At 71.6% G+C, this 115,343-nt stretch carries 90 protein-coding genes, 1 pseudogene and 1 CRISPR repeat array (2 of these 92 only partly in view); of the genes and pseudogenes, 44 read left to right on the plus strand and 47 right to left on the minus strand.

The annotated features are described in order from the left end of the window. Together ACFVWY_RS03160 and ACFVWY_RS03165 are read left to right on the plus strand one after the other, a co-directional pair. Positions 1 to 1,475 carry the 3' portion of an acetyl/propionyl/methylcrotonyl-CoA carboxylase subunit alpha gene (locus ACFVWY_RS03160; protein WP_389866772.1) on the plus strand. Its footprint begins 280 nt before the window's first position, so the window shows 1,475 of its 1,755 coding nt (coding positions 281-1,755); the start codon falls outside the window, past its left edge; its stop codon occupies positions 1,473 to 1,475. A 188-nt stretch (positions 1,476 to 1,663) separates the two neighbouring features. Next, on the plus strand, positions 1,664 to 2,266 hold the full coding sequence (locus ACFVWY_RS03165) for a TetR/AcrR family transcriptional regulator (RefSeq protein ID WP_389866774.1): 603 nt from the start codon (positions 1,664 to 1,666) through the stop codon (positions 2,264 to 2,266). Between the two features lie 150 nt (positions 2,267 to 2,416). Here the strand turns inward: ACFVWY_RS03165 and ACFVWY_RS03170 are convergent, their stop codons facing one another. After that, on the minus strand, positions 2,417 to 3,388 hold the full coding sequence (locus ACFVWY_RS03170; RefSeq protein WP_389866776.1) for a DeoR/GlpR family DNA-binding transcription regulator: 972 nt from the start codon (positions 3,386 to 3,388) through the stop codon (positions 2,417 to 2,419). A 210-nt stretch (positions 3,389 to 3,598) separates the two neighbouring features. Then, a complete protein-coding gene (locus ACFVWY_RS03175; protein ID WP_389866778.1) occupies positions 3,599 to 5,038 on the minus strand; it encodes an NAD(P)H-quinone dehydrogenase in 1,440 nt (479 codons plus the stop codon). A gap of 252 nt (positions 5,039 to 5,290) precedes the next feature. On the opposite strand from ACFVWY_RS03175, the gene ACFVWY_RS03180 reads away from it, so the two are divergent. The 3 genes from ACFVWY_RS03180 (at position 5,291) to ACFVWY_RS03190 (ending at position 8,350) form a co-directional block, all read left to right on the plus strand. Beyond that, positions 5,291 to 5,728, plus strand: coding sequence for a gamma-glutamylcyclotransferase (locus tag ACFVWY_RS03180; protein WP_376688498.1), 438 nt, complete (start codon positions 5,291 to 5,293; stop codon positions 5,726 to 5,728). 102 nt (positions 5,729 to 5,830) lie between these two features. Beyond that, positions 5,831 to 6,655, plus strand: a complete 825-nt coding sequence (locus ACFVWY_RS03185; protein WP_389866780.1) for a purine-nucleoside phosphorylase — start codon at positions 5,831 to 5,833, stop codon at positions 6,653 to 6,655. Between the two features lie 54 nt (positions 6,656 to 6,709). Further along, positions 6,710 to 8,350, plus strand: coding sequence for a phospho-sugar mutase (locus ACFVWY_RS03190; RefSeq protein WP_389866782.1), 1,641 nt, complete (start codon positions 6,710 to 6,712; stop codon positions 8,348 to 8,350). A 61-nt stretch (positions 8,351 to 8,411) separates the two neighbouring features. On the opposite strand, the gene ACFVWY_RS03195 is transcribed toward ACFVWY_RS03190, so the two are convergent. After that, positions 8,412 to 9,857 carry an NCS2 family permease gene (locus ACFVWY_RS03195; RefSeq protein ID WP_389866784.1) on the minus strand — a complete coding sequence of 482 codons (1,446 nt, stop codon included), beginning with the start codon at positions 9,855 to 9,857 and terminating at the stop codon, positions 8,412 to 8,414. Between the two features lie 268 nt (positions 9,858 to 10,125). On the opposite strand from ACFVWY_RS03195, the gene ACFVWY_RS03200 reads away from it, so the two are divergent. Both ACFVWY_RS03200 and ACFVWY_RS03205 read left to right on the plus strand, forming a co-directional pair. Further along, a complete protein-coding gene (locus ACFVWY_RS03200; protein ID WP_389866786.1) occupies positions 10,126 to 10,803 on the plus strand; it encodes a helix-turn-helix domain-containing protein in 678 nt (225 codons plus the stop codon). A gap of 238 nt (positions 10,804 to 11,041) precedes the next feature. After that, entirely contained in the window at positions 11,042 to 11,992 is a 951-nt protein-coding gene (locus ACFVWY_RS03205; protein ID WP_389866788.1) for an SDR family NAD(P)-dependent oxidoreductase, read from the plus strand. Between the two features lie 44 nt (positions 11,993 to 12,036). Here ACFVWY_RS03205 and ACFVWY_RS03210 read toward each other — a convergent pair whose 3' ends face one another. Continuing rightward, positions 12,037 to 12,684: a PH domain-containing protein gene (locus tag ACFVWY_RS03210; protein WP_389866790.1), complete on the minus strand. Its 648-nt coding sequence runs from the start codon at positions 12,682 to 12,684 to the stop codon at positions 12,037 to 12,039. A 113-nt stretch (positions 12,685 to 12,797) separates the two neighbouring features. Here ACFVWY_RS03210 and deoC point away from each other — a divergent pair, with 113 nt between their 5' ends. Genes deoC through ACFVWY_RS03225 form a run of 3 tightly spaced genes read left to right on the plus strand, consistent with a single transcriptional unit; the run spans position 12,798 to position 16,154 of the window. Then, a complete protein-coding gene (gene deoC / locus ACFVWY_RS03215; protein ID WP_389867092.1) occupies positions 12,798 to 13,808 on the plus strand; it encodes a deoxyribose-phosphate aldolase in 1,011 nt (336 codons plus the stop codon). A 5-nt stretch (positions 13,809 to 13,813) separates the two neighbouring features. Beyond that, a complete protein-coding gene (locus ACFVWY_RS03220; protein WP_389866791.1) occupies positions 13,814 to 15,253 on the plus strand; it encodes an aldehyde dehydrogenase family protein in 1,440 nt (479 codons plus the stop codon). Further along, positions 15,243 to 16,154, plus strand: coding sequence for an aldehyde dehydrogenase family protein (locus tag ACFVWY_RS03225; protein WP_389866792.1), 912 nt, complete (start codon positions 15,243 to 15,245; stop codon positions 16,152 to 16,154). The genes ACFVWY_RS03220 and ACFVWY_RS03225 overlap by 11 nt, the downstream gene beginning before the upstream one ends. An 84-nt stretch (positions 16,155 to 16,238) precedes the next feature. Here the strand turns inward: ACFVWY_RS03225 and ACFVWY_RS03230 are convergent, their stop codons facing one another. Then, on the minus strand, positions 16,239 to 16,673 hold the full coding sequence (locus ACFVWY_RS03230) for a hypothetical protein (RefSeq protein WP_389866794.1): 435 nt from the start codon (positions 16,671 to 16,673) through the stop codon (positions 16,239 to 16,241). A 63-nt stretch (positions 16,674 to 16,736) separates the two neighbouring features. Between ACFVWY_RS03230 and ACFVWY_RS03235 the strand changes: the two genes are divergently transcribed. Beyond that, positions 16,737 to 17,444 (plus strand): uridine kinase, encoded by a 708-nt coding sequence (locus tag ACFVWY_RS03235; protein ID WP_389866796.1) that lies wholly within the window; start codon positions 16,737 to 16,739, stop codon positions 17,442 to 17,444. 258 nt (positions 17,445 to 17,702) lie between these two features. Here ACFVWY_RS03235 and ACFVWY_RS03240 read toward each other — a convergent pair whose 3' ends face one another. Continuing rightward, positions 17,703 to 18,464, minus strand: a complete 762-nt coding sequence (locus ACFVWY_RS03240) for a SigE family RNA polymerase sigma factor (RefSeq protein WP_389866798.1) — start codon at positions 18,462 to 18,464, stop codon at positions 17,703 to 17,705. A gap of 203 nt (positions 18,465 to 18,667) precedes the next feature. Between ACFVWY_RS03240 and afsQ1 the strand changes: the two genes are divergently transcribed. The 5 genes from afsQ1 to ACFVWY_RS03265 all read left to right on the plus strand — a co-directional run bounded on the left by afsQ1 (position 18,668) and on the right by ACFVWY_RS03265 (position 22,749). Continuing rightward, positions 18,668 to 19,345, plus strand: a complete 678-nt coding sequence (afsQ1, locus tag ACFVWY_RS03245; protein WP_389866799.1) for a two-component system response regulator AfsQ1 — start codon at positions 18,668 to 18,670, stop codon at positions 19,343 to 19,345. An 11-nt stretch (positions 19,346 to 19,356) separates the two neighbouring features. Continuing rightward, positions 19,357 to 20,895, plus strand: a complete 1,539-nt coding sequence (locus ACFVWY_RS03250; RefSeq protein ID WP_389867094.1) for an ATP-binding protein — start codon at positions 19,357 to 19,359, stop codon at positions 20,893 to 20,895. Next, a complete protein-coding gene (locus tag ACFVWY_RS03255; RefSeq protein ID WP_389866801.1) occupies positions 20,892 to 21,533 on the plus strand; it encodes a hypothetical protein in 642 nt (213 codons plus the stop codon). The genes ACFVWY_RS03250 and ACFVWY_RS03255 overlap by 4 nt, the downstream gene beginning before the upstream one ends. A 305-nt stretch (positions 21,534 to 21,838) precedes the next feature. Further along, entirely contained in the window at positions 21,839 to 22,384 is a 546-nt protein-coding gene (locus ACFVWY_RS03260) for a VanZ family protein (RefSeq protein WP_389866802.1), read from the plus strand. Positions 22,385 to 22,545: 161 nt separating this feature from the next. Beyond that, on the plus strand, positions 22,546 to 22,749 hold the full coding sequence (locus ACFVWY_RS03265) for a PspC domain-containing protein (RefSeq protein ID WP_389866804.1): 204 nt from the start codon (positions 22,546 to 22,548) through the stop codon (positions 22,747 to 22,749). 134 nt (positions 22,750 to 22,883) lie between these two features. Here ACFVWY_RS03265 and ACFVWY_RS03270 read toward each other — a convergent pair whose 3' ends face one another. Together ACFVWY_RS03270 and ACFVWY_RS03275 are read right to left on the minus strand one after the other, a co-directional pair. Beyond that, positions 22,884 to 23,201 (minus strand): hypothetical protein, encoded by a 318-nt coding sequence (locus ACFVWY_RS03270; RefSeq protein WP_389866805.1) that lies wholly within the window; start codon positions 23,199 to 23,201, stop codon positions 22,884 to 22,886. A gap of 139 nt (positions 23,202 to 23,340) precedes the next feature. After that, a complete protein-coding gene (locus ACFVWY_RS03275) occupies positions 23,341 to 24,495 on the minus strand; it encodes an adenosine deaminase (protein ID WP_389866807.1) in 1,155 nt (384 codons plus the stop codon). 103 nt (positions 24,496 to 24,598) lie between these two features. On the opposite strand from ACFVWY_RS03275, the gene ACFVWY_RS03280 reads away from it, so the two are divergent. Continuing rightward, complete coding sequence (locus ACFVWY_RS03280) at positions 24,599 to 25,384, plus strand: alpha/beta hydrolase (RefSeq protein WP_389866809.1); 786 nt, start codon at positions 24,599 to 24,601, stop codon at positions 25,382 to 25,384. Positions 25,385 to 25,539: 155 nt separating this feature from the next. Next, positions 25,540 to 26,544: direct repeats of the CRISPR family, unit length 29 nt; unit sequence GTGCTCCCCGCGCGTGCGGGGGTGGTCCC. A gap of 140 nt (positions 26,545 to 26,684) precedes the next feature. On the opposite strand, the gene ACFVWY_RS03285 is transcribed toward ACFVWY_RS03280, so the two are convergent. Further along, on the minus strand, positions 26,685 to 27,638 hold the full coding sequence (locus ACFVWY_RS03285; RefSeq protein WP_389866811.1) for a LysR family transcriptional regulator: 954 nt from the start codon (positions 27,636 to 27,638) through the stop codon (positions 26,685 to 26,687). A 62-nt stretch (positions 27,639 to 27,700) separates the two neighbouring features. Here ACFVWY_RS03285 and ACFVWY_RS03290 point away from each other — a divergent pair, with 62 nt between their 5' ends. The 4 genes from ACFVWY_RS03290 (at position 27,701) to ACFVWY_RS03305 (ending at position 31,257) form a co-directional block, all read left to right on the plus strand. After that, positions 27,701 to 29,032, plus strand: a complete 1,332-nt coding sequence (locus ACFVWY_RS03290; protein WP_389866812.1) for an MFS transporter — start codon at positions 27,701 to 27,703, stop codon at positions 29,030 to 29,032. Positions 29,033 to 29,117: 85 nt separating this feature from the next. Continuing rightward, the gene (locus ACFVWY_RS03295; RefSeq protein ID WP_389866813.1) at positions 29,118 to 29,840 is read left to right on the plus strand and encodes a L,D-transpeptidase family protein; all 723 of its coding nucleotides are present in this window, start codon (positions 29,118 to 29,120) and stop codon (positions 29,838 to 29,840) included. A 119-nt stretch (positions 29,841 to 29,959) separates the two neighbouring features. After that, complete coding sequence (locus ACFVWY_RS03300) at positions 29,960 to 30,949, plus strand: sigma-70 family RNA polymerase sigma factor (protein WP_389866814.1); 990 nt, start codon at positions 29,960 to 29,962, stop codon at positions 30,947 to 30,949. Beyond that, entirely contained in the window at positions 30,946 to 31,257 is a 312-nt protein-coding gene (locus tag ACFVWY_RS03305) for a hypothetical protein (RefSeq protein WP_389866816.1), read from the plus strand. The genes ACFVWY_RS03300 and ACFVWY_RS03305 overlap by 4 nt, the downstream gene beginning before the upstream one ends. Before the next feature lie 73 nt (positions 31,258 to 31,330). On the opposite strand, the gene ACFVWY_RS03310 is transcribed toward ACFVWY_RS03305, so the two are convergent. After that, positions 31,331 to 31,822, minus strand: a complete 492-nt coding sequence (locus ACFVWY_RS03310) for an STAS domain-containing protein (protein ID WP_389866817.1) — start codon at positions 31,820 to 31,822, stop codon at positions 31,331 to 31,333. Positions 31,823 to 32,115: 293 nt separating this feature from the next. Between ACFVWY_RS03310 and ACFVWY_RS03315 the strand changes: the two genes are divergently transcribed. Beyond that, the gene (locus tag ACFVWY_RS03315) at positions 32,116 to 35,400 is read left to right on the plus strand and encodes a S8 family serine peptidase (protein WP_389867095.1); all 3,285 of its coding nucleotides are present in this window, start codon (positions 32,116 to 32,118) and stop codon (positions 35,398 to 35,400) included. Between the two features lie 109 nt (positions 35,401 to 35,509). Here ACFVWY_RS03315 and ACFVWY_RS03320 read toward each other — a convergent pair whose 3' ends face one another. From ACFVWY_RS03320 to ACFVWY_RS03355, 8 genes are all read right to left on the minus strand, one after another. Continuing rightward, positions 35,510 to 36,787 (minus strand): thymidine phosphorylase, encoded by a 1,278-nt coding sequence (locus ACFVWY_RS03320; protein WP_389866819.1) that lies wholly within the window; start codon positions 36,785 to 36,787, stop codon positions 35,510 to 35,512. A 152-nt stretch (positions 36,788 to 36,939) separates the two neighbouring features. Beyond that, on the minus strand, positions 36,940 to 37,338 hold the full coding sequence (locus ACFVWY_RS03325; protein ID WP_389866821.1) for a cytidine deaminase: 399 nt from the start codon (positions 37,336 to 37,338) through the stop codon (positions 36,940 to 36,942). Continuing rightward, positions 37,335 to 38,624: an ABC transporter permease gene (locus ACFVWY_RS03330; RefSeq protein ID WP_389866823.1), complete on the minus strand. Its 1,290-nt coding sequence runs from the start codon at positions 38,622 to 38,624 to the stop codon at positions 37,335 to 37,337. The genes ACFVWY_RS03325 and ACFVWY_RS03330 overlap by 4 nt, the downstream gene beginning before the upstream one ends. After that, positions 38,621 to 39,739 (minus strand): ABC transporter permease, encoded by a 1,119-nt coding sequence (locus ACFVWY_RS03335; RefSeq protein ID WP_389866825.1) that lies wholly within the window; start codon positions 39,737 to 39,739, stop codon positions 38,621 to 38,623. The genes ACFVWY_RS03330 and ACFVWY_RS03335 overlap by 4 nt, the downstream gene beginning before the upstream one ends. Further along, complete coding sequence (locus ACFVWY_RS03340; protein WP_389866827.1) at positions 39,736 to 41,376, minus strand: ABC transporter ATP-binding protein; 1,641 nt, start codon at positions 41,374 to 41,376, stop codon at positions 39,736 to 39,738. Before ACFVWY_RS03340 ends, ACFVWY_RS03335 begins: the two co-directional genes overlap by 4 nt. A gap of 374 nt (positions 41,377 to 41,750) precedes the next feature. Next, positions 41,751 to 42,791: a BMP family protein gene (locus ACFVWY_RS03345; protein WP_389866829.1), complete on the minus strand. Its 1,041-nt coding sequence runs from the start codon at positions 42,789 to 42,791 to the stop codon at positions 41,751 to 41,753. A gap of 138 nt (positions 42,792 to 42,929) precedes the next feature. Further along, complete coding sequence (locus ACFVWY_RS03350; protein ID WP_389867097.1) at positions 42,930 to 44,171, minus strand: amidohydrolase; 1,242 nt, start codon at positions 44,169 to 44,171, stop codon at positions 42,930 to 42,932. Between the two features lie 176 nt (positions 44,172 to 44,347). Further along, the gene (locus ACFVWY_RS03355; RefSeq protein ID WP_389866830.1) at positions 44,348 to 44,893 is read right to left on the minus strand and encodes an SgcJ/EcaC family oxidoreductase; all 546 of its coding nucleotides are present in this window, start codon (positions 44,891 to 44,893) and stop codon (positions 44,348 to 44,350) included. Between the two features lie 94 nt (positions 44,894 to 44,987). Here ACFVWY_RS03355 and ACFVWY_RS03360 point away from each other — a divergent pair, with 94 nt between their 5' ends. After that, a complete protein-coding gene (locus tag ACFVWY_RS03360) occupies positions 44,988 to 45,455 on the plus strand; it encodes a MarR family winged helix-turn-helix transcriptional regulator (protein ID WP_389866831.1) in 468 nt (155 codons plus the stop codon). Between the two features lie 114 nt (positions 45,456 to 45,569). On the opposite strand, the gene ACFVWY_RS03365 is transcribed toward ACFVWY_RS03360, so the two are convergent. The 10 genes from ACFVWY_RS03365 to ACFVWY_RS03410 all read right to left on the minus strand — a co-directional run bounded on the left by ACFVWY_RS03365 (position 45,570) and on the right by ACFVWY_RS03410 (position 61,522). Next, a complete protein-coding gene (locus ACFVWY_RS03365; protein ID WP_389866833.1) occupies positions 45,570 to 47,384 on the minus strand; it encodes a LamG-like jellyroll fold domain-containing protein in 1,815 nt (604 codons plus the stop codon). A 577-nt stretch (positions 47,385 to 47,961) separates the two neighbouring features. Next, a complete protein-coding gene (locus ACFVWY_RS03370; protein WP_389866835.1) occupies positions 47,962 to 48,363 on the minus strand; it encodes a DUF6188 family protein in 402 nt (133 codons plus the stop codon). Beyond that, positions 48,360 to 48,635: a hypothetical protein gene (locus ACFVWY_RS03375; RefSeq protein ID WP_389866837.1), complete on the minus strand. Its 276-nt coding sequence runs from the start codon at positions 48,633 to 48,635 to the stop codon at positions 48,360 to 48,362. Before ACFVWY_RS03375 ends, ACFVWY_RS03370 begins: the two co-directional genes overlap by 4 nt. Positions 48,636 to 48,837: 202 nt before the next feature. Beyond that, positions 48,838 to 49,125, minus strand: a complete 288-nt coding sequence (locus ACFVWY_RS03380) for a hypothetical protein (RefSeq protein WP_389866838.1) — start codon at positions 49,123 to 49,125, stop codon at positions 48,838 to 48,840. Then, positions 49,125 to 55,850: an RHS repeat-associated core domain-containing protein gene (locus ACFVWY_RS03385; protein ID WP_389867099.1), complete on the minus strand. Its 6,726-nt coding sequence runs from the start codon at positions 55,848 to 55,850 to the stop codon at positions 49,125 to 49,127. Before ACFVWY_RS03385 ends, ACFVWY_RS03380 begins: the two co-directional genes overlap by 1 nt. A 604-nt stretch (positions 55,851 to 56,454) precedes the next feature. Next, the gene (locus tag ACFVWY_RS03390; RefSeq protein ID WP_389866840.1) at positions 56,455 to 56,778 is read right to left on the minus strand and encodes a hypothetical protein; all 324 of its coding nucleotides are present in this window, start codon (positions 56,776 to 56,778) and stop codon (positions 56,455 to 56,457) included. A gap of 103 nt (positions 56,779 to 56,881) precedes the next feature. Then, positions 56,882 to 57,937, minus strand: coding sequence for a hypothetical protein (locus ACFVWY_RS03395; RefSeq protein WP_389866842.1), 1,056 nt, complete (start codon positions 57,935 to 57,937; stop codon positions 56,882 to 56,884). A gap of 11 nt (positions 57,938 to 57,948) precedes the next feature. Further along, entirely contained in the window at positions 57,949 to 58,881 is a 933-nt protein-coding gene (locus tag ACFVWY_RS03400; RefSeq protein ID WP_389866844.1) for an N-acetylneuraminate synthase family protein, read from the minus strand. A 50-nt stretch (positions 58,882 to 58,931) separates the two neighbouring features. Continuing rightward, complete coding sequence (locus ACFVWY_RS03405) at positions 58,932 to 60,179, minus strand: cytidylyltransferase domain-containing protein (RefSeq protein ID WP_389866845.1); 1,248 nt, start codon at positions 60,177 to 60,179, stop codon at positions 58,932 to 58,934. A 20-nt stretch (positions 60,180 to 60,199) separates the two neighbouring features. Continuing rightward, complete coding sequence (locus ACFVWY_RS03410; protein WP_389866847.1) at positions 60,200 to 61,522, minus strand: DUF6716 putative glycosyltransferase; 1,323 nt, start codon at positions 61,520 to 61,522, stop codon at positions 60,200 to 60,202. Positions 61,523 to 61,748: 226 nt separating this feature from the next. Here ACFVWY_RS03410 and ACFVWY_RS03415 point away from each other — a divergent pair, with 226 nt between their 5' ends. Both ACFVWY_RS03415 and ACFVWY_RS03420 read left to right on the plus strand, forming a co-directional pair. Next, entirely contained in the window at positions 61,749 to 62,729 is a 981-nt protein-coding gene (locus tag ACFVWY_RS03415) for a glycosyltransferase family 2 protein (protein WP_389866848.1), read from the plus strand. Beyond that, positions 62,726 to 64,105, plus strand: a complete 1,380-nt coding sequence (locus ACFVWY_RS03420; RefSeq protein ID WP_389866849.1) for a polysialyltransferase family glycosyltransferase — start codon at positions 62,726 to 62,728, stop codon at positions 64,103 to 64,105. The genes ACFVWY_RS03415 and ACFVWY_RS03420 overlap by 4 nt, the downstream gene beginning before the upstream one ends. Positions 64,106 to 64,472: 367 nt before the next feature. On the opposite strand, the gene ACFVWY_RS03425 is transcribed toward ACFVWY_RS03420, so the two are convergent. From ACFVWY_RS03425 to ACFVWY_RS03445, 5 genes are all read right to left on the minus strand, one after another. After that, positions 64,473 to 66,824: a glycosyltransferase gene (locus ACFVWY_RS03425; RefSeq protein ID WP_389866850.1), complete on the minus strand. Its 2,352-nt coding sequence runs from the start codon at positions 66,822 to 66,824 to the stop codon at positions 64,473 to 64,475. Further along, a complete protein-coding gene (locus tag ACFVWY_RS03430) occupies positions 66,821 to 68,332 on the minus strand; it encodes a hypothetical protein (protein WP_389866852.1) in 1,512 nt (503 codons plus the stop codon). The genes ACFVWY_RS03425 and ACFVWY_RS03430 overlap by 4 nt, the downstream gene beginning before the upstream one ends. A gap of 321 nt (positions 68,333 to 68,653) precedes the next feature. Then, the gene (locus ACFVWY_RS03435; protein ID WP_389866854.1) at positions 68,654 to 69,787 is read right to left on the minus strand and encodes a serine hydrolase domain-containing protein; all 1,134 of its coding nucleotides are present in this window, start codon (positions 69,785 to 69,787) and stop codon (positions 68,654 to 68,656) included. Between the two features lie 364 nt (positions 69,788 to 70,151). After that, complete coding sequence (leuE, locus tag ACFVWY_RS03440) at positions 70,152 to 70,817, minus strand: leucine efflux protein LeuE (RefSeq protein WP_389866856.1); 666 nt, start codon at positions 70,815 to 70,817, stop codon at positions 70,152 to 70,154. Between the two features lie 56 nt (positions 70,818 to 70,873). Next, positions 70,874 to 72,454 (minus strand): methylmalonyl-CoA mutase, encoded by a 1,581-nt coding sequence (locus ACFVWY_RS03445; RefSeq protein WP_389866858.1) that lies wholly within the window; start codon positions 72,452 to 72,454, stop codon positions 70,874 to 70,876. Positions 72,455 to 72,575: 121 nt separating this feature from the next. Between ACFVWY_RS03445 and ACFVWY_RS03450 the strand changes: the two genes are divergently transcribed. Beyond that, entirely contained in the window at positions 72,576 to 73,574 is a 999-nt protein-coding gene (locus ACFVWY_RS03450) for a L,D-transpeptidase family protein (protein WP_389866860.1), read from the plus strand. A gap of 163 nt (positions 73,575 to 73,737) precedes the next feature. Here the strand turns inward: ACFVWY_RS03450 and ACFVWY_RS03455 are convergent, their stop codons facing one another. Beyond that, entirely contained in the window at positions 73,738 to 74,826 is a 1,089-nt protein-coding gene (locus tag ACFVWY_RS03455) for a hypothetical protein (protein WP_389866862.1), read from the minus strand. Continuing rightward, on the minus strand, positions 74,826 to 75,593 hold the full coding sequence (locus ACFVWY_RS03460) for an RNA polymerase sigma factor (protein WP_389867101.1): 768 nt from the start codon (positions 75,591 to 75,593) through the stop codon (positions 74,826 to 74,828). Before ACFVWY_RS03460 ends, ACFVWY_RS03455 begins: the two co-directional genes overlap by 1 nt. 535 nt (positions 75,594 to 76,128) lie before the next feature. Between ACFVWY_RS03460 and ACFVWY_RS03465 the strand changes: the two are divergent. The 4 genes and pseudogenes from ACFVWY_RS03465 to ACFVWY_RS03480 all read left to right on the plus strand — a co-directional run. Then, a pseudogene (locus ACFVWY_RS03465) lies at positions 76,129 to 76,416 on the plus strand (Uma2 family endonuclease); the annotation flags it as partial. A gap of 643 nt (positions 76,417 to 77,059) precedes the next feature. After that, complete coding sequence (locus ACFVWY_RS03470) at positions 77,060 to 78,316, plus strand: MFS transporter (RefSeq protein WP_389866864.1); 1,257 nt, start codon at positions 77,060 to 77,062, stop codon at positions 78,314 to 78,316. After that, positions 78,316 to 81,717, plus strand: coding sequence for a type I polyketide synthase (locus tag ACFVWY_RS03475; RefSeq protein ID WP_389866866.1), 3,402 nt, complete (start codon positions 78,316 to 78,318; stop codon positions 81,715 to 81,717). The genes ACFVWY_RS03470 and ACFVWY_RS03475 overlap by 1 nt, the downstream gene beginning before the upstream one ends. After that, entirely contained in the window at positions 81,714 to 88,988 is a 7,275-nt protein-coding gene (locus ACFVWY_RS03480) for a MupA/Atu3671 family FMN-dependent luciferase-like monooxygenase (protein WP_389866868.1), read from the plus strand. Before ACFVWY_RS03475 ends, ACFVWY_RS03480 begins: the two co-directional genes overlap by 4 nt. A gap of 48 nt (positions 88,989 to 89,036) precedes the next feature. On the opposite strand, the gene ACFVWY_RS03485 is transcribed toward ACFVWY_RS03480, so the two are convergent. Both ACFVWY_RS03485 and ACFVWY_RS03490 read right to left on the minus strand, forming a co-directional pair. Continuing rightward, the gene (locus tag ACFVWY_RS03485) at positions 89,037 to 89,816 is read right to left on the minus strand and encodes a DUF4328 domain-containing protein (RefSeq protein ID WP_389866869.1); all 780 of its coding nucleotides are present in this window, start codon (positions 89,814 to 89,816) and stop codon (positions 89,037 to 89,039) included. A gap of 291 nt (positions 89,817 to 90,107) precedes the next feature. After that, on the minus strand, positions 90,108 to 91,715 hold the full coding sequence (locus ACFVWY_RS03490; protein WP_389866870.1) for a glycoside hydrolase family 20 protein: 1,608 nt from the start codon (positions 91,713 to 91,715) through the stop codon (positions 90,108 to 90,110). Positions 91,716 to 92,083: 368 nt separating this feature from the next. On the opposite strand from ACFVWY_RS03490, the gene ACFVWY_RS03495 reads away from it, so the two are divergent. The 7 genes from ACFVWY_RS03495 to ACFVWY_RS03525 all read left to right on the plus strand — a co-directional run bounded on the left by ACFVWY_RS03495 (position 92,084) and on the right by ACFVWY_RS03525 (position 97,701). After that, positions 92,084 to 92,602 carry a 2-oxo-4-hydroxy-4-carboxy-5-ureidoimidazoline decarboxylase gene (locus tag ACFVWY_RS03495; protein WP_389866872.1) on the plus strand — a complete coding sequence of 173 codons (519 nt, stop codon included), beginning with the start codon at positions 92,084 to 92,086 and terminating at the stop codon, positions 92,600 to 92,602. Positions 92,603 to 92,808: 206 nt separating this feature from the next. After that, positions 92,809 to 93,189: a succinate dehydrogenase, cytochrome b556 subunit gene (sdhC, locus tag ACFVWY_RS03500; protein WP_073781590.1), complete on the plus strand. Its 381-nt coding sequence runs from the start codon at positions 92,809 to 92,811 to the stop codon at positions 93,187 to 93,189. A 5-nt stretch (positions 93,190 to 93,194) separates the two neighbouring features. Beyond that, positions 93,195 to 93,671: a succinate dehydrogenase hydrophobic membrane anchor subunit gene (locus ACFVWY_RS03505; protein WP_389866874.1), complete on the plus strand. Its 477-nt coding sequence runs from the start codon at positions 93,195 to 93,197 to the stop codon at positions 93,669 to 93,671. A 29-nt stretch (positions 93,672 to 93,700) separates the two neighbouring features. Beyond that, entirely contained in the window at positions 93,701 to 95,455 is a 1,755-nt protein-coding gene (sdhA, locus tag ACFVWY_RS03510; RefSeq protein WP_389866876.1) for a succinate dehydrogenase flavoprotein subunit, read from the plus strand. After that, entirely contained in the window at positions 95,455 to 96,213 is a 759-nt protein-coding gene (locus ACFVWY_RS03515; protein ID WP_389866878.1) for a succinate dehydrogenase iron-sulfur subunit, read from the plus strand. The genes sdhA and ACFVWY_RS03515 overlap by 1 nt, the downstream gene beginning before the upstream one ends. A gap of 197 nt (positions 96,214 to 96,410) precedes the next feature. Beyond that, complete coding sequence (locus ACFVWY_RS03520) at positions 96,411 to 96,944, plus strand: hypothetical protein (protein WP_389866879.1); 534 nt, start codon at positions 96,411 to 96,413, stop codon at positions 96,942 to 96,944. Between the two features lie 37 nt (positions 96,945 to 96,981). Then, positions 96,982 to 97,701 (plus strand): TetR family transcriptional regulator, encoded by a 720-nt coding sequence (locus ACFVWY_RS03525; protein ID WP_389866881.1) that lies wholly within the window; start codon positions 96,982 to 96,984, stop codon positions 97,699 to 97,701. A 121-nt stretch (positions 97,702 to 97,822) separates the two neighbouring features. Here ACFVWY_RS03525 and ACFVWY_RS03530 read toward each other — a convergent pair whose 3' ends face one another. The 3 genes from ACFVWY_RS03530 to ACFVWY_RS03540 form a co-directional block, all read right to left on the minus strand. Continuing rightward, on the minus strand, positions 97,823 to 99,379 hold the full coding sequence (locus ACFVWY_RS03530) for an ABC transporter substrate-binding protein (RefSeq protein WP_389867103.1): 1,557 nt from the start codon (positions 99,377 to 99,379) through the stop codon (positions 97,823 to 97,825). A gap of 188 nt (positions 99,380 to 99,567) precedes the next feature. Next, a complete protein-coding gene (locus tag ACFVWY_RS03535) occupies positions 99,568 to 100,926 on the minus strand; it encodes a metallophosphoesterase (RefSeq protein ID WP_389866883.1) in 1,359 nt (452 codons plus the stop codon). Between the two features lie 36 nt (positions 100,927 to 100,962). Continuing rightward, positions 100,963 to 101,208: an SCO4848 family membrane protein gene (locus tag ACFVWY_RS03540; protein WP_389866885.1), complete on the minus strand. Its 246-nt coding sequence runs from the start codon at positions 101,206 to 101,208 to the stop codon at positions 100,963 to 100,965. Between the two features lie 121 nt (positions 101,209 to 101,329). On the opposite strand from ACFVWY_RS03540, the gene ACFVWY_RS03545 reads away from it, so the two are divergent. After that, entirely contained in the window at positions 101,330 to 102,586 is a 1,257-nt protein-coding gene (locus ACFVWY_RS03545) for a D-alanyl-D-alanine carboxypeptidase family protein (RefSeq protein ID WP_389866887.1), read from the plus strand. Here ACFVWY_RS03545 and ACFVWY_RS03550 read toward each other — a convergent pair. Next, positions 102,534 to 103,532, minus strand: coding sequence for a YihY/virulence factor BrkB family protein (locus ACFVWY_RS03550; protein WP_389866889.1), 999 nt, complete (start codon positions 103,530 to 103,532; stop codon positions 102,534 to 102,536). The two genes, ACFVWY_RS03545 and ACFVWY_RS03550, sit on opposite strands and share 53 nt — an antisense overlap. A gap of 141 nt (positions 103,533 to 103,673) precedes the next feature. On the opposite strand from ACFVWY_RS03550, the gene ACFVWY_RS03555 reads away from it, so the two are divergent. Both ACFVWY_RS03555 and ACFVWY_RS03560 read left to right on the plus strand, forming a co-directional pair. Then, entirely contained in the window at positions 103,674 to 105,023 is a 1,350-nt protein-coding gene (locus tag ACFVWY_RS03555) for an FAD-binding protein (protein ID WP_389866891.1), read from the plus strand. A gap of 60 nt (positions 105,024 to 105,083) precedes the next feature. Beyond that, positions 105,084 to 105,908, plus strand: coding sequence for a decaprenylphospho-beta-D-erythro-pentofuranosid-2-ulose 2-reductase (locus ACFVWY_RS03560; RefSeq protein ID WP_389866893.1), 825 nt, complete (start codon positions 105,084 to 105,086; stop codon positions 105,906 to 105,908). Positions 105,909 to 105,971: 63 nt separating this feature from the next. On the opposite strand, the gene ACFVWY_RS03565 is transcribed toward ACFVWY_RS03560, so the two are convergent. Both ACFVWY_RS03565 and trpS read right to left on the minus strand, forming a co-directional pair. Beyond that, complete coding sequence (locus ACFVWY_RS03565) at positions 105,972 to 106,562, minus strand: 2'-5' RNA ligase family protein (RefSeq protein ID WP_389866895.1); 591 nt, start codon at positions 106,560 to 106,562, stop codon at positions 105,972 to 105,974. A gap of 117 nt (positions 106,563 to 106,679) precedes the next feature. Further along, complete coding sequence (gene trpS, locus ACFVWY_RS03570) at positions 106,680 to 107,693, minus strand: tryptophan--tRNA ligase (protein ID WP_389866896.1); 1,014 nt, start codon at positions 107,691 to 107,693, stop codon at positions 106,680 to 106,682. Positions 107,694 to 107,831: 138 nt separating this feature from the next. Here trpS and rocD point away from each other — a divergent pair, with 138 nt between their 5' ends. After that, a complete protein-coding gene (gene rocD, locus ACFVWY_RS03575; RefSeq protein WP_389866898.1) occupies positions 107,832 to 109,037 on the plus strand; it encodes an ornithine--oxo-acid transaminase in 1,206 nt (401 codons plus the stop codon). 46 nt (positions 109,038 to 109,083) lie between these two features. Further along, positions 109,084 to 109,845, plus strand: a complete 762-nt coding sequence (locus tag ACFVWY_RS03580; RefSeq protein WP_389866900.1) for an SMI1/KNR4 family protein — start codon at positions 109,084 to 109,086, stop codon at positions 109,843 to 109,845. Here the strand turns inward: ACFVWY_RS03580 and ACFVWY_RS03585 are convergent. From ACFVWY_RS03585 to ACFVWY_RS03595, 3 genes are all read right to left on the minus strand, one after another. Beyond that, the gene (locus tag ACFVWY_RS03585; RefSeq protein ID WP_389866901.1) at positions 109,835 to 111,016 is read right to left on the minus strand and encodes a glutathionylspermidine synthase family protein; all 1,182 of its coding nucleotides are present in this window, start codon (positions 111,014 to 111,016) and stop codon (positions 109,835 to 109,837) included. The genes ACFVWY_RS03580 and ACFVWY_RS03585 overlap by 11 nt on opposite strands. 4 nt (positions 111,017 to 111,020) lie before the next feature. Then, on the minus strand, positions 111,021 to 111,296 hold the full coding sequence (locus tag ACFVWY_RS03590) for a hypothetical protein (protein ID WP_389866903.1): 276 nt from the start codon (positions 111,294 to 111,296) through the stop codon (positions 111,021 to 111,023). Positions 111,297 to 111,386: 90 nt separating this feature from the next. Beyond that, positions 111,387 to 112,802 carry a PLP-dependent aminotransferase family protein gene (locus ACFVWY_RS03595; protein ID WP_389866905.1) on the minus strand — a complete coding sequence of 472 codons (1,416 nt, stop codon included), beginning with the start codon at positions 112,800 to 112,802 and terminating at the stop codon, positions 111,387 to 111,389. A 47-nt stretch (positions 112,803 to 112,849) separates the two neighbouring features. On the opposite strand from ACFVWY_RS03595, the gene ACFVWY_RS03600 reads away from it, so the two are divergent. Next, positions 112,850 to 113,368, plus strand: coding sequence for a carboxymuconolactone decarboxylase family protein (locus ACFVWY_RS03600; RefSeq protein WP_389866907.1), 519 nt, complete (start codon positions 112,850 to 112,852; stop codon positions 113,366 to 113,368). 35 nt (positions 113,369 to 113,403) lie between these two features. Next, a complete protein-coding gene (locus ACFVWY_RS03605) occupies positions 113,404 to 114,144 on the plus strand; it encodes an isocitrate lyase/phosphoenolpyruvate mutase family protein (protein WP_389866908.1) in 741 nt (246 codons plus the stop codon). Positions 114,145 to 114,199: 55 nt separating this feature from the next. On the opposite strand, the gene ACFVWY_RS03610 is transcribed toward ACFVWY_RS03605, so the two are convergent. Further along, positions 114,200 to 115,343, minus strand: the 3' portion of a protein-coding gene (locus ACFVWY_RS03610) for a B12-binding domain-containing radical SAM protein (RefSeq protein WP_389866910.1). Its footprint extends 233 nt past the window's final position; 1,144 of the gene's 1,377 nt are visible here — the last part of the coding sequence; its start codon lies beyond the right edge, outside the window; its stop codon occupies positions 114,200 to 114,202.

Raw genomic sequence — 115,343 nt, forward strand, 5'->3', positions numbered from 1 at the left:
TGCTGGACGCGGGGCTGGTCTGGATCGGTCCGCCGCCGCACGCGATCCGGGACCTGGGCGACAAGGTCGCGGCCCGGCACATCGCGCAGCGCGCCGGTGCGCCGCTGGTGGCCGGTACGCCGGACCCCGTGTCGGGTTCCGAGGAGGTCGTGGCCTTCGCCGAGGAGCACGGGCTGCCGATCGCGATCAAGGCCGCGTTCGGCGGTGGCGGGCGCGGTCTGAAGGTGGCGCGCACGCTGGAGGAGATCCCGGAGCTGTACGACTCCGCGGTGCGTGAGGCGGTGGCGGCGTTCGGGCGGGGCGAGTGCTTCGTGGAGCGCTACCTGGACCGGCCGCGCCACGTCGAGACGCAGTGCCTGGCCGACACCCACGGCAACGTCGTCGTGGTCTCCACCCGTGACTGCTCGCTCCAGCGCCGCCACCAGAAGCTCGTCGAGGAGGCCCCGGCCCCCTTCCTGAGCGAGGCGCAGAACGCGGAGCTGTACGCGGCGTCCAAGGCCATCCTCAAGGAGGCCGGCTACGTCGGCGCCGGGACGGTGGAGTTCCTGGTCGGGCAGGACGGCACGATCTCCTTCCTGGAGGTCAACACCCGCCTCCAGGTCGAGCACCCGGTGACCGAGGAGGTCTCCGGCATCGACCTGGTCCGCGAGATGTTCCGGATCGCCGACGGCGAGGCCCTGGGCTACGACGACCCCGCCCTGCGCGGCCACTCCTTCGAGTTCCGGATCAACGGCGAGGACCCGGGCCGCAACTTCCTGCCCGCCCCCGGCACGGTCACCACCTTCGCCGCGCCGACCGGCCCCGGTGTCCGTCTCGACGCGGGCGTCGAGTCCGGCTCCGTGATCGGCCCCGCCTGGGACTCCCTCCTCGCCAAGCTGATCATCACCGGCGCGACCCGCGAGCAGGCCCTCCAGCGCGCCGCCCGCGCCCTGGCCGAGTTCACCGTCGAGGGCATGGCCACCGCCATCCCCTTCCACCGCGCCGTCGTCGCGGACCCGGCCTTCACCAGCGACCCGTTCCAGGTCCACACCCGCTGGATCGAGACCGAGTTCGTCAACGACATCAAGCCCTTCACGGCCACCGCCGACGCGGACACCGACGAGGAGACCGGCCGCGAGACCGTCGTCGTCGAGGTCGGAGGCAAGCGCCTGGAGGTCTCGCTGCCCTCCTCCCTCGGCATGTCGCTGGCCCGCACCGGCCTCGCCGCGGGTGCCAAGCCCAAGCGCCGCGCCGCGAAGAAGAGCGCCTCGGCCGCCTCCGGTGACACCCTCGCGTCCCCGATGCAGGGCACGATCGTCAAGGTCGCCGTCGAGGAGGGCCAGGAGGTCCAGGAGGGCGACCTGATCGTCGTCCTGGAGGCCATGAAGATGGAGCAGCCGCTGAACGCGCACCGCTCCGGCACCGTGAAGGGCCTCGCCGCCGCGGTCGGCGGCTCGGTCTCCTCCGGCGCCGTCATCTGCGAGATCAAGGACTGATCGCGCGGCACCCACCGCGTCGCCCGGGGCCCCTGCCGAGTCGTACGACCCGTCGGCAGGGGCCCCGGCCTCTTCCCGCCCCACGCCCAGGTCACCGGCGCTTCCCGGCCATCGCCCGGTCCCCAGCCACCGCCTGGCACCCACGATGGCATCCTGGATGCCAGGCGGACGAAGGGAGAAGTGCGCACATGGCGACGACCGCGGCACGGACGCCACCCCGCCCCATGCGTGCCGACGCACGGCGGAACTACGACCGGCTGCTGGCCGAGGCCCGCACCGCCTTCGCGGAGCACGGCACCGACGCGTCCCTGGAGGACATCGCACGCCGCGCGGGCGTGGGCATCGGCACGCTGTACCGGCACTTCCCGAACCGGCACGCGCTGATGAACGCGGTCTTCCAGGATGCCCTGGCATCCCTGATCGCCCGCTCCCGCGAGCTCGCGAAGGCGCGGCAGCCGTGCGAGGCCCTGATGGAGTGGCTGGGCACGATCATCACGCACGCGGGCGCGTACCGCGGGCTGGCCCAGGCGCTCATGTCGGCGTCCCGGGACGAGTCCTCGGCGCTCTCGCAGTGCAACGTGCCGATGCGCGAGGCGGGGGCGGCGCTGCTGGCGCGGGCGCAGGCGAGCGGGGCCGTACGGCCCGATGTGTCGATCGACGACCTGATGCAGCTGACGAACGCGATCGCCCTGGCCGCCGAGGAGTCCCCGGACGACCCGGAGTTGGCGGGCCGTCTGCTGCGACTGACCGTCCAGGGGCTGAAAGGGGCGAGCGCCGAGGCGGACTGCTAAGGGGTTCCGAAGGACCGGCAGGCGGGCAGGCCGACGGCCCGGCGGGCCTGCTGAGGGGCTGAGGGTGCTGAGGGGCGAATCGAAGGACGGGCAGAGGGGCGGACCGGACGTCCGGCAGCCCGGCCGTCCAGCGGGCCGACCGCCCGGCCCCTACCTGCGCCGCAGGTCCGCCACCCTGGACCGCTCCCCCTGGCCGTCCCCCAGCGCGGACGGGCTCCGCAGCTGCTGCGGGCCCTGGCCGCCGGGGCCGCCATGGGCCGTACGCCTCTGGCCGGGCAGCGGCATCTCGCGGCGCCCCTGCCTGCCGTGCGGAAGGGACTCGGCCGCGCCGGAGCCGCCCGCCGCACCGGCCACCGCGATCTGCACCCCCTGGTCGGCCAGGGCCTGGAGCTCGGTGGCGGCGCGGTCGTCGTGGCCGGGGGGCTCGTCCGTCACCAGGCGGGTGATGAGGTCCGTCGGCACCGTCTGGAACATGGTGTCGGAGCCCAGCTTGGTGTGATCGGCCAGCACCACCACCTCCGCGGCGGCCTGCACCAGCGCCCGGTCCACGCTCGCGGAGAGCATGTTGGAGGTGGACAGGCCGCGTTCGGCGGTGAGCCCGCTGCCGGAGAGGAAGGCGCGCGCGACCCGCAGCCCCTGGAGGGACTGCTCGGCGCCGCTGCCCACCAGGGCGTAGTTGGACCCGCGCAGTGTGCCGCCGGTCATCACGACCTCCACCCGGTTGGCGTGGGCCAGGGCCTGGGCGACCAGCAGGGAGTTGGTGACGACGGTCAGCCCGGGAATCCGCGCGAGCCGGCGGGCCAGCTCCTGCGTGGTCGTGCCGGCGCCGACGACGATGGCCTCGCCCTCCTCGACGAGTCCGGCCGCCATATCCGCGATGGCCGTCTTCTCCGCGGTGGCGAGATGGGATTTCTGCGGAATGCCGGACTCCCGCGTGAAGCCGCCCGGCAGTACCGCACCGCCGTGACGGCGGTCGAGGAGTCCTTCTGCCTCCAGCGCCCGCACGTCCCGCCGTACGGTCACTTCGGAGGTCTGGACGACGCGGGCGAGCTCACGGAGCGATACCGCTCCGTTGGCACGCACCATTTCGAGGATCAACTGACGACGTTCTGCAGCGAACACGGAACTGACAGTAACGTGACCGCCCGAGTGTTTTCAGCACTTTGCACCGAATAACGGAAGTTGTACATACGGAAGGCCACCGAGTGGTATACGCGGCCCCGTTGTTGTTCCGTAGCGATCGAACCTGGTCACCCGGGCCTGCCAGAGGCCCCCGGAAGCCGCCCGCGAACAGCGGTTTTCCGGGCGGCGTCCGGTGATCCGGCCCGCGCGCTACGCCTCGCCCGCGCGCTTACGGGTGTGCAACTGCCGTGCCACTTCGGCGATCGAACCCGACAGGGACGGGTACACGGTGAAGGCGTTCGCGATCTGTTCCACCGTCAGATTGTTGTCGACCGCGATCGAGATGGGGTGGATCAGTTCGCTCGCACGCGGTGCGACGACGCAGCCGCCGACCACGATGCCGGTGCCGGGGCGGCAGAAGATCTTGACGAAGCCGTCCCGGATGCCCTGCATCTTGGCGCGCGGGTTACGCAGCAGCGGGAGCTTGACGACGCGGGCGTCGATCTTCCCGGCGTCGACGTCGGCCTGGGTGTAGCCGACGGTGGCGATCTCGGGGTCGGTGAAGACGTTCGAGGAGACCGTCTTCAGGTCCAGCGGGGCCACCGCGTCGCCGAGGAAGTGGTACATCGCGATCCGGCCCTGCATGGCGGCGACCGAGGCGAGGGCGAAGATCCCGGTGACGTCACCGGCCGCGTAGACGCCGGGGGCGCTGGTGCGGGAGACCTTGTCGGTCCAGATGTGGCCGGACTCCTTGAGCCGGACCCCGGCCTCCTCCAGGCCCATGCCCGCACTGTTGGGGATCGCGCCGACCGCCATGAGGCAGTGCGAACCGGAGATGACCCGGCCGTCGGCGAGGGTGACCTCGACCCGGTCGCCGACGCGCTTGGCGGCCTGGGCGCGGGAGCGGGCCATGACGTTCATGCCGCGGCGGCGGAAGACGTCCTCCAGCACGGCGGCCGCGTCCGGGTCCTCGCCGGGCAGCACCCGGTCGCGGGAGGAGACCAGCGTGACGCGCGAGCCGAGCGCCTGGTAGGCACCGGCGAACTCGGCGCCGGTGACACCGGACCCGACGACGATGAGTTCCTCGGGCAGCTCGTCGAGGTCGTAGACCTGGGTCCAGTTCAGGATGCGCTCGCCGTCGGGGAGCGCGTCCGGGATCTCCCGGGGGTGGCCGCCGGTCGCGATCAGCACGGCGTCGGCGGTGAGCCGCTCCTCCGCGCCGTCCGCGGCGGTCACGACGACCGTGCGGGAGCCGTCGGCGGCCTGGAGGCCCTCCAGCCGGCCGCGTCCGCGCATCACCCGGGCACCGGCCCGGGTGACGGAGGCGGTGATGTCGTGGGACTGGGCGAGCGCCAGGCGCTTCACCCGCCGGTTGACCTTGCCGAGGTCGACGCCGACCACGCGGGCGGCCTTCTCGACGGGCGGGGTGTCATCGGCGACGATGATGCCGAGTTCCTCGTAGGAGGAGTCGAAGGTGGTCATCACCTCCGCCGTCGCGATCAGGGTCTTCGAGGGCACACAGTCGGTGAGCACGGACGCGCCGCCGAGGCCGTCGCAGTCGACGACGGTCACCTCCGCACCGAGCTGGGCGCCCACCAGCGCCGCCTCGTAGCCGCCGGGTCCGCCGCCGATGATCACGATCCGGGTCACGAAAAGTCCGCCTCGCGTATGTCATCCCGCGGCCGTCTGCTGCCCCGGCCGGGGGTCCGGGGGAGCGCCCCGGGGGAATGCAGTACGTACTTCATTGTCCCGCACGCGCCAAGGTGCTTCGCCCCGGGGCCCTCCAAACGTGCGCCGGGGCGGGGCTCCCGGGGTGCGGCCGGGATCCCGGCGCGGAATCCCGCGGGTGGTCTTCCGTACGGAACCGACGTTCTCACCGTCACCTCCCGTACCCTCGGACCCATGTCGCTCTACGCCGCGTACGCCGGCAACCTCGACGCGCGGCTGATGACGCGCCGCGCTCCGCATTCACCGCTGCGCGGCACCGGTTGGCTCAACGGCTGGCGGCTGACCTTCGGCGGAGAGCAGATGGGCTGGGAGGGCGCGCTCGCCACGGTCGTGGAGGCGCCGCGCTCCCAGGTGTTCGTCGCGCTGTACGACCTGGCGGCGATGGACGAGGACTCCATGGACCGCTGGGAGGGCGTCGGCCTCGACATCTACCGCCGGATGCGGGTCCGGGTGCACACCCTGGACGGCGACGAACCGGCCTGGATGTACGTGCTGAACGGCTACGAGGGCGGTCTGCCGTCCGCCCGCTACCTGGGCGAGATCGCCGACGCCGCGGAGTCCGCGGGCGCCCCGCACGACTATGTGATGGAACTGCGCAAGCGCCCCTGCTGACCCGCCCCACCAGCGTTTTCGTGTGAACGCACAAGGCCGTGCGGCGCTAGTCTGTACCAGGGCATCTACGCGCGTAGGGAATCACCGGCTACCCTCATCCGCGTGAACGCATCAGTTATTCCGGACCAGATCCAGGGCGACCCGTACGCCGCCGCCGCCGACGCCGCCGCCCGCCTGCGCGAGCTGACCGGGGCCGAGACCCACGACGTCGCCCTCGTGATGGGTTCCGGCTGGGCGCCCGCGGGCGATGCGCTCGGCACCCCGGAGGCCGAGTTCCCGGTGACCGAGCTGCCCGGCTTCCCGGCCCCCGCCGTCCAGGGGCACGGCGGCACGATCCGTTCGTACCTGATCGGGGAGAAGCGCGTCCTGGTCTTCCTCGGCCGTACGCACTTCTACGAGGGCCGGGGCGTCGCCGCCGTGGCCCACGGGGTCCGTACCGCCGTCGCGGCCGGGTGCCGGACGGTCGTCCTGACCAACGGCTGCGGTGGTCTGCGCGAGGGCATGCGCCCCGGTCAGCCGGTGCTGATCAGCGACCACATCAACCTGACGGCGTCCTCCCCGATCGTCGGCGCCAACTTCGTCGACCTCACCGACCTGTACTCGCCGCGGCTGCGCGCGCTGTGCCAGGAGATCGACGACACCCTCGAAGAAGGCGTGTACGTGCAGTTCACCGGCCCGCACTACGAGACGCCCGCCGAGATCGGCATGGTCCGGGTGATGGGCGGCGACCTGGTCGGCATGTCCACCGTCCTGGAGGCCATCGCGGCCCGCGAGGCCGGTGCCGAGGTGCTGGGCATCTCGCTGGTCACCAACCTCGCGGCGGGGCTGAGCGGCGAGCCGCTCAACCACGAGGAGGTGCTCCAGGCGGGGCGGGACTCGGCGACCCGGATGGGCTCGCTGCTGGCCCGGGTCCTCGAACGCATCTGAGACGCGGCCGGAGAGCCACCCATCCACGAAGCACCCCGCAGGAAGGCGGACACCGTGCAGCAGGACCTCATCGCGCGGGCCAGGACGTGGCTCGCGGAGGACCCCGACCCCGAGACCCGTGACGAGCTGTCCCGGCTCGTCGAGGCCGGGGACCTCGACGAACTGGCCGCACGGTTCGCCGGCACGCTCCAGTTCGGCACCGCCGGGCTCCGCGGCGAGCTGGGCGCCGGGCCGATGCGGATGAACCGCTGCGTCGTGATCCGCGCGGCCGCCGGGCTCGCCGCGTACCTGAAGGCGCAGGGGCAGGGCGGCGGGCTCGTCGTCATCGGCTACGACGCCCGCTACAAGTCCGCCGAATTCGCCCGTGACACCGCCGCCGTGATGACCGGCGCGGGGCTGCGGGCCGCCGTGCTCCCCCGCCCGCTGCCCACCCCCGTGCTCGCGTACGCCATACGGCACCTGGGTGCCGTCGCGGGCGTCGAGGTGACCGCCAGCCACAACCCGCCGCGGGACAACGGCTACAAGGTCTACCTGGGTGACGGCTCGCAGATCGTCCCCCCGGCGGACGCCGGGATCGCCGCCGAGATCGCCGCGATCGGCCCGCTGGACGGCGTGCCCCGTCCCGAGGACGGCTGGGAGATCCTCGGCGAGGAGGTGCTGGACGCCTATCTGGCCCGTACCGACGCGGTACTCACGGCCGGTTCGCCGCGTACCGCACGGGTCGTGTACACGGCGATGCACGGGGTCGGCACGTCCGTACTGACCGCCGCCTTCGAGCGGGCCGGGTTCCCCGCCCCGGTGCTCGTCGCCGAGCAGGCCGAACCCGACCCGGCGTTCCCCACCGTCGCCTTCCCCAATCCGGAGGAACCCGGCGCGATGGACCTCGCCTTCGCGACCGCGCGCCGGGCCGGACCCGACCTCGTGATCGCCAACGACCCGGACGCCGACCGCTGCGCCGTCGCGGTGCCCGACCCGGCGGCCGGGGGCGGCTGGCGGATGCTGCGCGGCGACGAGGTCGGGGCACTGCTCGCCGCGCACCTGGTGGACCGGGGCGCGACCGGTGTCCTCGCCGAGTCGATCGTGTCGTCCTCCCTGCTCGGCCGGATCGCCGAGAAGGCGGGCCTCGGCTACGAGGAGACGCTGACCGGCTTCAAGTGGATCGCGCGGGTGGACGGCCTGCGGTACGGGTACGAGGAGGCGCTCGGCTACTGCGTCGACCCCGAGGGCGTCCGCGACAAGGACGGGATCACGGCCGCGCTGGTCGTCGCCGAGCTGGCCTCAGTGCTCAAGGAGCGTGGCCGTACGCTGCTCGACCTGCTGGACGACCTCGCGGTCACCCACGGGCTGCACGCCACCGACCAGCTGTCGGTCCGGGTGGAGGACCTGTCGGTCATCTCGGACGCCATGCGGCGGCTGCGCGAGACGCCCCCGACCGCGCTGGCGGGGCTGCCCGTCGCCTCGGCCGAGGACCTGACGCGGGGATCGGACCTGCTGCCGCCGACCGACGGCCTGCGCTACCGGCTGGACGGCGCCCGGGTGATCGTCCGCCCGAGCGGCACGGAGCCGAAGCTCAAGTGCTACCTGGAGGTCGTGGTGCCGGTCGGTTCGGCCGGAGAGCTCCCGGCCGCCCGCGCGAGGGCGGCGGAGCTGCTCGACGGGATCAAGCGCGATCTGGCGGCCGCGGCCGGGATCTGAGCGCCCCGCCCCGGACACCGGCACGGCCGGGTCCGGGGCGGTCTCGTCGAGACCTCGCGGGCTACTTCATGCCGAGCAGCTGCTCCAGCGGGTCGATGGCGAAGTAGACGAGGAAGAGCGCCGCGGTGCCCCAGAGCAGCCAGTGGACCTCGCGGGCCTTGCCCAGGCACGCCTTGATGACCACGTAGGACAGGAAGCCCGCGCCGATGCCGTTGCTGATGGAGTAGGTGAACGGCATCACGGCGATGGTCAGGAAGGCGGGGATCGAGACCTCGTACCGGTCCCACTCGATGTGCTTCACCTGAGTCATCATCAGGAACCCGACCGCGACGAGAGCGGGGGCCGCGGCCTGGAGGGGCACGATCGTGAGCACGGGGGTGGCGAAGAGCGCGAGGCCGAACAGGCCGCCGGTGACGAGGTTGGCGAAACCGGTGCGCGCGCCTTCACCGACACCCGCGGCGGACTCGATGTACGCGGTGGCGGACGAGGCGGAGGCGGCACCGCCCGCGACGGCCGCCGCGCCGTCGATCAGCAGGACACGGCCGAGACCGGGGACCTGGCCGCGCTCGTCGAGGAGTCCGGCCTCGGCGGTGACACCGACGATGGTGCCCATCGTGTCGAAGAAGTCGGACAGCAGGAGGGTGAAGACGAACAGCATGACCGTCAGCACGCTGACGTGACTGAACGCGCCGAACAGGTCGAATTCGCCCAGGAGCCCGAAGTCGGGTGCGGAGAAGGGCTTGCCGGGCAGCGAGGGGGTGATCAGGCCCCAGGACTTGACGTTGGCGACGCCGTTGATGACGACGGCGACGACGGTCATCACGACGATGCTGATGAGGATGGCGCCCTGCACCCTGCGGACCAGCAGGACGATCGTCAGCAGCACCCCGAGGCAGAAGACCAGCATGGGCCAGCCGGTCAGGGTTCCGGTGCCGATCTGAACGGGCACGGTGCTGTTCGCGACGTCGGGGACGCGGGTGACGAACCCCGCGTCGACACAGCCGATGAAGGCGATGAACAGGCCGATGCCGACGCTGATGGCCTGCTTGAGGGGTTGCGGGATGGCGTGCATGATCGCCTCGCGCAGACCGGTCATCACCAGCACGGTGATGAGCAGGCCTTCGAGCACGATGATGCCCATCGCGTCGTCCCACCCCATCATCGGGGCGATCTGGAAGGCGGTGACGGCGTTGAGCCCCAGACCCGCGGCCAGGGCGAGCGGCAGGTTGCCCCCCACACCCATGATCACGGTCATCACGGCGGCCACCAGAGCGGTGGCGGTGACCAGTTGACCGGCGTCCAACTGGTGACCGAACTTATCCTCGGTGCTGCCAAGAATGATCGGGTTCAGTACGAGAATGTAGGCCATCGTAAAGAACGTCGCGACCCCGCCGCGTATCTCACGGCCGTAGGTCGAGCCGCGTTCACCGATACGGAAGAATCGGTCGACCGGGCCACCGGATCTGCGCCTCGGCTCTTCGACCGAGCCGGTCGTGCTGCTGTACATGACTGCGCCTCCTGAACTACAGGTGCGGGGAAAATGGCAGCGGCGCCGGAGTGCGCACCACCTGCTTGCGTACGCACGTACGGCGCCTGGCCAGCGGATCCTACGTGTCAGGGGCATGATCTCGATTGCCGTGAGGTATCGATTACCTGTCCTTCTCGTACCGCCCCTGTCGGTTCCTCTGAAATCGCCGACGACCTATCAATCCAAAACGGGATGCGGGCGACATCGGCCATGGAGTTGATCGCGGGTAACTCCTTACCCTCGGCCCGTGCACACACCGCTTCCCTTCAACGCGCGCGCCGCCCGCATCCTGCGCGAGAAGCTCGGGATGGCCCCCGGCCATGTCGCCTACGGCATGCGCGCCTCCTACGGCATGGCCTACATCACCCCTGACCACATCACCGCCTGGGAGCGCGGCACCGCGCTGCCCAGCGCCGGTGAACTCACCGCGCTGGCCGGGGCCCTGTGGTGCAACCCCCACGAACTCATGGGCGCCCCGCGCACCTTGCGGGAGCACCGCATCGCCCGCGGACTGGCCGCCGAGGACGTCGCCCGCGCCACCGGCGTCGACCTCGACGCCTATCAGCAGATGGAGGAGACGAGCCAGTGGACCGGCAGCAAACGGCAGTCCGCCGCCCTCGCCGCCGCCCTCACCCTGCCCCCGCGTGACTTCATCGCCATCACCGGGCTGGAGGACGAACTCGCCCGCCTGCTCGCCGAAGCGGTCTCCACCCGCTGGCAGGCACACATCCGTGCCATCGCCCGTCTCATCGCCGTGGACCGCCGCGACCTCCAGGACCCCCTGCGCGACATGCACCACGAGTACCAGACGCTCATGGCGGCCACCCTCAGCCGGGCGGGCGGCACCAGCGCGTCGGGCGAGGACGGCCGGCGCTACCTCGACGACATCGTCAACCACTTCTGGTCCCGCTTCCCGGAGGACTGAGGGCTGTCCCGGCAAGGGGAGCGAGCGCCCGGGTTCACCGCTCACACCGCACCCCGCACCGCGCCCGGCCGCGCTCCCGTCCCTCCGCTCCGGCCGTGACGCAGCCGCACTCTGGCTCTCCGCGACTGCCCGGGGCCTGTCGGAAACCTGTCGGCGCCCTGTCGGCGGGGGCTGCGACCGTGGACGCGCAGGTGCTCCTCACGAGCACGCCGTCCCGGACCGCCAGGAGCCCCTCATCGTGTCTTCCCCATCCCGCAACCAGCCGTGGGACGTTCACCGGCTGCCCTCCGCCGAGGGCAGGACCTTCCTGATCACCGGGGGTAACGCCGGGATCGGCTACTTCGCCGCGGAGCAGCTCGCCGCCACGGGCGCCGTCGTCGTACTCGGCAGCCGGAACCGCGCGAAGGCCGACGCCGCCATGGGCTCGATCCGCTCGCGCGTTCCCGGCGCGCGGGTGCGGCACCTCCGGCTGGACCTCGCCGACCTGCCGTCCCTGAGGACCGCCGTGGACGCGCTGGACCTCGATCACCTCGACGCGGTGGTCCACAACGCGGGAGTCGCGCTGGACGACCCGCCGCGTCAGGAGACCGGGGACGGCCACGAGCTGATGTTCGCCACCAACCACCTCGGCCACTTCGCGCTGACCCAGTGGCTGGCTCCCCTGCTGTCCGCGGCGCCCGCGGGCCGCGTCGTGACGGTGGGAAGCTTCGCGGCACGGTCCGAGCGCCTGGACCTGGACGACCCGCAGTCGGCCCGGGACTACCGGCCCAAGCGCGCCTACGGCCGGTCGAAGCTGGCGCAGATGTGCTTCGGCTTCGCGCTCGACCGCCGCCTGCGCGCCGTCGGCAGCACCGTACTCAGCGTGGTGGCCCATCCCGGCGGGGCGCTGGACGCCCTCACCCCGTCCCGCGCGCCGGTGACCGTGACGCTCCCGGGCGAGCGGCTGCGGTCCCTGCCCGCCGCGCTCCTGGTGCAGGGCAAGGACGCCGGAGCGTGGCCCGTCGTCCGGGCCGTTCTCGACCCGGGGGTGCGGGGAGGGCAGCTGTGGGGGCCGAGGGTCTTCGGGCTGCGCGGCAGACCGCGACGCGAACCCGTCCCCTCCCACATGGCCGACCCGGACGCCGCCGCCCGGCTGTGGGCCGTCAGCGGTGAGCTGGCCGGCACCGATCCGGACCTCGGCTTCCGGTAGGGGGCGGGCCGTCCCGGAGCACCGGGGCCGCGTACGGCGGGCGCTCAGCCCGTCGCGAAGAGGACCACCAGCAGCACCGCGCCCACCACGGCCGGTGCGATCACCTCGAACGCCCAGCGCACCGACACCGCCGCATCCGCCGACGCGTCCCCGGCCGCCCCCGCCTTCGCCCGCTCCGCCAGCTCGCGCAGGTCCGCCAGGGTCCGGTCGGCCGCGGCCACCCGGTTCCTGGTGTCGCGGACATCGGCCGTCACGGACGTACGGTCGTACGGGTCGTCCAGCGAGCGCCTGGACTGCTGGCGGGCCGCCTTCTTGCGCTGCCGCAGCGACACCGGGACCGCCCACATCTGGTACTTCGTACCGTCCTCGGTGAACAGCTCACTTGAGTATCCGGCCCGCAGGTCCGACACCGCGGTCCACGGCAGCGTGATCGTGCGGAACGGGTTGCGGATGCGGATGCGCCGGTCGTTGGCGGACACGACGGGCCGCAGGGTGAACGCGACGACCAGCGGCACCGAGGTCAGGATGCCCGCGAGCGCCAGCCACGGCACCCTTCCGTGCCCCCGGATCAGCGCGTCCCCGCCGATCCAGCAGATGAGCAGGAGCAGCAGGACACCCCCGGCCATCCCGGCGGGCGAGCGGAAGGTCCGGTCGGCGTAGACCGGCTCGGCGGGCGGTGTGGGGCTCGTCATGGGGCCGATTCTGCCTGACGGGCGCCTGGGGCGCCGGAGCGGTACGGGGATGCGGGGAGAGCCGGGGCCCCTGTACAGGCCGCTACGCGCGTAGATATGCTCATCTGGTGACCATGCCCACCACAGCTCCAGCATTCGCCGACGCGACCGCGTCCGACAGTGCGCTGCGCCGCTTCCTGCACGGGCTGCCCGGCGTCGACGCCGTCGGCCTCGAAGCGCGTGCCGCGTCCCTCGGAACCCGTTCGATCAAGACCACGGCCAAGGCGTACGCCATCGACCTGGCCATCTCGATGATCGACCTCACGACGCTGGAAGGCGCGGACACCCCCGGCAAGGTCCGGGCCCTCGCCGCCAAGGCCCTCAACCCCGAACCGCTGCGCTACACCCCGCACCGGCTCGCGAGCGACCTCCCCGGTGCCGAGCCGGACCGTCCCGCCCCGCGCACCGCGGCCCTCTGCGTCTACCCCGACATGGTGCCCACCGCCGTCGCCGCGCTGGCCGGCTCCGGGGTGAAGGTGGCGTCCGTGGCGACGGCCTTCCCCGCCGGACGCGCCGCGCTCGACGTGAAGCTGGCGGACGTCCGTGACGCGGTGGCCGCCGGGGCCGACGAGATCGACATGGTGATCGACCGCGGCGCCTTCCTGTCCGGGCGGTACCTGAAGGTGTACGAGGAGATCCTCGCCGTGAAGGCGGAGTGCGCCCGGCCCGAGGGGACCGATGCCCGGCTCAAGGTGATCTTCGAGACCGGCGAGCTGTCCACGTACGACAACATCCGCCGCGCCTCCTGGCTCGGCATGCTGGCGGGCGCCGACTTCATCAAGACGTCGACCGGCAAGGTCTCCACCAACGCCACGCCCGCGAACACCCTGCTGATGCTGGAGGCGGTGCGCGACTTCCGGACGCAGACCGGCGTGCAGATCGGTGTGAAGCCGGCCGGCGGCATCCGCACGTCCAAGGACGCGATCAAGTTCCTGGTGCTGGTGAACGAGACCGCGGGCGAGGACTGGCTGGACAACCACTGGTTCCGGTTCGGCGCCTCCAGCCTGCTGAACGACCTGCTGATGCAGCGCCAGAAGCTCAGCACCGGCCGTTACTCCGGCCCCGATTACGTGACGGTGGACTGATCCCCATGGCATCTGCATTCGAGTACGCCCCCGCCCCCGAGTCCCGCGCGGTCGTCGACATCGCGCCCTCCTACGGGCTGTTCATCGACGGTGAGTTCACCGACGCGGCCGACGGGAAGGTCTTCAAGACCGTCTCACCGAGCAGCGAGGAAGTGCTCTCCGAGGTCGCCCGTGCCGGTGCGGCCGATGTCGACCGGGCCGTGAAGGCGGCCCGCAAGGCGTTCGAGAAGTGGTCGGCGCTGCCGGGCGCCGAGCGCGCCAAGTACCTCTTCCGGATCGCCCGGATCATCCAGGAGCGCAGCCGCGAGCTCGCCGTCCTGGAAACCCTCGACAACGGCAAGCCGATCAAGGAGACCCGCGACGCGGACCTCCCCCTGGTCGCGGCGCACTTCTTCTACTACGCGGGCTGGGCCGACAAGCTGGACCACGCCGGTTTCGGCGCGAACCCGCGCCCGCTCGGGGTCGCGGGCCAGGTCATCCCGTGGAACTTCCCGCTGCTGATGCTGGCCTGGAAGATCGCCCCGGCGCTCGCCACCGGCAACACGGTGGTCCTCAAGCCCGCCGAGACCACCCCGCTGTCCGCGCTGTTCTTCGCGGACATCTGCCGCCAGGCGGGCCTGCCCAGGGGCGTCGTGAACATCCTCCCCGGCTACGGGGACGCGGGCGCCGCCCTGGTCGCGCACGAGGACGTGAACAAGGTCGCGTTCACCGGCTCGACCGCGGTCGGCAAGGCCATCGCCCGCCAGGTCGCCGGTACGGACAAGCGGCTCACCCTCGAACTGGGCGGCAAGGGCGCCAACATCGTCTTCGACGACGCCCCGGTCGACCAGGCCGTCGAAGGCATCGTCACGGGCATCTTCTTCAACCAGGGCCAGGTCTGCTGCGCCGGTTCCCGGCTGCTGGTGCAGGAGTCGGTCCAGGACGAGGTGCTGGACGCGCTGAAGCGGCGGCTGTCCACGCTCCGGCTCGGCGACCCGCTGGACAAGAACACCGACATCGGCGCGATCAACTCCGCGGAGCAGCTGGCCCGGATCACCGCGCTCGCCGACACCGGTGAGTCGCAGGGCGCCGAGCGCTGGACGGCTCCCTGCGAGCTGCCCGCCGCGGGCTACTGGTTCGCCCCGACGCTGTTCACGAACGTCACCCAGGCGCACACCATCGCCCGGGACGAGATCTTCGGCCCGGTGCTGTCGGTGCTGTCCTTCCGCACCCCCGACGAGGCGGTCGCCAAGGCCAACAACAGCCAGTACGGCCTCTCGGCCGGCATCTGGACGGAGAAGGGCTCCCGCATCCTCGCGGTGGCGAACAAGCTCCGGGCGGGCGTCGTCTGGGCCAACACGTTCAACAAGTTCGACCCGACCTCGCCCTTCGGCGGCTACAAGGAGTCGGGCTTCGGCCGCGAAGGCGGCCGTCACGGCCTGGAGGCGTACCTCGATGTCCGATAACCGTCTGAGCGTCTTCAAGACCTACAAGCTGTACGTCGGGGGCAAGTTCCCCCGCTCCGAGAGCGGCCGGGTGTACGAGGTGAGCGACTCCAAGGGCAGGTGGCTGGCGAACGCCCCGCAGTCCTCCCGCAAGGACGCGCGCGACGCGGTCGTGGCCGCCCGCAAGGCCTTCGGCGGCTGGTCGGGAGCGACCGCGTACAACCGCGGCCAGGTCCTCTACCGCGTCGCGGAGATGCTGGAGGGCCGCAAGGAGCAGTTCGTCCGGGAGGTCGCGGACGCGGAGGGCCTGTCGAAGTCCAAGGCGTCGGCCGTGGTGGACGCGGCGATCGACCGGTGGGTCTGGTACGCCGGGTGGACCGACAAGATCGGCCAGGTCGTGGGCGGGGCGAACCCGGTCGCGGGCCCGTTCTTCAACCTGTCGACGCCCGAGCCGACCGGCGTGGTCGCGGTACTGGCCCCGCAGAAGTCGTCGTTCCTGGGCCTGGTCTCGGTGATCGCCCCGGTCATCGCCACCGGCAACACCGCGGTGGTCGTCGCCTCGGCGGACGCCCCGCTGCCCGCGCTCTCCCTGGGCGAGGTGCTGGCCACCTCCGACCTGCCGGGCGGCGTGGTGAACGTCCTGTCCGGGCACACGGCGGAGATCGCGGCCCCGCTCGCCTCGCACCAGGACGTCAACGCGATCGACCTGACGGGCGCCGACGAGGTGCTCGCGAAGGAGCTGGAGATCGCGGCGGCGGACAACCTGAAGCGTGTCCTGCGCCCGCGGGACACGCGCGCCGACGGCACCGCGGACACGGACTGGGCGACCGCCCCGGACACCCACCGCCTGACGGCGTTCCTGGAGACCAAGACGGTCTGGCACCCCACCGGCGCCCTGGGCGCCTCGGGCTCCGCGTACTGAACGCGCGTCCACGCGGGCGGCCCGCTTCCCCGCGCCGGAGTGCCCGGCGCGGGGAAGCGGGCCGTTTCCGGTCCGCGGGCCCCTCTACAGGCTCCCGCGCAGCGTCTCCGTCAACGGCCCCACCAGCGGCAGGTCCTTCAGCGCCCCGCCACTGGTCAGCGGGTCGGTGAGGGAGGTCGTGGAGAGCGGCTTGAAGTCGGCGACCTGCGTCTCCAGTCCGTTGGTCAGCGGGTCGGTGCCGGTACCGGCCAGCGGGTCGAGCCGCAGATGCGTCACCGGGGCGATGCTGTGCTTGAGCGCCACCCCGAGCGCGCCGGTGGTCGCGCCCACGGCGGCGTCGGCGTCCTCGCCGAGGCCGAGGCCGGAGCCGCTTTCGGTGCCCACGGCCGGTGCCGGGACCACCGGCGCCGCCTGGGCCGCCGCACCCCCCGCACCGAGCGCGGCCCCCACCGCCGTGATGGTCAGGCCTGCCCTCAGCAGGGCGCGGCGACGGGACCGGGAGAGTGCGTGACGTGCCATGGAATTACCACCTGACCGAGACGATCCAGTAATCAATTGAGTGCGTAGCGTAGTTGAGGTGTGATGCTGGATACCAACACAGGCACCGGGGGATCCCCTGCGTGGGTCAATGCCTCACACTCGTGTTCTGTGAATGCCCAACCGACCCCGACCCGCGTGGTGCTGCTCGCCGGACCTTCCGGCTCCGGCAAGTCCTCCCTCGCCGCCCGCACCGACCTGCCGGTGCTGCGCCTGGACGACTTCTACAAGGAGGGCGACGACCCCACGCTTCCGCTCGTCCCCGACAGCACGGACATCGACTGGGACTCCGCACAGTCCTGGGACTCGGACGCGGCGGTGTCCGCGATCGTGGACCTGTGCCGCACGGGGCGCACGGACGTCCCGCTCTACGACATCTCCACCAGCTCCCGGACCGGCCGGGAGACCCTGCACATCGACCGCACCCCGCTGTTCGTCGCCGAGGGGATATTCGCGGCGGACATCGTCGAGCGGTGCCAGGAGCTGGGTGTGCTCGCCGACGCGCTCTGTCTGCGCGGGCGCCCGACGACGACGTTCCGCCGCCGCCTGATGCGCGATCTGCGCGAGGGCCGCAAGTCGGTGCCGTTCCTGCTGCGGCGCGGGTGGCGGCTGATGCGTGCGGAGCGGCGGATCGTGGCCCGGCAGGCGGCGCTGGGCGCGTATCCGTGCGGCAAGGAGGAGGCTCTGGGACGGCTCGCCGCGGCGGCGGCCGGACGCTGCCGACGGGCCCCCGCGGCCAGGGAATCGGCGTAGCCGCGTAACGGCGCGGCGGCGCGGGGGCGGAGAAACCGGGCCCGGTGAGCCGTATCCGACGCCGGGAAGCCGTACCCGGCCCGGGATGCCATACCCGCCGGCATGCCGACGGGGCCGGACAGGCCCCCCGCCTGTCCGGCCCCGCTGCTTTCCCCGTACTCCGCCGCCTCCCCCGAAGCGGCGTCCCCCTGGATTCCCCCGTGGATTCCCCCGTTGTCCCCCCGTTCCTCCCCCGTGGTTCCCCCGTTCCCCCCTGCCTCAGGCCACGAGCTCGCCGAAGGACTCCTCCTGGTCACGGCCGAAGCTGAGGACGTCGTCCTCACGCAGCCGGCGGAGCGACCGCCAGATGCTGGACTTCACCGTGCCGACACTGATGTCGAGGATGGACGCGATCTCCGGGTCGGTGCGGCCCTCGTAGTACCGCAGGACCAGCATCGTGCGCTGGAGCTCGGGCAGCCGCGCCAGCGCCTGCCAGAGCACGGCGCGCAGTTCCGTGCCGCGCATCGCGTCCGTGTCGCCCGCCGTCTCCGGCAGCTCCTCGGTCGGGTATTCGTTCAGCTTGCGCCTGCGCCAGGCGCTGATGTGCAGGTTCGTCATGGTGCGGCGCAGATAGCCGCCGACCGCCGCCTTGTCGCTGATCCGGTCCCAGGCCCGGTACGTCGAGAACAGCGCGCTCTGCAGCAGGTCCTCGGCCTCGAACCGGTCACCGGTCAGGTGGTAGGCGGTCGCGTACAGGGAGGCACGGCGCTCCCGGACGTAGGCCGTGAACGCCGCCTCGGCGTCCTCGGCCCGCGCCGGGGCCGTCCGCTCCCCCGAGCCCTCCCCGTACGCGGCGCCTGCGTTGGTCCCCCCGCTTCCCCCCGCAGGTGCGTCGACCACCGTCATGTACGACGTGTGCTGACGCCCGGCACCACGCACGCACCCCCGTGCGCCCGTCGCGCCGGACTTCTCGGCGCTCCGCCCGACATCGTGGAGACGCGTGACAACTGCGCTTGCGGTGATGCTGTGAGTTGCGTTCATCTCGCGCCCCCCATCGGTGGAGTCCGTCCGTTCCTGTGCCAATGAGCTTGGCCGGGCAGTTTCATGACGCTGTCCGCCGACTGTCACAGAGCTGTCACAGGCACCGCCGTACCCGTGTCCGGGACGTACGGGACGCACCGGCGGACGCACGAGTAGGGGCCAACTGTCGAACTGGGGCTCTGCCATGGGTCAGAATGACCAGCGTGCCTTTCCTGTTGCTGATCGAGGACGACGACGCCATCCGCACGGCCCTCGAACTCTCGCTGTCACGCCAGGGCCACCGTGTGGCCACCGCGGCGACGGGAGAGGACGGCCTGAAACTGCTGCGCGAGCAGCGGCCGGACCTGGTCGTGCTGGACGTGATGCTGCCCGGTATCGACGGTTTCGAGGTGTGCCGGCGCATCCGGCGCACCGACCAGCTGCCGATCATCCTGCTGACCGCGCGCAGCGACGACATCGACGTCGTGGTCGGGCTGGAGTCCGGCGCCGACGACTACGTGGTCAAACCCGTGCAGGGCCGGGTGCTCGACGCCCGTATCCGCGCGGTGCTGCGGCGCGGCGAGCGCGAGTCCACCGACTCCGCGGTGTTCGGGAGCGTGGTGATCGACCGTTCCGCGATGACCGTGACGAAGAACGGGGAGGATCTGCAGCTCACACCGACCGAGCTGCGCCTCCTGCTGGAGCTGAGCCGTCGGCCGGGCCAGGCGCTGTCCCGGCAGCAGCTGCTGCGGCTGGTCTGGGAGCACGACTACCTCGGTGACTCCCGGCTGGTGGACGCGTGTGTGCAGCGGCTGCGCGCCAAGGTGGAGGACGTGCCGTCCTCGCCGACCCTGATCCGTACCGTCCGGGGTGTGGGCTACCGGCTGGACTCGCCCCAGTGACCGCTGCCGCCATGCGGAGGCTCCTCACCGGGCTCCGCTGGACGAGCCTGCGCCTGCGGCTGGCCGTGGTGTTCGGTCTGGTGGCGCTGACCGCCGCGGTGTCCGCGTCGGGCATCGCGTACTGGCTGAACCGCGAGGCGGTGCTGACCCGTACGCAGGACTCCGCGCTCGGGGACTTCCGCCAGGAGATGCAGAGCCGGGCCGCCTCTCTGCCGCTCAGCCCCACCCGGGACGACCTGCAGAACGCCGCCGTGCAGATGGCGAGCAGCTCGCCGGGGTACAGCGTGCTGCTGGTCGACGAACGCGACACCGGCAAGCCGATCGTCGGCAATTCCGACCTGGACACCTTCACGCTCGACAACGTGCCGCCCTCGCTCCAGAAGGCCGTCGGCAAGAAGCAGCCGGTGGGCTCGGGCAACACGTACGAGTACCACCTGTTCTGGCAGCGCACCAGCATCAACGGCACCCCGTACCTGGTGGGCGGCACGAAGATCATCGGCGGGGGCCCGACCGGCTACATGCTGAAGTCGCTCGACCAGGAGCGGCAGGACCTGAACTCCCTCGCCTGGTCCCTGGGGATCGCCACCACGCTCGCGCTGATCGGTTCGGCGCTGCTCGCGCAGGCCGCGGCGACGACCGTGCTGCGCCCGGTGCAGCGGCTCGGCGACGCCGCCCGCAAGCTCGGCGAGGGCAAGCTCGACACCCGGCTCGTGGTGTCCGGCACGGACGAACTGGCCGACCTCTCGCGTACGTTCAACCGGACGGCGAGCTCGCTGGAGAAGCGGGTCGCGGACATGAGCGCGCGGGACGAGGCGAGCCGGCGGTTCGTCGCCGACATGTCGCACGAGCTGCGCACCCCGCTCACCGCGCTGACCGCCGTCACCGAAGTGCTGGAGGACGAGGCGGACGGCCTCGATCCGATGATCGCGCCCGCGGTGCACCTGGTGGTGAGCGAGACCCGTCGGCTCAACGACCTGGTGGAGAACCTGATGGAGGTCACCCGCTTCGACGCGGGCACGGCCCGGCTGGTCCTCGACACGGTCGACGTCGCCGACCAGGTCACCGCCTGCATCGACGCCCGCGCCTGGCTGGACGCGGTGGACCTGGACGCCGAACGCGGCATGATGGTCCGCCTCGATCCGCGCCGCCTGGACGTGATCCTGGCGAACCTGATCGGCAACGCGCTCAAGCACGGCGGTTCGCCGGTGCGGGTCGCGGTGCGGACGCAGGGTGAGGAACTGGTCATCGAGGTCCGGGACCACGGTCCGGGCATCCCCGAGGACGTCCTGCCGCACGTCTTCGACCGGTTCTACAAGGCCAGTGCCTCCCGGCCGCGTTCGGAGGGCAGCGGGCTCGGCCTGTCGATCGCCATGGAGAACGCGCACATCCACGGCGGCGACATCACGGCCGCCAACTCTCCGGACGGCGACGGCGCGGTGTTCGTCCTGCGGCTGCCGCGCGACGCCGAGCGGCTGACCCGTACCGGCGACGAGGACGACGCCGACGGGGACGACGGCGGGAGCCGGGACGAGGGGGACGGGACCACATGACGGACAACGGCGGCAACGGGCTCCGGGGGCGGGGGCGCAGAACCCTCGCGCTGGCCGGGGTGCTGGCGGGGGCCGCGCTGGTCGCGGGCTGCGGGATCAGGTCCACCACGGTCCCGGTGGACGCCGGGGCCGCGCCGTCCCAGGTGCCGTGCACCGTACCGGCGGAGAACGTCACCACGCAGGCCCTCAAGGGCGTGCCCGTACAGATCTACCTGGTCTGCTCCTCGCAGCTGGTCACGGTGGACCGCACCGTGACCCTCCGCGTCTCCGGCCAGGGCCGGGTGCCGGTGGCACGGGCGCTCCTGGACGAGCTGCGGCGCACGCCGGACGCCGAGGAACGGCGGGCCGGATACGCCACGACCGTCCCGAAGGGCCTGAAGATCGGCCCGGCCCGCCACGGCGAGCGGCAGGACACCCTGCGGCTCAGCGAGCAGCCGGAGGACCTGCGGTCCGAGGCGCTGGCCCAGATCGTGTGCACGTACGCGGAGAACGACACGCTCGCCCCGCGGGGCACGGTGCTGCTGGGCGGCCCCGGGGAGTACCCGGCGCGGGGCTATCTGTGCACCTCGGAGATGAAGGCGCGCCCCAGCGCGGTCCCGGCCCCGGCGACCGGCGCGGTGACCGGCACGGGGCTCTGAGCGCCCGCTCCCCGCGCGGTCCCGTTCACCGGGCCTGAGCGCGCGTACGTCGCGCGGGCGGGCCCCGACCGGGATCAGGGCAAAGATCGGCGTCTCCTGGAGCACGTCGCGCGCGGGCGGGCCCGAGCAGGCGCTGGCGGAGCGGGAGGACTGGCGCGCGTACGTCGCGCGGGCGGGCCGGTCGCGTCGAGGACGGTGGCGCCGACCTGGTGGTGCGCGCGGGCGGGCCGGTCCGCCGAGAGGCGCGGCGTACCGGATCGTTGAGCGGCGGAACCGATTCCGCCGCTCGTCGCGTCTTGGGGGTCGTGCGTCAAGGTTCGGACGGTCAGACCGTCATCCGCTTCCGCGCGGCCGGAGTATGCCTGCTCCTCGCTCATCTGCTGCTCGTCGGGTGGCTGACCCTGCGTCCGCTCGACGTGCCCTGGGCGACCGCCTCGAATCTCCGTCTCTTCGCCGGTATCCGGGCCGATCTGGCCCTCGGACCGGTCGAGGCCGCCCGGCGGATCGGCGAGGGGCTGCTGCTCCTCGCCCCGCTGGGTGTCCTGCTGCCGATGGCCGGAGGCCGTCTCGCCGTCTCCCCGTGGGCCTCGCTGGCCCGTACCGTCGCGGCGGGCACGCTGATCTCCACGCTCATCGAGCTGGCCCAGACCGGTGTGCCCGGCCAGGTCGTGGACGTCGACTCGATGCTGCTGAACACGGTGGGTGTGGCCCTCGCCCACCTGCTCGTCGTCCCGATGTGCCGGGCGCGGCTGCGCCGGAAGAAGGAGCGGATCAGCGTGCTCCCCCGTCCCAGGGACGAGGCGGGTCAGGGTGCCACCCCGACGATTCCCAGGGTCGGAATGGCCCCGTAGAGCGACGTTCTTCCCCCGTTCAGCGGAGACCATGGATTCATCGGGGGGCACGACGGAGCTGCTCCCCAGCAACCGGATTCCCGTGACGGATTCCCGTAGCCGGATTCCGGCAACGGATTCCCGTGACGGATTCCCGTAACGGTTTCGCGAAGGAGCCCACCATGGCCGGAATTGTTCGCCCCCGTGAGGGACGCATGATCGGCGGAGTGTGCGCAGCGCTGGCACGGCGCTTCGGCACCTCCGCGGGAACGATGCGCGTCATCTTCCTGGTCTCGTGCCTGCTGCCGGGACCGCAGTTCCTGCTCTACCTGGCGCTGTGGCTGCTGCTCCCGTCGGAGAAGACGGCGACGTCCACCGACTGGTGAGCTCTTCCTCAGTCATACGCCTGTGGGGCGGCCACCCGGACCGGGTGGCCGCCCCACAGGCGTACAGCGGCACGTCGCGCGTCTTTCGGTTCTCAGTCGTGCTCAGCCGTGCTCAGCCGCGTTCAGCGCCGTGCTCAGCCTCCGAGCGGCAGGCCGTTGGCCGACAGCCCGCCGGTGTTCACGCCGCCCGCGGGCAGGCCACCGAGCAGGCCCTTGACCGGGGTGGTGGCACCGTCGACCAGCTTCTGCTGGTTGGTGCCGAGGAGCTTGGTGGTGGTCTCCTGGAGCGGCAGGCCCTGGGTCGCGGTGTTCAGCGCCGTGCTGGCGACGGGCAGGGTCATGGCCGCGACATCGGCCGGCAGCACGGCGGCGGAGGCGGTACCCGCGGCAGCGGCGGCGAAGGCGGCACCGAGAACGGCGACGCCGAGAGTCCTGGCAGCAGACTGCTTCATGTGGAATTCATCCTCGGGAGAGAAGGAGGGTGTGGGGGCAACGAAAAGTAGCCACCTTTTCCTCCTCCCCACAAACAGTCCGACACGCCGGAAACAGTCGGGAATTCGACATCCCGGCCGCCTTCGGTGCGGACTTCCGTCAGTCCGTGGACATGGAAGAAACGCTGGTCGCGGTGGTCTGTTCGAAGAGCCACCGGGACTTCAGCTCGGCGTATCCGGGCTTGATCACCTCGTTGATCATCGCCAGACGCTCATCAAAAGGAATGAACGCGGACTTCATCGCATTGACGGTGAACCACTGCATATCGTCGAGCGTGTATCCGAAGGTCTCGGTCAGCTTCTCGAATTCCTGGCTCATGCTCGTGCCGCTCATCAGACGGTTGTCCGTGTTCACGGTGGCGCGGAAATGCAGCTTCCGCAGCAGCCCGATGGGGTGCTCGGCGTAGGAGGCGGCGGCACCGGTCTGGAGGTTGGAGGTCGGGCACAGCTCCAGCGGGATGCGCTTGTCCCGTACGTAGGAGGCGAGGCGGCCGAGCTTCACCTCGCCGTCCTCGGCGACCTCGATGTCGTCGATGATGCGGACGCCGTGGCCGAGCCGGTCGGCACCGCACCACTGGATGGCCTGCCAGATCGACGGCAGACCGAAAGCCTCGCCCGCGTGGATGGTGAAGTGGTTGTTCTCGCGCTTGAGGTACTCGAAGGCGTCGAGGTGGCGGGTGGGAGGGAAGCCCGCCTCCGCGCCCGCGATGTCGAACCCGGCCACACCCTGGTCGCGGTAGCGGTTGGCCAGCTCGGCGATCTCCAGGGACCGGGCGGCGTGCCGCATCGCGGTGAGCAGAGCGCCGACCCGGATGCGGTTGCCGTCGCGGCGGGCCCGCAGCTCGCCCTCGCGGAAGCCCTCGTTGACCGCCTCGACGACCTCTTCGAGGGTCAGCCCGGCTTCCAGGTGCTGCTCGGGGGCGTACCGCACCTCGGCGTAGACGACGCCGTCCGCGGCCAGGTCCTCGGCGCACTCGGCGGCCACCCGCACCAGTGCCTCACGGGTCTGCATGACGGCGCAGGTGTGGGCGAACGTCTCCAGGTAGCGCTCCAGCGAACCGGAGTCGGCCGCCTCGCGGAACCAGACGCCGAGTTTGTCCGGCTCGGTCTCGGGAAGTCCTTCGTACCCGCTCGCGCGGGCGAGGTCCACGATCGTCCCGGGGCGCAGGCCGCCGTCGAGGTGGTCGTGAAGGAGGACCTTGGGGGCACGCCGGATCTGATCCTGGCCGGGCACGTGAAGGGTCGGGCTCATCATCTGCGCACTCTAGCCCCTACGCGCGTAGATCGCTTCGTGTCGATGCGTAACAGTGATCGCGAATACGGGTGGCGTACACCTCTCCTTCTGACACTGTTCTGCCATGGCACAGCGCGCACTCCCCCTGCCTGCCCCGAGGCTGGGACGGGCCGTCCGGACGGCCGGAGCCACTACCGCGGTCAGCGGCGTCGTCCTGCTGCTCCCGGACGGCGAGGCCGACTCGCACCGTCGTCCCTCCCCCCTCTCGTACGCCCGCCAGCTGCCGCTGGCCCGCACCCTGGCCCGCGCCGGAAAGGAGGACGGGCTCGCCGTGCACGTGGTCCGGTACAGCTGCCGCGGCTGGAACGCGACGGACGCCCAGCTCGCGGCGGACGCCGCGTGGTCGGTGGAGGAGGTCGTACGCCTCTACGGCGACGTCCCCATCTGCCTGGCCGGCCACGGCATGGGCGGCCGCGCCGCGCTCCGGGCGGGCGGCCACCCGGCGGTCGGCTCCGTCCTGGCGATGGCCCCCTGGCTCCCCGAGTCCGGCCCGAACAGCCCTTCCGGCCCGGACAGCCCGGAACCGGAACCAGTGAAACACCTCCTCGGCCGCCAGGTCCTCCTCGTCCACGGCACCAACGACGCCCGCACCGACCCCGAACTCTCCTTCCGCCTGGCCGAACGTGCCAAGAAGACCAACCGCGACACCTGCCGCTTCGAGGTCCACTCGGACGGCCACAGCCTCCGCCAGCACCGCGCCGAAGTCACCGCCCTGGCCGCCAACTTCATACGCGGCTCCCTCTTCGGCCACGCCTACGCCCGCCCGGTCACCGACGCCCTGGCCGCCCCGCCGCCGCTGGGGCTGCGGATGCCGTTGGCGGCGGGGTTCGGGAAGTCGCTGCACCACTGACCGAACGCCGGGGACCAGCGGGCCACTTGAGACCAGGAAGGAGCCGAAGCGGTATGCCACACATGCCGCGTACACCGGGTATCTCACACATGCCGGATTCGACAAAGATGGACGGGAACAACACCTCCCCCCACTAAACTCGCAGGTCACGAACAGTGCTCCCCGCGCGTGCGGGGGTGGTCCCGGCGTTCGCTACCTTGTCGACACGATCGAGGGGTGCTCCCCGCGCGTGCGGGGGTGGTCCCAAGGCCAACCGCGCGCGCCTTGACGCCGCCTAGTGCTCCCCGCGCGTGCGGGGGTGGTCCCGCGGCAATGTCCGACTCGGCGGTGGCTGTCCGGTGCTCCCCGCGCGTGCGGGGGTGGTCCCAGTGCGCCCTCATCCGTAGCCACTTGCCCGAGGTGCTCCCCGCGCGTGCGGGGGTGGTCTCTCCGCACCGCCGCCGAACTGCTGCGCGCGCTGGTGCTCCCCGCGCGTGCGGGGGTGGTCCCAGCAGGCCATCGCGCTGCGCGCCGTCGCGGACGTGCTCCCCGCGCGTGCGGGGGTGGTCCCCCGCTGGAGGCCGGCCACGACTTCCAGGGCCTGTGCTCCCCGCGCGTGCGGGGGTGGTCCCAGGTTCCGTCCGCCAGCGAGTTGACGGAGGTCGTGCTCCCCGCGCGTGCGGGGGTGGTCCCGCGACCGCGGCCTGCACCTGGTCGACGTCCGCGTGCTCCCCGCGCGTGCGGGGGTGGTCCCGAGGGAATGAAGGTGGGGGAGGTGGCCGAATTGTGCTCCCCGCGCGTGCGGGGGTGGTCCCACGTCGGGCGGCTGGGGCGTGAACAAAACCACGTGCTCCCCGCGCGTGCGGGGGTGGTCCCACCCGTCCAGCACCCGGTAGATGCGCCTCCCGGTGCTCCCCGCGCGTGCGGGGGTGGTCCCGTCGCCATCATTCCCAGGATTGCAACACCCGGGTGCTCCCCGCGCGTGCGGGGGTGGTCCCACCGGGGACAAGGGCCTGCTGGAAAAGGTCGGGTGCTCCCCGCGCGTGCGGGGGTGGTCCCGGCTGGTGGAGTCCGGGGCACTGCCCCGGGACGTGCTCCCCGCGCATGCGGGGGTGGTCCCTTCGGCATCTGCGCGGGCGTCATGCCGTCCTTGTGCTCCCCGCGCGTGCGGGGTGGTCGGCCAGGGTGAGGCGGGTTTACTGCGGTAAAGGTGGTCCTGGCCCGCCGTACAGCTCCACCTCCGTCATCCCGTGGTTCCTGCGTGTGGAGGGTGAGGGTGGGCCGCTTGTCGTGCGGGGCTTTGGGGCGTGTTGGTCTTCGCTCAGTCCGGCAGCAAGTGGCCGCGCCTGGACAGGAGGAAGCGTTTGAAGGCAGCCACCGGGGGCGTGTCGGGGTGGCCGTCGAGCCAGGCCACCCCGATTTCCCGGGCGGCTCTCGGGGCCGTCACCGTCAGTTCGGCGACTCCCGGGCGGGGTACTGCCGGAGGGGGGAGGAGGGCCACGCCCAGTCCTGCCGCGACCAGGCCGCGCAGGGTTTCCGCCTCCTCGCCCTCGAAGGCGACGCGCGGAGTGAAGCCCGCCTCGGCGCACAGGTCGTCGGTGATGCGGCGCAGCCCGTAGCCGGGTTCCAGCGTGACGAAGGTTTCGTCGGCGGCCTCCGCGAGGCGGATGCGGCGGCGGGTGGCGAGGCGGTGGTCCTCGGGGACGACCAGGCGCAGGCGCTGCTCGTCCAGGCGCCGGGCGACCAGGTCCGGGGCGTCCGGGACGGGCGAGGTGAGGCAGAGGTCGAGGCCGCCGGCGCGCAGGCGCTCGATCATCGCCTCGCCGTAGTTCTGCACGAGCTGGAACCGGACCCCGGGGTGGTCGGCCCGGAAGGCGCGGATGAGGGCGGGTACCGTCTCGGAGCCCATGGTGTGGAGGAAGCCGAAGGCGACCTTGCCGGTGGCCGGGTCGGCATCGGCGCGTACCGAGTCGGCGGCCTTCTCCACCTCGGCGAGGGCCCGCTCGGCGGACGCGAGGAAGGTGCGGCCCGCCGGGGTGAGCGAGACCGTGCGCCCCTTGCGGGCGAACAGGGCGACACCCAGGTCCTGTTCGAGCCTCACCATCGCCCGCGAGAGCGTCGACTGCGGAACGCCCAGCTCCTGCGCGGCGCGCGTGACGTGCTCGTGGCGGGCCACCGCCGCGAAGTGGGCCAGCCGCGGAGCGAGCACGGCGCGAATGTCTTCTTCGTAACTACTCGGTGACAGCCGGGGCCGTGAGCTGTGTTCATGCACCATGGGATTGATTATCGCCACTTCGTGCATTGGACGCATGAAAGGGGAGAGCCTACGTTCGAAGCATGCCTCCTGCCAGTACCGGGGCGTCCACGCTCGTCGTGGCCGCCTCGCCCCAGCCGTCCCCCGTCGCCGACTCCCCCGCGCCCGCCGCCACCACGCCGGACCGCCTCGAACCGGGCCGCCCCGGGTACCGCCGGATGAGCTTCGCGCTCTTCGCCGCGGGTGTCGCGACCTTCGCTCTTCTCTACTCCACGCAGGCCCTGCTGCCCGCCGTCTCCGCCTCCTTCGGCGCCACGGCCGGGCAGGCCAGCTGGACGGTCTCCGCGGCGACCGGAGCACTGGCGGTGTGTGTACTGCCGCTGAGCGCGCTGTCCGAGCGGTTCGGGCGGCGGCAGATGATGACCGCCTCGCTGGTCATCGCCGTACTGGTCGGGCTGCTGGTCCCCTTCGCCCCCTCGCTGGGCTGGCTGATCGCCCTCCGCGCCGTGCAGGGCGCCGCCCTGGCGGGCCTGCCCGCCTCCGCGATGGCCTACCTGGCGGAGGAGGTGCGGCCGAAGGCGCTGATCGCCGCGATCGGACTGTTCGTGGCGGGCAACAGCATCGGCGGCATGAGCGGCCGCATCGTCACCGGCTGGATCGCCCAGCTGTGGGGCTGGCGGGCGGCGCTCGGCGCGTTGGGGCTGATGGCCCTGGCCTGCGCGGTCGTCTTCCACCTCATGATCCCCAAGGCCCGGAACTTCACCCCCGGGACGCTGAACCCCAAGGCCCTGGCCCGGACGGTCGGCGGGCACCTCGCCGACCCGCTGCTGCGTCGGCTGTACGCGATCGGCGCACTGTTCATGACGGTGTTCGGCGCGGTCTACACGGTGATCGGCTACCGGCTGGTGGAGGCGCCGTTCAGCCTCCCGCAGGGGGTCGTCGGCTCGATCTTCCTGGTCTACCTCGTCGGCACGGTCTCCTCCGCCGCGGCCGGGAAGCTGGTCGCCCGGCTGGGCCGCCGCGGCGCGCTGTACCTGGCCGTCTCCACCACGGCCGCCGGGCTGCTGCTCTCGCTCGGGGACCGGATCGCCTCGGTGCTGCTGGGCCTGGTCCTGATCACGGCGGGCTTCTTCGCCGGGCACGCCGTCGCCTCCTCCTCCGTGAGCCGTACGGCGACGAAGGGACGCGCCCAGGCGTCGGCGCTCTACCAGTCGGCGTACTACCTGGGCTCCAGCGCGGGCGGCACGCTCGGCGCGGTCGCCTTCCACGCCGGGGGCTGGGCCGGGACCGTTTCACTGGGGCTGCTCGCGGTCCTCGGTGTCGCCGCGATCACCCTGTACGGGACGCGGGCCGCCCGCCGCGAGCGGCTCCAGCCGGTCGCGGTGGCGCCGGTGCGGGCGTCCGTACAGAACTGAGACATACGGCGCACAACCATCCACTCCCCGACGCGCGTCTAGCAGGCGGAAGCACCTCACGGCGCGCGAAGGGGAGTTGGCGTACATGGGAGTCCCGGAGAACATACGGGGAGTACGGCCACGGCTGCGGCGCGGGGTCGCGCTGTCGGTCGCCGGGCTGACGGCGGTGCCCGCACTGGTCCTGGCCACCGGCGGGTCCGCACAGGCGGCATCGTGCACGACGTCGGCCGGGCCGTACCAGAAGCAGGTCGAGAAGTACCTGAAGCGGCCGGTCGACGGCAAGCAGTCGGCCGCCGACTGCAAGGCGATCCGGTCGTTCCAGAGCACCTACGGGGTCACCCCCACCATCGGGTACGCCGGTCCGGTCACCTGGCGCACCATGAAGACGCTCACGGCCCAGAAGGCGGCGGGCAAGAACCCGAACCAGGCCAAGAAGTGCCCCACCAACAAGGGCCGCATCGCCTGCGTGGACCTGACCCGACAGCTGAGCTGGATCCAGGACGGCAGCAAGCTGAAGTTCGGGCCCGTGCCGGTGCGCACCGGGCGGAACGGCTACGAGACCCGCACCGGGTCGAAGAAGATCTACTGGCGGCACATCGACCACGTGTCGTCGCTCTACCACGTGAAGATGCCGTACTCCCAGTTCTTCGACGGGGGCCAGGCGTTCCACGCGGTGGGCGTGAAGATGTGGAACCCGCCGGGCTCGCACGGCTGTGTCAACATGCGCACCGCCGACGCCACGTCGTACTGGAAACTCCTGAAGAACGGCGACGACGTGTACGTGTACGGACGCAAGCCCGGCACGTGACGGCCGGCGCGTCCGGGATCCTGGCAGGTTCGCCGCTTCCTCCCCCGGCTGTCAGTGGCCTGCGGTAGCTTCCACAGTGCTGGAACGAGCCGTGTCACAGCACAACAGGGGTGGAACGAATGGGCGATCTGACAGCGACGGCGGACATCGACAGCCGTCTTGAGGGACACCGGGTCGAGCTGACCGGTTACTGCTACCGGATGCTCGGCTCGGCCTTCGAGGCGGAGGACGCGGTGCAGGACACGCTGGTGCGTGCCTGGCGCAACTTCGACAAGTTCGAGGGCCGTTCCTCGCTCCGCTCCTGGCTGTACCGGATCGCCACCAACGTCTGCCTGGACATGCTGAACGCGGGGAAGAAGCGGGCCCGCCCGGTCGATCTGTCGGGCCCGACGCCACTCTCCGAGGCGGCGCTCAACCCGCTGCCGGAGAACACCTGGCTGGAACCGATGCCGGACGGGCGCGTCCTGCCGACGGTGGCCGACCCGGCGGAGGCCGCGGTGGCGCGTGAGTCGGTGCGCCTGGCGTTCGTCGCGGCGCTCCAGCACCTGCCGCCCAAACAGCGTGCCGTGCTGATCCTGCGCGAGGTGCTGGCCTGGAAGGCGAGCGAGGTCGCCGAGCTGCTCGACACCTCGGTCGCCTCGGTGAACAGCGCCCTCCAGCGCGCGCGTGCCACCCTCACCGAGCACGAGAGCAAGCCGGCCGACGCCGCGAATCCGCTCGACGAGGAACAGCGCAAGCTCCTGGAGCGGTACGTCGCCGCCTTCGAGGGCTACGACATGAAGGCACTGACGGCGCTGCTCCACGAGGACGCCGTGATGACCATGCCGCCGTTCGACCTCTGGCTTCAGGGGCACGACGACATCACCGGCTTCATGCTCTCCATCGGCGCGAGCTGTGCCGGTTCCCGGCTGGTGGCGACATCGGCGAACGGCACCCCGGCGTTCGCGCACTACAAGCCGAATCCGGAGGGGCCCGGCTTCGTGCCGTGGGCGGTGCAGGTCATCGACATCGCGGACGGGGCGATCACCGGGATGCACTGCTTCCTGGACACCCCGCGCTGGTTCCCGCTCTTCGGGCTGCCGGACCACCTCGACGACGACGCCGCGTGAGACCTGGCGTACGCAACGGGCTGGTGGCCGCCTGGGTGGTGCTGGCGGCCGGTGGCTGGGGGGCGGCCCAGTGGCTGGGCGAGCCCGCGGCCACCGGCGGGCCCGCCCCGGCGGCGCGACCGTCCTCGGGGGCGGAGCCGGGGCCTCAGCCGGAGTTCTCCTGCGACGACCTGAGGGCGGCGGCGGCCGGTCCCCGTGCCGTCCCGGGCCCCTCGCCCGACCCTTCGTCGCCATCGGCCACCGCACACCTCCAGAAGTTCTCGGGCATGGTGCTCTGCGACTCGGCCCGGTTCGAATCCGGAGACTGAGCGGGGCGGGACGGGACGGGGGCGGCACGGGGCAGCACGGGGCGGGTGCGGTACGGAAGCGGCCCGGAAGTGGTCAGTCCTCCCCCGCGCCGTCCGGTTCCGGGACGTCCGGTTCCGCGCCGCCTGCTTCTGGGACGTCCGGTTCCGCGCCGCCTGCTTCTGGGACATCCGGTTCCGGGGCGCCCGGTTCCGCGCCGCCTGCTTCTGGGACGTTCGGCCCTGGGGTGTTCGTCCCGGTGTCGTGCGGTTCCGGGGCGTACCGTACGTCCACCACGTCCGCCAGGCCCACCAGGTCCAGCAGGCCCCGCAGTTCGGGCGGCGCGTTGCGCAGCCGCAGCCTCCTGCCGCCCGCCCGGCGTGCCACCAGCCCCAGCCGTGCCACCGCCTCGACCAGCACCAGATCCACCCGCGCGACCCCGCCCACATCGCAGTCCACCTCCGCCTCCGCGTCCGGGTCTCGGACGGCGCCGTCGGGGCCGTACAGCAGTGATTCCAGCTCGGCGCAGAGTCCCGGCACCGCGGTCCTGGTGACGCGGCCGGTGACGACGAGAACGTTCGGGCTCATGGGTTCCACACCAGGGTGACCGCTCCGACGGCCGAAACTCATCGGTGATCCGTCGCCGCCGGGCCCGCACCACGGCGGTACACCCCGGCACGTACGGATAACAAGCGATGAACTTCCGTCAACTCCCGTTATCTGTGCGGCTTCCGTGAACCCTTTCGAGTGATTCTGACTCTAGGTACGTGAACCGGCCCTCGGGGCCGCCTGATTCTCCAGGGGGAGAGTTGCGCAAACACGTGAGAAACGCGTGTGTTTCGACCGTCGCCGCGGCAGCAGCCGTGGCGCTCGCGGCCGGGATGACCAGCCCGGCCGTGGCCCAGCCCGGCGACGGCGGGCCCGCCATCGCCCGCGCGGCCGGTGCCGGATCCGCCGCCGGGCACGAGCTGACCCTCATCACCGGCGACCGGGTCACCATGGACGCCAAGGGCAGGGTCGTGTCCTTCCGCCCGGCCAAGGGGCGCGAGCACATACCCGTGCAGCGGCAGACCCACGACGGGCACACCCTGCTCATCCCGGCCGACGCCCACCGGCTGATCAGCTCGGGCAAGCTGGACCGCAGGCTGTTCGACGTCACGGAGCTGAGCCGGCCGGAGTACCGCCGGTCCCAGAAGTCGGGCCTGAAGCTGATCGTCTCCTACCGGGGCGCGCAGGCCGCGGCGGCCAAGGCCGAGGTCCGCGACGCGGGCTCCACCAAGGTCCGCCGGAACCTGAACACGCTGAACGCCCAGTCGGTCACCACGCCGCAGCAGGACGCGAAGGACATCTGGCAGGCCCTCACCGCCCGCACCGCGCGCAGCGTGCAGCGCACCACGGCCGCCGGGATCGACCGGGTCTGGCTGGACGGTGTGCGCCGGGCCAGCCTCGACAAGAGCGTCCCGCAGATCGGCACCCCCACCGCCTGGGAGGCCGGGTACACCGGCAAGGGCGTCAAGATCGCCGTACTGGACACCGGAGTGGACGCCACCCACCCCGACCTCCAGGGCCGCATCCTGGACTCGAAGAACTTCACGTCCTCGCCCGACACCAAGGACCGGGTCGGCCACGGCACCCACGTCTCCTCGATCGCGGCCGGTTCCGGCGCCAAGTCGGGCGGGAAGTTCAAGGGCGTCGCCCCGGACGCCCAGCTGCTTGAGGGCAAGGTCCTCGACGACGACGGCTTCGGTGACGACTCCGGCATCCTGGCCGGGATGGAGTGGGCGGTCGCGCAGGGCGCCGACATCATCAACTTGAGCCTCGGCGGCCAGGACACCCCCGAGGTCGACCCGCTCGAAGCGGCGGTCGACAAGCTCTCCGCCGACAAGGGCGTGCTGTTCGCCATCGCGGCGGGCAACGAGGGCAGCGACGCCGGTACGGTCGGCTCGCCGGGCAGCGCGGACGCCGCGCTGACCGTCGGCGCGGTCGACGACAAGGACGTGCTGGCCGACTTCTCCAGCCGGGGCCCGCGCATCGGCGACGGAGCGATCAAGCCCGATGTCACCGCCCCCGGCGTGGACATCACGGCGGCGGCCGCCCCCGGCTCCGAGATCGACAAGGAGGTCGGCCAGAACCCGCCGGGCTACCTGACGATCTCCGGTACGTCGATGGCGACCCCGCACGTCGCGGGCGCCGCGGCGCTCCTCAAGCAGCAGCACCCCGAGTGGACGTACACCGAGCTCAAGGGCGCGCTGACGGCCTCGACGAAGCCCGGCGCGTACACGCCGTTCGAGCAGGGCTCGGGCCGGATCGCGGTGGACCGGGCGATCGAGCAGACCGTGGTCGCCGACCCGGTCTCGGTGAGCTTCGGCGTGCAGCAGTGGCCGCACACCGACGACGTCCCGGTCACCAAGAACGTGACGTACCGCAACCTCGGCACCACCGATGTCACCCTGGACCTCGCGGTCACGACCACCGGCCCGAAGGGCAAGCCCGCCCCGGCCGGCTTCTTCGCCCTCGGCGCCGACAAGGTGACCGTCCCCGCGGGCGGAACCGCGGACGTCCCGCTGACCGTGGACACCAAGCTCGGCGGGACGGCGGACGGCACCTACTCCGCGTACCTCGTCGGCACCGGCGGCGGCCAGAGCGTGCGCACCGCGGCCGCGGTCGAGCGCGAGAGCGAGTCGTACGACGTCACGGTCAAGACCATCGGCCGCGACGGCAAGCCCGCCCCGTACACCACCGCTGACCTCTTCGGTCTGTCCGGTGGGGCGCTCGGTGTCTGGGTCTCCCCCGAGGCCGACAAGGGCCTCGCCAAGGTGCGTGTCCCCAAGGGCGGTTACACGCTCAACTCGGCCGTGTACCAGGACCCTGAGGACCTCGCCAAGGGCGCCGACTGGCTCTCCCAGCCGAAGCTGGACGTCAACAAGAACCTCACCGTGACGTTCGACGCGCGCAAGGCGAAGCCGATCAGCATCACGCTGCCGGCCACCGGCACGAAGAGCCTGATGGCCTCGCCCGACCTCCAGTTCGAGAACGAGGACACGGCGTACGGGTACGGCTGGCTGCTCGACTCCTTCACGAACCTGCGTACCGCGCACGTCGGCCCGGCGGTGACCGACGGCTCGCTCTCCGCGCACTGGATCGGCGCCTGGACCAAGGGCGCCTCGACCCGGTACGACATCGCGGTCGGCGGTCCGGTGACCAAGGCCCCCACCGGCTACACCCGGAAGTTCACCGCCGGTCAGCTGTCCCGGGTGGACGTCACCATGGGCGCCTCCCGCAAGGGCAAGACCGGTGAGTTCGCCGCCACGGGCGAGCTGCCCGGTTCGAGCGGCGGCTGGTCGGCCTGGTCGCTGCACAAGCTGCCGTCCAAGGTCACCCAGTACGTCTCGACCGCCGACAAGGTGAAGTGGTCGCTGGACTTCACGCAGGACGGTGCCCCGGACCCCGACGGCATCCCGGCCACCGACGCGATGTACACCATCGGCAGCCCGACGGCGTACAAGGCGGGCAAGAAGTACACGAAGACCGTCAACACCGCGGTGTTCGGCCCGGCGCTCGGCCGGGACGCCGGGGTCTTCCGCGCGGGCAACGACATCATCCCGATGGTGCCGATCGCGGCCGACGGAAGCGGCAACCTCGGCTTCCAGACGTACAGCTCGGTCAAGACGGTGCTGTACCGCAACGGCGTGAAGTTCGCCCAGAGCAAGGACGCGCTGGAGGGTGAGCCCATCACCGTGCCGTCCGCCGCCGCCGACTACCGGCTGACGAGCTCGGTCAAGCTCAGCCCGAGGGCCACGACCCTCTCCACCCGGATCGACACGAGCTGGACCTTCCGTTCCAAGAAGGTCACCGAGCAGGCCCTGCCGATCTCCACGGTCCGCTTCACGCCCCATGTGACGCTGGACGGCAAGGTGACCGCGGGCCGGACCGCCTCGGTCCCGGTGAAGGTGCAGGGCGCGGCGGCCGGGAAGAACCTGAAGTCGCTGACGGTGTACGTCAGTTACAACTCCGGCAAGACCTGGAAGAAGGTCACGGTCAAGTCCGGGAAGATCTCCGTGAAGAACCCGGCCAAGGGCAAGTCCCTCTCCTACCGGGCCAACGTCACGGACAAGAAGGGCAACAAGGCGTCGGTGTCGATCTACGACGCGTACTTCGGCAAGTGACCGGCCGCGGGTGGTGAGCCGACCGGCCCGCCACCCGTGACGTCACGCGCACCACGGCGGCCCGCCGGGACGGTTCACCCGACCCGGCGGGCCGTACGCGTGGCACGGGTCAGGCGATGCGCTCGCGCACCACCGGGGTGGCGGTGAACGTCGTGTCCGGCGCGGCGATGTCGTACGCGCCGGGGAGGGCCTTCAGGGCGTAGTCGAACTTCTCCGGGGTGTCGGTGTGCAGGGTCAGCAGCGGCTGGCCCGCCGTGACCCGGTCGCCCGGCTTGGCGTGCAGTTCGATGCCCGCGCCCGCCTGCACCGGGTCCTCCTTGCGGGCCCGGCCCGCGCCGAGGCGCCAGGCGGCGACGCCGATGTCGTACGCGTCCAGGCGGGTCAGCACGCCGGTGGACGGGGCCGTGATCACGTGCTGCTCGCGGGCGACCGGGAGCGCGGCGTCCGGGTCGCCGCCCTGGGCGGAGATCATCCGGCGCCAGACGTCCATCGCGGAGCCGTCCGCGAGGGCCTTCTCCGGGTCGGCGTCCCTGAGTCCGGCGGCGTCCAGCATCTCGCGGGCCAGGGCCAGGGTGAGCTCGATGACGTCCTTCGGGCCGCCACCCGCCAGCACCTCGACCGACTCGCGCACCTCCAGGGCGTTGCCCGCGGTCAGGCCGAGCGGGGTGGCCATGTCGGTGAGCAGGGCGACCGTGCGCACTCCGCTGTCGGTGCCCAGCGCGACCATGGTGGAGGCCAGTTCACGGGCGTCCTCGATGGTCTTCATGAAGGCGCCCGAGCCGACCTTGACATCCAGGACGAGCGCGCCGGTGCCCTCGGCGATCTTCTTGGACATGATGGAGCTGGCGATCAGCGGGATGGCCTCGACGGTGCCGGTGACGTCGCGGAGCGCGTACAGCTTCTTGTCGGCGGGGGCGAGCCCGTCACCGGCGGCGCAGATGACCGCGCCGGTGGTGTCCAGGACGTCGAGCATCTCCGCGTTGGAGAGGTGGGCCCGCCAGCCGGGGACGGACTCCAGCTTGTCCAGGGTGCCGCCGGTGTGGCCGAGACCCCGGCCGCTGAGCTGCGGCACGGCGGCGCCGCAGGCGGCGACCAGCGGGGCGAGCGGCAGGGTGATCTTGTCGCCGACGCCGCCGGTGGAGTGCTTGTCGGTGGTGGGGCGGGAGAGCGACGCGAAGTCCATCCGCTCGCCGGAGGCGATCATCGCCGCGGTCCAGCGGGCGATCTCGGCGCGGTTCATGCCGTTCAGCAGGATCGCCATGGCCAGCGCGGACATCTGCTCGTCGGCGACCTCGCCGCGGGTGTACGCGTCGATGACCCAGTCGATCTGCTCGGGGGTCAGCTCGCCTCGGTCCCGCTTGGTGCGGATGACGGAGATGGCGTCCATGTCCTGGGAGTCCTTCCGGCCGGTACGTACGTACACACGTGCGGTACGCGAGAGTCCCGCATGACTCTACGCGCATAGAGAGGGGAGAGGGGTGTGGCCCTCCCGGGGTACGGGAGGGCCACGGTGAACGAGGTCCCGGAGAGTCCGGGCCCCTACTTCAGGTGGTCCGGGCCGAAGGCCTGCGGCAGCATCTCGTCGAGGGTGCGCAGCCCGTCCGGCGTCTCCAGGACCAGCTCGGGGCCGCCGAACTCGTACAGCAGCTGGCGGCACCGGCCGCACGGGACCAGGATCTCGCCCGCCCCGTCCACGCAGGTGAAGTGGGTGAGGCGGCCGCCGCCGGTGGCCTGGAGCTGGGAGACCAGCCCGCACTCGGCGCACAGGCCGATGCCGTACGAGGCGTTCTCGACGTTGCAGCCGGACACCGTACGCCCGTCGTCGACCAGCGCCGCGGCACCGACCGGATAGTGCGAGTACGGGACGTACGCCCGGGTCATCACCGACCGCGCGGCGCTCCGCAGCGCCGCCCAGTCGGCCTCCGCGAGGGCCGTCACTTGCCCTGGCCCTTGCGGTAGCGCATGCCGTCCGCCTTCGGCATCCGCAGCCGTTGCGCGGAGAGCGAGAGGACGAGCAGCGTGACGATGTACGGGGTGGCGCTGACGAACTCGGTGGGCACGGTGTCCGTGGAGAGGTACCAGACCAGCACCGCGGCAGCGATGACCGCGCTGACCCCGCCCTGCACGAAGCTCTTGCGGTAGAGCTTCCAGACCGCGAGGAGGGCCAGCACCACCACGAGCAGCAGGAGCAGCGCGTGCACGGACTCGCCGCCGTTGCGCAGCTGGAGCGCGTCGGCGAAACCGAACAGCCCGGCGCCCATGGCGAGCCCGCCGGGCCGCCAGTTGCCGAAGATCATCGCGGCGAGACCGATGTATCCGCGCCCGCCGGTCTGGCCCTCGTTGTAGATGTGCGAGGTGACCAGCGAGAGGAAGGCCCCGCCGAGCCCGGCCAGTCCGCCGGAGACGATCACCGCGACGTACTTGTACCGGTAGACGTTCACGCCGAGCGACTCGGCGGCGACCGGGTTCTCGCCGCAGGAGCGCAGCCGCAGGCCGAAGGGGGTCTTCCACAGCACGAAGAACGTGAGGACGAAGAGGACCAGGGCCAGGATCGTCAGCAGCGACACGTTGGTGACCAGGCCGCCGAGCACACCGGCCAGGTCGGAGACGAAGAACCAGTGGTGCTTCTCGATGGAGTGCAGCCAGTCGGAGAGGCCGGGGACCGTCACCGAGGTGATGTCGTCGGCCGGGGGTGACTGCTTGGGACTGCCGCCCTTGGCGGCCGCCTCGCCCGAGTTGAACCAGAGCTTGGCGAAGTAGGTGGTGAAGCCGAGCGCCAGGATGTTGATGGCGATACCGGAGATGATGTGGTCGACGCCGAAGGTGACGGTCGCCACCGCGTGCAGCAGTCCGCCGAGCATGCCGCCGACGACCCCGGCCAGCACGCCGAGCCAGGGGCTGGTCTGCCAGCCGGCCCAGGCACCGAAGAAGGTGCCCAGGATCATCATGCCTTCGAGGCCGATGTTGACCACACCGGCCCGCTCGGCCCAGAGGCCGCCGAGACCGGCGAGGCCGATCGGCACGGCCATCGCGAGCGCGGCGCTGATCTGGCCCGCCGAGGTGACGTCCTGCGCGCCGGTGATGGCGCGCACGGCGGACAGTGCGAGCAGCCCGCCCGCGATGATCAGGAGGATGACGGGGAAGGAGAGACGGGTGCGGCCGCCCTTGCCGCCGGACACCTTGGGGGCCGCCGGGGGCGGGGTGGAAGTCGCCGTGGCGCTCACGCCGACACCTCCTGCTGGTCGTTGTTACGGGCGGCGGCCTGTGCGGCGAGTTCCGCGCCGACCTTGCTCTGCTGGCGCTTGAGTCCGTAGCGGCGCACGACTTCGTAGGCGATGACGACGCACAGGACGATGACGCCCTGGATCACGCCGACGATCTCCTTGTCGTAACCCTCGAACTCGAGCTTGCCGGTGCCGCGCTCCAGGAAGCCCCAGAGCAGCGCGCCCAGCGCGATGCCGATGGGGTGGTTGCGGCCGAGGAGGGCGATGGCGATGCCGGTGAAGCCGATGCCGACGGGGAAGTCGCCGCTGTACTCGTAGCTGTCGTTGAGGAGGGTCGGCATGCCGATCAGACCGGCCATGGCGCCGGAGATCAGCATCGAGGTGATGACCATCTTCTTGACGTCGACACCACTGGCCTCGGCGGCGGAGCCGGACTGGCCGACGGTGCGCAGGTCGAAGCCGAAGCGGGTGCGCGAGAGGGTGAACCAGTACGCGATACCCGCGACGACCGCGACCACGATGAAGCCCCAGACGGGCGACGTGGCGGTCGGGAACTCGAAGAAGTGCGAGGACTCCGGGATCGGCTTGGTGGAGATCTTCGTACCGGCCTCGTCGAGGTGGCCGAGGCGGCCCTGCTGGAGCAGGTAGCCGATGATCGCCGTCGCGATGGAGTTCAGCATGATCGTCGCGACGACCTCGCTGACGCCCCGGGTGACCTTGAGGACACCGGCGATCCCGGCCCACATCGCGCCGACGATCATCGCGGTGAGGATGATCAGCGGGATCTGGAGGGCGCCGGGCAGGGTCAGCGCCCCGCCGACCGCGGCTGCGAAGAAGGCGGCGAGACGGTACTGGCCGTCGACGCCGATGTTGAAGAGGTTCATCCGGAAGCCGACGGCCACCGCGAGACCCGCGAGGTAGTACGTCGTCGCCTTGTTGAGGATGTAGACCTGGCTGTCCGACTTCAGCCCGTAGTCGAACATGATGCCGAAGGCGCTGAACGGCTCCTTGCCGGTGGCGGCCAGTACGAGCGCGGTCACCAGGAAGGCGACCACGATCGCGAGTACGGGGGCCGCGAGCCCCAGGAGCACCCGCTCCTTGTCGATCTTCTTCATCGGTCCTCTCCCCCGTCCCGGGGGTCGGTGTCGGTGCGATCGGCGCTCTCGGCGCTCTCGGCGCTCTCGGCGCTTTCAGAGGCCGCGTCCTCCGGTGCCGGTGCCTCGTCCGGGGCCTCGTCCGGTGCTTCCAGGTGGCCGGTGGCCGCGCCGGTCATCGCCGAGCCCAGCTCCTCCGGGGTGATGGTCGCCGGGTCGGCGTCCGCGACCAGCCGGCCCCGGTACATGACCCGCAGGGTGTCGGAGAGCCCGATCAGTTCGTCCAGGTCCGCCGAGATGAGCAGGACGGCCAGGCCCTCGCGGCGCGCCTCGCGGATCTGGTCCCAGATCTGCGCCTGCGCGCCGACGTCCACGCCCCGGGTGGGGTGCGCGGCGATCAGGAGCTTGGGCTCGTGGCTCATCTCCCGGCCGACGATCAGCTTCTGCTGGTTGCCGCCGGAGAGCGAGGCGGCGGTGACGTCGATCCCGGGGGTGCGGACGTCGTACTCGCGCACGATCCGCTCGGTGTCGGCGCGGGCGCCCCTGAGGTCGAGGAAGGCGCCCTTGCTGTTGGGGCGTTCGGTGACGTGGCCGAGGATGCGGTTCTCCCAGAGCGGGGCCTCCAGCAGCAGACCGTGCCGGTGGCGGTCCTCGGGGATCACGCCGATGCCGTCCTCGCGGCGCGTGCGGGTGGGCGTACGGGTGATGTCGGCACCGTCGAGGGTGACGGCTCCGGCGTCCAGATGGCGCATGCCCATGATCGCGTCGACCAGCTCCGACTGGCCGTTGCCCTCGACACCGGCGATCCCGAGGACCTCGCCCTTGTGGATGGTGAAGCCGATGCCGTCGAGGACCGAGCGGACCACGCCGTCCGGGTCGGTGGCGCACAGCCGCAGCCCGTCCACGGTCAGCATCGGCACGTCGGTGACGGTCGACTCGCGGGTCTCCGGGGACGGCAGCTCGCTGCCGACCATCAGCTCGGCGAGCTGCTTGGTCGTGGTGTTCTCCGGGTCGGCGGTGCCGACCGTCGTACCGCGCCGGATGACCGTGATCTCGTCGGCGACCGACAGCACCTCGCCCAGCTTGTGGGAGATGAAGATGACGGTCAGGCCCTCGGCCTTGAGCTCGCGCAGGTTGTCGAAGAGGGCGTCGACCTCCTGCGGCACCAGGACGGCCGTGGGCTCGTCGAGGATCAGGGTGCGGGCACCCCGGTAGAGGACCTTGAGGATCTCCACCCGCTGCCGGTCGGCGACCCCGAGGTCCTCGACCATGGCGTCGGGGCGGACCCCGAGGCCGTAGGAGTCCGAGATCTCCTTGATCCGGGCGCGGGCCCGGTCGCCGATCCCGTGCAGCTTCTCCGACCCGAGGACGACGTTCTCCAGGACGGTGAGGTAGTCGGCGAGCATGAAGTGCTGGTGCACCATGCCGATGCCCCGGGCGATGGCGTCACCGGGATTGTGGAACGAGACCTGCTCGCCGTCGACCGCGATGGTGCCCTCGTCCGGCTTCTGCATGCCGTAGAGGATCTTCATCAGGGTGGACTTGCCGGCCCCGTTCTCGCCGACGAGAGCGTGGACGGTGCCGCGGCGCACGGTGATGTCGATGTCGTGGTTGGCCACGACACCGGGGAACCGCTTGGTGATGCCGCGGAGCTCCACGGCATGGGGACTGCTGGACGCGTTGATGGCGCACTCTCCTTGGCAGGAGCGGAGGGCGGAGGCGGTGGGAGCGTGAAAAGTATCGTGCCCGGCAGACGCTACGCGCGTAGCGCCACCGAATCGTTGGCCACCTGATGACAGATCGCGGACCGTACGCGGACGACTACCGTACGGACGCCTGCGGCGCGGCCGTCCACGGCACACACGGCTACGGTGCGCACACGGAAGCGATACGCGCATCGGGCCCCGCGCGACGGGGCCCCGGGCCTGTCCGGAGCGGACAGGGGGTGCCGCCGAAGCCCCGTCCGGCCCGCGCGGGGCGGGCGGCGGGACTCCGGGGACACCCCCTGTCCGGCTTCCGGTCGGCAGCCGGATCAGATCGTGGTCTTGACCTTGATCGTGCCGTCGACGATCTTCTTCTTCGCCTCGTCGAGCTTGGCCTGGATGTCCTTGAGGTGGTCACCCGTGCTGGTCAGGCTGACGCCGTCCTTGGCCAGGGTGTAGGTCTGCGTACCGGCCAGCGGCTTGCCGTCCTTGACGGACTTGACCAGGTCGTAGACGCCGCTGTCGACGTTCTTCACGACGGAGGTCATGATCGTGTCCTTGTACTTCGACAGGGCCGGGTCGAGGGCCTGGTCGGAGTCGACGCCGATGGACCAGGCGCCCTTCTTGCCCGCGACGGCCTCGATGGAGCCGGCACCCGAGCCGCCCGCGGCGGCGAAGATGACGTCGGCGCCCTTGTCGAGCATGCCCTTGGCGGCGTACGAGCCCTTGTCGGGGCTGCCGAAGCCGGACAGGTCCGAACCGGTGGTCAGGTACTGGATCTGCACCTTGGCCTTCGGGTTGGTGTCCATGACACCCTGCTGGAAGCCCGCGGCGAACTTCTTGATCAGCGGAAGGTCCACACCGCCGATGAAGCCGACCTGGCCGTCCTTCGACTTCAGCGCGGCGGCGACACCGGCGAGGTAGGAACCCTGCTCCTCGGTGAAGACGATGCTGTCGACGTTCTTCGCGTCGGCGACCGAGTCGACCAGGCCGAAGCTGACCTTCGGGTACTTGGCCGCGATCTTGGTGACCGCGCTCTGGTACGCGAAGCCGACCGCGACGACCGGGTTGTAGCCGCCCTCGGCGAGCGACTCCAGGCGCTGCTCACGGTCGGCGGGGGTCTCACCGGACTTGGCGGTGAGCTCCTTGGTCTCGGCACCGAACTCGGACTTGGCCTTGTCCAGACCGCGCGCGGCGGAGTCATTGAACGAGTTGTCGCCGCGGCCGCCCACGTCGTAGGCCATGCCGATCTTCATCTTGCCCTTGCCGGAGCCGGAGCTCTCGGTGGACGACTCGCCGCACGCGCTGGCGGTGAGTGCAAGGGTCGCGGTGACAGCACACGCAGCGGTGATCTTGGATACCCGGCGCAAGGGAAGGCTCCTTCAAACCTGACCGAAGCGCCTCTTCCGGCGCTGGTTTCGCCGCGATCGTAACGCGCGTAGATGTCAGATAAAGCCCTGTACGGAAGCCGTTATCGGATCGTCGCGAACCGGAGGTGACACCCCCGGTCACACATGGTTGCGATCGAGCAACGCGGAGGCAGTGAACAGCTCCACGGCGACCGTGATCGCCTCCTCATCGGCATCGAAATCACCCCGATGCAGGTCGAGCCGGGCGGTGTCGCCGGGGGTGCGGACGCCGAGCCGGGCCATGGCGCCGGGGACCTGCTCCAGATACCAGGAGAAGTCCTCGCCGCCCAGGCTCTGCTCGGTGTCCTCGATCGACCCCACCCCGCGGCGGGCGGTCATCGCCCCGGCGAGCAGATCGATCACGGAGGCGTCGTTGACGACCGGGGGGACACCCTGGACGTAGTTGATCACCGTCTTGGCTCCGTACATCCCGGCCACCTCGTCGATCGCGGCGTGCACCAGATCGGGGGCGGCCCGCCAGGCGGACAGCTCCAGGCAGCGGACGGTGCCGGAGAGCTCGGCGTGCTGCGGGATCACGTTGCAGGCGTGGCCCGCCTCCAGGCGGCCCCAGGTGACGGCGAGCCCGGCGCGGGCGTCGATCCGGCGGGCCAGCAGCGCGGGCACCTCGGCCGCGACCTTGGCGGCGGCGGTGACCAGGTCGGTGGTGAGGTGGGGGCGGGCGGTGTGCCCGCCGGGCCCGTCCAGGCTGACCTCCAGCCGGTCGCAGGCCGAGGTGATCGCCCCGACCCGCAGCCCGATCCGGCCCACGTCCACCTTCGGATCACAGTGCACACCGATGATCCGGCCGACGCCCTCCAGCGCCCCGGACAGGATGGTCTCGGGCGCGCCGCCGGGCAGCACCTCCTCGGCGGGCTGGAAGATCAGCCGCACCGGGTTCGGGAGCAGTCCCTGGCGGTCCAGCTCGGCAAGGACGAGACCGGCCCCCAGGACCGAGGCGGTGTGGACGTCGTGCCCGCAGGCGTGCGCCCGGTCGGGGACGGTGGAGCGGTAGGCGACGCCCGTCTTGGTGTCCGGGATCGGCAGGGCGTCGATGTCCGCGCGCAGGGCGAGCATGGGCGCGGTGGACTCGTCCCGTGTGCCGACGTCGCAGAGGAGCCCGGTGCCGGTGTCGAGGACCCGGGGCTTCAGCCCGGCCTTCTCCAGCCGGGCCTTGATGGCCGCGGTGGTGCGGAACTCCTGGTTGCCCAGCTCGGGATGCATGTGCAGGTCGCGCCGGAAGGCGATCAACTCGGCACGCAGGGCCTCGGGAAGGGTGCCGGGGAGTGAGCCTTCCGGGGCTTCACCCTGGACGGTCGGCCGGTCATCGGACGCGCGGGACATCAAGTGGTTCACCTGGCGAAGGGTACGTCGCTTCCCCCTTCAACTGCCTGCGAAACAAGAAAAGTTCAGCCACACAGACGAATAATTGGCCGCGTCGCAGCGTGTGAGCTGACGACGTGATGGGTACACTCGCCCATTTCGCCCAGGGGTACGGGAAACGGGGCGCGGGGTACCGGCTACGGGGTACGGGATTCGGGCGCGGGCAGGGGTACGGGCAGGGGTACGGGCTTGGTGGCGGGCCGGACCCTGAAGGAAAGACCCTCCAGGAGGGGGCGGCGCTTGGTGTTCTGAAAGGCCGCGACCTTCCACGCGCCACCCGCCTCACGGACCAGCGCATATGTCTGGATCTTGCCGAGCCTGCCCGGCCGCCCGCCCTTGCGCACGTCACCCCGGGTGATGAGCAGGGCGGTATCAGGCCCGGTGGAGCGGATGCCCACGACCTCGCTCACCAGCCGGGTGCCCTTGAGGAAGCTGCCGAACAGGTCCTGGTGCGCGGCCCCGATCTCGGCCGCGCCGGTGTAGAGGGTGCCGACGTAGGTGACGTACGAGGCGTCGGCGGTGAACTCGGCGCCGTAGGCGGCCCCGTCCCCCGCGTTCCAGGCAGCGGTGAGGCGGCCCAGGAGGGCGGTGACGGCGGTACTGGTGCCGGTGGTGACGGCGGTACTCGTGCCGGTGGCGACGGCGGCACTGGTGTCGGCGCCGGCCTCGGAACGCGTCTGCACGTGACCCACGACCTTCCGTGATAACTTCCCTCGAAAATTAACTTCGTTCAGGATTTCTCTTCTCAAAAGAAGAGATTAGGAAGGGGTCGATCCCATGTCAACACCCACGGAGCCGACCCCCGAGAGCGCGGCAGCGGCGTACCGGCGGTACCTGAGCGCGGTGATGCTGCACGGCCACGCCGGGGCCAAGGCCGTCGGCCTGGGGGCAACCGATCTGTACGCGCTCAACATCCTGGCCCTGGACGGCGCCATGACCCCGGGCGAGCTGGGCCGCCGCACCGGCCTGACCACCGGCCCGACGACCCGCCTGATCGACCGCCTGGAGCAGGGTGGTTACGTCCACCGCGCCCCCGACCCGCACGACCGCCGCAAGGTCATCGTCGAACCTGCCGCCCGCCCCGGCGGCCTGGACGAAGCCCTGGCCCCCGCCCGCGAACGGATCGGCGCGATCATCGAGGGCTACTCCCCCGCGCAACGGGCCGTCCTCTTCGACTACTTCACCCGTGCCGCCGACGCCTACCTGGAGGCCACGGCAGAGGTCAACGGCAGGCACCCGCGCTGAGGGCGGCCCGGCCTCCGACCGCACCGAAGCCCCGCCGGGACACGCGCACGTCCTGGCGGGGCTTCGGTCACGGCACGACCGGCCCGTGCCGTCGGGCCGGGTCCGGACGGGCGGTCAGGGCAGGGTCGGCTCGACGCTCGTGCCGTCCGCGAGACCTCTGACGAGGTTGACGAGGCTCTCATCCAGCGCTCCCTGGAAGAGGCGCAGTTCGTCGACGGAACCCGAGAGGAAGTCGCTGGAGGCGTCGCCGTTCAGCGTGCGGCCGACCTGGACCGCGGTGGTGCTGAAGTCCCAGGCGTTGTCCCAGGGAATCCGTGCGCTCTCGACGCCGTTGACGTAGAGCACCATGTCACCGAAGGGCGCCGAGTAGACGAGGGCCAGGTGGTCTCCCGTGATGCTGGTGCTGGGCAGGAACCCGTTCGCCTTCGCGGTGGTGCGCGTCGCGGTGGCCGAGTCCGCGTCGGTGACCGTGAGAGTCCAGCGGCTGTAGGCGGCCGAGTAGCCCACGGTGACCGCACTTCCCTGATGGCCGGACAGTCCCATGACCGTCTGGTCCTCGTCGGGCGCCACCGTGGAGAGCCGGACCCGCCCGGTCAGGGAGAAGCTGTCCCGCTTCGCGAGCAGCCCGGCCGCCCGGGTGGCGTAGGCGTCGGTGCCGTTCAGCACCAGGTGCCCGTCACCCCACATCGGCTCGGCGGGCGGCGCCTCGCATTCCGCCGGATCGCCCTCCGGGTCGCAGCCCGGTTCCGGTACGTAGACGGACGCACCGCCGCCGAGCGTGAGCCCGGTTCCGCCGTACGTCTCCGGGGCCACGCCGCCGGGTGCGGAGTCCACGTCCCAGTAGGCGAGCTGCCGGGGCACGGGGCCGCCCAGAGCGGCGACCTCGGATGCGGTCACGACCCGGTCGTGGACCTGGACGTCGGCAAGGCCGCCCTTGAGGTGCGCCGTGTACCCCTCCGGCGAGATCCTGCGGCCGATCTGCAGGTTCCCGGCCGCGTTCCACGGGGCCTGTCGCTGGACGGCGTCCGCGGCCGCCACGCCGTCCACGTACAGCGTCATCGCGCCGGTGACACCGTCGTAGGTGCCGATGAGGCGCGTCCAGGCGCCGGGAACGACCTTGCCGCCGGTGACCTTCCAGTCGTCCGCGGACCCGAGGGCATCGGACGGGGAACGGAACGCCCAGCTGCGGCTGGCCGCGTCGTATCCCAGCTCGAAGCCGGGCAGGCCTGTGCCGTCCTGGCTGATCACGGTCTGGTCCCGCGTCGGCTCCTCGGGGAGGTTGACCCAGGCACCGACCGAGAACCCGGCGTTCGTGTCGACGACATGCCGACCCGCGTCCAGGTAGCCGCTCTCGGTACCGTCCAGCTCCGCGTACGTGCTCGTCGCGCCGAGCGGTCCGGGCCCGGCGCCGAACGTGACGCCCGTTCCGGCCGCGGCTGCGGGCGAGGCGCCCGTGCCGGCCGCGGAACCGGAGCCCTGGGCGTCGCCGAGGGTCCAGCCCCCGGCAGGGGCCCGGCCGTCGGAGACGAGGAAGCCGTACCTCGTGGTCGCCCCCAGGACGTTTCCGTTCGCGTCGAGGGCCCTCACGTCCACGGACCAGTACCTCGTGGACGTCGGCAGGAACTTCACCGTCGCGGAGGCACCCGGAACTGCGGCATCGACCGTGGACCAGTCGTCATTGCCCGAGAACCGGTACATGTAACGGACCACATCGGCGTCCGGCGAGTCGAAGGTGAAACTTCCGTAGTCGCCGACACCTTCGTGCCAGTTGCCGTCGTCGGGGTACTCGGCGGAGCTGACCACCGGCGCACCGGCGGCTTCGACGGCCTGGGCACCCCGGACAGGTGCCGCGGCGGCCTGCGCGGGCCCGCCGGACAGAACCGGCAGCCCCAGCCCTGTGGCCAGCACGGTCGTCAGCGTCACAGCCACGAGGGGTCTTCGACTGCTCCGACGCCCAGTTCTGCCAGGTCTGTTCACGGCACGACTCACTCTCTTCGATGCTCGGCGTACGGCTTCGGCCCGCCGGGCCCGATCACGACCGCGCACGAAGTACGCGCCACCGCTCGGATTCGTGAACTTCCAGCAGCACACGGCAGGATTGCATGCAATAGCGCCCCGATGATCTTGTCAAGGACATGTCCGCTACATGTCGTTAAGTGGGAATCAGTCCACGACAAACCCGCAAAGCGCGACATCACCCTTGATTCGCCCTGACGGGCCGGAAAACCAACAGCTGGCCATCACTCCGGTCGCCACTCGCCGAAGGAACCGCGACGATTCGCCTCACGGCAACGGCGACAGTCCACCGCGCATCGCCCTGCACACCGGACTCGGGAAAGGCGAACTCCCCGGCCCGCCGACGGCAATGCCCCGCCGCCGCGTGCGCTCCATCTGCCGACATTGCCGTCAACTATGTCGCCAGACACCACAGCGGCCCCGCCGGATAACGTTCGGCGAGGCCACTGGTGACGTCAATTACTTTTGTGACGAATTGACTGGCGGGACACTACGAAGCAGTGGCACCAAATACCTTCATGACACCTACTCCCTCTCGGTATGACCAATCGAATTCATCTGGCTTTTGAAAACGGACTGCCAACCCGGGCTCCCCGCTTCTGACATTCAGGTGGTGACCCGTACTGAACACGGCCCGCAGCGCACCGGACTTGAATGCGATTGCCGAAACGACCGTAGCGCCGACCAGTGCCTGCCATTCTTCACCAGAAAGTGGATCCGCGCCCGGAGCAGAGGCTGCTCCATGGGTCAGAAACGCCTGACCTTGGACTACTAGCCCTGCCTCACTTTCCAGCAGCAGTACAAGCCCCTGATGCCCCGAACCCACAGAGACAGACACCACTCGGCTACCTCGAAGCCCAAGGATCCAGCGATCCTCCAACTCCTTCGTCACGGCTCCTCCGGCAGATAATCGTAGATGTTCCCCATACTGTCGCCCGGAGTTCCCTCAGGCATCTGAGGGTGCACTTCGCCAGTCTTGGGATCGATGAGCATGTCAGGGTTCTTATTGCCGCCGATCCCGCGCCAACCACCTTGACCCTTTACCTTGTGGATGGCTTCCTTGATTTGCTTGACGGAATATCCGGTCGCCCGCGCGAGCGCGTTCGGCTTGGACGCCATTCCACAGCCGTCGGAATTGTGCACCAGAACCGGCTTGGCCTCCACCAGTCACATAGTGCGTGTGCCATGCAACCCCTCTCTATCTGCGCATTCGCAGACAGCGGTGGTTTCTGGTTCTGCTGGCGCCCGTAGCTACTGCCGTCATGCCAGGCAAGGCCCCGTCAGGACACGCCCGACGGGGCCTCGGATTTGCTGGTGGAACTCAAGGGCCAGAACTCAGTCAGCCTTCTGAAGAGCTACCCATACCTCAGGGCGTCGCTTCGTCTCCGATGGCACGAAGCACCTCGGCAAGCCAGACGAAGCCGTACCCCACGACACGGTCAGGGTCAGACAACATGTCTTCCAGATGGCCCCAGGACTCGGAAAGCATGCCGATCGTGAGATCTCTCGGCTCACTATAGATGTCGTAAGCCTGATCTGGAGGCACGGACCAGAATGCCTCTTTGTTGATTTCCAGCACCTGCTCCCCAGCAGGAATCCGCTCCACAAGCAGGTCGAACAGACTTTTGAGCTTGTCTACTGGAATCTCGACCATCAGCAAACGCTCCCGTTAATTTTTGCGATGTTCTCGTGGAAGGTTTGTATTTCCTTCTTCAAGTGCCTCGTACGCCCGTCGATGATCCGCTGACGAACCTCTTCACTCGGCGCATTCTTGAGGAAACCCTTGTTGTCGTAGGCGTCCGGGTTGGCTAGGTAATCCCGGAGTTTCACCTCGTGCTCCTCGATCAGCTTCTGATATGACTCGATGGACTTCAGCTGCTCAGGAGTCAGGTCGCCGTTGCTGTTGTGAACGAGGACCGGCGTGGCCCCCGCCAGCACATAGTACGTGTGGATGCGGTCCACGGTGAGGTCGTAGGTTTGCTGCCGCTTGGTGTAATGGCGGACTGCGACGACCTCGGCTGTTTCGTTGCTCGCGGTACGGAACTTGTCGCCGGGTGCTATGTCGCCCGCATCGACCCACTGGCTCTGGTCGACGGACCAGAAGGGGTGGGTGTCAGTGGCGGTGACCTTCTTCTCGCCGTCGTCCGTCTTGACGGTGAGCTGGGTGAAGTCCTTGTCGTTCTTGGTGACGATGGTGGCAATGACTTCTTCGGAAACCGTCTCGCCGGTCAGCGGGTCGGTGGCCAGTACCTCGTCGCCCTTTTCGACGTCCTCGATGTTCTTGGTGGTGCCGTCGCCGAGAAGAACCTTCGTCCCGGGCAGGAAGCTGTGCCGCAGGCACGTCGCCGCCGCCTCGCCGGCTTCTGAGGCCTTCGACTTCTTCATGGCCTTCTTGATGTCCTTGAGGACCTTGAGGGCCTTGAAGGGCTTCAAGAAGGGAAGGTCGGTGGCCGCCCAGGCGCACTGCGACGTGTCCCCGCTGACACAGTCCGTCCCCGCCTCCGCGTCAGGCAGGATCAGGGCCACCAGAACAGGGGCGATGTACTGGGTGTAGAAGTTGTTCGGGGGATTCGATTCCAGCGGCGTGTACTTGACGCTGTCCTTCCAGGTCTTGCCAGCTTCTCGCGCAGGCTTGGACCAGGAGACGGAGGACCCGACTACCGTCGTATTGCCTCTGGAGACCCTGTTCGGGTGGGAATAGCTCCAGCCGCCGTAGTCGTCCAGGAAGTAGTAGCCGCTACCTCCCTTACGGAAGCTCCCGTCCTTTTCCTTCTCGTCGTTGAAGGCGGCGCCGCCCGCCGGGCCGTCCGGGCGGAGGCCGGTCGGGTCGCTGAGGGTGGCGGGGTTGTTGTTGCCGTAGGTGTAGCCGTTCATCTGCTGGGGGTCGCCCAGGTCGAGGAGCGGGTCCACGGAGATGAAGCGGCCGAGTTCGGGGTCGTACTCCCGGGCGCCGAGGTGGGTGAGGCCGGTGGACTTGGTGTCGTCGGTCCCCCCGACGAAGCCCTTGGTGCCGGGCCAGTTCGCCGGCTTCTGGCCTCTGGTCGCGCCGAAGGGGAGCGAGCGGCGCTGGGTGAGCGCCAGGTCCGCCGCCTTGACGGCGAGTTCACCGGTTCCGTGGTGGTCGGCGATGGTGAAGGAGAACGTGCCGTCGTCCGCGAGGACGGCTGTCTGGCCGCCTCCGAGGCCGAAGTAGCGGGTCGCCTTCGCCTTGTCGGCCCCGGTGGGCACCGTGACCTCGGTGTTGCCCAGGTAGAGCGTGGCCTCGGTGCTGGTTCGGCTGATGAGGCGGTTGCCCGCCGCGTCGTAGAGGTAGCTGGTGGTCTTGCCGTTCTCGGTCACCTCGGAGAGGTGGCCCTCGGCGTCCCAGCTCAGCTTCTGGCCGGGGCGGGCGGTGGTGTTGCCGCTCGCGTCGTAGGTGTAGGAGCCGGTCGTGGTGCCCGAGGGGGCCGCCGTGGTGACGGAGCTCAGGGCGTGGGCCTGCGGCTGGCCCGGGGTCGGGTACGCGTAGGTCCGCTTGGTGTCCTTGGCCGCGTCACCGGTGGGGTCGTGCTGGGTCTCGGTGGCGCGGTTGCCCGACTTGTCGTACGTGAAGCTCTGCCAGTACGGGGCGGTCCCGCCGATCAGGCCGCCGGACGGCTCCGTGGCGCAGGCGGTGACGGGCTGGGTCCACGCCTCGGTGACCCGGCCCAGGTAGTCCTGGACGAAGCACTGGTTGTCCGTGCCGCTGCGGGAGACGTCCGCCATCGAGCGGACGTTGCCGGCGTCGTCGTAGGTGTAGGTGACGTTGCGGTCGACACCGGGCTGGTCCTGGCGGTCGACGCGTGAGTTCGCCAGCCGCTGGGTGCCCCACTCGTACGAGTTCGTCACCTGGGTCGTCTTGGTGCTTCCGGTCAGCCCCATCGTGTACTGCAGCGGCTTGCCGGTCAGGCTGTAGGCGGTGCCGGCCGTCATCCCCCCGCCACTGGTCCTGATCGGCCGGAGGGTGTCCGCCTCGTAGGTGAAGGTGGTCGAGCCCGCGGGAAGCGCGCCGGCCGCGGAGTAGCTGATGGCGTCCGGCAGCCCGGACTTGCCGTAGGTCGTACCCGCCTGGTAGGTGCCCTGCAGTTTCCCTTCGGCCGCGGGGATGGTGACCGCGGTCTTGACGGGGCGGTAGAGCCGGTCGTAGGCGGTGACCTTGGAGGTGTACGCCTGGCCGCCGACGTAGCGGGTCGACTCGGCGAGCTGGCCCTTCGCGCCGGTGATCGTGTCGTAGACGTTCTTGGTCCGCAGCGTGCCCGTGGCCGATCCCTCGCGCACCTCGGTCTGCCGGCCGAGGCCGTCGTAGAGGTAGGCGAGACCCGGGACGTTGCTCCGCGACCCCTTGGTGAACGTCAGCTGGCCCCGGTCGTCGTAGGTGCTCTCGCTGGTGCCCTTGTCCGGGTCGGCGGAAGCCGTCTGGAGTCCGCGCTGGTCGTACGTGTAGGTCCAGCTGTTCCCGGCCGGGTCGGTCACCTTCTCCAGTACGCCGCGCGGCGTGTACTTGTACACGGTGGAGTCGAAGGCGGCGGCGGCCGAGCGGCTGTGGTGCTGGCGCAGCTCCGTGGTGTTGCCGCGGGCGTCGCTGAGGGTGGTGGTCGCCGTGCCGCCCACCGGCGGGATGACGGTGGTGCGGTCGCCGCCGTAGGTGGTCGTGGTGGTGTTGAGGACGGCGCCGCCGTCGCCGTTGCCCGCGATCTGGCGGACTTCCACGGCCCGGTTCAGGCCGTCGAACGTGGTGCGGGTCTGGGTCTCCACGGACAGGGCGTTGTCCGGCGCGAAGAGCTGGGTGCCCGGCTTGCCCGTCGTGTAGTACGGCGCGAACGTCTTGGCCGCGAGACCGCGGTCGTCATAGAAGACGTCGCTGATGATGCTGCCGCCGCCCGGCCCCGGGGTCTGGGTCTGCCGGTCGCGCAGGAGCCCGTCGTACAGCGTGTACGAGGTGGTCTGGACAGCCTTCTCGGACAGGGTCCTGGTCGCGACGGCGACCGTCTTGTCGGTGACCGTGTAGACGAACTCCATGCTGGGGAGGTCGGTGGCGTTCTGGTCCGGCAGCCACACCTTGGCGGACCGGCCCAGGGCGTCGAAGGCCATGTTGGTCACGTTGCCGTTGGTGTCGGTCTGCTTCACCACGGCGCCGCGGACGGGCTCCAGGACGGTGGTGGTCGTCTGCGCCGAGGCCGCGTCCGTGGAGACGGCCGGAGGCGTGGTCACCTTGATCTCGGTGACCAGTCCCGTCGCCGGTGTGTACGCGGTCGTCGTCGTGCGCCCGTCCTTGCGGGCGGTGCGGACCGGGGCGTCGGTGCCCGTGGCGGTGACGTCGGCCGCCAGGTCGGTGCTGGTCAGCGGGCGGCCGTAGCCGTCGTAGGTGCCGGCCGACTCCAGGTAGGTGGCCTTGGTGCCGTTGTGGCTCTTCAGCGTGGCGATCGCGGTCTTGTCGCCCTTGGTGGGGGCGGCACCGTACGCACCACCGTCGTACGCGGTCCGGGTGTCGGAGAGGACGTCCTTGGAGCGGTCCGCCGAGGCGGCGCACGCCTTGGTGACCGTCTCCTCCCGGGCGGTCAGACCGAGCAGGTTCGCGCTGGTCACCGGGGGGTACGTGATGCGGGTGCACCGGTCGTCGGCCGCGGTGGCGTCGTCACCGAAGTCGTCGGCCTGGACGGGCCGTCCCGCGACGGTGTCGTACGTGGTGGCCGTCGACGTGGTGCGCCACTTGGCTCCCGCGCCGTCGTCGAGCGAGACCCACTGCCTGGTGGCGGCGGTGCCGATGAAGTTGGCCGTCACCGTGCCCCAGTCACGGACCTTCTTCGCGGTCTCGTGGTACCAGGGCCGGTTGACCGACTTGGCGACCACCTTGCCGCCGGGCTTGTCGAACGAGACGGTCTTGTAGCCGAACCCGGCAGCGGTCTCGTGGTCCGTGATCGGGTCGCCCTCGCCCGCGGCGAGGCTCACCGAGACGGCCTTCGTCCCGCCGGACGTGTTCTTCCGGTCGCCGTCCATGCCCCGCAGGAAGTAGGAGTCCTGCTGCGTCTTCATGGCGGCGTCGCCGCCCTGGCCGCCGGTGCGGACCTGGACCTGGCCGTAACCGCGCCACTGGGACCAGGTCTTCTCCTTCTCCTTGGTCAGGCCGTCGTCATCGGCGAAGTGCCAGGCGGCTCCGCCCAGGTACTCGTAGCGGGTGACCTGGTCGGGCGCGCCGCCGATGCGGTCCGTCGACGTCACGGACGTGGTGACGTACTTGTTGAACCAGTGCTGCTCGGCGGCCTCGGTGTCACTGCCGCCGAGGAACTGCGGGAAGCAGCGGGTGGTGTTGGTCTCCGGGGTCGGAAGGGCGTTCCAGTCGCACGCCGCCTTGGAGTAGTTGGCCGTGGTCTGGCCGCCGTACTCGTCCGACACCGTGCTCAGCCGCTCCTTGATGAACGGCGCGTATCCGTCGCCGGTCTTGTCGAGGCGGTTGGCCAGCTGGGTGTACGCGAACGTCGTCTTCGGCAGGGTGACGGCGGGGGTCGCGGACTGGCCCGTCTGCTGGATGCCGTCCAGCAGCAGCTGGTAGTCGGTGTCGGCCATGCCCCAGCGGTGTTCGAGCTTCCAGGAGTCGACCTTGGCGTAGGTGCCGTCGGCCTGGAGGGTCTGGGTCCTGATGCCGGTCAGCCGCTTGCGCGTCCAGAAGGAGGGCGACAGCCGGCTGCCGTCGCAGCTGGTGGCGGCCTTGCAGTTCAGGTCCCAGGGCGTGTCGTACCAGTAGAACGACTTGCTGTCGATGGTGTCCGCCGCACAGGTGACACCCGTCTCGGGCAGGCATCGCTCCTCGTTGTCGAAGACGACCTGGGCCAGCGGCTTCGCGGTGTAGACCTCGGTCGCCTTCTGGCCGTAGTCGATGCGCTTCAGGTACCCGCCGCGGGTGTACGGGGTGTCGTCCGCCGCCTTCAGGTTACGGCCGTAGGAGTTGGTCTCCTTGCCGTAGTAGTAGCTGACGGTGTTGTCGTGGGCGTCGACGACGTAGTCGAGGTTCCACCGCCAGGCCTGCTGGCACCAGGAGTCCGCGAAGGTGTCGGCGTGGCACTCCTCGCCGGTGTCGTTGCCGTAGACGGGAAGGGTCCAGGCGGATTCCGTGGCTTCCTTGCCCGTGCTCCAGCCCGGGAGCCGGTGGTAGCCGAAGTAGTAGCGGGTTCCCTGCGGGTCGGTCAGACGCCAGTACTCGCCGTCGTTGTCGCCGTTCTCCCGGTTGACGTGCTCCAGGCGCTTGATCCGGGTGCCGTCGTCGTGCTTCAGCTTGAACTCGTCGTTGCCCGCCGGGACGAGCTCGCCGCCCGAGCCGTTGAAGGAGAGGAACGCGTTGTCGTACGCCCAGCACATGTCGCCGGGCTTGCTGCCGTCGGCGTTCTTCACGCCGTCGTCCACGCACGGCTTGTAGCGGCGTTCGATGTACCCGGGCCACATGTCGAAGCCGTCGCCGACCCAGGAGCCCTGGTTGTTCGTCCCGCCGGTGCGGCCGTCGATGGCGCCCGAGGAGTACGAGAGACCGATGTTCGGGTTCAGCCCGCCCGGGACCTCGGGGGTGCTGATGGCGTACGACCAGGTGAAGTCACCGGTGTTGAGGTTGGTCCGCCAGGTGGAGGACGGGGAGAGCGGCGTCGCCTTGTAGTCGCCCTTGTCGCCCGCGGCCGAGGCCGTCACGGCCAGTACGGTCGGGCCTGCCGCCCGCAGGTTCACCGATGCCGCCGTGAGCGTCCGCTCCGCGGTGTCGTTGGTGGCGGCGACGGGCGCGCCGGTGCGGCACCGCTTCTCGTCCGGGGTGGTGAGCGCGCAGGCCGGGAGTTCGACCAGGCGCATACGCGAGGCGTACGAGCCGCCGAACAGCTCCGCGTAGGGGGCGTAGTCGACGGTCAGCGCGACGGAACTCCGCCCGGCGCCGGGCGTCGCGGTCTTCGGGGTGAGGCTGAACAGGGCGCCGTTCACGCCCGCTCGACGCGCCTGTTCACTGCCGAGAACGCGTGAGGTCACGCTGGTGGGTGACGGGGCGTCGACCGGGTCCACCGCCTTCGCGGACGCCTTGGCCGGTGCCTTCGCGGGCGCCTTGGCCTGGGCCCGGCCTATCGCGATCGGCTGCTTCCCGGGGACGGTGAAGCGCGCGGCCCCCTTGGCGTCGGCCCCCGGTATCGAGACCGTCGCCACGGAGGGGCTGGGCAGCTTCGCCTTCGGGGCCCCCGACGGGACCTTCGGCCCGGGGGTCCGGGTCCGGGGCTTGGCCTTGGCCTCCCTGGCTCCCGCGACCGGCTTCTCGGCCGAGGGCAGTCCGGGCAGGTTGCTGGTCGCCGCCATCGAGGCCGGGGCCGCCGCGGCCTGGAGCAAGGTGGCGACCATCACGGCGGAAATCGCCAGTGATGTTCGCCGCAACACCCTGTTCCCGGCGGTGAATCCTGGTCTGTGTCTCATCCGTAGCACTTTCGTCATTGCCGGACGCCGCACACCGGGAATTCGGGTGCGGCGCAGAATCGAGGGCTCGACCGTGTCGACCGGCAGCCGGGACACCGTGCGGAATACCGGACCAGGAACGGGCAGCGGGGGACGGGAGGGAAGGGCCGAAACGCGGGAGAAGAGGGGTGGGCGCGCGGGACGCGCGGACCTGGAGCACGTGGGCCGGGGAGGGGCGGGGCAGTCTGTCCGACCGCGGCTCAACGCCCCCTGGCGGGAACGGACTCAGCCAGCCGGTCCCACAGCACGCCTCCACATAATCCACACCTCGGGCACAAGAAGTTGAAGATTCTCTGAGAAAGGGAATCTTGCAGGACTCTATGTAGAGGCCATGTGCCCAACCAGGGGGACGTGCCGCATCTGTCCGGCAAAGGGTGACATGCGGAATGTGAGGTAACTCACGACTACGGAGTCAGCACTCTACGCAATCGTCGCAGTTCACGCGAAGGGGGAGGCGCCCCGCGCCTCCCCCACACCCTCCATCCGGCCCCGCCTACGCGTCGAAGAGGAACATGATCTTCCTGTCGTCCAGGTACGTGATGGCGACCTCGCTGCCCGCCCGGAGTTGGGGGAAGCGGCGGGCGGGGATGGTGTCGCGGCCTTCCACCATCTTCTTCTCGCCGTCCTCCTGCCAGGAGAGGCGGTAGGTGATGTCGAAGCTTCCGGCGTCGTTCGTGCCGATGTGGCGGACGTCCTCCACCAGGGCCCGGACATCCCGGCCGTTCCACCTGATGTCGTGGTCACGCTTGAAGAGGCTGACGAGGTAACCGATGAAGCCCACGGCGATGACCGCGGAGATGACGAGAGCGACGATCACAGAACACCCCTTGCGTGAGAACGCAGTCTAACGGCGCGGTGAGCGCTGCCGCGGGGACACCGGCGGGCCCACCCGCGGCGGGCCCGCGGGTGGGCGGAGGGGGTTACGCCTCGGTCACCGCCGTGGCGCGCCACGGGCCCAGACGCTGCACGTCGCGGGCGGTTTCGGTGACCCCGGAGAGGAAGCCGTGGGCCCGCGGGGAGGCGGTGTCGCGGAGCCATTCGGGGGCGATGTCGCAGACGGCGACCTTGACCTCGGTACCGGCCAGGGCCAGGGGAAGGGTGTGGACGACGGTGGAGGGGAAACTGAGGACCGTGCGGCCGATGGGGCCTCGGCGGGCGATGAGCTCCAGGGGGAGGTCGGGGCGGACGATCTCCAGGCCGGTGGCGGCCTCCAGGGCGTGGAGCTTGTCGGTGGACTCCCGGCGGTGGGCGAAGTAGCGGGTGGCGTGGTGCGCGCGGGCCAGGGCGGCCACCGCCTCCAGGTAGCGGGCGCGGTCGACCACGCCCGTCTCGACCAGGGAGGTGCCCACCAGGTCGGCGCCCTTGGTCAGACGCGGCGGGCCGAAGCGGGCCCGGGTCCAGGCGAACGTGTTGGAGGTGACGGTCACACCGGGCGGAGCCTCGACCGGCATGGCCGTGAAGACCTCGACCGTACGGTTCGCGGACGGGGTGAAGCGGCTGCGGGCACGGGCGGTGACCGGCGCCAGGACCAGTTCGCGCGGGCCCTTGCTGCCCTTGCGGTGCCAGCGCACCAGGCGTTCGCCGCGCGCGAGTTGCGCGACGAACTCCATGGTGGCCGTGCCGTCGTCGACCACCGTGAGGCGGCGGGCCCTGACCAGCGTGAGCAGGAGCTGTACGTACCGGGAGAACGGGTCGCCGATCACGACGTGCCGCGCCCCGCGGACGAGTCCGGACAGGTCGCGCAGGCTCTTCAGGGGCGCGCCCGCACCGCCGCGCGCCTCCTGCCAGCGGACGGTGATGCCCTCGTCGCGGGCCAGCTCCGCCATCCGGCGCAGCTGGCCGCGCGACATCGGGTCGACCGGGGGGAGGACGACGACCGTGATGTCGGTGAGGACCCGGTCGTCGCCTCCCTCTGCGTAGGCCCACTCCAGGACGTTCAGGAGCTGGACCGGGCTCTCGACGAAGGCGAGGTTCACCGGTCGGCCCGTCAGACCGCGACCGGCTCGGCGGCCGGGGCCGCTTCGCTCTCGGCGATGACGCCCGTGACCCGGCGGAGCTTCTTCATCGGGCCGAGCTCGGACTCGTAGACCTTCTTGACGCCGTCACCGAGGGAGGCCTCGATGGTGCGGATGTCGCGGACCAGGCGGCTGAGGCCCTGCGGCTCGACGGAGGCGGCCTGGTCGGAGCCCCACATGGCGCGGTCGAGGGTGATGTGGCGCTCGACGAAGGTGGCGCCGAGGGCGACGGCGGCGAGGGTGGTCTGCAGGCCGGTCTCGTGGCCGCTGTAGCCGATCGGGACGTTGGGGTACTCCTGCTGGAGGGTGTTGATGACCCGCAGGTTCAGCTCCTCGGCCCTGGCCGGGTAGGTCGACGTGGCATGGCAGAGCAGGATGTTGTCCGAACCGAGGACCTCGACCGCGTGGCGGATCTGCTTCGGGGTGGACATGCCGGTGGAGAGGATGACCGTGCGGCCGGTGGCGCGCAGGGCGCGCAGCAGCTCGTCGTCGGTGAGCGAGGCGGAGGCGACCTTGTGGGCGGGGACGTCGAACTTCTCCAGGAAGGCGACGGCCTCGGTGTCCCACGGGGAGGCGAACCAGTCGATGCCGCGCTCGGCGCAGTGCTCGGAGATGGCCCGGTACTCGTCCTCGCCGAACTCGACGCGGTGGCGGTAGTCGATGTACGTCATCCGGCCCCAGGGGGTGTCGCGCTCGATGTCCCACTGGTCGCGCGGGGTGCAGATCTCCGGAGTGCGCTTCTGGAACTTGACGGCGTCGCAGCCGGCTTCGGCGGCGACGTCGATCAGGGCGAGGGCGTTGCCGAGGTCGCCGTTGTGGTTGATGCCGATCTCACCGGTGATGTAGACGCGGTGGCCGGGACCGGCGGTGCGGTGGCCGAGGGTGCGCAGACGGGAGGTGCTCATGAGGTGTGTTTCCTTAGGTGGGATGACGGGGCGGGTGTGGGGAACCCGGGTCACTCGGAGGACGGGGTGGACGGGGTGGACGTGGTGGTGGTCGTGAGGGTGGGGCCGAGCAGCCAGGCCGCGATCTCGCGGATGGCGCCGAAGCCGCCGGGGGTGTTCGTGACGGCGCGGGCCGCCGCCCGCACCGAGTCGTGGGCGCTGGCGACCGCGACGGGCCAGCCGGCGAGCGCGAAGCACGGCAGGTCGTTGACGTCGTTGCCGACGTAGAGGACACGTTCGGGAGCGACGGAGTGTTCGTCGCACCACTGCTTGAGCGCCAGGTCCTTGCGGTCGATGCCGTGCAGGACCGGGACGCGGAGCTTGCGGGCGCGGGCGGCGACGACCGGGTTCTGCTCGGTGGAGAGGATCAGCAGCGGCAGTCCGGCCTTGCGCAGGGCGGCGATGCCGAGGCCGTCTCCCCGGTGGACGGCGACCGTCTCGCGTCCGTCGGAGTCGATGAGGACCCGGTCGTCGGTCTGGGTGCCGTCGAAGTCGAGGACGACCGCGTCGATGTCGTCGAGGGTGGGCAGCGGGGACGGGTCGAGCAGCGGGGCCAGCGCGCGGGCGCGCGCGAGGTCGTGCGGATCGTCGACCTCCAGGACCCGGGCGGCGTCGGTGCGCACCAGGGCGGTGCGGCCGAAGAAGCGGTGGCGGTGGGTGCGGAAGCCCTGGACGTCCATGGCGTACGCGGTGCCCGTTTCGAGGAGGTCCTCGGGGCGGTCCTGGCGCATCTGCCGGACGGACTTGTCGTGGTTGACCCCGTGGTTGTCCTCCTCGGCCGCGCTGCCGTCGCGCCAGAGGAAGCCGTGGAAGGGGGCGACGGTGACGGCCGTGTCGGCGCCGTCGTGTGCGACCGCGGCGGCCACCCCGTCGATGTCCTCGCGCAGGACGAAGGGGCTGGTGCACTGGACGAGCAGCACCACGTCGGCCGTGCGGTCACCGGTCGCCTCGTACGTGTCGAGGGCGTGCAGCACCGCGTCCTCGCTGCTGGACCTGTCCCCGGCGATGGCCGCGGGGCGCTGGACGATGTGCAGCCGGCCGGGGGTGCCGGAGGTGTCGCCCGCGGCGCGGGCGGCGTCCGCGATGGCCGCGTCGTCGGTCGTCACGACGACGTCGGTGACCTCGCGGGAGGCGAGGCAGGCGCGTACCGCGCGGGCGACCAGCGGTACGCCGCCGACCTGGGCGAGGTTCTTGGCCGGTACGCCCTTGGATCCGCCGCGGGCGGGGATCACGGCGAGCACGGTGGGGGTCGGGGTCATCTCTGCTCCTGAGGTGGTGTTCACAGCTCGCCCATCCGCCGGATCACCGGAGCGACCCGCTGGACGCCCTGCCGGTAGGCGCCGCGCGCCGCTTCCCGGACCGCCTCGCGCACCGCACCGCGCACCCGTCCGGTCTCGCGCGGCCGTCCGGTCCCCGGCAGCGGGTGACCGTCGGGGGCGAGGTGGTGGCGGGCGAGGATGCCGGGGAGGTAGCCGGGGGCGGTGGCGGGCGTGTAGTAGGGCGCGAGGCCGGGCAGCCGGTCCGCGGCGAGCAGGGCGTCGACGCGGGCGCGGGCGTGGTCGTAGGCGGTGGCGTACGTGCCGTCGGCGGCGACCCCCTGGCCGGCCAGCCACTCCGGGTCGGGCCGGGGGCGCAGGCCGCCGTCCAGGTGGTCCCAGGAGGTGAGCAGGCCGGAGCCGACGAAGTGGTGGTTTCCCAGGGCCTCGCGGACGCCGAGGTCGGTGAGGATCGCGGTGGGGACGCGCCGGTGCAGGGCCTCCAGCGCGGCGGTCGAGGAGACGGTGACCAGGAGGTCGGTGCGGTCCAGGACCTCGCCCATGTGCCCGTAGACCAGGCGGAGGTTGGGCGGGAGGCCGCCCGGCAGCTTCTCGGCGAGCCGCTGGTAGGGAAGCTCCTCGATGTGCGTGGTGTGCTCGCCGGGCCTGGAGCGCAGCTTCAGCAGCACCTCGCGGTCGGGGTGCAGCCGGGCGTGCTCGGCCAGCCTGCGCAGCAGGTACGTACGGTCCGCCCGGGAGGCCGGTACGGAGGGCTGGGCGGCGAAGACGACGGTGTCGCGGCCGGGCTCGGGGCGGTGCGGCGCGCCGCCGAGGAAGGGCAGGGCGGCCTCGGTGACGGACGAGGCGTCGGCGCCGACTCCTTCGTACACGGCGCGGAAGCGGTCCGCGTCGTGGCGGGAGTTGGCGAGGACGATGTCGGCGCCGTGCCGCAGCAGCAGCCCGTCGGCGAGCTTCTCGTAGACGACGCCCACGTAGCCGGTGACGACGACCGGCCTGGTCTCCAGCCGCAGCGCGGCCAGGCCGTGCAGCATCGCCTGGACGCCACCGCCGACGAGTGCCAGGACGACGACGTCGTACCCCTCGTCCCGCACGGTGTGCAGGAACTCGACGGCGGTCACCTCGCGCACCCGGCCGGTCTCGATGCCGACGTCGCCGACCTCGGCGAGCTGGCGCGGGGTCGGGGTGGCCCGGCCGCGCAGCAGCAGTCCGCTGAGCTCGACGCGCCGTGCCGGATCCCCGGCGGTGAGCCGGCGCGCGGTGAGCGCGCCCCATTTCCACCGGGTGTCGGAGTCGGCGAGTACGGCGACCCGGAGTGCGGTCGTCATTTCGGTACGTGGGGGCACGTCCCAGAACCTAGGAAGGCATTTCGATTCGCGGCCCAACGTCACGGCAACAGCTGGTTAACAGCCCGACGACGCTCGGCGAATCACCCTCACAAAGAGGACACCGGCCCCCGCACTCCAAACCGGTTCATCATTCCGACATGCGCCGTTCACCCGTCGTCCCATCCGGGGTCAGGGCAAATGCCGGCCCCGCTCCTAGCGTGGGAGGGTGGTTAAGCTCTCGGTCATCGTGCCGTTCTACAACGTGCAGACATATGCCCCCGACACCTTGAGAAGTCTGCGGGCGAATACCCGCGAGGACTTCGAATTCATCCTGGTCGACGACTGCTCGACCGACGGGACCGCGGACCTCCTGCGCCGCGCCGAGGACGAGATTGAGGGGGTGGTCGTCCGCAGACACGAGCAGAACGGCGGACTGGCCACAGCCCGCAACACCGGCCTGGACGCGGCGCGCGGCGAGTACCTCGCGTTCCTGGACGGCGATGACTGGACAGCCCCCGGCTACTACGCCGAACTCCTCGCCAGATCGGAGGAGTTGGGATGCGACTTCGTACGGACCGACCATGTCCAGGTCGAGGCCCGCAACCGTACGGTGCACCGGGTGCCGCACGGGCGGCGCGACGAGGTGATGGACCCCAGGGACGCGATCCTGCCCGCCGGGCGGACCACCTCGGTCGACTACCCGTACGCCTGGGCCGGGCTGTACCACCGGCGGCTGCTGGACCGCGGACTGCTGCATTTCACGGACGGGCTGCGCACCGCGGAGGACCGTCCGTGGATCTGGCGGCTGCACCGCGAGGCGGATTCCTTCGCGGTGCTGGGACTTCTCGGAATTTTCTACCGGCGGGGCGTCGCCTCTTCGCTCACGCAGATCGGCGACGTACGTCAGCTCGATTTCATTCGCTCGTTCGACCAGGTCATCCGGGAAACCGCTGAGGACCGTGACGGGCGCGTACTTCTCCCTAAAGCGGTCCGCACCTATTGCGCGATCATTTTCCATCACATGAGCTCGATCGAAAGGTTCGAACCCGCTGTGGCCCGCACTCTGAAATCGCTGAGCGCCGCGGCGCTCAGGCGCATGCCGCAGCAGGTGCTCGACGACGCCCTCGACTCGATGGACGTGGAACGCGCGACCCTGCTGCGCCGGCTGCGCCGCCGCCCGGCCGGCAAGGAGGTGGCGGCCGCGTGAGCACCGCCCGTTCCCGCACCACGCAGATCTTCCTCGCCTCCACGCTCTACGGCGCCGCCACCCTGGCCGCCGCGCTCGACGCGGGCTGCTTCCCGGAGGCCGACCGCAGGATCCTGCTCGTCTCGAACAACGCGGCCGTGCCGGAGACGACGCCCTCCCTCGACGCGATGCCCGGCTTCGGCGCGCTGCGCGGCCGCTTCGACGACGTGGTGTCGTGGAACACCACGATCGCCCCCTTCCACCCGGGCGGCTGGGAGCCGCGACCCGACGACCTGCCGCTGTGGGAGCGGCATCTGCGCCTGGCCTGGGGGCTGGACGAGGACCGCGTCGAGCTGGCGGTGGAATCGATCCAGGTCAACCCGGCGCAGGCGGTCGCCCAGATCTTCACCGGCGCCCCGCTCGATGTGTACGCGGACGGGCTGATGAGCTACGGCCCCACCCGCAACAAGATCGATCCGCTGATCGGCACCCGGGTGCGGCGGCTGCTCCATCTGGACCTGGTGCGGGGGCTGCGTCCGCTGCTGCTCACGGAGTTCGGGGTGGCGCCGCGGATCGTGCCGACGGAGTCCTTCGTGAAGGTGCTCGGCGAGCTGGCGGACGCGCCGGGGGCCGCGGCGGGGGCGGAGGGCGTGACGGGGCCCGCGCTGCTGCTCGGCCAGTACCTCTCGGCACTGGGGCTGATCAGCGCGGCCGAGGAGGAGGAGCTGCACCTGCGGATGATGCGCGGCGCGGTGGCGCTCGGCCACACCCGGCTGGTCTTCAAGCCGCACCCCACGGCTCCGGCCCAGTGGTCGAACGCGCTGCGCGAGGAGGCCGGGCGGCTCGGTGCCGAACTGACGGTCCTGGACGAGGCGGTGCGGCCCGCGCCGGTCCTGGCCGAGGTGCTGTACCAGCGGATGCGCCCCGCACTGGTGGTGGGCTGCTTCTCGACGGCGCTGCTGACCGCCTCGGCGTTCTACGGGCTGCCGGTGGCCCAGGTCGGCACGGACATGCTGCTGGACCGGCTCTCCCCGTACGAGAACAGCAACCGCGTGCCGGTCACGCTGGTGGACGCGCTGGTGCCGGAGGTGACGGACCGGGCGGCCGTCGAGCGGGCGGCGACGAGCGGCGAGCCGGTGGCCACGGACGAGCTGACGGCGCTGGTCACCGCGGTCGGCTTCGCGATGCAGCCGAAGATCTACCCGGAGCTGCGCCCGGCCGCCGAGCGCTATCTGGCCGCCTGTCTGTCCGGGGCGACCTGGCGGTACTTCAAGCGCAGGCGGCTGACCTCGCTGGCGCTGCCGGGCGCGGTCCCGGCCCAGCTGGCGTTCCTGCCGCGCAACGCGATGGTGCGACGGGTGGCCCGGTCGGTGCGGCGCCGGGTGGCGCGTCACTAGGGTCTTTCGTTTGGATCAGGCTGGATCAGGGAGCGGGGGCTGGTGCGTGCAGCTGCAAGGCGGAGGAAGGAGCCGACGCGGAGCGTCGGTGACTGACGACAACGCGGCAGATGTGCGTGCCGGCCCCCGCGAGCCCGGCATGATCCAAACGAGAGGCCCTAGGGCGGTGCCCGGCCCATGAGCGCGGGAGAAGGGGCGGGGCGGGGTGCGCGGGGTGCGGGGTTTGGCGCGTGCGCGCGCAAGGCGCCGGAGCGCCCTCGCGGCGGAGCCACTCGGGCGGGGCGGGGCAGGGCCGGACGGTCCGGGTCCGGCCCTGCCCCGCGCCGCCCTGCCCCGCCCCGCGCCGCCCTGCCCCGCGCCGCGCCTGTCAGAAGCTGACGCCGCCCTGGATCACGCGCAGGTCGGCCGCGTTGGCCTCGGTGACCTTCCACAGCTCCCGCTGCCGCCCGTGCACATCGGCGACGGCCGCGGCGTGGTCGTCGAGCAGCCCGGCGGCCCGCTCCACGAGCCGGGCGCCGAGGTGCCGGTCGTGGACGGAGATGCCCCACTCCGGGCGGTCGATGTCGGCCAGGAAGTACGCCATCTTCGGGTGCGAGATCAGGCTGATGATCGGCGTACCGCAGCCGAACGGGATCATCCCCGCGTGCCCGCGCATCCCGACGACCAGCCTGGTCCGGGCGTAGGTGTCCCGGATCGCGTCGTTGTCGAAGTCGTACATCGGGATCACCGGCAGCGAGATCCCGTGCTCGCGCCGCAGGTCGAACGCGATCCGCTCGTCGTCCAGCGAGTGGGCGGCGCAGTGGACCTCGGCGCGCTCGCCGAGCCCGCGCACCGCGGTCGCCATCTCGCCCAGGAAATGGGCGTAGTCGTGGCCGAAGCGGAGCCCGGCGCGGTCGTACGCGGCGTTCACCAGCACGGTGTCCTCGCGCCGCTCCGGGTCGCTCCAGCCGTCCACCAGCTGCCGGGTGACCGTGGTCGGGCAGGGCTGGAAGCGGACCTTGTCGTGGAGCGAGGCGGGCAGCAGCGCGCGGACCTTCTCGATGGAGCCGTGGTTGCGCAGCCCGAAGAACGAGGACCGTTCGACGAGGGTGCGCAGGCTGGAGAGGAAGCGCTCGCGGCCGTGTCCGTACGCCTGGCCGTCGAAGGCGTTGAAGCCGACCGCGTACACCATGACCGGTACGTCGATCCGGTCGAGGAGCGCGTCGGGGACGTTCCACTGCCAGCCGCTGTTGCCGTTGGGCGCGGTGTCCGGGATGAAGAGGCCGCCGCCGCCGATGACCAGGCCCCGGCGTTCGTTGACCCGTTCCAGCGCGGCCTCGTCGAAGAGCCGGTGGGCGTGGACGGAGTGCCAGCGGCGCGGCCCGGTGTCGCGGCCGAAGGCCAGCCGTACGCTCTCGGGCAGCAGTTTGTCCCCGGCGTTGCCCTGGCGCTCCATGTAGAAGGCGACATGGGCGAGCTGGCCGGAGGCGGGGCCCTCCACGGGCGGGGCCAGGTCCGTGGTGCGCAGGTGCATCAGGCGACTGGCCCGGTGCGTGGGGTCGACCGAGAGGCCCTTGAGGGCGTACGCGGACGCCTCCTCGTCGTCGCCGTGGATCCAGGAGATCTGGGCGAGGCGGGCGAAGGCGGTCGCGGCCCGGTTGGGCGCGGCGGTGGCGAGCAGCAGCCGGGCGCGGGCCTCCTCGTAGCGCGAGACGCTCATCAGGGCGTGGCCGAGCACCTCGTGCGGCCAGGATTCGTCGACCGGGATGGTGACCCTGCCCAGCAGGTCGGCCGCCTCCTGGTACTCACCGGCCCCGATGTGGGCGGCGGCCACCTTGCGGGCGGCCTCCGCGGAGCCGGTGCGGGCCACGTGCGGGGTGCCGTAGTGGACCAGCAGGTCGTGGTGCTTGGCCCCGGGCAGCTCCAGGTACGCCGCGTGGAATGCGGCGTCGGACAGCTCGAACTCGCGCCAGCGGTCCTCCGCCTCGCGGTAACCGGCCTCGCCGCCCTGCCAGGGCTTGTGGCGCCCGGTGAAGTGCAGGACCGCGGTGGACTCGGGGACCGGGAGGTCGCCGGAGAGACGCCGCTTGACGAAGTTGTAGCGGGCGTCGAGCTGGACGAACCCGCCGTCGAGCACGGCGTTGAGGATGCCCTGGTCGTGCTTGTCCAGCTCGTACGTGCCGGCCCGGCCGACCTCGTCGATCCGGGCGCAGAACGCGTCGCTCAGGTACTCCCGCTGGATGACCAGCAGTCCGCTGTTGAGCTTGTGCTGCCCGTAGAAGAACTGCGGTACGGCGGCCAGTCCGTCGCGCAGGGCGAGCAGTTCGCCGAGGTCACCGAGGACCACCATGTCGGTGTCCAGGGTGATCACGGTGTCGTAGTCGCGGACCTTGAAGACGTCGAGGATGAAGTAGGCCTTGCGGACGAGGTAGTTGTCCTGGTCGCCCTTGGCGTACGTGTCGTAGTGCCCGGCGTCGACGCGGCGGAAGTCGATGCGCGGGTGCAGGGCCCGGATCCGCGCGACGGAGGCCGGGCGCAGCCCGTCGTGCAGGACGAGGAAGTCCTCGCAGACGTTCGGGTTGGACAGGGCCAGGCTGCGCAGCAGGGCGAGGAAGCCGGGCAGGTAGTTCTCGTCGACGAAGCTCGCGAAGGCGACCTTGCGCTTGCCGGTGAGCGGGTTGGCGGTCGTGGCCGGCGCGGGGAGGGCCGCGGCGGACGGGGCTGTGGCGGTCGTCGTCATCGCAGTCGGATCCTCATGTCGCTGACGCTCTGGGCGCGTTCCATGACCCACGCCTTTTCGCTGGTGTATTCGTGCACGGAGGTGATGGGCATCTTCATCGCGTCGGCCAGCCGGTAGGCGCCGCTCTCGTAGAAGTCGAAGCCGATCAGGTCGATCCGGCTGCTGACGTCGAGGTGGTCCAGGAGCCACAGCATGTTGAAGCCGCTGGTGGGGATGGCGGGCCAGACGTCGGTGCCGACACGGCCGAGGTCGCGCAGCGGCCAGCGCAGCGATTCGTCGCCCAGGTACCGCTGGGCGCCGGGGACGAGGCGGTTGCGCAGGGAGTGCTTCCAGTCCCCGGAGATCCCGCCGAAGACCAGCCGGGTGTGCACCTTCTGGTCCCAGTTGAAGCCGTGCTTGTGGATGGTGGCGTGGATGTCGGTGCGCCGCCCGGTCGCCGCCGGGTCGATCCGGTACGAGTTGAAGCGGACGACCAGGTCGTAGCCGTCGATCTCCTCGCCCATCGAACTGCTGCCGACGCGCTGGGAGTTGGCTATCAGGCAGACCGTCTTCCCGGCGATCCGGTTGCGGAACTCGCCGACCGTGGTCCACCGGACGCCGCCGAAGGTGGGATCCGGGACCGGGCCGCGCATCCGGTTGCGGCGCTGTTCGGCGTAGAGCCCGGCGAGCGCGGTGATCCGGGTCGCGGCCTCCCGGTCCGTCCCGGCCGTCTCCAGGGCGAGGGCCAGGTACTGGGCGGTGGCCTCCTGGATCTCCTGGACCGGGGCGCGGTCGCGTTCCTGGGCGAGCAGGGCGCCGATCAGCCGGGGCTCGGCCGCCGCCAGGTCGCCGCGGGCATGGAGGGCGAGGCCCTCGGCCCAGGATTCGGTGACGGGACGGTCGGCGTGCGCGGCGGCGGCCGGGCAGTCGCGCTCCAGGCGCCGCAGCAGCTCGTCCTGGCGCTCGGCACCGGCCCGGATCCCGGCGACCCGGGCCGCGACGCCGAAGCCGTCGTCCTTGGTGAACGAGAGGTAGCGCTCGTACGCCTCGACGGCCGCCGCCTCCGCGCCCATCGCCTCCAGCGTCCTGGCCCGCAGCCGCCATCCGGCCCGGGAGCCCTTGCGCTGGGTGAGCACGGTGTCCGCGATGAGCAGGGCGAGCTTGACCTCGTCCTCGTAACCGCACTCCAGCGCCTTGTTGCCGACCGCGAGCAGCGGGTCGAGCAGGGCGTCGGGGAGAGTCGCCGAGGCGGCGCCCGCCTTGCCGGGGCGGCGTATCAGCGGGAGGGCGGAGGCGGCGGCCGGGGCGGCGGCGGGCTGGGCCGCGTACGTGGCGAGCAGATGGCGCAGCGCCTCGGCGAGCGTGGTGCGCCGCCGGTCGAGTCCCGCGACCAGTTTGGTGCTGTGCGCGGCACAGGCGCGCAGGCACGCGTCCGCATCGGTCGGGTCGACGGAGGCGTGCCGCGCGGCGGCGCTCTCCACGTCAGCCGCGTCGCGCTGCCGTGGCCAACGGGTGCGGGCTTCTCTCATGGCGCTCCAAGCGTCTGGTGCCCGTGGGGGAGGGGCGGGCCGGGCGTACGGTCACCGGGGCACGCACCAGGAGCACACCCGGCACCGGGGCGGGGCGGATGCGCGGCGCGCAGGATCGGTTCCGGACCACGCTAGGAAAGCTGGACGGCCGCCGGATGAACTCGCCCTGTCGGAACGGAAAACGGCGCACCGACCCCGCAGGTACGGGCCCTCCGGGCGCCCGGAGGGCCCGGACACCGCTGGGCGACAGCTTCGGTGCGAAGCCGAGGAGCGGACCCGAGGAGCGGAGCCGGAGCCGACCGCGCGCGACACGGCCCTGCCCTAGCCCTTGCCCGGTCGTGCTGCCGAGCAGAGGGCCCTGTCCACGATCTCGTCCATGCGCTTCTGCGTCGCCTTCCCCGGCTGCGTGGTGACGGCGATGCCGACGGCATGGCCGTTCCCGGTGATGCCGCCCCGGGTTTCGTATCCCGTCATGCTGCCGCCGTGCCCCCAGTAGACGCCGTCACCGCAGGAGAGCGGGGTGCTGACCAGACCGAGGCCGTAGCGGGCGCCGTCGGCGAAGGGGGAGCCGGCCGGGACCGTGGTGCGCATCTGGCCGAGCTGCGGCCTCGGCACGAGACGGCCGCGCATGAGCGCGGAGTAGAAGCGGTTGAGATCGGAGTTGGTGGACACCAGCTGCCCCGCCGCCCAGGCCCAGGAGGGATCCCACTCGGTGGCGTCGGTGAAGGGCGCGCCAACGGAGTCCTGGTAGTAGCCCTTGGGGTGGCGCTCGCGGATGCGCAGCTCGCCGGGGGCGGGGAAGTAGGTGTGGCGCAGCCCGGCGCGCCGGATGACGCGCTGCTCGATCTCCACGGCGAGGGGACGTCCGGTGACCCTCTGCACGAGGAGTCCGGCCACCAGGTAGTTGGTGTTGCTGTACTTCCAGCCCTTGCCGGGCTCGAAGTCGGCCTTCTGCCGGAGGGCGAGGCCGAGGAGTTCGCGGGGCTCGTAGTAACGGATGTCGTCGCTCAGGCCGTTGGTGTAGTTCGGGAGCCCGCTGGTGTGCTGGAGGAGCTGGCGGACGGTGATGCGGCCGCCGTCGATGCCGTCACCGTGTACGAGACCCGGCAGATACGTGTCGATGTGGCCGTCGAGCTCCACCTTGCCCTCGGCGACGAGCTGCATCACGACCACGGCCGTGAACGCCTTGGTGTTGCTGCCGATGCGGATCTGGCCGTCGCGGGGCACCTCGGCTCCAGTGGCGATGTCGCCGACGCCCGCGGTGTACGTACGGGTGTGTCCCTTGCCGTCCGTGACACTGGCCAGAGCGGCGGGCATGCCGTCGGAGCGTACGAGTGCGTTCAGCCCCTGCTGCACCGTGTCGTGCCGTTCGGCGACGGGCGCCGCTGCCGCGGCGGTCGGCACGGCGGCCCCCGTCACGAGCGCGCCCAGGGCCACCGCGATCGCTGCGGCCACCGTCCCGTGCCGCCCCCTCCCCCGGCGTCCGGATGGACGGGAATGCCGCTCCGTCTGGTCTGTCTGCTCGTGCACGCGCCAACTCCTGCGGATTGGAGGGGCCGTCCGGAGGGCGCCGGAGGCCGCTGGACCATCTCAGCGGGGTGGTCCCCGCTGCCGGTCCCAGCCTTTCCGCTGAAGCGGCCCACGGCGATCCGGCTGGCCGCCCGGTCCCGGGTAGGGCTGTCCCCCGGACAGCCGAGGAACGCGGGCGCCGAAGACGGCCCGGTGCCTGCCCCGTACCGGGGCCCCGCTCCCCGGTCCTCCCGGGCCTTCCCGGGCCTCCCCGGTCCCTCCCGGGCCGTCCTGGGACGGACGAAGGACCTTAGGCGCTGGCCAGCGACAGCTTGACCGCGAACCCGAGGAACAGCAGCCCGGCCGCCGAAGTCGCCCCGGCCGACAGCCTCTTGCGGCGGCTGAAGGCGGCGGAGAGCCGGGTGCCGCCGAAGATCAGCACGGAGAGGTAGAGGAAGCTGGCGATCTGGAGCAGGGTGCCCAGCACCAGGAAGGAGAGCGCCGGATAGGCGTACGAGGGGTCGACGAACTGCACGAAGAAGGAGATCAGGAAGAGGATCGCCTTCGGGTTGACGAGACTGACCACGAGCGCCCGCCGGTAAGGCCGCTCCCTCGCTTCCGCGGCCTCCTCCCCGGCGTCCTGTCCGGTCAGTTCGGCCATGCGCCGGTGCCTCTCGCGCCACAGGGCCAGCGCGGTGCGCAGCATGCCGATGGCCAGCCAGGTGAGGTAGCCCGCACCCGCGTACTTGACGACGGCGAAGAGCACCGGCGTCGTCCGCAGCAGCGAGGAGGCTCCCAGTGCGGACAGCGTCATCAGCACGGTGTCCCCGGTCCACACCCCGGCCGCCGCGGCGTACCCGGTCCGTACCCCGCGCCGGGCGGCGACGGACAGCACGTACAGCGAGTTCGGCCCCGGCAGCAGCACGATCAGCACCAGGCCGGCGAGGTAGGTCGGAAGGTCGGTGACACCCAGCATGGGACGGAGTGTCGCACGCCCGTTCGCCGCCCCGTCCGCGGGGTCCGGATCCCGTCTCAGAAGGTGTCCGAGGGGACGTACCGGCCCCACACCTCGCGCAGCGCGTCGCAGACCTCGCCGACCGTCGCCCGTTCCCCGAGCGCGTCCTTCATCGGGTAGAGGACGTTGTCGGCGCCCTCGGCGGCCGTGCGCAGCCGGGCCAGCGCGGCGTCCACCGCGTCCTGGTCGCGTTCGGCGCGCAGCGCGGCGAGGCGGGCCGCCTGCCGGGCCTCGATCGCGGGGTCGACGCGGAGCGGCTCGTACGGCTCCTCCTCGTCGAGGCGGAAGCGGTTGACGCCGACCACCACGCGCTCGGCGCTGTCGGTCTCCAGGGCGACGCGGTACGCGGAGCGCTCGATCTCGCCCTTCTGGAAGCCCCGCTCGATCGCCCGGACCGCGCCGCCCATCGCCTCGACCCGGTCCATCAGCTCGACGACGGCGGCCTCGACGTCGTCGGTCATCCGCTCCACGACGTACGAACCGGCGAACGGGTCGACGGTGGCGGTGACGTCCGTCTCGTACGCGAGGACCTGCTGGGTGCGCAGGGCGAGGCGGGCGGACTTGTCGGTGGGCAGGGCGATCGCCTCGTCGAAGGAGTTGGTGTGCAGCGACTGGGTGCCGCCGAGGACCGCGGCCAGCCCCTGCACGGCGACCCGTACCAGATTGACCTCGGGCTGCTGGGCGGTGAGCTGGACGCCCGCGGTCTGGGTGTGGAAGCGCAGCATGAGCGACTTGGGGTTCTCCGCGCCGAACTCCTCCTTCATCACCCGGGCCCAGATCCGGCGGGCCGCGCGGAACTTGGCGACCTCCTCCAGGAGCGTCGTGCGGGCGACGAAGAAGAAGGAGAGCCGGGGTGCGAAGTCGTCGACGTCCATTCCCGCCGCGACCGCGGTGCGTACGTACGCGATGCCGTCGGCCAGGGTGAACGCGATCTCCTGGACGGGCGTGGCCCCGGCCTCGGCCATGTGGTAGCCGGAGATCGAGATGGTGTTCCACTTCGGGATCTCGGTCCGGCAGTACTGGAAGGTGTCGGCGACCAGCCGCAGCGAGGGCCCCGGCGGGAAGATGTACGTGCCGCGCGCGATGTACTCCTTGAGCACGTCGTTCTGGACGGTGCCGGTGAGTTTCCCGGCCGGTACGCCCTGTTCCTCGGCGACCAGCTGGTACAGCAGCAACAGCAGCGCGGCCGGGGCGTTGATCGTCATCGACGTGGAGACCCGGTCCAGCGGGATGCCGTCGAACAGGACGCGCATGTCGTCGATCGAGTCGATCGCCACCCCCACCTTGCCGACCTCGCCGGACGCGATCGGCGCGTCCGAGTCGTGGCCCATCTGGGTGGGCAGGTCGAAGGCGACGGAGAGGCCGGTGGTGCCGTTGGCGATCAGCTGCCGGTAGCGGGCGTTGGATTCCGTGGCCGTACCGAAACCCGCGTACTGCCGCATCGTCCACGGGCGGCCGGTATACATCGTGGGGTAGACGCCGCGGGTGAAGGGGTAGTCGCCGGGTTCGCCCAGCTTCTCGCCGGGGTTCCAGCCGTCGAGCGCGTTCGGCCCGTAGACCGGCTCGATGGGCAGTCCCGACTCCGTCTCACGCGTCATCCGCCGTACCTCCCGCTGAAGCTGCTGGCCGCCCTCCCCTCGTGCGCGGGCTTTGGGCACCCGGCAGAGCGGGCATCCGTCCAGGGAGACCGGACACACACCGGACGCAGGGGGCAGAGAGATGAGGAACCGCACCACCAGTACCACGGGCACGACCAGCACCACCGGCACCGACACGGACACCGGCACCATCAGCACCGCGGCAGCGGGCCCCGGCGGACGGGGCCGTACGGGGGCCCTGTCGGTCCTCGCCGCCCTCACCGTCGCCGCGGCCACGGCCGGCTGCACGGCGCAGGCCGCCGGGCAGACGCACTCGGCCGCGTCGCGGCCCGCCGCCACCGCCCCTTCCGAGGACGCCAGGCCCACCGCACCACCGCCCCCGGACCCGACCCCGACCCCGGCACAGCCCTCGACGCCCGCCCCGGTCACGTCCTCCCCCGGCTCCCCCACGACCACCGCGCCGCCCTCCCCCGCGTCCGACCCGCAGGGCGAGGTGCTGATGGCGAGCGGTTCCCAGGGCGAGCGGGTGCGGGAACTCCAGGCCCGGCTGCGGCAGATAGGCCACTTCGGCCGCAATCCCACCGGCTACTACGGCTCCGTCACGGCCGCCTCGGTCAGCTCCTTCCAGGCCAAGCGCGGCCTCGCCGGTACCGGCCGGACCGACACCCTCACCTGGCAGAAGCTGCTCGGCATGACCCGCGAGCCGACGGCCACCGAGCTGGACCCGCCGACCACCCGGCCGGTCGCCAAGCCGGACAAACGCTGTCTGACCGGCCGGGTCCTGTGCATCAGCAAGAACAGCCGGACGCTGTCGTGGATGATCGACGGCCGCGTCGTGTCGTCGATGGACGTCCGCTTCGGCTCGCAGTACACGCCGACCCGCGAGGGCACCTTCTCCGTGTACTGGAAGTCCCGCGACCACGTGTCGACGATCTACGACACACCCATGCCGTACGCGATGTTCTTCAGCGGCGGTCAGGCGGTGCACTACTCGGCGGACTTCGCGGCCCGCGGCTACAACGGCGCCTCGCACGGCTGCGTCAACGTCCGGGACAAGACCAAGATCGCCGCGCTCTTCGACCAGGTGCGCGACGGCGACAAGGTCGTGGTCTACGGCTGACCGCGAAGGCGGTGCGGACGGAGAAGTGGCGCGGACGGGACAGGGGGAACATGTCCCGCCCGCGCCGGGTGCGCTGAGCCGTAGGTACGGGGGGAACCCCGGCTCATTGCGCTGCCGATGACCAGTCGGCACATTCCTTTCAGCGCCACGGGGCCGAAAAGTGTCACACCCTCCGGACGGGCCGGGTGCCCGGGGCGCCGGACGGCCCCGTGCCGCCGGGGCGGTCGGCCGGGGAGGGCGTCGTCGTGTAGCCGATGCCGCTGCCGCGGTCCCCTTCCTCGTCTTCGCCCTGGTCGTCGCCGGTGCCGCGGTCGCTGCCCTCGTTGTTCTGGCCTCCGCCGCCGCTGCCGCCGCCCTGGCCGTTCCCGTTCTGCCCGTCCTCGTTGGCCCCCAGGACGCGGTCGCAGAACCGGCCCAGGTTGGCGGCCCCGTTGGCCAGTTCTTCGAGCTTGCGCCTGCGCTTCTCGTTGAGTGTGCCGTCGCGGTAGTCGCGGCAGGCCTGGACCGCCTTGGCGTACCAGCCAGCGGAACCGCTGTTGCCGGGCCGGCTGTCGGGGCGGCCGTCGGCGGAGCCGGTCGGCGGGCCGGACGTGCGGGCGCCGCTGCCGTCGCCCTTGCCGTGGTCCCGGCCCTCGGAACGGTCCGGCCCGCCCGGTTCCGGGGCACCGGCCGAGGAGGAGGAGCCCGCGGAGGACGTCGCACCGCTGGCGTCCGGGGAGGCGGACGGCGGCGCGGTCAGCCCCTCGGCACGTTCCGGACCAGGCTCCTCGGGCGTCGCCGCGGCCGACACGGAACTGGCGGGCTGCGACCCGCCGCCGAACGGCACCTGGAGCATCCCGGTCCCCGCCGCCACGGCCACCCCGCCGAGCGCGCACCCGGCGAACGAGGCGACCAGCCCGAAGCGGACCGGCCGACTCCAGCGGGCGCGGCGCCCCCGTCCGGCACCGGCGGCCGGGCCGGAGCCGAGGCGGACCGGATCGAGCACCCCGGCGCGGTCGGCCGGGCCGCCCAGCCGGTCGGCGGCGCCCCGCGCCGCGCGGGCGCGGGGCGTCGCGCGGAAGGCGGCCAGCGCCGCGGCCTCACCGGGCAGTTCGGCGGTGGCGGGCCGGGCGGTGCGGGCTGCGGCCTCCAGCGCGGCAGCCAGCCTCTCGGCGTCCGTACCCGACGGGCCGTCGACGGGATCGACCGGCTCGCCCCGGAGCAGTCGCTCCGCGGCGTCCTTGTCAAGCCATTCGTACCGCTCGTCGGCCATCACATGTCCTTCTGCGTCCACGGACGCGAATGCGTCACACCGGCCGGCGCCGCCAGACCGTTGTGGGAAGGGCGCTGGGCGGGCATCCCGTCGAGTTCCGTCGTCCGGGCCGCCGTGCCCGGCCGCGGGTGCGCGGGCGGGTACGAAAGGGGGTGACGAGCGGCCGTGCCGCCCCCGGTTCCGCCGCCGGAGCCCCCCTCCCGGTCGGTGGAGTCGCTGTCGGTGCGCAGCAGCTCGGCGAGCCGCTTCAGCCCCCGGTGCGCCGCGGTGCGCACCGCGCCGGGCCGCTTGCCCAGCGTCTGCGCGGCGCTCTTCGCGTCCAGGCCGACCACCACCCGGAGCACCACGGCCTCGGCCTGGTCCTGGGGCAGCTGGGCGATGAGCGACATGGTGCGCCCGGTGGCCAGGGCCTCCATCGCCTCGCCCGCGGTGTCGGACTCCGCGGGCCGCTCGGACAGTTCCGACTCGTCGCCGCCGACCGCGGGGCGCCTGCCGCGCATCCGTATGTGGTCCAGCGCGCGATTGCGGGCGATCCGGGCCGCCCAGCCGCGGAAACGGTCGGCGTCACCGCTGAACCGGTCGAGGTCGCGCGCTATCTGCAACCAGGACTCGGACGCCACGTCCTCGGCGTCCGGCTCCCCCACGAGTGTCCTCAGATAGCCCATCAGCCGCGGCTGCACAGCGCGGTACACAGTACGGAAGGCGTCCTCGTCCCCGTCCTGCGCCGCGAGCACCGCGGCGGTGAGCTCCGCGTCGTCCCCCAGCACTCCCTCAACCCTGCCCTGCTGTCCCGAATCGCAGCTGGTCATCACTGCCGCGCCACGCTGCGCGACTCAGCACGCTACGTCCTCGGCGGGGCTCACGTCCACGACTTGCACAACCCGCACGATTCCGCCGTCCCGGCGTGGTGTGACAGAAAACGCGCCGACGGCGCTGAGTGGAGTACGGGGTCGTCCTACGTCCCCGGGGAAGACGACCGGGGCCTCTCCTGTGGGGGGTGGCGGCCCCGGTCGTCCTCGTTTCCCCCCAAGCCCCGAACAGGCGACGCGCGAGCCGCAGCGGCAGCAGATCCGCCCTCTCCGTCGGCACGAGGCGGCTCGGTACGCAGACTCCGTACGGCGCACGTGCGGTCGGGCCGACAGGCGGGGGCCGCGCGGACAGCTCGCCCTGACACCACACATGCGTCACGGCTCTCCGGACGAAGGCGCCATTCCCACGCCGTGCACGCTCGCGCGGCTCCGGCGGGTCCGCGGCTCCACGGAGCGCCGGGTCCGCCGGAGCCGCAGCCGCTACCGTGAGGGCGTGACCGCACTGCCCGACTGGATGCGCCCGCCCCGCGCGGAGGGCTGGTTCGCGGAGGACCTGGACCACCTCCCTGAGGCCCCGCGTCACACCGAGCTGATCGACGGAGCCCTCGTATTCATGAGGTCGCCCCAGCGGTCCTGGCACGGCCGTCTCGTCACCGCCCTGACCACGACGCTCATGGCCCAGGCACCGGCCGGGATCGAGGTCGAGCGGGAGATGACGATTCGCCTCGATGCCCGGAACCGCCCCGAGCCCGACCTCCTGCTGACGGACCTGGCCTACGACCGTTCCGCACGACGCACTTCCTGACCTGCGACCTGACGGCTGGACGCGTAGCCAACGTGTACCCAACAACGTTCAGGAGCAGGCAGAAGCACCCGGTCGGGGCCGATACAGGCGGGGAGCACGAGTCCCTGGCCGATACGGCTCCCGGGCTCCGCAGGGGACCGGGTCTGCGGGAAGAACCGCTCCCCCGTCGCCGGCTTCTTCCCCGGATCCGGCCCGCCCGGGGACACCGGCAGAGTGCGGCCGGTCGCAGGGCCGCCCTCTCCTGACGGATGCGGGAGGAAGCCCCGGGCTGCGCCGTCTCTTCGGCGCGACGATGACGATCACCGCCGATGACGGCCCCGCCCGTCCGCAGAATGCCTGGTCAGAGGGTTCTCCACCGCCCTGCCAGCCCCTCAGGGGGCGGCTCCGGCCGCGCTCGTTGCTCTCCCGCGCCTTCCCCGCGCCGGGCTGTCTGATCCGGAAATGCCAGCGGCATGTGTGAAGCCTGTGACGGAAGGGCAGTGCTTTTTGATGTTGGCAGGTACATGTGCGAGGCGGTGGACTCCACGGGGGACGGGGAGACCGGAGACCAGCCCGGCGCATGAGGCTCGGACAGTGGGCGATCGGCGCCCGCGCCCCTCACGGTCCCGGAAGGATGTGCATGAAGCATTTCCGGCTGCTCGTTCTCGGTAACGGTGTTTCCGCGTACGGCAGTTACCTGAACATGGTCGCACTGAACGTCTTCGTCTACGACGTCACCGGGAGTGCCCTGGCCGCAGGGCTCTTCATGGCGGTGCGGCTGGGGACGAGCGTGGCGGCGGGGTTCGTCAGCGGGCGCCTCGTCTCGGTGTACGACCGTAAACGTCTGATCGTCGGCGCCGACCTCTGCCAGGCACTGGCGCTGCTGACGCTGCTCCTGGCCCCCGAGGCCGGGCGGGTCTCCCTGCTGTACTGCCTGGCCGTGATCACCGGGAGCTGCTCGACGCTCTCGCAGGTCGCGCTGCGCAGCAGCATCCCGGAGATCGTGGGGGCCGAGCACCGGACCCGCGCCAACGGCCTGCTGGTCACCGGCCGTTCCCTCGCCATGATCGCGGGATTCGCCTCGGCGGGGGTGGTGGTCGCACAGCTCGGGTACACGGTGGCGTTCGCGCTGGACGCGGTCACGTTCCTGGTCTCCGCGTCGGTGCTGCTGGCCCTGCCCATCCGGACGAGGGCCGCCCGGTCCGAGGCGTCCGGGGACGGCGCGGACGGCACGCCGCAGACCGCGCCCCCTTCCCTCCGGCTGCTGTGGGCCGGTGCGCCGGTGCTGCTGGCGATGATCGCCGTACGGGCCGTCGACGGTCTGGGGTCCTCGTCGCACAACGTCGCGCTGCCGGTCTACTCCAGCCTGCTGGACCCGGACCATCCGGCCACCTTCATCAGCCAGTTCTGGGCCACCTGGGCGGTCGGCACGATCATCGCCCAGCAGGTGCTGTCCCGGTACACCCGGCGGACCGGACGCACCTTCGGCGAGCGGGCCTTCGCGGTCGGCGCCTGCGTCATGTCGGGGGCGTTCATCATCGTGTTCAGCGGGCTGCCCACCGCGACGGTGCTCGCCACGGCGCTCATCGCCGGAATCGCGGACGGATTCACCGAGGTCGTCTACGTGTCACGGCTCCAGGCGGTCCCCGACGAGCAGCGTGGCCGCCTCTTCGGGCTCTCCGCCTCGGCCGAGAACGCCGGGTTCGGGCTGGGCATGCTGGTCAGCGGGTCACTGCTGGAGTCGTTCTCCCCGTTCCAGGTGGTCGCCTCCCTGCACGGCCTCGCCATCGTGCTGTGCCTCGCCCTGCTGGCGCTGCTCGTGCTGCGCCGTGCCCCGGCCGGGGCGGACCGGATACGGGAGCCCGAAGGCGGCGCCCTGCGCGAGGGGCGCGGCTGATGGACGGCGGCGGGCCGGACCCGCGCATCGCCGTGGTGGGGATGTCCTTCCGGCTCCCCGGGGCCGACACACCGGAGGACCTGTGGCGCGTCATCCGTAACGGCGAGGACCGCTTCACCCGCTTCACGAAGGACGAGCTGAAGGCCGCGGGTGTCCCCGAGGAGCTGTACGGGCGCGACGACTTCGTCGGGGCCTCGGCGATCCTGGACGACATCGCCGGGTTCGACGCCCGGCACTTCGGGATGAGCGCCCGCGAGGCGGGTCTAACCGACCCCCAGCACCGGCTGTTCCTGGAGTGCGCGCAGCACGCCCTGGAGAACGCCGGATACCCCGACGAGCGGGACGGGAAGCGGATCGGGGTCTACGCCAGTACCGGCTACCACCTGTACAGCCTTCAGTCCTACCTGCTGAACAACGTGCTGCCGAACGAGGACATCGCCGACTGGCTGGCCGGCATGCAGGTCGTGGTGGGCAACGCCCCCGACTTCACCGCCACCCGGGTCTCCTACCGGCTGGGGCTCACCGGCCCCGCCGTCAACGTACAGACGGCCTGCTCCAGTTCGCTGGTGGGGGTACAGCTGGCCGCCCAGTCCCTGGTGCTGGACGAATGCGATGTCGCGCTGGCCGGCGCCACCGCCATCCATGTGCCGCAGGTGCTCGGCTACCACTACGTCAAGGGCTCGATCCTCTCCAGGTCGGGCCGGCTCCGGGCGTTCGACACGGCCGCGAACGGGACCGTCGGGGGCACCGGGGTCGTCGCCGTCGTACTGAAGCGGCTGAGCCGCGCGCTCGCGGACGGCGACACCGTGCACGGCGTCATCCGCGGCTGGGGCATCGGCAACGACGGTGCGGACAAACGGGCGTTCGCGGCGCCCAGCGCGCGGGGCCAGCGGGAAGCCGTCCGCCGGGCGCTGGACCACGCGGGCGTCGACGCGGACACCATCGGGTATCTGGAGACCCACGGCACCGGAACCTTCAAGGGCGACCCCATCGAGCTGGAGGGGGCGGGCGCGGCGTACCGGCAGCAGACCGACCGGACCGGCTACTGCGCCCTCGGAGCCGTCAAGGCCAACATCGGGCACCTCGACGTGGCGTCCGGGCTGGCCGGTCTCGTCAAGGCCCTGCTGGTCCTCAAGCACGGGGTGATTCCGCCGATCGCCGGGTTCGACGAGGCCAATCCGCTGCTCGGGCTGGAGGACAGCCCGTTCTACGTGCCGACCGCCCCGCGGCCGTGGCCGGAGAGCGCCACCCCCCGGCGGGCGGGGCTCACCTCGCTCGGGGTCGGCGGCACCAACGTCCACCTGATCCTGGAGGAAGCCCCCGAACCCGGGCCGCGTGCGGGCACCGCTGCCCCGCCGGACGTGCTTCTGGTCTCCGCGACGAGCCGGGAGGCCCTCACCGACAACGCCCGCTCCCTGCGCGACCTGCTCCGCCGACGGACCGCCCTGCCCCTGGCGGACCTCGTCACGACCGCCGCCCTCGGGCGCTCGCACGGGCGCCACCGGATCGCGGTCCGCGGGAGCACCCCGTCCGCGCTGGCCGACGCCCTCGACGCCTGGCTCCTCGGCCCCGAACCGCTCACGGCCACCGCGGGCCCCGAGCCGCGGGGGGACGTCCTGACCCGGGTGGTGTTCCAGTTCACCGGCCAGGGTGCGCTGCGTCCGGGAGCGGCGGCGGCCCTGTACGAACGGTTCCCGGTCGTACGGGAGGTCATCGACGCCTGCGAGGCATGGCACCGGCGTCTCACCGGGGAACCGCTGACGGCCTGGCTCCTCGGCGAGGAGGCGGGCACACCGGAGAGGGACGCACCGGGAGCGGGCACGTCGCAGGCGGCCGTTCCGGGGGCCGTCTGGTCGACCGCGACCGTGCAGCCCGCCCTGTTCGCCCTCCAGTGCGCCCTGGTCCGGCTCTGGGAGGAGGCGGGCATCGAGCCGTGGGCCGTCACCGGTCACAGCGTCGGCGAGTACGCGGCGCTGTTCGCGGCCGGGTCGCTGTCGCTGGAGGACGGCCTGGAACTCATGGCGCACCGGGGCCGGCTGATGAGCGAGCACTGCGTACCGGGCGCCATGGTGGCGGTGGCGCTGGACCGGGACTCCGCCGCGGAGCTCACCGCCGCGCACACCGGCCTGGAGCTCGCCGTGACCAACGGGGAACGCTCCCACGTGCTGGCGGGCCCCGTGGCGGACGTGGACCGGGTGTGCGCGGCCCTCGACGCCCGGTCCGTCCCGTACGAACGCCTCCCGGTGGACCGGGCCTTCCACACCGCGACCATGGAGCCGATGCTCGACGCGTTCGCGACGGTCCTGTCGAAGACCCCCTTCGCCCCGGTGCGGACCCGCTTCATCAGCTCCCTCGACGGCCGGGTCCGTGAGCCCGGCTGGACACCGGACCCGGAGTACCTGCTGCGCCATGTCCGCGAGCCGGTCCGCTACGACGCGTCGCTGCGCGCCGTCGCCGGTGAACAGCCCGGCGTACTCCTGGAGATCGGACCGCACACCACACTCAGCGGCCTGGCCCGCCGCTCCCTTCCCGAGGTGCGGGCGACTCCCTCCCTGCACCGGAGCACCGGGCTCACGGCGCTCTTCGGCGCCGCGGCGGCCCTGCACTGCGCGGGGGCCGACGTCCGCTGGGAAACGTTCCTGACCGGCACCGGAGGGCGGCGCGTCCCGCTGCCCGGCTACCGCTTCCAGCACCGGCACCACTGGGTCGGGACACCTCCCAGACCCCGCACAGCCATTTCCCCGGCGAGAGAGGAACGCACCATGACGTCAGAAGCGACGGAGACCAGGCGCCTGCTGGACAGCATCCTCGACGTCCTCTCCAGGACCTTCGGAGAGGACCTCAGCTCGGTTCCGGCCGACACCCCGTTCTTCGATCTCGGCGCGGACTCGCTCCTGATGATCAACGTGCTCAGGGAGATCGAGCAGGAGCACCAGGTGAGGGTCACGATGCGGGAGCTGTTCGACGAGACGGGCACACCCGAGCTTCTCGCCGAACTCGTCGCCGCACGGCTGCCCCGGCAGTCCGGCGCCGCCGCACCCGTGGCCGCCGCACCGGTGGCCGCCGCCGCACCGGCCGCGGCCACCCCCGTGGCCGCGCCCATATCCGCGCCCATAGCCGCGCCCATAGCCGCCCCCGTAGCCACCGCGCCCGCACCCGTGTCCGCGCCCCTGTCCGCCGTACTCGCCCCGCCCGCGCCGCCCGCGCCGCCCGCCGTCGCGGAGGGCGGCGCTGACGGTTCCGTCTCCCGGCAGGAGCTGCGGGAGCTGACCCAGCGGGTCCAGCAGCTGTCGCAGATCCAGCTCCAGATGCTCACCCAGATCTCCCAGCTCTCCCAGTTGCTCGCCCTCCAGGGCACCGGCCCGGCCGCGGTCCTGCCGAGCGACGAGGTGGTCCGGTGAACGAGCAGGAGAACCTCACGGCCACCCTGGACCGGGACCTGGCCGCCATGGCCGAACTCACCCGGAGCATCGCCGAGCGGATCGACGCCGGACACGCCGCGGCCACCGGCACGCCCCAGGCCGGGCCCGATGCCCAGCCCGAGGCCACCAGCACCGCCCAGCCCCAGGCACACGGGCCGCGTGTGGTGGTCGCCCCCGATGCCGGGATGGTCCGTGCCACCTCGCCGCGCACCCAGCAGGACCACCTCGACGACCTCGTACGCCGCTACACCGCACGGACGGCGGCCTCCAAGAAGCTCGCCCAGCGCCACCGCCACAGACTCGCCGACAGCAGGGCGGTCGTCGGCTTCCGCAAGTCGACCAAGGAGATGCTCTACCCCGTAGCCGCCCGGCGCGCGGAGGGCGCGCGGATCGAGGACATCGACGGCAACAGCTACACCGACATCACCATGGGCTTCGGGGTGCTCCTCTTCGGCCACGAGCCGGACTTCGTCCGCGAAGCCGTGCGCGAGCACCTCGCCCAGGGCATCCGGCTCGGCCCGCGCAGCGTCGAGACGGGCGGGGCCGCCGAGCTGCTGTGCGATCTGACCGGCATGGAACGGGTGGCCTTCGCCAACTCCGGTACGGAGGCCAACGCGGCGGCGATCCGGCTCGCCCGTGCCGCCACCGGCCGCGACCGGATCGTCACCTTCCAGGGCGCCTACCACGGTCACGCCGACCAGGTGCTGGGCCGGGTGGCCGGGCACGGCTCCCAGGAGGGGACCGTGCCCGTCTCCCGGGGCATCCCGCAGAGTGCCGTCAGCGAGCTGACCGTCCTCGACTACGGCAGCGAGGAGTCCCTCCACGCGATCGAGCGGGACGCGGAGCGGATCGCGGTGGTCATCGTCGAACCGGTGCAGAGCAGGCATCCCTCGCTCCAGCCCGCCGCGTTCGTCCGCAAGCTGCGCGAACTGACCACCCGCCACGGCATCGTGCTGATGTTCGACGAGATGCTGACCGGTTTCCGCCCCGCGCTCCGCGGCGCGCAGGAGCTCTACGGCGTCACCCCGGACCTCGCCACCTACGGCAAGCTCCTCGGCGGCGGGTTCCCCATCGGTGCGATCGCCGGACGCTCCGACATCCTGGACGGGGTCGACGGCGGCTACTGGAGCTACGGGGACGACAGCGGCCCGACCGCCGACACCACCTTCTTCGGCGGCACCTACCTCCAGCACCCCGTGTCGATGACCGCGGCGCACGCCGTACTCACCCATCTGAAGGAGCACAGCCCGCACCTTCAGGAACGGCTCAACGCCCGGACGAGCGAACTGGCCACCGGGCTCAACGACTTCTTCGAGGCCGAGGAATTCCCGCTGCGGATGGGCTGGTTCGGCTCCCAGTTCCGCTTCGAGCACCGCGCCGACATGGAACTTCTCTACTACCACCTGATGCTGCGGGGCGTGCATGTGTGGGAGTGGCGCAACTTCTTCCTCTCCACGGCGCACACCGACGGCGACATCGAGCATGTGGCCGACGCCGTGCGGGGATCGCTGAGGGACCTGCGGAAGGCCGGGTTCTTCCGCACGGGCAAAACCCTGTCGCCGCGGCCCGCCCCGGCCCGGACCCCGGTGGCCGAAGAGCCCCCCGCCCCGGTGGCCGCCCCGGTGGCCACGCCGGCAGCCGCTCCGGTGGCCGCCCCGGCTACCGCCGCGTCCACGGCACCACGCCGTGCGGACTTCAGCCTCTACTTCTTCGGCGACTACCCGGACGAAGGCTCCGGCCCCGGCTCCGGCCCCGACCCGAGGGAGGGCCGCTACGAACTGCTCATGGAAGCGGCCCGGTTCGCCGACGACCACGGGTTCGAGGCGCTGTGGATGCCCGAACGGCACTTCAACTCGTTCGGCGGTCTCTTCCCGAACCCCGCCGTCCTGGCCGCGGCGCTCTCCCGGGAGACCCGGCGCGTCCGCCTCAACGCGGGCTCGGTCGTACTCCCGCTGCACGACCCGATCCGGGTGGCGGAGGAGTGGTCCATGGCGGACAACCTCTCCGGCGGACGCGTCGGGCTCGGCGTCGCGAGCGGCTGGAACGCCAACGACTTCGTCTTCTTCCCCGAGCGCTTCGGACCGCACAAGCAGGAGATGTACGACCGGCTGGAAGAGGTGCGGAGCCTCTGGCGAGGTGAGGCGCTGCGCCGCACCACCGGGGACGGCGAACGGGAGATCCGGCTCTTCCCGCGCCCCGTCCAGGCGATGCCGCCGCTCTACACGGCGGTGGTCGGCAATCCCGAGTCCTACGAACAGGCCGCCGCGCACGACCTGGGCATCGTGACCAACCTGATGACCCAGGACATCGGCCAGCTCCGGGACAACATCGCCCGCTACCGCCGCGCCCGCGCGCGGCACGGCCTCGACCCGGACGCCGGGCGGGTCGCCGTCCTGCTGCACACCTACCTCGGTGAGGACCACGACACCGCGCGGGCCGAGGCCTTCGCTCCGATGGCCCGCTACATGCAGGCCTCGCTCTCGCTGTTCAGCGGCATCACCAACAGCCTCGGGGTCACCACCGACCTGAGGTCGCTGAGCGAGGACGACCTGGACGTGGTCTTCCGCCGTGCCTACGGCCGCTACTGCGACCAGCGCGCCCTGATCGGCGAGGTGGACACCGTCCTGCCGGTGGTCGAGGCGGTGACCGACGCGGGCGCGGACGAGATCGTCGCGCTGGTCGACTTCGGCGTCTCCGCGGACCAGTTGCGCGCCGGTCTGCCCCGGCTGGACGCCCTGCGCCGTCGGCACCGGGAGCGGCGGGCCCCCGATCCGGGCGCGCCGCTGTCCCCGGGCCAGGAGCGGATCTGGTTCCTGGAGCGGCTGCTGCCGGGGCGTACCGCCTACAACGAGGTGAAGGCCATCCGCCTGCGCGGCGCGCTCGACACCGACGCGCTGCGCACCGCGCTGCGCCGCCTCGTCGACCGCCACGAAGGGCTGCGCACCGTCTTCCGGCAGGCGGGCGATTCGGCGCTCCAGCTGGTCCGGGAGGACGCCGGGGCCGACTTCGAGGTGGTGGACGGCACGCCGCGGCCCGAGGCCGTGGTGCGGGAGGTGCTGGCGGCGGAGAGCGCCCGCCGCTTCGACCTGGAGAACGGGCCGCTGTTCGTCAGCCGGCTGGTACGGACCGCGGCCGACGAACACGTCCTGGTCATGTCGTTCCACCACATCGTGGTCGACGCCGCCTCGGCGACCGTCCTGTGCCGGGACCTCTCCGCCTTCTACCGGGCGGAGCGCGGCGGCACGAAGGCCGGTCCGCCGCCGCTGACCTGGAGTTACGCCCAGCACGCCCGGGAACAGCGCGCGGCGGCCGACGGCCCCGGCACCGCACAGGACCTGGCCCACTGGACGCGTGTGCTCGGCGGTGACCTGCCGGTCCTCGACCTGCCCACCGACCGCCCCCGCCCGGCGGAGATGACCTCCCGGGGCCGCGCCGTCTTCCGCTCCCTCGACCCGGGCCTGTCCGAACAGGTCAGGCAGCTCGGCCGCGGCCGTCGCGCCACCCTGTTCATGACCCTGGTGGCCGGGTGGGCGGCGATGCTGCGCCAGGTCACGGGGCAGGAGGACATCGTCATCGGCATCCCGGTCTCTGACCGGCCGCAGCGGGCCGAGGAGCTGATCGGCTTCTTCGTCAACACCCTCGCCCTGCGCGTCGACCTGACCGGTGATCCCGGGTTCGCGACCCTGCTGGACCGGGTGCGCGCCGTCGCGCTGGATGCCTACGACCACGCGGAGACACCGTTCGAGACGGTGGTCCGTGCCCTCGCGCCGCCGCGCCGGACGGACCGCACACCGGTGTTCCAGGTGTGCGCCGAGTTCCAGTCGGCGGAACCGTTCCGCCTCGACCTCCCCGGCATCGAGGCGGAGGCGCTGGACGCGGGCCCCGACAAGGCGCTGACCGATCTGACGGTCTACTTCACCGACCGGCCGGAGGGCGTCCGCTGCCACCTGGAGTACAACGCGGACCTGTTCGATCCCGGCACCGTCGACCGGTTCTTCACGGTCTTCCGCGACCTCCTGGCCGCCGCCGTCGACGGGCCCGGAACACCGCTGTCCCGGCTCGCGCGCACGGCGGCCGAGGGCGACGCGGTGCCGGAGGGCTGGGAGCGCGGTCCGGTCCGCCCGGTCGCGGACACCACCGTGCACGGCTGGATCGCCCGGCAGGCGGCGGCGCACCCCGCGCGGACCGCGGTGGTGGGCGAGGACGCCGTACTGACCTACGAGGAGCTGGACGAGCGGGCCGGGCGGCTCGCCGCCGTGCTCGCGGAACGCCGGACGGGCGGGGAGCAGGACCCCTTGGTGGCGGTGTGGCTGCCGCGCTCGGCGGAACTCGTCGTGGCGCTGCTCGCCGTGGCACGGGCCGGTTGCGCGTACGTGCCGCTCGATCCGTCGCTCGGGGCCGTCCGCGCCGCGCAGGTGATCGCCGAGAGCGGCGCCCGTACGGTGATCAGCGGCCCGGACGGGGCGAAGGAGCTGGGGCTGCCCGGAGCGGTGGCCGTCGTCGCGCCGGACGCCGCCCCGGCGGAGGCGTCCGGGCACACCGGGGACCGGTCCTCTGCCGCCCCGTCGTCGCCGTTCGCCGTCATCTACACCTCGGGCAGCACCGGCACGCCCAAGGGCGTCGTGGTCACGCACCGCGGCCTCGTGGACCTCTGCCAGTGGCACCACGAGCGCTTCGCGTTCGCCGCGGGCGACCGCAGTGCCGTCGTGTGCAGCCAGAGCTTCGACGCGTCCCTGCTGGAGATCTGGCCCGCGCTGACGGCGGGCGGCACGGTCGTCGTGGCCGGTGAGCCGGTCCGCCGCGATCCGCTCGCCCTGGCCCGCTGGTACGCGGACCAGAAGATCTCCTTCAGCCTTGTGCCGACGGCCCTGGGCGAGCAGGTGCTGCGCCTGCCCGCGGCCGATCAGCCCCCGCTGCGCCACCTGCTGCTGGGCGGCGAGGCGCTCCGCGTACGCCCCCGGCCCGAGGCGTCCTACGAGACGGTGAACGTCTACGGCCCGACCGAGACGACCGTGCTGTGCGTCGTCGGCACGGTCACGCCCGAAGCGGACGGGTCCGCGCCGGGCGACGGAGCGGACGTGATCGCGATCGGGCGTCCGGTCGACAACGTCACGCTGCGTGTGGTGGACGCGTCGGACAAGCCGGTGCCCATCGGTGCGGTGGGGGAACTCCTCGTCGGCGGACCGGGGGTGGCCGCGGGCTATCTGCACCGGCCGGACCTCACCGCGGAGAGGTTCGTGACCGCTCCGCAGGCCGCTCCGCAGGACCGCGACTACCGCACGGGTGACCTGGTGCGCTGGACGGCGGACGGGCGGCTCGTGTTCGTGGGCCGCGTCGACGACCAGGTGAAGATCCGCGGGTTCCGGGTCGAGCCGGAGGAGGTGGCGCAGGTGCTGGGCCGTCTCGACGGCGTCCGCCGGGCGGCCGTCACCGCACCGCGCGACGCGAACGGCGAGGCGTTCCTGGCCGCCTACGTGGTGCCCGCGGGGCCGGGTTCCGGCGACCGCACGGACCGGTGGGCCGAGGAGTTGCACCGCCACCTGCCCGAGTACATGGTGCCGCGGGCCTGGCGGGTCCTCACCGAGCTGCCGCTGAACGCCAACGGCAAGGTGGACCGGGCCCAGCTCCCGCCGGTCGCCCCCTTCGCCCCGCCCGCCGGGGAGCGGGCCCCCCAGAGCGGCGGACCGGCTCCGGAGGCCGGGCCGCGCACCGTGAGCGAGAACGGGCTGCGTGACCTCTGGGCGGCCGAGTTCGGCCTCAGCGCCCCGGACATCGATCCGGACGTCTCCCTGTTCGACCTGGGCGGGCATTCGCTCACCGCGATGCGGCTGGTCAACCGGATCCGGGAGGCGTGGGACATCGAGTACCCGCTGTCCCGCCTCTACCAGGAGCCCACGCTGCGCGCCATGACGGAGTTCCTGCACGGCGCCGGATCGCGCAAGGTCGTCCGCTCGGGCCCGGCCAGCTACCAGCAGGCCCGCTTCGCCACCGTGCACGCCCGGCACACCAGGCCGCAGGTCTACAACGTCGGCCTGCGGATCGCCTTCGAAGGGCCACTGGACCCGGGAGCGCTCCGCACCGCGTTCCAGGAGCTGGCCGACCGCCATGAGGTGCTGCGGACCCGGCTGGTGCGGGAGGGGCAGAACTCCTGGCGGCAGGAGGTGCTCGAACCCCGCCCCCACGCCATGCCGGTCGACGACCTCACCGCGCTTGTGGAGCCGCAGCGGCGGGCCGAGGCGCGACGGATCACCGAGCAGACGGCGGAGACCGCGCTGGACCCCTACGAGGGGGACGTGTTCTCCACCCGCCTGCTGCGCACCGGTGCCGAGGAGTGGACGCTGCTGCTGGTGCTGCACCACTGCACCTGCGACGGGTGGGCGGTGACCACGCTGCTGCGGGAACTCGCCGCGCTCTACCAGGCGGCCGTCTCCGGGACCGGACACGGTCTGTCGTCCACCGCGCCCCAGCATGTGGAGTACGCGCACTGGCAGCTCGCCCACTCGGCGGCGACCGATGAGCGCCGCACGGACTACTGGCTGGACGAACTGGCCGACGCCCCCTTCAGGGCGGATCTGCCGCTGGACCGGCCACGTCCCGACGCGCTCAGCGGGCGGGGCGAGATCATCGAGTTCACCGTGCCCGCCGAGGTCCGGGCCGCCGTGGAGCAGCTGGCCCTCAAGCGGGCGACGACCCCCTTCGTGGTGACCGTGGCGGCGCTCGGCCGGCTGCTGGCGGCGAAGGCGGCGCAGGACGACGTGGTGATGGGCGTCTCGTACGCGGGCCGGGAGAGCAGGGAGTTCGAGTCCCTGATCGGCTGCACCGCCCTGGCGATCGGCCTGCGGGTCCGTGACGCGCGCACCGGTTCCTTCGCGGCGCTGACCGACCGGGTCACCCGTACGACGGTCCTGGGCATGGAGCACGCCATGACACCGCGCCGGGTGGCTCCGGCGATGCGCGAGCGCAGGGGCGTCGAACTGCCGGAGAGCCTGGGGATCAACCTGGCCTACGAGAGTTCGCTGGACACCGGGATCGAGCTGCCGGGGCTCACCACGACGGTCACGGAGATCGCCCCGGCCGCGTCCCGGTCGGAGTTCGTCATGGCGCTGACCCCGGCCGGTGACGTGCTGGAGGGCGCCGTCGAGTACTCGGCCGACCTGTGGGACCGGACGACGATCGAGACCTGGGCGCGGGAGTACGTGGAGCTGCTGCGGGACGAGACCGCCAAGGAGCTGACCCACGGCTCGGACTGACCGTCACCGGGGCCCGGACGGCGGTCGGACACCCCGTCCGGGCCCCCCTCAGAACGCGGCCCCGGTGCCGAGCGGGTACACCCCGAGGGCGGCCCGCTCACCCTGCATCCGGGTCAGCTTGCGCACGAAGAGAATGGCGAGCACGGCCGCCACGATGTCCAGCGCGTCGGTCGCCAGCACCAGGTCGGTCGCGTCCACGAGCTCCTCGGGCAGCTCGGCCGACCGGTACCGCCGCTGCGCGAACTGGGAGAGGACCAGCGAGCAGACCCAGACACCCCACCACAGGTTCATCACGGTGGCCGGGACGTGGCGCCAGCTTCCGTCGGTGTTCGTCTGGGCGCTGGCGGTCCAGATGCCGCCCGCGATCCGGCGCGGCAGCACCAGGTTGGCGATCGGGATGAACCAGGAGCCGATGGCCCAGCCGGGCCGCATCGGCTGCACGCTCCGGTCGAAGATCTCGGCGTTGTGCCGCACCCGGTGGAACCAGACGAGGAAGACGGCCATGGTGGCCAGGGTCGCGAAGGTCTGGAGCCCCCCGGCCGCCATGTACAGGCTGTCCGCGAGGTCCGCCGCTTCGTCGTCGAGCGTCGCGAAGTCGTCGGCCATCCCGGCCGTGAGCAGGTGGCGGGTGTTCAGCCCCGCCGCCACGGCGAGCACATCCGTCGCGGCGACCACCGACAGCAGCACGACGACGGCCTTCGCGAGCCCCTCGGGCGACCTCAGGTACTGCTGCGGCGCGTAGAAGGCCGGGGCACCGGCACCGGCGCAGAGCGCGCAGCGGCCGTCACCGGTGACCGGCGGTCTGAGACGGCAGGTGGAGCAGAGCATGACGTGGAGCCCCCCGGGGTTCTGTCCGCGCGCGTCTGCCCGCGGACGCGGAAGCGCGCGTTCCTCCCCGGAACGCGCGACCTCCGGATCCTAAGGGCTGTCCCGTCATCCCTGGTGGATCAGCGTGCGGCGTCAGACGCGGTGCGTCGCACGGCGGAGGGACGCCCGAATACCGGATGTACCCAGGCGTTCCGGCAACGCGGCGAGGTGCCGTGGCTGTCGTCGCACGCCCGCCAGGGATGACGGGGCAGCCCTCAGGTCCTTCCTTCCCCGCTGTCCACCGGGATGGGTTCAGCCGGTCGCGTCGAGCCGGTCGGCCAGGGCGCGGAAGCGGTCCCAGCTCAGCGCCGGTTTTCCGGGAACCCACAGTTTCTGGGCGACCGCGCGCAGCGGCATCCGGATGCCGCGCGCCACCTGCTGCGGCGTCTGCGCCTGCGGGAGGTCGCCCCAGACCGCGAACCGGCCGCCGAGGATCAGGGCGGAGTAGGACGCCGGGACCGGCTGGGTGCCGCGCAGGACCAGCGGGGTCCACTGCTCGTAGATCCGCTCACCGGTCGGGTAGACGAAGTTGTTGGGCTGGCCGAGCACGTAGTACAGGTACTCGTCGTTGAGGTTCACCACGCGCCGTCCCTCGCGCAGGTACTCCTCGGGCGGCCGGGCGCCGTACTCCTTGCCGGTCCAGTACTCGACCTCGATGTCCTTGTCGGCGCGGACGGTCCCGTCGCGGAAGAAGCCGTCGTTCCACGCCCTGGGCCGTTTTCCGTGCGGGCGTACCACCGCCGCGCGGTCGTTCAGCCAGCCGGTCGTCAGGTCCTTGATCCCGGCCGCCGCCCCGTACTTCTGCTGGGCGGCGCGCTGGAGCTGCGGGTAGGAGGCGGCCGGGTCGCGGGCCATCAGCGCCAGGTACTCATCGGCGCCCAGGTGCCAGTGGGAGCCGTGGAACAGCTCGGTGAACTCACCGAGGAGTTCGTCGACGAGCGTGGCCGAACCGGGCTGGGAGATGTCCAGCGACCCGGGCGAGCGCGTCCCCGAGGCGTTGCGCAGCTGGAGGCCGGGGTGGGCGCGGAGCACCGCGCCGAGGTGCCCCGGTGAGTCGAGCTCCGGGACGACCTCGATGTGCAGCCGGGTGGCGAGGCCGACGATGCGTCGTACCTCCGCCTGGGTGAGGTGCTGCGGCGACACCACTTCGGGGTGGGTGCGCGACTCGATGCGGAAGGCCTGGTCGTCGGAGAAGTGCAGGCCGAGCTGGTTGAGCTTGAGGTCGGCCATCTCGCGCAGCCGGTCCTCGATCCAGGCGGCCGTGTAGTGCTTGCGGGCGATGTCGAGGTTGAGGCCGCGCTGCGGCCGGTCGGGGCGGTCGCGCACCTCGCCCTCCGGCATCGTGCCGTCGGCGCGCACCGACTGCTTCAGGGTGCGCGTCCCGTAGAAGACCCCGGCCTCGTCGGGTCCGCTGATCCGGACCCGGCCGTCGCGGACGTCCAGGGTGTACGACTCGGCGGCACCGCCGGGGGCGAGGGCCAGCTGCACGTCTCCCGCGCGGGCGGGGACCTCGCCCCGGTAGGGGATCTCCAGCTCCCCGGCGAGCAGCCGTCCCTCGTCCGCGAGCGCCCCGCTGCCGCCCTCGACGACGACCCCGCCGTCCGGGCCGGGCCGCCAGCCGGGGCCACGGGCGGCGAGGTGTTCGCGCACGGCGGGGATGGTGCGGGGCGCGGTGGAGAGCGGGTAGCTCCGGGTGGGCGAGGGGGCGGGTGAGGAGCCGGGCGCGGAGGTGCGGGCGTCCGTCGTCTGGCCGGCGGGCCCGGTTCCGGAGCCCTCCGGCCAGACGACGACCGCGAGGGTCACGGCGGCGGCCGCGGTGAGGGCCGCACCGGCCACGAGGGTGCCACGTGAGGGCGACATCGGTCAGAGACCTCCGTTGTCTGTGGGGAGCGCGAGCGACACGGAAGACCGCAGGACGTGAGGGGCCGTCCATCCGAAACGCCGGGCGGAAGCGGACGAACAGCTTTGCCGTCTCCCTGGTCTACGGTTCACCGGACGTTCCGAAACTCTCCCGTCCGGGTGAAGTTCGCGCATTTGTCGGACGTGCGTTGCCCCTGATCGCTAGCTTGAGGAACCATTCGTATCCCCCCTTCATCCTCTTCGCCCCCCTTCGCCCCGCATCTGCCTGGTTCCCTCCTCGCTCCCCGCCCCAGGGTCACAGATGCCGTTGATCCGAGGAGCCCACGCTGTCCAGGTCCAGCGAGTCCCGCGCCGGCCTCCCGGAGCACTTGCGGCAACCGGCCACCCGGACGGCCGTACCCGCCCAGAGTTCCGGCCCCGCCCCCGCCCCGGGACTCGACGATTTCAACACCGTGCCGTCCGCCGAGGCCGAGGCCGCGCTGCTGGACTGCTGCGGCAGCCACCGATGGGCGCAACGCCTGACCGCCCACCGCCCCTACCCCGATCTGGACTCCCTGCTCGCCGCGGCCGACGAGGCGGGGTACGACCTCGCCCCCGCCGACCTCTCCGAGGCGCTCGCCGCCGAGGTCTCCCCCGGTCTGCACGACACCGCGCCGCACTCGGCCCATCTGGCGCTGCGGGCCGCGCACGCCGCGTACGAGTCGCGCTTCGGCCATGTCTTCGTGATGTGCCTGGACGGGCTGGAGCCCGCCGAACAGCCGGACCAGGTGCTCGCCGGCATCCGGGCCCGGCTGGCACACGAACCCGATCAGGAGCGGGTCGTCAGCGCGGACGAGATGCGACGGCTCGCCCGGGGCCGCATCATCGACCTGGTATCGGGTTCATAACGGAAAGGACTCGGCGGGTACGCCGAACAGTCCGTTCTAGCCCGTCCGTGCCTGTTTGATTGCCACTTTGATCACACCGCGGGCCCCCGCGCGAACGAACCGACAAAGCGTCGCTACGATGGCCGGGGCCGGTGGACCGTACCCGGCCGGGTCAGACCGACAGTCAAGCCGGCCGACCCCAATCCCCGCTCCCGGAGGGTTCTTCCGTGCCGGCTGGAACGCTGTACCGCGGCCGGGAAGGCATGTGGTCCTGGGTGGCTCATCGAGTCACCGGTGTCCTCATTTTCTTCTTCCTGTTCGTACACGTCCTGGACACCGCTCTCGTCCGTGTCTCTCCCGAGGCCTACGACGACGTCGTGGCCACGTACAAGACGCCGATCGTCGCGCTGCTGGAATACGGCCTGGTGGCCGCCATTCTCTTCCACGCGCTCAACGGTCTGCGCATCGTCGCCGTGGACTTCTGGGCCAAGGGCCCGCGCTACCAGAAGCAGATGCTCTGGTCCGTCGTGGGCATCTGGATCGTGCTGATGGTCGGGGCGCTGTACCCGGTCCTCGGCCACGCCGTACGCGAAGTCTTCGGGAGCTGAGGCCCATGTCCACCGAGTCCTCCGCCGCGATCGGCTCCGTCGAGGGTGTCGACCTGTACGACGTCGACAACCCCGCCCCGGTCATCGAGCCGCCGCGCAAGCGCACCGGCAAGACCCCCAAGGGTTCGCGCACCAACTTCGAGATGTACGCCTGGCTCTTCATGCGCCTGTCGGGCATCGTCCTGGTCGTCCTGGTCCTGGGCCACCTGCTGATCCAGCTCGTGCTGGACGGCGGCGTGTCCAAGATCGGCTTCGCCTTCGTGGCGGGCCGCTGGGCCTCCCCGTTCTGGCAGCTGTGGGACCTCGGGATGCTGTGGCTGGCCATGCTGCACGGCGCCAACGGTCTTCGTACGGTCATCAACGACTACGCCGAGCGGGACAACACCCGGTTCTGGCTGAAGATGCTCCTGTACACCGCCACGGTGTTCACCGTCCTGCTGGGCACGCTGGTGATCTTCACCTTCGACCCGAACATCCGCTAGGCGCCGGGCCAGAGGGACCAGAGGAAATCATGCAGATCCACAAGTACGACACCGTCATCGTCGGCGCCGGCGGCGCCGGTATGCGCGCGGCCATCGAGTCCACGAAGCGCAGCCGCACCGCCGTGCTCACGAAGCTGTACCCCACCCGCTCCCACACGGGCGCCGCGCAGGGCGGCATGGCCGCCGCGCTGGCCAACGTGGAGGAGGACAACTGGGAGTGGCACACCTTCGACACCATCAAGGGCGGCGACTACCTGGTCGACCAGGACGCCGCCGAGATCCTGGCGAAGGAGGCCATCGACTCCGTCCTCGACCTGGAGAAGATGGGCCTGCCGTTCAACCGCACCCCCGAGGGCCGGATCGACCAGCGCCGCTTCGGCGGTCACAGCCGTAACCACGGCGAGGCCCCGGTCCGCCGGTCCTGCTACGCCTCGGACCGCACCGGCCACATGATCCTCCAGACGCTGTACCAGAACTGCGTCAAGGAGGGCGTGGAGTTCTTCAACGAGTTCTACGTCCTGGACCTGCTGCTCCAGGACGTGGACGGCGTCAAGAAGTCCTCCGGTGTCGTCGCCTACGAGCTGGCGACCGGCGAGATCCACGTCTTCCAGGCGAAGTCGATCATCTTCGCCTCCGGTGGCACCGGCAAGTTCTTCAAGGTGACGTCCAACGCGCACACCCTGACCGGTGACGGCCAGGCCGCCGCCTGGCGCCGGGGCCTGCCGCTGGAGGACATGGAGTTCTTCCAGTTCCACCCCACGGGCATCTGGCGCATGGGCATCCTGCTGACGGAGGGCGCCCGCGGTGAGGGCGGCATCCTCCGCAACAAGGACGGCGAGCGCTTCATGGAGAAGTACGCGCCGGTCATGAAGGACCTCGCGTCCCGTGACGTCGTCTCCCGCTCCATCTACACGGAGATCCGTGAGGGCCGCGGCTGCGGTCCCGAGGGCGACCACGTCTACCTCGACCTCACGCACCTGCCGCCGGAGCAGCTGGACGCCAAGCTCCCCGACATCACCGAGTTCGCGCGGACGTACCTCGGCATCGAGCCCTACACGGACCCGATCCCGATCCAGCCGACCGCGCACTACGCCATGGGCGGCATCCCGACCAACGTCGAGGGCGAGGTGCTGGCCGACAACACCACCGTCGTGCCGGGCCTGTACGCCGCCGGCGAGGTCGCCTGTGTCTCCGTGCACGGCGCCAACCGCCTGGGCACCAACTCGCTGCTCGACATCAACGTCTTCGGGCGCCGCGCGGGCATCGCCGCCGCCGAGTACTCCGCGAAGCACGACTTCGTCGAGCTGCCCGAGGACCCGGCGCGGATGGTCGAGGAGCAGGTCGAGCGGCTGCGCGAGTCGAAGGGCACCGAGCGCGTCGCCGCGCTCCGCCTGGAGCTCCAGGAGTGCATGGACGCCAACGTGATGGTGTTCCGCACCGAGCAGACCATCAAGACGGCCGTCGACAAGATCGCCGAGCTGCGCAAGCGCTACCTCGACGTGTCGATCCAGGACAAGGGCAAGCGGTTCAACACGGACCTGCTGGAGGCCATCGAGCTGGGCAACCTGCTCGACCTCGCCGAGGTCATGGCGACCTCCGCCCTGGCCCGCAAGGAGTCCCGCGGCGGTCACTACCGCGAGGACTACCCGAACCGCGACGACGTCAACTTCATGCGCCACACCATGGCGTACCGCGAGGTCGCGGCCGACGGCAGCGAGTCGATCCGGCTCGACTACAAGCCCGTCGTCCAGACCCGCTACCAGCCGATGGAGCGTAAGTACTGATGGCAACCCCGACTCTGGACAAGGTCGAGGCGCAGTCCGCCGCCTCGCCGTACATCACGGCGACCTTCCGTATCCGCCGGTTCAACCCCGAGGTCTCCGACGAGGCCCAGTGGGAGGACTTCCAGGTCTCGATCGACCCGAAGGAGCGTGTGCTCGACGCCCTTCACAAGATCAAGTGGGAGATGGACGGCACGCTGACGTTCCGTCGCTCCTGCGCGCACGGCATCTGCGGCTCCGACGCGATGCGGATCAACGGCAAGAACAGGCTCGCCTGCAAGACGCTGATCAAGGACATCAACCCGGAGAAGCCGATCACGGTCGAGGCCATCAAGGGCCTCACGGTCCTCAAGGACCTCGTGGTCGACATGGACCCGTTCTTCCAGGCGTACCGCGACGTCATGCCCTTCCTCATCACCAAGGGGAACGAGCCGACCCGCGAGCGCCTCCAGTCCGCCGAGGACCGCGAGCGCTTCGACGACACCACCAAGTGCATCCTGTGCGCCGCGTGCACCTCGTCGTGCCCGGTGTTCTGGAACGACGGGCAGTACTTCGGCCCGGCGGCGATCGTCAACGCGCACCGCTTCATCTTCGACTCGCGCGACGAGGGCGGCGAGCAGCGCCTGGAGATCCTCAACGACCGTGACGGTGTGTGGCGTTGCCGCACCACCTTCAACTGCACGGACGCCTGCCCGCGTGGCATCGAGGTCACCAAGGCGATCCAGGAGGTCAAGCGGGCGCTGATCACGCGCCGCTTCTGACCGCCGACCGGCGACAGCGACGTCAGGAGGCCCCGCCCCCACGGCCAGCACCGTGGGGGCGGGGCCTCTTGTCGTGGTACCGGGGACGGGCGGTACGGTCATCCGGAACCACCACCGGAACCGGAGACCCGGCACCGGTTCGCCGTCACCGGTGCAGCAGGCCCGGGGCGCCCAGGCCCGATCGAGAGCGGGGAACGTTGAGCGATCCGAATCCGTACGCGGACGAATCGTACAAGTGGGGACCGGAGCCCCAGCAGCCGGGACAGAGCGTCCCGCACCAGCCGGGCGTGCCGCAGGGCGCGCTCCCCGGAGCCGGTGTGCCGGGCGCGCTCCCCGGAGCCGGCATGCCGGGCGCGTTCCCGGGAGCCGGTGTGCCGGGCGCGGCGGGCATGCCGACGCTGGTCCTGGGCGATATCGCCGTGATGAACGACCAGATCGTCACGCCGAGCGGGTCGATGCCGCTCAAGGGCTCGGTGTGGACGGCCACGGACCTGACGCGCACCGAGGAGAAGATCCCGACGGTGGCGATCGTGCTCGCGATCGTCTTCGCGCTGTTCTGCCTGGTCGGCCTGTTGTTCCTGCTGATGAAGGAGAAGCAGACGACCGGCTTCGTTCAGGTGACCGTGGTCAGCGACGGCCGCCACCACTCCACGATGATCCCGGCGCTCGGCCCCGAGACCTTCCCGATGGTGATGGCCCAGGTCAACACCGCCCGCACGATGAGCATCTGACGGCCGTCCACCACGGGCCGGATACCCTCGGGGGACCGTGGTGAAGGAAGTGACGTACGTGAAGGAAACCAGGACCCCCAGGAGCGAGCAGACCCGCACCCTCATCCTCGAAACGGCGCTGCGGCTCTTCCAGGAGCGCGGCTACGACCGGACGACGATGCGGGCCATCGCCCAGGAGGCGGGCGTCTCCGTGGGGAACGCCTACTACTACTTCACGAACAAGGAACACCTGGTCCAGGGCTTCTACGACCGGCTCGCCGCCGAGCACGCGGCGGCCGTCCGGCCGGTCCTGGAGGGTGACGGCGACCTCGCGGCGCGCATCCGCGGGGTCCTGCTCACCTGGCTGGACGTGGCGGAGCCGTACCACCGCTTCGCCGCCCAGTTCTTCAAGAACGCCGCCGATCCGGAGAGCCCGCTCAGCCCGTTCTCGGCGGAGTCGGTGGCGGCCCGCGAGGCGGTGATCTCCATCCACCGGCAGTGCCTGGCCGGTTCGGACACCAAGGCCGATCCCGAACTGGCGGAGCTGCTGCCGCAGTTGATGTGGCTGACCCAGATGGGTCTGGTGCTGTACTGGGTGTACGACCGCACGGAGCACACCGAACGCAGCCGCCGTCTGGTGGAGCGGAGCGCCCCGATCGTCGCCCGTGCCGTCACGCTCACCCGGTTCCGGCTGCTGCGGCCGCTGGTGCGGCAGGTCCACGGCGTGCTGGTGGAGTTCCTGCCCGGCGCCGCGTCAGGGCCCGCACGGGGCACGTAGGGGCGCGTGCGGGGCGGCTGCGGGCGGAGCGCGGGAGTGTTCCGGGCCGCGTAGGGGTTTCGGCGGCGTACGCGAAAGGGCGGCCCCCGGCTGGTGCCGGAGACCGCCCGTCGAGGCCGCGTCAGATGCGCTTGAGTTCCCAGAGGCGCCAGATGCCGGTGCCGTCCGAGAGGTACTGCGAGCCGGAGACGTCCGTCGTGCTGATCACGTAGTCCTTCTGCTGCCAGAGCGGTACCAGCGGCACGTCCTCGCCGACCAGCGCCTGGAGCTCCTTGAAGTCGGCCGAGGTGCGCCCGCGGTCGCTGTACTGGAGCGTGTCGCTGATCAGGCTGTCCACCTTCTTGCTGGAGTAGCCGTTGTGGAGGCTGTTGTTGCTGCCGACCAGCGGCTGGCTGAAGGTGTCGGGGTCCGGGTAGTCGGGGAGCCAGCCGACCGTGTACGCGTCGTACTTGCCCGCGGCGTACTCCTTCTGGAACTTCGTCCACTCCACGGCGTGGACGTTCAGCTTGAACAGCCCGCCCGCCTCCAGCTGGCGGCGGAGCTCCTGGGTCTCCTCGTCGTACGTCACGTCGCCGCCGCTGTAGCCGAAGTCGAGGCGCACCGGCATCTGCACCCCGGCGTCCAGGAGCAGCTGCTTGGCACGCTCCCGGTCGGGCGCGGGGTAGGCGTCGAAGAAGGGGGTGCTGTGCCCGATGTAGCCCTGCGGGATCAGCGAGTAGAGCGGCGCGACCGTGCCCTTGTAGATCTTGCCCACCAGCGCGCCCCGGTCGACGATCGCGGCGATGGCCTGCCGGACCTTCTTGTTGGCCAGCGGGGAGCCGTCCCGGACGTTGAAGACCATGCTGCGGATCTCGGCGCTGTCCACCTCGGTGACGCGCATCTCGGGGTCACCGGGGTTCAGCTCGGCGAGGACGGTGGGCGGAAGTTCGCGGTGCGTGACCTCGACCTGCTTGGACTTCCAGGCGCTCTGGAGGGCCTCTGACGTCTCGTAGTAGTGCACGGTGACCGGGACGCCGGTCTTGCTCAGCGCGCCCTTGTAGCGGGGGTTGGGAACCAGTTCGGCGATCTTGCCCGGCCGGTACGACTGCAGCAGGAAGGGCCCCGAGCCGTCGATCGTGGTCCCCTCGCGGAGCTTGCCCGCCGGGTACGTCTCGCGGTCGACGATCGAACCGGCGCCGGTGGCGAGCTTCTGCGGGAACGTCGCGTCGCGCGCGGTGAGGTTGAAGGTGATGGTGCGGCCCTCGGTCACCACGTTCTTGAGGCTCGGGAAGAGCACCCAGGGACCGACGTCCGTCTTTATCTTGATCATGCGCTCGATGGAGAACTTGACGTCCTCGGCGGTGATCTTCCGCCCGTTGGAGAACGTCAGGTCGTCGCGGAGCTTGCACTGGTAGGTCTGGAGCTTCTGGCCGATGAACCCGCAGCTCTCGGCGGCGTCGGGCTCCGGCACGACCGCACCGGTCTTGAAGGTCAGCAGCGACTGGTAGATGTTGCTGTACAGCGCCCAGGAACCCGCGTCGTACGCCCCCGCGGGGTCGAGCGAGGTGACGTCGTCCGTCGTACCGACCGCGACGGGATCACTGTTCACCTCGTCCGAGGGGAGCAGCTGCCAGGCGACCACGCCTGCGATGACCAAAACCGCGATTACCGCGAGAATCCGTAGCCGGATCGACCGCATTGCCGTGCTCTCCCTTACCAGCCCCACCTCGGTGTCGCGCTCAGACACGCACATCACCGCATGCTCACGTGTACCCAATCACACGATTTTCACATCGGGAAGACCAAAACTGTGACTCATAGCCTTTTGTTCGGCAGTTGAAACCTTTGGTGCCACAAAGGAGTCCGGAACCGTTCATCCACGCAACGTCACGCACGGAGCGAGGCGAGCTCCACGACGGTGATGTCGGAGGGGGCGCCGACCCGTACGGGCGGGCCCCAGGCGCCCGCGCCGCGTGAGACGTACAGCTGGGTGTCGCCGTAGCGGTCGAGTCCGGCGACCGTGGGATTGGCCAGATCTGCCACGTAGTTGCCCGGCCAGAGCTGGCCGCCGTGGGTGTGCCCGGAGAGCTGGAGGTCCACTCCGTGGGCGACGGCGTCATGGATGACGACGGGCTGGTGGGCCAGGAGGACGGCCGCGCGGGTGCGGTCGCGGTCACCGAGCGCGCGGGCGAAGTCGGGGCCCTGTCCCTCGGTCTCCCCGGCGACGTCATTGACTCCGGCGAGATCGAATCCGCCGATCTCGACGCGGGCGTTCTCCAGCGGGTGCAGTCCCAGTTCCCGTACCTGGTCGATCCATTGGGCGGCGCCGGAGTAGTACTCGTGGTTCCCGGTGACGAAGAAGCTGCCCTGCCGGGAGCGGAGCCGGGCGAGCGGCTCCGCGGCCGGTCCGAGGTCGGCGACGCTGCCGTCGACGAGGTCCCCGACGACGGCGACCAGGTCCGGCTGGGTCCGGTTGATGGTGTCGACGATCCGCTGGGTGTGGGCGCGGCCGAGGGTCGGGCCGAGGTGGATGTCGCTGACCACGGCGATCCGGAAGCCGTGCGCGGCGCGCGGCAGTTTGGCGAGCGGGACGGTGATCCGCTTGACGCCAGGCCCGCGCAGCACCCCGTAGGTGCCGTAGCCGACCGTGCCGAGCCCCGCGACGGCGGCGGCTCCGCCGACGGCCCGCGCGACGAAGAGCCGCCGGCTGGGCAGCTCGGGGCCGGGCGGCGCGGGAGCCTCGGCGACCAGGGTGGCGGGGGCCGCGGAGCCCTGCGGCGCGGCGGGGGCCTGCGACGCGACGGGCTCGGGGGGCACAGCGCCCTCGGGGGACGCGGCGGTCCCGGGCGCCGGGCCGGGTTCCCGGCCGGACTCCGCCCCGGCCTGGCGCATGGGGGATTCCTGACGGTCCGCCCGGTTCGCGCGTGCCGTGAGCGCCCGGTGGAGGAGCGGGCGCACCGCCTCCCCCACCAGCAGGGCCAGCGTCAGGTACAGCACCGCCGCCAGCCACAGGTAGCCCGGCCAGGCCAGCACCTGCTGGAGCCAGAAGGGCGCCCCCGCGCGGCCGGAGACCAGCGCGCCGACACTCAGCGCGGGCAGGACGTACGCCGCCACCGTGCCGATCCGGCGCGGGACACCGCCCCTGGCCGTCGTGTCGCCGACGAAACGGCGCCAGAGGTAGCGGTGCACCACGGCGAGCAGTGCGAGCACCACGACCACCGCCACCACGAGACCCGCCACTGCCATGTGTCCTCCGGTCCGCCGGTCTGTCGATCAGGCTTGTTACGTGCGGTCGCGACGCAGGGCCCTGACGCCACGGAACCCGATCACGCCGATGACCGTCCCCAGGAGAAAGGACGTGATGGCGAGCAGCAGATGCACCCAGAAGTACGCAGTCGGGTCACCCGCGTCGTCGAAGGCGAGTCCACTGCCGTCCTTCCACAGGTTTTTGACGAAAGTGACCCAGATGAACCAGCTCCACACCCCGAAGGCGAGCAGGAACCAGGACACGGGGCGGCTGAGCTTCATAGACCAAGTATCTCCGCAGCGCTCCGGCCCCGGCGCCCGGGGTGGGCCGTCCTGGCGTTCCGCCCGGCGGGTCAACCGGTCCAGGCACATTTTCATATCGTCACCCTGTACGTTTCCGACCGTGCCTGCTCTCAAGAAGACCGCCCTGATGGTCGCTTCCGCCGTTCTGCTGTCCACTTTCGCTGTGACCCCGGCGTGGGCGGACGGCAAGGACACCTCCGACGACCAGCCGAAGCCGCCCGCCGACATGTCCCAGATCGGTGGCGAACTGCTGGGCCGGGCCGGTACACAGGTCAAGCTGGGGCCGGGCGCGCCGGTGCTGCCGAAGGAGCTCACCGGCAGGTCCTGGATCGTCGCGGACGCGGAGAACGGCCAGGTGCTCGCCGCGCACAACGCGCACTGGCGGCTGCCTCCCGCCTCCACCCTGAAGATGCTCTTCGCGGACACCGTGATGCCCGCGCTCCAGCCGAAGACCCTGGAGTACACCGTCAAGGACGCGGACCTGGCCGGGGTCGGCGAGGGCAGCAGCCTGGTCGGGATCAAGGAGAAGCTCACCTACACGGTCCACGACCTGTGGCTCGGGGTGTTCCTGCGCTCGGGCAACGACGCGGTGCACGTGCTGTCCTCGATGTACGGCGGCGTCCCCAAGACCGTCGACGCCATGAAGGCGCACGCCGAGGAACTGCAGGCCCTGGACACGAAGGTGGTGTCGCCCGACGGATACGACGCGCCCAAGCAGGTCTCCAGCGCGTACGACCTGACCCTGTTCGCCCGCAGCGGGCTGCAGAAGGCGGACTTCCGGGAGTACTCCGCGACCGCCGAGGCGCAGTTCCCCGGCGAGGTGAAGAAGAACGGCAAGCGCGAGACCTTCGCCATCCAGAACACCAACAAGCTGCTCACCGGCGCGGCCGGAGTCACCCCGTACAAGGGCATCGCGGGTGTCAAGAACGGCTACACCACGCATGCCGGGAACACCTTCACCGGCGTCGCCGAACGCGACGGCAAGGTGCTGCTCGTCACCGTCATGAACCCGTCGTCGGACAAGGCCCACGCCGTCTACGAGGAGGCCGCCGACCTCCTCGACTGGGGCTTCGCCGCGAGCGGCAAGGTCACCCCGGTCGGCGAGCTGGTGCCCCCGAAGTCCGCCGACACCGGCGCCACAACCGGCAAGGGCTCGACGGGCGAGCAGAGCAAGGGCGAGGGGCAGAACGGTCCCGCGCGGACGTCGAAGACCGCCGCGGCCGAGCAGGGCGGGGGCGGCGTCGGGATCGCGCTCGGCATCGTCGGGGGCGTCCTGGTCCTGCTGGCCGGCGGGGCGTTCCTCGTCAACCGGCGCTGGCCGCTGCCGGACCTGATGCGCCGCCGCTCCCGCGACTGACGGACGGGGGCGCCTGCCCGGCGCCCCCTTCCACGCCCTCACCGCCGCCGTCCGCGTCCCCGTCTCCGTCCTTGTCGGCGTCGGCGCCGGTCTCCCCGCGGCTCGGGGTCGCGGTCCACGCGGAGCAGAACAGCAGCAGCTTGGCCGAGAAGTTGATCCACAGCAGCAGCGCCACCGGCACCCCGAAGGCGCCGTACATGCTCTTCGCGGCCACGCCCCTGAAGTAGCTGCCGAGCAGCAGTTTGAGCAGTTCGAAGCAGACGGCGCCGATCGCCGCGGCCGCCAGCAGCCTGCGCCGGGGCGGCTCGACACCGGGCAGCAGGGTCAGCATGTAGAGCAGCAGCAGGAATCCGGCGAGGGCCCCCACCACCAGGGCGGCCACCCGCAGCACCACACCGCCCGCGCCCTGGTCCGAGATGCCCAGCAGTCCGGCCGCCCAGCCGACCGCGACCGAGCCGACCGACGACACGGCGAAGGTGGCGAGCGCCGCCCCGCCGAGGCCGAACAGCAGACCCGTGTCCTTGAGCTTGCGCAGCACCGGATTGCCGAGCCCCACGTCGTCCAGCCCCCAGACGGCGCGCAGACAGTCGCGCATCGACCCGATCCAGCCGATCCCGGTGAAGAGCAGCACGGCACCGGCCACCAGCCCCACCGTGCTCGCGTGGGCCGCCAGGTTCTCGATGCCGAGCTGGTCGGAGATGCCGGGCACCTGTTCCACGAGCCTGGCCTCGATCCGGTGCAGCTGCTCGGGGGTGAGCAGCGCCGCGCCGATCGCCGCGCCGACCGCGATCAGCGGGAAGAGCGCCAGGAAACTGATGAAGGTGATCGCGGCGGCGAGCCTGGCCCAGTGGACCCGCTGGAGCCTCTCGAAGGAGCGCCAGGCGTGTGTCGCCATCAGCCGGGTGACGAGCGGCCCGATGACGGGAAGGTTTTTCAGCCAATCCATGCCGTACGCCTACCCTCTCGGGCGCGGAAAACCGGAATCGGCCCCGGCCGCGTACGGATCAATGACCCTTCGATGCGCCATACCGGTGAGTGTTGTAACAAATACCTCAAAAGGGTTTTCCCGGGCGATACGGTCACCGTCATGTCCGTCGACACCGTGTCCCTGACCGGCTGGGGCCGTACCGCCCCGACGACCGCCCTGCGTTTCCGCCCCCGTTCGTACGAGGAGGCGGTGGCGACGGTCCGCGGCTGCGGGCCGCGCGGCTCCATCGCCCGGGGCCATGGCCGGGCCCACGGCGACGCGGCGCAGAACGCGGGCGGCTCCGTCCTCGACATGACCGCGCTGGACCGCGTCCGCACCATCGACGCGCGGTCCGGGCTGGTGGTCTGCGAGGCCGGGCTCGGCCTGCACCGGCTGGCCGAACTGCTGCTGCCGCTCGGCTGGTTCGTCCCGGCCGCGCCGACCGCCCGCCAGGTGACGGTGGGCGGCGCGATCGGCGCCGACATCCACGGGCGCGACCAGCACCGCGACGGCGCCTTCTCCCGGCACGTCCAGGAGCTGGAACTGCTGACCGCCGGCGGCGAACTCCGTACGGTCCGGCCGGGCACCGAGCTCTTCGACGCGACCGCCGGCGGACTGGGCCTGACCGGGGTGATCCTCTCGGCCACGCTCCGGTGCCGCCCGGTCGGCAGCTCCTGGCTGTCCGTCGACACCGAACGCGCCGTCGACCTGGACGACCTGCTGGCCCGGCTCTGCGCCGGGGACCACCGCTACCGCTACTCGGCCGCCTGGGTCGACCTGCGCGCGCGGGGCCGGGCGACCGGACGGGCCGTCCTCACCCGGGCGGAGCACGTCCCGCGCGACGCGCTTCCGGCGTACGCCCGGCGCGCACCGCTCTCGTTCCGGCCCGGTCCGCTGGCCGCCGGTTCCACGCTCGTGCCCCAGGCGCTGCTCGGCGAGGCGCCCTGCGGACTGCTGGGCGAGGTCCGGTACCGCGCCGCGCCCCGGTACCGGGTCGGCGAACTCCAGCGGCTCGGCGCGTTCTTCCAGCCGCGGGGCGGCCTGCCGCAGTGGGGCAGGGGGACGGGGCGCGCCGGGACGGTGCGGTACCAGTTCGTCGTCGGGCACGGCCGGGAGGAGGCGCTGCGCCGGATCGTGGGCCGGATCGCCCAGCGGCGCTGCCCCGCGTCGAACGCCGTGCTCAAGCGGTTCGGTGCCGGTGGCCCGGGGTGGCTGTCGTTCCCGGCACCGGGGTGGACGCTCTCCTTCGACCTCCCGGCCGAGCTGCCCGGCCTGGACCGGTTCCTGGACGGGCTGGACGCGGAGGTGGCGGCGGCCGGTGGCCGGGTCTGCCTGGCGAAGGACTCCCGGCTCCGGCCGGAGCTGCTGGCGCAGATGTACCCGAGGCTGGCGGACTTCCGGGCGCTGCGGGCCGGGCTGGACCCGGACGGCGCCTTCCGCTCGGACCTCTCGCGCCGCCTGTCGCTCTGACCCCGCCCCGCCCGCTTCCGCTTCCCCCTCTTCTCTTCCCCGTGTGCAAGGAGTGTTCCCGTGAAGGACGCCTTCGGAGCCCCGCAGTCCCTGCTCGTCCTCGGCGGCACCTCGGAGATCGCCCTGGCCACCGCCCGGCGGCTGATCGCCCTGCGGACCCGGACGGTCCACCTGGCCGGGCGCCCCTCCCCCGCCCTCGACGCCGCCGCCGACGAGCTGCGCGGCCGGGGCGCCGACGTCCGCACCGTCGCCTTCGACGCCCTCGACTCCGCGTCGCACGAGGCGGTGCTCGGCGAGGTCTTCGCCGGGGGCGACATCGATCTGGTGCTCCTCGCCTTCGGTATCGCGGGCGACCAGGGGCGGGACGAGGAGGAACCCCTCGCCGCTGTCCGGGTCGCCCAGACGAACTACACCGGGGCGGTCTCCGCCGGGCTGGTGTGCGCCGGAGCGCTCCAGGCGCAGGGACACGGCTCGCTGGTGGTGCTCTCCTCGGTGGCGGGCGAGCGGGTCCGCCGCGCCGACTTCATCTACGGGTCCAGCAAGGCGGGGCTGGACGCGTTCGCCCACGGGCTGGGCGACGCGCTGCACGGGACCGGGGTGCATGTGATGGTCGTACGCCCCGGCGCGCTCCGCCCGGAACCGGCCGCCGAACCGGTCCCCGTCCCCGGTCCGGTTCCGGCTTCCGCGATGTCCGCCCCGGCCCGGTTCGCCGCGGCGCCACTGGAGTCCTCGGCGCTCACCACGACTCCGCAGGAGGTGGCGGAGGCCATCGTGGCGGGGCTGCGGAGGCGTGCGGAGACGGTGTGGGTGCCCGGCGCGCTGCGGGCGGTGATGTCGGCGCTGCGGCACGTACCGCGCCCGCTGTTCCGGCGCCTGCCTCTGTAGGGGGTGTCCGGCACCCGGGCGACGTCACCCCCAGCACGGGCCGGACGCCGTCCAGGAGCTCGGTCAGCTGTGCAGCGAGGGCTCGTCCACGCAGGAGCCGCCCTGCGCGGGCACCGCGGAGCCCGTGCCCCCGGCGCCGAACGGGAACTCGTTGATCTTGCGCCAGACGCTGTCCGGGCCCTGCTCGTACAGCGCGAAGGAACCGCAGGTCCAGGACGCCTCGTAGTCGGCGAGCTCCGCGTACGCCCGGTCCATCGCCTCCTCGGCGATGTCGTGCGCCACGGTGACGTGCGGGTGGTACGGGAACTGGAGCTCGCGCACCAGCGGCCCGGAGGCGTCCCGGACCCGCTTCTGCAGCCAGGAGCAGGCCGAGCCGCCCTCGACGACCTGGACGAAGACCACCGGCGAGAGGGGGCGGAAGGTCCCCGTGCCCGACAGCCGCATCGGGAAGGGGCGGCCGGCCGTCGCGATCTGGGCGAGATGCGCCTCGATCGCGGGCAGGTCGGCCGCCTGTGCCTCGGTCGGCGGAAGCAGGGTGACGTGGGTGGGAATGCCGTACGCGGCAGAATCCCCGAAGCTCGCGCGCCGCTCCTGGAGCAGGCTGCCGTAGGGCTCCGGGACCGCGATCGAAACGCCAAGCGTTACGGTCCCCACGTCGTCCTCCTCATACTCGGTGACCGATGGCCTATTTTCGGCCACCGATACGACTTCCGTCGCCAGTGTGACGCCTGGGACGGCGAAACCGCCAGGGTCCTTGGACTCTCCCCGGCCTCAGTGCTTCGCGGGCAGGAGGCCCATCCGGTCGTACGTCAGGGCCAGGGTCTCGGCCGCGACGGCACGGGCCTTCTCGGCCCCCTTGGCCAGGATCGAGTCCAGCGTCTCCGGGTCGTCCAGATATTCCTGCGTCCGGGTCCGGAAGGGTGTGACGAACTCGACCACGGCCTCGGCGAGGTCGGTCTTGAGCGCACCGTAGCCCTTGCCCTCGTAGTTCTGCTCCAGATCCGCGATTCCGGTTCCGGTGAGTGTCGAGAGGATGGTGAGCAGATTGCTGACGCCGGGCTTCTCCGCACGGTCGAAGCGGATGACCGTGTCGGTGTCGGTGACCGCGCTCTTCACCTTCTTGGCGGTGACCTTCGGCTCGTCCAGAAGGTTGATCAGGCCCTTCGGGGTCGGCGCCGACTTGCTCATCTTCGCCGACGGGTCCTGAAGGTCGTAGATCTTCGCCGTCTCCTTGAGGATGTACGGGTCCGGCACGGTGAACGTGTCGCCGTAGCTGCCGTTGAACCGCTCGGCGAGGTCCCGGGTCAGCTCCAGGTGCTGGCGCTGGTCCTCGCCGACCGGGACCTGGTCGGCCTGGTACAGCAGGATGTCGGCCACCATCAGCATCGGGTACGTGAAGAGACCGACCGTGGTGCGGTCCGCGCCCTGCTTCCCGGACTTGTCCTTGAACTGCGTCATCCGCGAGGCCTCGCCGAAGCCGGTCAGGCAGTTCATGACCCAGCCGAGCTGGGCGTGCTCGGGGACATGGCTCTGGACGAAGAGCGTGCAGCGTTCCGGGTCGAGACCGGCGGCGAGGAGCTGGGCGGCGGCGAGCCGGGTGTTGGCGCGCAGCTCCGCGGGATCCTGCGGGACGGTGATCGCGTGCAGGTCGACGACCATGTAGAAGGCGTCGTGGGTTTCCTGCAGCGCCACCCACTGGCGGACCGCGCCGAGGTAGTTGCCGAGGTGGAACGAGCCTGCGGTGGGCTGGATTCCGGAGAGCACGCGGGGGCGTTCAGAGGCCATGGCGCCCATTGTCTCAGGTGCGGGCGGCAGCCCCCGACCGGCCTGGCGCGCCGGTATCCACAGGTTTCCCCGCCACGGATCCGACCGACGATACAAAGTGGGCACCACCCCGCCCGCCCTACGACGAACGGAGACCCCGTGTCGATCACGGACCACGCCATCGCCTCCGCCGAGGCGCACAGCGCGCACAACTACCATCCGCTTCCCCTCGTCGTCGCCACGGCGGACGGGGCCTGGATGACCGATGTCGAGGGCCACCGCTACCTGGACATGCTGGCCGGATACTCGGCACTCAATTTCGGCCACGGAAACCGGCGGCTGATCGACGCGGCCAAGGCGCAGCTGGACCGGGTGACGCTCACCTCCCGCGCCTTCCACCACGACCGGTTCGCCGACTTCTGCACGCGTCTGGCCGCGCTGTGCGGCATGGAGACGGTCCTGCCGATGAACACCGGCGCGGAGGCCGTGGAGACCGCGGTGAAGACGGCCCGCAAGTGGGGCTACCGGGTGAAGGGCGTCCCGGACGGCATGGCGAAGATCATCGTCGCGGCCAACAACTTCCACGGCCGGACGACGACGATCATCAGCTTCTCCACCGACCCGGAGGCCCGGGAGGACTTCGGCCCGTACACGCCGGGGTTCGAGATCGTGCCGTACGGGGACCTCACGGCGCTGCGCGAGGCGATGACGGAGAACACCGTGGCGGTGCTCATGGAGCCGATCCAGGGCGAGGCCGGGGTGCTGGTGCCGCCGCCGGGCTACCTCGCCGGGGTCCGCGCGCTCACCCGCGAGCGGAACGTGCTGTTCATCGCCGACGAGATCCAGTCGGGCCTGGGCCGGACCGGGAAGACCTTCGCCTGTGAGCACGAGGACGTCGTGCCGGACATGTACGTGCTCGGCAAGGCGCTGGGCGGCGGGCTGGTGCCGGTGTCGGCGGTGGTCTCCTCTCGGGACGTGCTCGGGGTGTTCCGGCCCGGCGAGCACGGCTCGACCTTCGGCGGCAACCCGCTGGCCTGCGCGGTCGCGCTGGAGGTCATCGCGATGCTGAGCACCGGCGAGTACCAGGAGCGGGCCGCCGAGCTGGGCGAGCACCTGCACCGGGAGCTGGCGCTGCTGGTGAGCGGCGGCACGGTCGAGGAGGTACGCGGCCGGGGGCTGTGGGCCGGGGTCGACATCGCCCCGGACCTGGGTACCGGCCGGGAGATCTCCGAGCGGCTGATGGAGCGCGGGGTGCTGGTCAAGGACACCCACGGCTCGACGATCCGGATCGCCCCGCCGCTGGTGATCAGCAAGGAGGACCTGGACTGGGGCCTCGAACAGCTCCGCGCGGTGCTGCGCGGCTGAGTCCCGGGCCGCCGCGGCCGGGCGGGCGGCTGGCAGAATCCGGGCCGTGAGACCTGATCCGACCCTGCTGAGGGAGCTGGTCGACGCCTCGCCCGGCTTCGGCCGCCGCGCCGTCCCCGCCCCGCCGTCCGAGGAACTGCTCCGGGAGACGGAGGCGCGGGTCGGCCCGCTGCCGCCGTCGTACCGCTGGTGGCTGTCCGCCTACGGGCACGGGCGGGCCGGCCGGGCGGAGATCGCGACGGCGGGGCCCGCCGACGCCTACGAGTCGCTCACCGCGCCCTGGCGGCTGGACGGCGACCGGCTCTGCTTCGCGGCCGAGCCGGACTGCGGTGACGCGTACCACTTCGCCCTCGACGGGGCGGGCGAGGCCGGGGCCGGGGAGTACCCGGTGGTCCTGCGGGACGGCGCGGACGGGCAGGAGTACCCGGTCGCGGAGTCCTTCGCCGGGTTCCTGGCCGTCCGGGCGGCGCTGCTGCGCGGGCTGCGGGAGGGGCCCAACCCCTCGGTCGCCCGGCTGTGGCGGTCGGCACCGGGCGTGCTGCTCGGCAACGGCGTCCACGTCTACGGCCCGCACGTCCTCCAGGAACGCAACACGGCCTTCGAGGTGTCCCGGTACGCCCCCGGCTGGACGCTGGTCGGGGACGACAGCGGGGGCGGCGGCCTCTTCATGCGCCACCACGGCCGCGACCGGGCCTCCGTGCACCGGCTCGGCCTCGGCGCGATCGGCGGGGACGTCGCGGCGGCGGGCGAGCCGGTGACGGACGACCTGATCGGCTGGCTGCGGGCGGGCGCGGTGCTCAGAGGATGACGTGCGGCAGGAAGCGGGCGTACTCGTCGGTGACCGGCCCGGCCGATTCGCGGATGCCGAGCCCGGCCGCCTCGCCCTCGACGACCCAGGCACCGAGCACGACCCGGTTGCCGTCGAAGTCGGGCAGCGGCGCCAGCCGCTGGTAGCAGCACGGCTCGTCCCGGAGGACCGGGGGGCCGCCCGGCTCGTGGAGCGTCACCCCGGCGCCCTCCCGGCCGAGCAGCGGCTTGGCCACGTAGCCGCCGGTCACGGCCAGCTCGCGCGGGCCGTCCAGGTAGGAGGGCAGCAGGTTCGGGTGGCCGGGGTAGAGCTCCCAGAGGATCGCCAGCAGTGCCTTGTTGGACAGCAGCATCTTCCAGGCGGGCTCGATCCAGCAGGTCGTGCCGGTGCCGCCGCCGTTGTCGAGGGTGTCCAGCACCTGCGGGCCGAACCGGTCGGTCGCCAGCCACTCCCACGGGTACAGCTTGAAGCAGCTGCGGACGAAGCGGAGGCGCTCGTCGACGAACCGCCCGCTCAGCCGGTCCCAGCCGATCGCCTCGATGGCGAGCGCCTCCGTGTCGAGGCCGGCTTGTTCGGCGGTCTCGCGCAGATAGGCGACGGTCATCAGGTCCTCGCCCGCCTCGTCGCCCTCGGAGTGCACGAAGTGCAGCGGACCGGGCGGCAGCAGGGGGGCCTGGCGCCGCCAGGCCGCGACGAGCCGTTCGTGCAGCGAGTTCCACTGGTCGGCGCCCGGGAAGCGGTCCTCCATCCAGAACCACTGGGCGCTCGCCGCCTCCACCAGGGAGGTGGGGGTGTCCGCGTTGTACTCCAGCATCTTCGCCGGGCCGGTGCCGTCGTAGCAGAGGTCGAACCTGCCGTACAGCGAGGGCAGCCGGTCGCGGCAGTGCCAGGACCGGGCGATCAGGCCGGCCAGTCGCCGGTCGGTGATGCCGAGCTCGGCGAAGCGGTCCTCCGCCACGATGTGCCCGGCGGCGGCCAGGCACATGGCGTGCAGTTCCTCGACGACCTCTTCCAGGGACTCGACCTCGGCCAGCGGGAAGACGTAGTAGGCGCTCTCGTCCCAGTACGGGCGCAGCGAACCGTCCGGATGGCGGGTCAGCGGGAAGACGACTCCCTGCTCCTCCACCGTCCGCTGCCAGCCGGGGCGGGGCTGTGCGGTGCGGCGTTCCATCCGGTCAGCCGCCGCCGCTGCCCGAGCAGCCGAAGCCGCCGCGCTCGACCGCGGCCTTGTCGAAGCTGCCGCCCTCGACCTTGCCGTTCTTGCTGCTGCCGCCGTAGTAGTACGAGCCCTTGCCGTCGCTTCTCTTGCACTCGTAGCTGGGCAGTCTGTCCTGGGTCAGCCGGTCGGCGCACCGCTTGTCGGGCTCGGAGCCGCAGGAGGTCACCATCGCGGCGAGCACCCCCATGCCTCCGAGCACCACCGTGCTCGACCTCAGCCTCCGTGTGGCCATGTTTCCGTCTCCCCCGCCGTACGAATCGAGCCAGTATGGCTGTTCGTCAGATTAGAGGCCCACGGTGGGCGGACGGTACCCCGGGTCTTCTCAGGCCGGCTCCGGGGGCAGAACGCGGCAGAGCGCGTCCAGCGCGCCCGCCCAGGCGCTGTCGGTGGGTGTTCCGTAGCCGATGACCAGCGCGTCGCGGTCCGGGGCCGCGTCCGGGTGGCGGAAGCGCGAGAGCCCCTCCAGCGCCAGGCCCTGCCACGCGGCGGCCCGGAGCGCGGCCGGTTCGGTGCCCGGAGGCAGTTCGAGCACGGCGTGCAGCCCGGCGGCGATGCCGCTGACCCGGACGTGCGGGGCGCGCTCGGCCAGGGCGGCCACGAGCTGGTCGCGGCGGCGCCGGTAGCGCAGCCGCATCGCGCGCACATGGCGGTCGTACGCGCCGGACGCGATGAACTCCGCGAGCGTCAGCTGGTCCAGCGCGCTCGACGACCAGTCGCTCACGCCCTTGGCCTCGCAGGCCTCCGCCACCAGGTGCTCCGGCAGCACCATCCATCCCAGCCGCAGTCCGGGGGCGAGCGATTTGCTCGTCGTCCCCAGGTGCACCACCCGTTCGGGGTCGAGCCCTTGAAGCGCGCCGACCGGCTGACGGTCGTAGCGGAACTCGCCGTCGTAGTCGTCCTCCAGGATCAGCCCGCCCGTGGCGCGCGCCCAGTCCACCGCCGCGGCCCGGCGGTCGGGGTGCAGGGGCACCCCGGTGGGGAACTGGTGCGCGGGCGTCATCAGGACCGCGCCCGCGCCCCGGAGCCCGGCCAGCTCGCCGGTCCGTGCCCCGAGCTCGTCGACCGGCAGGCAGGGCAGCCGCAGTCCGGCGTCCCGGAGCAGGTCGCGGTGGAGGAAGAGGCCGTACGACTCGACGGCCACGTCCCGCACCCGCCGTTTGAGCAGCATGTCCCCCATCAGCTTCAGGGCGTGCGCGAAACCGGCGCAGATCATGATGCGTTCCGGGTCGGCGTGGACGCCCCGGGCGCGGGCCAGGTAGTCGGCGAGCACGGTGCGCAGTTCGGCGCGCCCGCGCGGATCGCCGTAGCCGAAGGCATCGTGGGGTGCGGCGGTCAGGGCGCGGCGGGCCGCCCTGAGCCATTCGGCGCGCGGGAACGTCGCCAGGTCGGGCGACCCGCTCACCAGGTTGTGGGCGGCGCGGGCACGGGCCGGGCGGGCCCGGATCACCCGGGTGGCCGAAGGGCGCGGTTCGGCCCGCGCGGCCACCCGGGTGCCGGAGCCCTGCCGGGCGGTGAGCCAGCCCTCGGCGACCAGTTCGGCATAGGCGTCGGCGACGGTGTTCCGGGCGACGCCCAGGTCGGCGGCGAGGCCGCGGGAGGACGGCAGCCGGGTGCCGGGGGCCAGCCGCCCGGTCCGTACCGCCTCGCGCAGGGCGTCCATGAGACCGGCCCGCAGCCCGGTCGAGCCGGTGGTGTCGAGATGCAGATCGGCACCGAAAGTGGCCCAGGATTCTGTCATGGGAATGGACCATACCCATGCGCCACCCTGGCCGTAGTGTCGGACTCATGACGACGAACGAGAACACCACGACGGCAACCGGATACAACCCCGAGCACACGCCCCGGCTGAAGCAGCCCTGGGCCGAGCACGCCCCCGACGTCTACCGGGCGGCGGTCCGGCTGGACCAGGCGGCCCGGAAGGGGATCGACCCGGTCATCGGCGAGCTGGTGAAGATCCGCGCCTCGCAGCTGAACCACTGCGCGTTCTGCCTCGACATGCACACCAAGGACGCGATCGCGGCCGGTGAGTCCGTCGAGCGGATCGTCCAGCTCAGCGCCTGGGAGGAGTCGCGGCACTTCTACACGCCCAAGGAGATCGCGGCCATCGAGCTGACCGAGGCGGTGACCGTACTGACCGACGGCTTCGTACCGGACGAGGTGTGGGAGAGGGCCGCCGAGCAGTTCGACGAGGCCGAGCTCTCCTACCTGGTCGCCGCGATCGTCTCGATCAACGCGTGGAACCGCTTCGCCGTGACCACCCGCATGGTCCCCGGCCACTACACGCCGGGCGACCTCGGCCACTGAGCCGGTCCCCCGCCCCGCCGTCGAAGGAGCCCCGTGTGACCGCCACCGTCCTGCGCACCCTGCACCACGACCGCGCCCCCGGCGACCCGCTCGTACTGCCCGGCCCGTGGGACGCGGCGAGCGCCCGGGTCTTCGTCGAAGCGGGCTTCCCGGCGCTCGCCACGCCCAGCGCCGGGGTCGCGGACTCGCTGGGTTACGCGGACGGGGCGGTGCCCGCGGCCGAGATGTTCGCGGCCGTGGCGCGGATCGTCCGGGCGGTCCCGGCCACCGTGCCCGTCTCGGCGGACGTGGAGGCGGGGTACGGGCTGCCCCCGGAGGAGCTGGTGGAGCGGCTGCTGGAGAGCGGGGCCGTGGGCTGCAACCTGGAGGACTCGGCCGACGGCGTGCTCGTCGAGGCCGAGTGGCAGGCGGACCGGCTCGCGGCGGTCCGGCAGGCGGCGGGCGACGCGCTCTTCGTCAACGCCCGGATCGACACGTACGTGCACGGCGGCCCGTCCCCGGATCCGGCGGCGAAGGCCGGGGCGGAGACGGTCCGCCGGGCGCTGCTGTACGTGGCGGCGGGCGCCGACTGCGTGTACCCGATCATGGCCCCGGCCGAGGCGCTGCCCCGGCTGGCCGCCGCCGTACCGGGGCCGCTCAACGCGCTCGCCCTGCCGGACGGGCCGGGCCCGCGGCGGCTCGGTGAGCTGGGTGCCACCCGGGTGACCTTCGGGCCCGGGTTCCAGCGGCGGGCCATGGCGGCGGTGCGCGGGTTCGCGGACGAGCTGCTGGCCTGAGAGGCCCCCGGCATCACGCGCGCGAGGTCCCGCTCCGTCAGGGCCTTCTGCCGCCTCAGGGCCTTCTGCCGCCGAAGGCCGCCAGGGTCCGCTCCAGCACCGGCATGGCCCGTACGACCTGGCGGGAGCGGATCAGCACGTCCCAGGCCGGTTCGAACTTCTTCCAGCCGCCGGAGTACGCCAGGTGGCGGAGCCGTTCGCGCGTGCCGGGCTGGGCGGCGGCGCCGCGCCAGATGCTGGACCAGCGGTAGAAGTCGCGGTACGCGCGCCAGTAGCCGTCCTCCAGCTGGCGCGCGGTCATGCCCTTCGGGCGGTAGACGACGTGACGGGTGTCGTAGAGGTACCAGTCCCGGTGCACGATCCGGTCCTCCGCCTCCAGCTGCTTCCACAGCCCGGTGGACGGATACGGGGTCATGATGTGGAAGGTGGCCGTCTCGATGCCCTGCCCGACGGCCCAGTCCACCGTGCGGTCGAAGACGTCCGGGCCGTCGTGGTCGAGCCCGAAGACGAAGCTGGCGTTGACCATGACCCCGGCGTCGTGGAGGCGGCGCACGGCCGCCCCGTAGTCCTGGCCGATGTTCTGGTTCTTGCGCCGCTCGGCGAGATTCGCGCCGTTCACCGTCTCGAAGCCGACGAACAGGCTGCGCAGCCCCGCGTCCACGGCCCGCTCCAGCAGCCCCGGCCGGAGCACGGACGTGACGGTCCCGGCGGCCTGCCAGAGCCGCCCCATCCCGGCCATCCCGTCGAAGAGCGCCTCGGCGAAGCGGCGGTTGCCGAGGAGGTGGTCGTCGAGGAAGTACAGATGGCGGCCGGGCAGCCGCTCGATCTCGGCGAGCGCCTCGTCCACGGCCTGGGTGTAGAAGGACTTCCCGCCCTCGAAGAAGGCGTCCTTGTAACAGAAGTCGCAGTGGTGCGGGCAGCCCCGGGAGACGACGAGTGAGTTCGGTACGAGATAGCGCTCGCGCTTGATCAGGTCCCGCCGGACCGGCGGGAGCCCCTCCAGGGTGCGCAGTGCCGAGTCGTACCTGCGCCGCGGCGCCCCGTCCCGGAACTCCTTGAGGAAGACCGGCCAGGTGTCCTCGCCCGGACCGGTGAAGATCGTGTCGGCGTGCGCCGCGGCCTCCTCGGGCAGCGAGGTCACGTGCAGGCCGCCCAGCGCGACGTGGACGCCCCGGGCGCGGAAGTGGTCGGCTATCTCG

The sequence above is a fragment of the Streptomyces sp. NPDC058195 genome (genome assembly GCF_042883525.1).
In the GTDB taxonomy this organism is placed as follows: Bacteria; Actinomycetota; Actinomycetes; order Streptomycetales; family Streptomycetaceae; genus Streptomyces.

What these genes read in the sequence shown, in the direction of transcription:
- ACFVWY_RS03165 (WP_389866774.1), top strand. Translation starts at nt 1,664, where the DNA reads ATGGCGACGACCGCGGCACGGACGCCACCCCGCCCCATGCGTGCCGAC.
- ACFVWY_RS03180 (WP_376688498.1), top strand. Translation starts at nt 5,291, where the DNA reads ATGTCGCTCTACGCCGCGTACGCCGGCAACCTCGACGCGCGGCTGATG.
- ACFVWY_RS03195 (WP_389866784.1), bottom strand. Translation starts at nt 9,857, where the DNA reads ATGTACAGCAGCACGACCGGCTCGGTCGAAGAGCCGAGGCGCAGATCC.
- ACFVWY_RS03210 (WP_389866790.1), bottom strand. Translation starts at nt 12,684, where the DNA reads ATGACGAGCCCCACACCGCCCGCCGAGCCGGTCTACGCCGACCGGACC.
- deoC (WP_389867092.1), top strand. Translation starts at nt 12,798, where the DNA reads ATGCCCACCACAGCTCCAGCATTCGCCGACGCGACCGCGTCCGACAGT.
- ACFVWY_RS03220 (WP_389866791.1), top strand. Translation starts at nt 13,814, where the DNA reads ATGGCATCTGCATTCGAGTACGCCCCCGCCCCCGAGTCCCGCGCGGTC.
- ACFVWY_RS03225 (WP_389866792.1), top strand. Translation starts at nt 15,243, where the DNA reads ATGTCCGATAACCGTCTGAGCGTCTTCAAGACCTACAAGCTGTACGTC.
- ACFVWY_RS03230 (WP_389866794.1), bottom strand. Translation starts at nt 16,673, where the DNA reads ATGGCACGTCACGCACTCTCCCGGTCCCGTCGCCGCGCCCTGCTGAGG.
- ACFVWY_RS03235 (WP_389866796.1), top strand. Translation starts at nt 16,737, where the DNA reads ATGCTGGATACCAACACAGGCACCGGGGGATCCCCTGCGTGGGTCAAT.
- ACFVWY_RS03240 (WP_389866798.1), bottom strand. Translation starts at nt 18,464, where the DNA reads ATGAACGCAACTCACAGCATCACCGCAAGCGCAGTTGTCACGCGTCTC.
- ACFVWY_RS03250 (WP_389867094.1), top strand. Translation starts at nt 19,357, where the DNA reads ATGCGGAGGCTCCTCACCGGGCTCCGCTGGACGAGCCTGCGCCTGCGG.
- ACFVWY_RS03255 (WP_389866801.1), top strand. Translation starts at nt 20,892, where the DNA reads ATGACGGACAACGGCGGCAACGGGCTCCGGGGGCGGGGGCGCAGAACC.
- ACFVWY_RS03265 (WP_389866804.1), top strand. Translation starts at nt 22,546, where the DNA reads ATGGCCGGAATTGTTCGCCCCCGTGAGGGACGCATGATCGGCGGAGTG.
- ACFVWY_RS03270 (WP_389866805.1), bottom strand. Translation starts at nt 23,201, where the DNA reads ATGAAGCAGTCTGCTGCCAGGACTCTCGGCGTCGCCGTTCTCGGTGCC.
- ACFVWY_RS03275 (WP_389866807.1), bottom strand. Translation starts at nt 24,495, where the DNA reads ATGATGAGCCCGACCCTTCACGTGCCCGGCCAGGATCAGATCCGGCGT.
- ACFVWY_RS03280 (WP_389866809.1), top strand. Translation starts at nt 24,599, where the DNA reads ATGGCACAGCGCGCACTCCCCCTGCCTGCCCCGAGGCTGGGACGGGCC.
- ACFVWY_RS03285 (WP_389866811.1), bottom strand. Translation starts at nt 27,638, where the DNA reads ATGGTGCATGAACACAGCTCACGGCCCCGGCTGTCACCGAGTAGTTAC.
- ACFVWY_RS03290 (WP_389866812.1), top strand. Translation starts at nt 27,701, where the DNA reads ATGCCTCCTGCCAGTACCGGGGCGTCCACGCTCGTCGTGGCCGCCTCG.
- ACFVWY_RS03295 (WP_389866813.1), top strand. Translation starts at nt 29,118, where the DNA reads ATGGGAGTCCCGGAGAACATACGGGGAGTACGGCCACGGCTGCGGCGC.
- ACFVWY_RS03300 (WP_389866814.1), top strand. Translation starts at nt 29,960, where the DNA reads ATGGGCGATCTGACAGCGACGGCGGACATCGACAGCCGTCTTGAGGGA.
- ACFVWY_RS03310 (WP_389866817.1), bottom strand. Translation starts at nt 31,822, where the DNA reads ATGAGCCCGAACGTTCTCGTCGTCACCGGCCGCGTCACCAGGACCGCG.
- ACFVWY_RS03315 (WP_389867095.1), top strand. Translation starts at nt 32,116, where the DNA reads ATGACCAGCCCGGCCGTGGCCCAGCCCGGCGACGGCGGGCCCGCCATC.
- ACFVWY_RS03320 (WP_389866819.1), bottom strand. Translation starts at nt 36,787, where the DNA reads ATGGACGCCATCTCCGTCATCCGCACCAAGCGGGACCGAGGCGAGCTG.
- ACFVWY_RS03335 (WP_389866825.1), bottom strand. Translation starts at nt 39,739, where the DNA reads ATGAAGAAGATCGACAAGGAGCGGGTGCTCCTGGGGCTCGCGGCCCCC.
- ACFVWY_RS03350 (WP_389867097.1), bottom strand. Translation starts at nt 44,171, where the DNA reads ATGTCCCGCGCGTCCGATGACCGGCCGACCGTCCAGGGTGAAGCCCCG.
- ACFVWY_RS03360 (WP_389866831.1), top strand. Translation starts at nt 44,988, where the DNA reads ATGTCAACACCCACGGAGCCGACCCCCGAGAGCGCGGCAGCGGCGTAC.
- ACFVWY_RS03380 (WP_389866838.1), bottom strand. Translation starts at nt 49,125, where the DNA reads ATGGTCGAGATTCCAGTAGACAAGCTCAAAAGTCTGTTCGACCTGCTT.
- ACFVWY_RS03385 (WP_389867099.1), bottom strand. Translation starts at nt 55,850, where the DNA reads ATGGTCGCCACCTTGCTCCAGGCCGCGGCGGCCCCGGCCTCGATGGCG.
- ACFVWY_RS03400 (WP_389866844.1), bottom strand. Translation starts at nt 58,881, where the DNA reads ATGAGCACCTCCCGTCTGCGCACCCTCGGCCACCGCACCGCCGGTCCC.
- ACFVWY_RS03405 (WP_389866845.1), bottom strand. Translation starts at nt 60,179, where the DNA reads ATGACCCCGACCCCCACCGTGCTCGCCGTGATCCCCGCCCGCGGCGGA.
- ACFVWY_RS03410 (WP_389866847.1), bottom strand. Translation starts at nt 61,522, where the DNA reads ATGACGACCGCACTCCGGGTCGCCGTACTCGCCGACTCCGACACCCGG.
- ACFVWY_RS03425 (WP_389866850.1), bottom strand. Translation starts at nt 66,824, where the DNA reads ATGACGACGACCGCCACAGCCCCGTCCGCCGCGGCCCTCCCCGCGCCG.
- ACFVWY_RS03430 (WP_389866852.1), bottom strand. Translation starts at nt 68,332, where the DNA reads ATGAGAGAAGCCCGCACCCGTTGGCCACGGCAGCGCGACGCGGCTGAC.
- leuE (WP_389866856.1), bottom strand. Translation starts at nt 70,817, where the DNA reads ATGCTGGGTGTCACCGACCTTCCGACCTACCTCGCCGGCCTGGTGCTG.
- ACFVWY_RS03445 (WP_389866858.1), bottom strand. Translation starts at nt 72,454, where the DNA reads ATGACGCGTGAGACGGAGTCGGGACTGCCCATCGAGCCGGTCTACGGG.
- ACFVWY_RS03450 (WP_389866860.1), top strand. Translation starts at nt 72,576, where the DNA reads ATGAGGAACCGCACCACCAGTACCACGGGCACGACCAGCACCACCGGC.
- ACFVWY_RS03455 (WP_389866862.1), bottom strand. Translation starts at nt 74,826, where the DNA reads ATGGCCGACGAGCGGTACGAATGGCTTGACAAGGACGCCGCGGAGCGA.
- ACFVWY_RS03470 (WP_389866864.1), top strand. Translation starts at nt 77,060, where the DNA reads ATGAAGCATTTCCGGCTGCTCGTTCTCGGTAACGGTGTTTCCGCGTAC.
- ACFVWY_RS03475 (WP_389866866.1), top strand. Translation starts at nt 78,316, where the DNA reads ATGGACGGCGGCGGGCCGGACCCGCGCATCGCCGTGGTGGGGATGTCC.
- ACFVWY_RS03485 (WP_389866869.1), bottom strand. Translation starts at nt 89,816, where the DNA reads ATGCTCTGCTCCACCTGCCGTCTCAGACCGCCGGTCACCGGTGACGGC.
- ACFVWY_RS03490 (WP_389866870.1), bottom strand. Translation starts at nt 91,715, where the DNA reads ATGTCGCCCTCACGTGGCACCCTCGTGGCCGGTGCGGCCCTCACCGCG.
- ACFVWY_RS03505 (WP_389866874.1), top strand. Translation starts at nt 93,195, where the DNA reads ATGTCCACCGAGTCCTCCGCCGCGATCGGCTCCGTCGAGGGTGTCGAC.
- sdhA (WP_389866876.1), top strand. Translation starts at nt 93,701, where the DNA reads ATGCAGATCCACAAGTACGACACCGTCATCGTCGGCGCCGGCGGCGCC.
- ACFVWY_RS03515 (WP_389866878.1), top strand. Translation starts at nt 95,455, where the DNA reads ATGGCAACCCCGACTCTGGACAAGGTCGAGGCGCAGTCCGCCGCCTCG.
- ACFVWY_RS03530 (WP_389867103.1), bottom strand. Translation starts at nt 99,379, where the DNA reads ATGCGGTCGATCCGGCTACGGATTCTCGCGGTAATCGCGGTTTTGGTC.
- ACFVWY_RS03535 (WP_389866883.1), bottom strand. Translation starts at nt 100,926, where the DNA reads ATGGCAGTGGCGGGTCTCGTGGTGGCGGTGGTCGTGGTGCTCGCACTG.
- ACFVWY_RS03540 (WP_389866885.1), bottom strand. Translation starts at nt 101,208, where the DNA reads ATGAAGCTCAGCCGCCCCGTGTCCTGGTTCCTGCTCGCCTTCGGGGTG.
- ACFVWY_RS03550 (WP_389866889.1), bottom strand. Translation starts at nt 103,532, where the DNA reads ATGGATTGGCTGAAAAACCTTCCCGTCATCGGGCCGCTCGTCACCCGG.
- ACFVWY_RS03555 (WP_389866891.1), top strand. Translation starts at nt 103,674, where the DNA reads ATGTCCGTCGACACCGTGTCCCTGACCGGCTGGGGCCGTACCGCCCCG.
- trpS (WP_389866896.1), bottom strand. Translation starts at nt 107,693, where the DNA reads ATGGCCTCTGAACGCCCCCGCGTGCTCTCCGGAATCCAGCCCACCGCA.
- ACFVWY_RS03585 (WP_389866901.1), bottom strand. Translation starts at nt 111,016, where the DNA reads ATGGAACGCCGCACCGCACAGCCCCGCCCCGGCTGGCAGCGGACGGTG.
- ACFVWY_RS03590 (WP_389866903.1), bottom strand. Translation starts at nt 111,296, where the DNA reads ATGGCCACACGGAGGCTGAGGTCGAGCACGGTGGTGCTCGGAGGCATG.
- ACFVWY_RS03595 (WP_389866905.1), bottom strand. Translation starts at nt 112,802, where the DNA reads ATGACAGAATCCTGGGCCACTTTCGGTGCCGATCTGCATCTCGACACC.
- ACFVWY_RS03600 (WP_389866907.1), top strand. Translation starts at nt 112,850, where the DNA reads ATGACGACGAACGAGAACACCACGACGGCAACCGGATACAACCCCGAG.